Source organism: Paraburkholderia caffeinilytica, assembly GCF_051027425.1.
Taxonomy (GTDB): domain Bacteria; phylum Pseudomonadota; class Gammaproteobacteria; order Burkholderiales; family Burkholderiaceae; genus Paraburkholderia; species Paraburkholderia caffeinilytica_A.
Map to the genome: position 1 here is coordinate 1,028,477 of NZ_CP186552.1, position 115,343 is coordinate 1,143,819.

The following is a 115,343-nucleotide window of genomic DNA, read 5'->3' on the forward strand; positions in this document are numbered from 1 at the left end:
GCACGCTGTCTTCGTGAACTCGGGGTGAAGAATCCGATCGGCTTCTTCCTGCATATTCCCTTTCCTGTTCCGGAAGTCTTGCGTACGATTCCGCCGCACGATGAATTGGTCAAGGCGATGTGCAGCTATGACGTAGTCGGTTTCCAGACCGACGCGGACCGTCAGTCGTTCGTCGACTTTATCGAGCGCGGCCAGCATGGCACCTCGAGCGAAGACGGCATGATGCACGCCTACAACCGCTTCCTGAAAGTGGCCGCGTACCCGATCGGCATCTATCCGGACGCGATCGCCAAGGCCGCCGAGCAGTTCACCGACCGCAAGCCGGTGCGCAGCCTGCGTGACGGCATGCGCGGGCGCAAGCTGATCATGAGCGTCGACCGGCTCGACTATTCGAAGGGTCTGGTGGAGCGCTTTCAGGCGTTCGAACGGCTGCTGCTGAATGCACCGGGTTGGCACGGACGCGTATCGCTGGTGCAGATCGCGCCGCCGACGCGCGCGGATGTGCAGACGTATCAGCGTATTCGTCAGACGTTGGAGGGTGAAGCGGGCCGCATCAACGGCCGTTTCGCGCAACTCGACTGGACGCCGATCCAGTACCTGAACCGCAAGTACGAACGCAATCTGCTGATGGCGCTGTTCCGTCAATCGCAGGTCGGCTACGTGACGCCGCTGCGCGACGGGATGAACCTGGTCGCAAAGGAGTACGTCGCATCGCAGGATCCGGCCGATCCGGGCGTGCTGGTGCTGTCGCAATTTGCCGGTGCGGCCGAGCAACTGCCGGGCGCGTTGGTCGTCAACCCGTTCGATCTGTCGCAGATGGCCGAGGCGCTGGAGCGCGCACTGTCGATGCCGCTCGCCGAGCGTCAGGCGCGCCATGCGGACATGATGGCGCCGATGCGCGAGAACAATCTGTCGGTCTGGCGCGATACGTTCCTGGGCGATCTGCGCAACGTCGCGACGGCTTCTTCGGTGACGGCCAAAGCGGTAAAGCTCGCTGACGTGACGGCATCGTCGTAGCCGCATGAGCGGCCGCGCGAGCTCCGTGACGAGCCGCGTGTGTTGGTCACGTCGAACTGTTTGAGTAAGGCCGAAGTATTGAAAAAGGGCGCGGATCGCAGCATGCGATTCGCGCCCTTGTTGCATCCCGGTCAGGCGAATGACTTAGTCCGGCCGGTGGTGCGTTCAGACCCGCAACGTACTCCGGCAGCAACCTGCTCAGACAACGTTGCATTCAGCCGGTAACTCACTCGGCCGGCAAAGTCCTCGAGACTGCAACGCACTTCAGATCGGCAAGCGTGGAGTTGAAACCCATAACACGGCTCACGCGGCTTGCGCGCTCACGCGCTGCATCACTCGCAGAGTGCTGACCACCGCGGCGACTGCTGAAAAGCACGCGGCCACATACAGCACGACAGTCGGCCCATTTTGCGGCGCGATGCCGAAGATCAGCGCGACCAGCGCGGCGCCGAGTGTCTGTCCCGTGAGGCGGGCGGTGCCGAGCATGCCGCTCGCGCCGCCGCTGCGCTCACGCGGCGCGGCGGACAAGATGGTCCGATTGTTCGGCGACTGGAAGATCCCGAAGCCCGCGCCGCACAGCGCCATGCGCCACGCGATCTGCATGGGCTCGGGATGTGCGCCGAGCGTGGCGAGCAGCAGCAGGCCCGCCGTCATCGCAGCGAGCCCGATGCCACCCAGCCAGCCCGACGACACCTTGTCCGATAACACGCCGGCAATCGGTGCGGCGACGATGATTACGGCAGGCCACGGCGTCATCAGCAAGCCGGTGTCGACCTGCGAGAACCCGAGCGTGTTCTGCAACAGAAACGGCAGCGACACGAAGGCCAGCATCTGCGCGCAGAACGAGCAGACCGAAGTGCCGATCGACAGGGCGAACACCGGAATCTTCAGCAAATCGATCGGCAGCAGGGGCGCGGCCTGAGTCAACTGACGGCGCACGAAGAAGTAGCCGATCACAACCGCGCCGAGTGCTTCGGCGATAACCCAGCCGACGTGCTCGCCGTGACCGAGGCCGTCGACGGCGAAGATCAGCAGGCCGAACACGAACGCATTCATTACCGCGCTCAGATAGTCGTACGGAGACTCGTGGCCGGGATTCATCGGCAGCGCCTTGATAGCGCCGACAATCGCGGCGATCCCGATCGGCACATTGATCGCAAACAGCCATGGCCACGAGGCGACGGCGAGCACGCCGGAGGCGACCGTCGGCCCGACCGCCGACGACACCGCCACGACCATCGCGTTGATTGCGACGCCGCGCCCGAGCTGCGTGGGCGGATAGATCATGCGCACGAGCGCGGTGTTCACGCTCATGACGCCCGCTGCGCCGAAGCCCTGAAAGACGCGGGCGAGCGCGAGTGTCGGCAGCGAAGTGGACAGCGCGCAACCGAGCGACGCCACCGTGAACAGGATCAGCCCGGCCAGATAGATACGCCGGTAGCCGATGCGATCTCCGAGCGACGCAAGCGGCAGCAGCGAAATGGTGACAGCCAACTGGTAAGCGTTGACAACCCAGATCGAGCTCGCTGCGCTCGCATGGAGATTTCGCGCGATGGTCGGCAGCGCCACGTTGGCGATCGCGCTGTCGAGCACCGCCAGCGTGAGGGCGAGTGCGATAACCAGCATGGCCCAGTAGCGTTGCGGAATCGGCAAGCCTTGTTCAGTGCCAGCCGCTAACGATGTGCCGGAGGCGAGCGGGGTAGTTGAAGCGGTGTCGGACGGCATCGAATCGTCTTTGCGCGATGGTTGTGCGTGCATCGTTCTTTTGATTGGGAGTGGGGCGGCTAATCGTCCTTGCGTCCTTGCGACCCTGCGATCGCAGCAACCCTGCGATGAGTCACGCGCGCTGCATGCCGCTCTGGAAAAACAGGACCGCACGCAGCGACCAGCGACGATGCCGGTGCCGCGACAGCGCACCGGCATCGCGTCTCATGTGTTATTTGAGTTCGTACAGACCGGTGTGAGTGGTCGAGTCGAGTTCGTTCAGATGCGTCATGAAGCGCGCGACCGCATTGGTGGTTTCCGCGTTGATCGGCAGATGCGGCACCTTCAGCGCGTGCAGGCGGAAGATGTAGCGGTGCGTCCTGTCGCCTCGCGGCGGCGCGGCGCCGCCGAAGCCGACCGTGCCGTAATCGTTGCGCACCTGCAGCGCGCCCTGCGGCAACAGCGAGCCATCGGTCTTGCCGGCGTTGCGCGGCAGTGAACGGACGTCGGCTGGAATGTTGACCACGACCCAGTGCCAGAAGCCGCTGCCGGTGGGCGCGTCCGGATCGTGAACGGTGAGTGCGAAGCTTTGGGTGTCGGCCGGCGGCGCATCCCAATGCAGTGAGGGCGAGATGTTCTCACCGTCCACACCGAAGGCCTTGTCGTCGTATTCGTGGGCCTTCGGCATGAAGCCATTGGTGGGGAAATCGTCGGACCAGAGACGGAAATCAGCCATGGTGTGCCTCCCTTCGTGAGTGGTTCTGGGATGGTCGGGGCGCGTTTCTCTGCTGCCGGCTAGCCATTGAGCGGCGGGCCGGTTTTTGCCGGCTGCTGGCAGATGGCTAACCGATTTCTACAGATTCAGTCCGCAAAGAAATGCCCCGAACTAGCCAATCGAGTGTATCACCAGCAGCTTCGGGACTCGTTCGAACCGGGCAGGCTACAAGCAGCTTTCAGCCACGTTCCTCGAAGCTTGGCGCGTCGCTCCTCAACCATTCGACGAGCCGCTGCAACACGCCTTCGATATCGCGATTCGCGCCACGCAAAGCGCATTCCCATACCACCCCGACGCGCCAGCCGCTTGCCAGCAACGCCGCCTGAACCTTGTCGTCATTGCTGCGATTGCGGCCGATCTTGTCGCGCCAGAACTCGGGCCGCGTTTGCGGCCATTTGAAGAGATGACAGTCGTGACCGTGCCAGAAGCAGCCGTGCACGAGAACAACAGCACGGTAGCGTGGCAGCACGATGTCCGGACGGCCCGGCAGATCGCGCGCGTCCAGACGGAAACGAAAGCCCTGGCCGTGCAGCATGCTGCGGATCAGGATTTCTGGCCTGGTATTGCGGCCGCGAATGCCGGACATCATCCGGCTACGCGTTGCGCTGTCGACGATATCGACCATCGTTAGTGTCCGGGTGACCGGTCAGGCCGCCCAGGAGTAGGGCGAAAGGGCGTGGCGGGAACCATTGCACAAGTAAACAGGCGTTAGCCGGTATTCACAAGTTTACGTGATGTAGCCAGCTCAAGGGCGTCATTTCGATTCCACGGACACGCAACATAAGTAGTACTGGCCTATCGATCCCGTTCATGCCGGTCTTCCCGATGCGACAACCGGGTTGCCTGTCGCGACGCGGCGGCTCGCCTCGCGCGCATTGCCGCCGGAAGCACCCGGTGTCAATTTTCACTGCGATTTCGCCGGAGCAAACGTGGATTTATAGCTCAGGAGGAATGAATTTTTTACCGAAATAAATTAGACATATCAATTTGTCTGGAATTAATTCCCGGAATTAAGACTCAATTGGCATATTAAAAAATCTTACCTTGGTAATTTATATTCCGGAGAAATTAAATAATAGGTGTGCTTGATTTTTCACAATTGTTCAGACAATATTTGTGAGCGGTAACACTGCACCGCACCATCCTGGAATGCGGTGCCCAGATGGCATATGACGCCGTTCTGTCATATTTCATGTTGCATTGAAATTTATAAATGGCAATCAGCTTGCCATTCATTTTATATGCAGGGGTGATTTATGTCGGTTGTCAAAATAGTCGTTCACTTACCCAATTCGCTTTGCGTTCAAGTCGAGCAGCATATTTTTGATGTTGCTCGAAAGAGCGTAATTCTCGTGAATGGCGCCTTGGCAACGGCGGCCTCATTTGGGCAAACCATCAAATACCTGGGCGAGCGATATAACGTTATCTGCTTCGACCTGCCTTATGCCGGTCAATCCAGGCAGCATAATCGCGGCGGCTGCCTGCTGACGAAAGACGACGAGGCGGAGATTCTGCTGCACCTGATCAATCGTTTTGAGCCGAGCTATCTGTATTCCGTATCCTGGGGAGGCCTTGCCGCATTGCTGGCCTTGTCGCGGCGCCCTGCCAGTATCGAAGGTGCGGTAATCGGTTCGTTTTCCCCGTTTCTCAACCACGCGATGGTCGCCTACGTGACCCAGGCGAGGGATCTGCTCAATTCCGGGGAGCATCTGCAGGCCGCGCAGCTACTCAACGACACGGTGGGCAAGCACTTGCCGCGCATCCTGAAGCTTCTCAACTACCGCTATCTGACCGGTTTGCCGAAGGAGGATCAGAGCCGGGTCGCGTTCCATACCGAACAGATCCTGGCGCTGAGGCCCGAGACCTACCTCGATAAGCTGAACACGATTCGCTGCCGGCTCAAGTTCCTCAATGGCGAGCTCGACGAATACACCACCGCGAACGATATTCGTGCGCTGGCGCGCTATGTCATGCACGCCGAGTTCGCCACGGTGCCGAACACCGGGCACTTCCTCGAACTGGAAGGGCGAGTCCAGGCGGCCTCCGTACGTGAAGAGATCCTCGATTTTTTCGGTATCGGTCACGAATTCGATTCTTTGCGGCGTCAGGCGGCATCTTCCTCGCTCGTCGCGCAAACGTTTGCGACCCCTGGCCTTAACGTCGATTTCAGGGGCTGAGAATGACGATCTATCACACGATTGCTGTTCTCGGGCCGTGGGCCGTCTGGCTCGCCTACTGGCTGAAAGCATCCTCCTGGGCGAAGCAAACCGTCAAACGCGAGGATCGTCTGTCGCGCACGATTCAGTCGATTCCGCTGATCGTCGGCTGTGCGCTGGTTGTGTTGCCGGACAGGTGGGCCGGCGCCTGGGATTTCTCAAACGCGCATTTCGATTCGCAGCAGTGGATCGGCATGGCGATCATCGTCGCCGGCCTGAGTTTTTCCGTCTGGGGCCGCCGACATCTCGGGCCGAACTGGAGCGTATCCGTCACGTTGAAGGCGGATCATGAACTGGTCCGCAGCGGCCCGTACGCGCTCGTCCGCCATCCCATTTACTCCGGCTGTCTGTTCGCCATTGCCGGCGCGGCGATGGTCACGGAGCAATGGCGCGGGGTGATCGGCTTCGTGCTGATCTTCGCGTCGCTTGCCTATAAGGTTCGCGTGGAGGAGCGGTGGCTGTCGACGTATTTCGGCGACCCGTACCGCATTTACCGCCGCGAAGTGCGGGCGCTTGTGCCATGGCTCTATTGAGCAGCGAGTGACTCATGGCCCACATTGTCATTACCGCAATCGGTTCGGCCGGCGACGTTTATCCGTTCGTCGGGATTGGCCGGACGCTGGCGCAGCGCGGACATCGGATCGTGCTTTGCACGCATCCGCAGTTCGCGTCGCTGGCGGAACAGGAGGGTTTCGCGTTCGTGCCGATCGGCACGTGGGACGAGTATGCCCAGGCGATCGCCAGCCCCGCGCTCTGGAATCCGCGTACGTCGTTTCGCACGCTATGGAGCATCATCGCGCCGAGCATCCGGCCGCACTTCGACGTGCTTGCGGCACTGGCAACGTCCGACACGATACTGGTCGGCTCGTTGTGGGCATTCGCCGCCCGCCTGATGCAGGAGGTACATGGCACGCCGTACGTCTCCGTTCAGGTGTCGCCTTCGACGCTGCTTTCCGCGAGTGCGCCGCCTACGCACAAGCGCCTGACGGTGCCGATGTGGCTGCCGCTTGCCGTCAGGACGAAGTGCATGGAAATGATCGAGACCGGCGTGCTCGACAAGGCGTGTGGCCCCGCGCTGAACGACGTGCGGGCAACGCTGGGTCTCGCGCCGGCGAGCCGCATTCTCGGCCAATGGTCGCATTCGACGGACGGCGTGCTGTGCCTGTTTCCGGACTGGTTTGCCGCGGCCCAGCCCGACTGGCCGCGCAATCATTTCATGGCGGGCTTTCCGCTCTTCAACGACGTGTCGCCCGACGCATTCGACGACGAGCTGAATACTTTCCTCTCGTCGGGCAGCCGGCCGGTCGTCTTCACACCGGGTTCCACGCTGACTGACGAGCGCGCGTATTTCGGCGCCGTCGACGAGGCGCTGCGCCGTACCGGCGCACGCGCGATCGTCCTCGCCCGCAACGCCGGCGAGCGATGGCGCGCACGCCGCGATGTGCTGGCGCGCAGTTTCATTCCAATGCGCTCGCTGTTGCCTCACTGCGCGGCAATGGTTCATCACGGCGGAATCGGCACGGCCGCACTTGCCTTCGAGGCCGGCATTCCCCAGGTGGTCACGCCGTTCGCGCACGATCAGTTCGACAACGCCCAGCGGGTCGCGAAGAGCGGTTGCGGCGTTCGCATCGACAGCCCTGCCAGCGGCAAAGCGCTCGCCTCGGCACTCTCGCACGTCACCACGAATCGGTGGATAGCGGCCCGTTGCGGGATTGCCAGACAGCGGATCGGCACCGCCCCCGACGCCTGCGAAGCCGCCGCGCAATACATCGAACGTTGGGCCGATCACCGTGCCGCTGCCGGCACGCGTTCGGCCGCCTGAACGGCCCTGGAAAAATACAAATCACATGAGCACTTCAAGCGGCATCGCTACACACACTATCGGGGAACGCGAGGCGCCGCCGTTGCGCGGCGCGTGGCTCGCGTTGCTGACCTTCGCGCTTTCGCTCGCCACGTTCATCGAGGTGCTCGATTCGACCGTCACGAACGTCGCTGTGCCGTCCATTGCCGGCAGTCTCGCCGTGTCGAATTCGCAGGCTACGTGGGTCATCAGTTCGTACTCGGTCGCGGCAGCCATCGCCGTGCCGCTGACAGGCTGGCTGTCGCAGCGAATCGGTGAAGCGCGCCTGTTCATCTGGTCCGTGCTGCTGTTTACGCTTACTTCTCTGCTGTGCGGCATGGCCGGCAATCTGGAGTTGCTGGTGCTATGCCGGGCCCTGCAGGGACTCAGTTCAGGCCCAATGGTGCCGCTGTCGCAGGCGATCCTGTTGCGATCGTTTCCACCGCACAGGCGCGTGTTCGCGCTCGCACTCTGGGCGATGACCGTTCTGCTTGCGCCGATCTTCGGCCCGGTGCTGGGCGGCTGGATCATCGACCAGTTTTCCTGGCCGTGGATCTTTTTTATCAATCTGCCGATCGGCCTGTTTGCCTTTGCGGCATGCGCCACATTGTTGCGGCGCGAGCCTCCCGATCCGCACCAACCGCCGATGGATACCATGGGCATCGTGCTGCTTGTTGTCGGCGTGGGCGCGCTGCAAGGTGTGCTCGACCTCGGGCGCGACCACGGCTGGTTCGACTCGTCTTTGATCGTCGGGCTTTCGTTGATCGCGGCGCTCGCCTTGGTCTCGCTGCTGATCTGGGAGTCGGCCGAACCTTATCCGGTCATCGACCTCAGCCTGTTTCGCAACCGCACTTTCTCCTTCGGCGTAGCCATCATTTCTCTCGGGATGGTGAGCTTCTCTGTGATCGGTGTCATCTTCCCGCTGTGGTTGCAAACCGTGATGGGGTACACCGCATTTCAGGCAGGACTGACGGTTGCACCGCTCGGCATCCTCGCGCTCGTTTTCTCCATGCTGATCGGAATTTTCCTGGACCGGTTCGATGCCCGTATCGTCACGTCGTTCGGGTTTCTGGTGTTTTTTGCCGTGCTGGCGTGGGATTCGCATTTCACGCTAACCATGTCGTTCTGGCAAATCGTCACGCCGACCTTCATTCAAGGCATCGGTCTGCCATGCTTCTTTATTCCGTTGAGCGCGGCGATCCTGTCGCGCATCCCCAACGAAAAACTCGCGGCTGCGTCAGGGCTGTCGAATTTCCTGCGTACGCTGTCCGCCGCTTTCGGCACCGCGCTTAGCGTCACCTGGTGGGACAACCGCGCCGCGCATCACTATGGCAACCTCGCGCAGTCGGTGACGCATGCGTCCAGCGGCACAAGCCTCTTCATGCGATCGCTGCAAACACTTGGGTTGGGTCCCAATCAATTGGCTGCCGTACGCAATGTGGTCGAGCAACAGGCCTACATGATGGCGACCAACGACCTGTTTTATATGGCAAGCCTCGTGTGCCTCGCACTCGCTGCGCTGATCTGGGCAACCGGACCGTGGCGCGGCATGTCCGCTGCGCGCGCCGGACACTGACGTGCATCCCGGTATGACGATCATGAGCGAAACGATCTCCTCTCCAGCCAGTGTGGCCGCGGGTGGCGATGCGCCACGAATCGGCGCACTGGTGGTGCTGTATCGCCCGACTACCGAACAGTTGGCGCATCTGCTTGAACTGTGCGAACACGGCGTGCCGGTGCTGGCCGTCGACAATTCGCCGGTGGCCGTCCCCTCGATCGCGAGAGGACTCACCGCGCACGGCATCGAATACCTTCGCAATGCCAATCGCGGCGGCATTGCGGGCGCTTACAACCGGGGTCTCACGCATCTGTTCGAATGCGGCTTTGATGCCGTCGCGCTGTTCGATCAGGATTCGCTGGTGAGTGCCGACTACTTCCGGGTGATGCGCGAGTCCTGCACGGCGCTCGGCGCACGACCCTTTGCAATCGGGCCGCGTATCTACGACGAGAACATCCGGCGCTTCCTGCCGCAGATGTACAGCAACGGCCTGTCGATCCGCCGGCTGATCTTCGAAGCCGGCGCATCGTTACAGCCATGCTCCTTTCTTCTGTCTTCCGGCTGTGTCATTTCGCGTCTCGCTTATGAGCGGCTGGGCACGTTTGCCGAACCGTTATTTATCGATCATGTGGACACGGAATATTCATTGCGTGCGCTGCTGCGCGGCGTACCTTTCTATGTCGAGCCACGTCTCATCCTCTCGCATCGTATCGGTGAAAAGCGGGAACATCGGCTCGGTCCGATACGCGTCACCTCGATGAATCACCCGGCATTTCGCCGCTATTACATGGCACGCAACGGCATGCATCTGTGTCTTCAATACATGCCGACTCTTCCGGTTGCGCTCGTGCCCAATCTCATCACGCTCATGCAAGTCTGGCAGGTGTTGCTCTTCGAATCCGGCAAGCTGGCGAAGCTCTCCGGCATTGTCTGTGGGATGGTCGACGGCGTGCTCGGCAGGCTGGGTCCGCTCGAAGCCGCGCGCCCGCGGCTCGCTGCACGTCTGGCGCGCGGCTGATCGATGGCGATCGATATCTGCCGTTCCCGCCGCGTCTTGAAGCGACTCCGGGCTTGCGCGTCAGCCGCTTCAGTGACGGTGTTGTGTGCGCTGACGGGTTGCGCGGACCACAGCCCTTATCAACCGCTTGTCATGCATTCGCCCAGCCCGGAAGCACTCGCCCGAACCACGAAAGACGCGGGTGGCGTGTGGCCGGAGGCGCAGTGGTTCGCGTCGTTTCACGACCCGCAACTCGATGCGCTTGTCGAGGAGGCGTGTGCGGCGAACCCGGATATCCAGGTTGCCGGCGCGCGGATCGCCGAGGCGCAGTCGCAACTCGACCGCTTCGCGTCCGGCACGGGACTCACGGGCGGCGCGACGGCGGCAGCCTACAAAGCGCGCATGCCTGCCATCGACGGTGCGGCGAACGTGGACGTCGCCGGCACCACGGTGCCGATCAATCTCTTTAGCGACCCGTGGGTATCGCCCGGAAGCGTTATCGTCGGCGCCAACTATGAGCTCGATCTATGGGGCAAGAACCGTGCGCTCACCCAGGCGCTCGTGTCGGCACGGGATGCCGCGCGCGTCGATGCGCAGCAGGCTCGCCTGACCATCACCACTTCGCTTGTCACTCTCTATGGCCAGCTGGCCTACGCGTATGCGAGGCGCGATCTGATTGAGGCCAGGCGCCATGAAGCGGGCCAACTCGACGTGATCCGGCGCACGCGCGAGGCGAGGGGAATCGACAGCACCTACAGCGCGCAGCAGGAACAGATCGAACAGGCTGCCTCACGCATGCAGTTGCAGACGATTGACGATTCAATCATGCAAACGCAATTGCAGATCGGTGCGCTGACCGGCGCGGGCCCGGAACGCGGTCTCTCATTACAACGGCCGAAGCTGGTTGATGCCGATGGTTTGTCGGTGCCCGCGAACCTGCCGCTCGAACTGCTCGGACGGCGTCCGGACATCGTCGCTGCAAGGCTGCGTGTTCAAGCCGCGACGGCGAAAATCGCCGCCACCCGCGCAATGTTCTATCCGAACATCAATCTGTCCGCGGGGGGCGGTCTGTCGTCATTGAGTCTCGGCTCGCTGTTTTCGAGCGCGTCGTTATTCTTTGCCGTGGGACCCGCCGTCTCGTTGCCGATTTTCGAACGCGGTCAGTTGCACTCGCAACTGCATGGCGACTATGCACAGGCAGACGAAACGATTGCGCTCTACAACAAGACGCTCGACGGCGCCCTGACCGAAGTCGCCCGGTCGATTGCGACGCTGCGCAATCTCACGGCACTCATTGGCCAGCAGGAGCAGATCGTCGCCGCGCACAAGCAGATACTCGCCGTCGCGACGGAACGGCAACGCCGCGGCCTCGTCCCGCAAGCCGACGTGCTGACGCAACGCGATATGCAACTCAACGAGCAACTGCGGCTCCTCGAACTCAACGCGCAACGGCGCGACGCTGGGATTGCGCTGATTCGGGCGCTCGGCGGCGGCTTCGAGGCGAACCGGACGGGGGCCGTCGCTGCTTCGCCGGGTCAGCCCGCGAAGCAGGATCTGCACGAAAGTCCGCGTGGCGATCATCCTTCTATCAATCCTTCCTCTAGCTGAGTCGCATGAGTACAGAAAACCTGCTTGGCGAACGCGTGCCGGTTGTGCATCGCGACCCAGCGAAGATCTCCCGCCGCAACCGGCTGTTGGCGCTGCTGTTCGGTGCCGCGGCGGTCGCGGCCGTGGCGGTAGGGCTGAACTGGTTTATCTCCGGGCGTTTCATCGAGGAAACGGATAACGCGTATGTTGCCGGCAACGTTGTGCCGATCGCGGCGCAGGTGGCGGGCACCGCCCGGGAGGTGCTGGTGGGCAATACGCAGTACGTCAAGGCCGGACAACCGCTGGTGCGGCTCGACGACACCGAGGCGCGCATCGCGCTGGGGCAGGCGCAGGGCGAACTCATCCGTGCCGTGCGGCAGGCGCGCAGCGCCCAGTTTTCCAATGCGATGTACGAGGCCGCCGTCAAAGCCCGCGCAGCGGAACTCGGGCAGGCCGAACAGGCCTTGAAGGCGCGCTCGGACGCCGCGGTGCAGGTGGTCTCCGGCGAAGAGTACGGCCGCGCGCGAGCGTCGGTTGCGGTGGCGCAGGCCAATCTCGATGCTGCGCGCAGCCAGCTCGCGAGCGGACTGGCCGCGAGCGGCTCGAACCCTATCGAAGACGATCCCGGCGTGATGCAGGCGGTGCAGCAACTGAAGCTTGCTTACGAACGGGTCGCGCGTACGACGCTTGTTGCGCCGGTCGAGGGCGCCGTGGCCCAGCGCTCCGTGCAGATTGGACAGCCCGTTGCGCCCGGCACGCAGTTGATGACGGTCGTACCGGTCAGGCAATTATGGATCGAGGCAAACTTCAAGGAAGGACAGGTGCGCAACCTCCGCATCGGCCAGCCGGTTTCGGTGGTGTCCGATCTGTATGGATCGGGGATGGTATTTCACGGCCGGATCGGTGGACTGTCGCCGGGAACGGGTAGCGCGTTTTCGATGTTGCCGCCGCAAAACGCGGCCGGCAACTGGATCAAAACCGTGCAGCGCGTGCCGGTGGTGATTGCCCTGGACCCGACGGAACTGGCCACGCATCCGCTGCGTATTGGCTTGTCGATGAACGTGTCGGTCGACACGCATCAACGCGACGGAGCGCTCACCAGTACGGTCAATCCCGCAGGTGCGAGCGCCCCGTTTGTCTCCGGCGATGAAACGCAGCAAGCCGACGCGCTGGCGAGGAAACTTATTCAGGAAAGCCTGGTGTCTCGACACTAGTGGCAATACAAATCGTTGTCGGCGTTGAACATGTCGAACGCGAGCCGGGTCGCCTGATCCTGACGTACCGTCGACAACCAGCGCTGACGGCGCCAGTCGGCCACGGCAAGCTCGACAAACGTCGCACTCGCGACATCGCCGCCCCGCAATGCAATGAACGCGGGCGCGGGCGCAACTGTGCCCGGCAATTCGCGGTAGTAGGCCCAGTCCGGCTGTTTGAGCAAGGCACGAACGACGTACTCGTCGTCGACGAGCGCGGCGCATTCGCCGGCCTGAAAAGCGAGCAACGCGTCGAGCGGACGGTCGAAGCTCTGCACTGCCGCCTGCAGTCGATACGCGGCACGCGCGGCGAACGGGCTTTGCCGCGCTGCGCAGATCGTGCGGTTCTTCAAGTCGCTCCAGTCCTGCACGTTGCCGTGCCGCAAAACTAACGCCGCGCCGCGGCCGGACGAGTAAGCGCTCGGCGCGAAGGCGATCGATGCATCGGGAGCAAAGGCAAGTCCGGCGATGGCCACATCCGCTTTACCCGATTGCACAGCCGAACGCGCTTCCTGCGGCTCGGTGAGCAGCAGCTCGACGGGAAGTCCGACACGCCGGCCGAGATCCGCAGCCAGGGCCGCGGAGAAAGTCTCGGGTGCGCGCTTCGTGCGGTCGACCTTACCGACGGTCAGCGTCGGCATGGGCTGCGACGGGACCGCGACGATCAGCGTGCCGCGCGCGATGGCAGCGGCGAAAGGCCGTTCATCGCCGAAAAGACTGCGTAGTGCGCTACTTACCGGCGACCACAGCATCAGCCCTGACAGGACCAGCGCCGCGACGACCGCATACGACGTCCAGCGCGGCCGTCTGCCGCCCTCCAGCGCCGCCGTGTGCCCCGTCCTAGCCATTCTGTGTGAGACCCACGCGCCAGCGCAGCAGGCGCCGTTCCAGCAGCGAGAGACTCTTGTTGATCAGAAGACCGAACAGCGCCAGCAGCACGATGCCCGCGTACATGTCGGGAATCTGGAACGTTTCCTGCGAATTGAGCGTATAGAAGCCGAGTCCCGAGCGGGCGCCGATCATCTCCGCCGCGACGAGCGCCGTGATGCTGTACGCGCCCGCGAGCCGGACGCCTGTGAGTATTTCGGGCAGTGCGGCGGGCAATACCACCTTCGTGAAGATGAATCCCTGCGACGCCCCCATTGAACGCGCGCAGTCGATGAAGATCCGTTCGACCTGCTTGACACCCGAAATCGTATTGAGCAGCACGGGCCAGAAAGCCGCCCACACGATGATGGCGATCTTCGACGATTCACCGATTCCGAGGAAAAGCATAAACACCGGAAACAGCGCGAAAGCAGAGACCTGCCGAAGCAGTTGATAAAGCGGATCGACAATGCGTTCGGCGCGGCGAAACCAGCCGAGCGCGAAACCGGACACCACGCCGCCAACGACCGCCAGCAACAGACCGCTGATGGACCGTAGCGCACTCGCGCCCAGATGTTTCCACACTTCGCCGCTGTCGACGAGCCGGACGATAGCGAGCGCCACCTGCGACGGCGGGCTCAGATAAGCCGTGCTGACAACGCCAAGACGTGGCAACAGTTCCCATAGCGACACGAAGACGATGAGCGCAATGGAGCGCTCGAACGCCACGGAAAAGCGTACGCTGCGGCGCGCAACGCGCGGGCTTCGCGTCCTGGGGGCGAGCGGAACCGGAAGTTCCCGGACACTGTTCTGCTCTGACACGCTAAGCCTCCGCGTGTAATTCAACGGCGCGCGCAGGCGCCTGCTCACCATCCAGTTCCTGGCTCAGGCTCGCCCATGCGCGCTCCCGCAACGAGACGAAGTCTGCTGAATGACGAATCGAAGCATGACGCGGACGCGGCAGATCGATGTCGATGATCTCTTTCACGCGACCCGGCCCGCGCCCCATGATGGCGACGCGATCCGCAAGAAAAATTGCCTCGTCGATACTGTGCGTAACGAACACCACCGTCTTCGCGCTCTGATCCCAGATGCCAAGCAGTTCCTGCTGCAGCGATTCGCGCGTTTGCGCATCGAGTGCGCCGAAGGGTTCGTCCATCAACAGGATCTCGGGACCATACGCGAGCACGCGCGCGATCGCCACGCGCTGCCGCATGCCGCCCGAGAGTTGATGCGGATAGTGATCGGCGAAATCGAGCAGGCCGACGAGGCGCAGAAACCGCTCCGCCTCGCTGCGCCGTTGCGCGCCTTTCACGCCGCGAATCTCCAATCCGGTTTCGACGTTTTTGCGGACCGTGCGCCACGGAAACAGCGCATAACCTTGAAACACGACGCCGAGCTTCTGACGCGCGGCGCTAACAGGCTCGCCGTCCACGGTGATCTCGCCCGACGTTTGCGGCACCAGTCCGGCGAGAATGCTCAGGAAGGTCGACTTGCCGCAGCCGCTCGGACCGAGCACCGCGACGAACTCGCCATCGCGAACGCTCAGATCGAAGCCGTCGAGCACGGTATGGCTCGAATCCGTCGCCTCGTTTGCATACGTGAGCGAGAGGTTGCGCGCGACGATCCTGTCGCGTGAGCGGGTCACTTCGCTCATGACCGGTTCCCGTTCGCGGGCGTAGTCGCGCTCGCCTGAGACTGCTTCCCGGCGAACGGGTTGTACTCGTTCGTATAGACGTCCTTGACCGAAACCTTGCCCTTCGGAATCTTGCCGGCCTGTTCGAGAATGTCGATGTAGTACTGGATCGGCGGTTCAGTGACGACGAGGTCCTTCACATAGGCGTACCGTTCGACCAGCTTCACGTCGATGCCAAGCCGTTCCGCGGTGAGCTGACGCGCCTCGTCCGGATGCGCGTTGACCCAGTTGCCCGCTTTCGCTATCGCGGTGACAAAATCCTTCACGGCCTGGGGATGCGCCCGCGCAAACGCGCCATTCACGCTGTAAGGCGCCATGCCGCCCAGACCGCCGTCTTCATCCCAGTCGCTCCACAACTTGTGCAGTTGCGGATCGGCTTCGGCGGCGCCCGAGAAGGGCGGATGAATGATCGCGATATCGACGTTCTTCGTCACGAGCGCCTGCTGCGACTGATTGTCGGGCACGACGATCCAGTTCACCTTCGAGACGTCCACGCCGTGTTGCGACAGATACTTTTTCGTCACGAACTCGGCGCAGGCGCCGAAACTGTTGAATGCCACCGTCTTGCCTTCGAAGTCCTTCGGCGCGCGGATGCCGGAGTCCGTGCGGGCGAAGTATTTCATATGCGGTGCATCGCGCAGCGTCTCGCCACCAGCGGACACTACCTTGATATCCGCGCCGCTGGCGATTGCCGAAATGACCAGCGGCACCATACGCGTGCCGAAGTCGATTTCGCCCGTCCCGACGAGCGGAATGATCTGTGGCGCGGCAATCTTGCCCACGTATTTCGGGCGCGTGCTGGTGTTCTCGAAGTAACCGAGCTTGTCGGCCAGGTAGACGAGATCGAAGGCGGGGTTGTCCGGATACTTGAAGTACGTGATTTCCTGCTTTGCCGGCGTGTCGGCCGGGGCCGGCGCGGAAGTCACGGATGTCTGCGCGTGATCGTCCTGAGGCTTGCAACCGCCCTGAAGGATGAGTGCTGCAATCGCGCATGCCGCAACGAGCATTTTTCCGGCGAAGCGTGGCCGGCGATGTGAGGAGGACGCCTTCATGAGATCAGCCTGGGGAGCGCAGCATGGAATGGAAGCGGCAATCGGCATTTGCCGGTACCGTGCGCTGAAATTGTCGCGCGGCCGGTGCGACAATCAAACCAACAAAACGTGCTTAGGTTAGCTTGCTGCGTTCAAATGGCGTGGCCGGTTTTTCCGGTCACACGCCGTGGCGCGCGCTATTTCAGGCTCGCTGAAATAGCCGCTGAGCGACTAGCTCTTGAGGCGAACCGCCATTCCCCGTGCGAGCAGTTCCGTGACATGCGGGGTCATGATGCGGGCCACTTCCTGCATGACGGGAACCACCACGCTGTTGCCGAACTGGCGATACGCCTGGGTATCGCTCACGGGGATCACGAAGTCGTCCGGAAAACCCATGAGACGGGCGCACTCACGTGGCGTCAAACGGCGCGGCCGCCTGCCGTTGGTTTGGGAAACCAGAATTTCCGAACCGTCCTTATGGTAACGAGCGGATAGCGTGCGCGTGACACTATCCGGCGTCACTAACCCGAACCCGAACCCGTTGCCCGCGGCCCGATGCTTTTCGGCGTAGGCCTGCAGATACGCCCATAGGTTCGGCGTGAGGGTGTACCGGGCTTGCACCGCGCGGGACGCGTGGTCGAAGAAACGGTCGCCGTCATGCTCCAGCACCGGCTCGGTTCCGTCGGTCTTGTGCAGGATAGAAGCAAGGCGCGGCCCTTCGGCCGGGACATCCAGATCGTCGAACGTAAACTCGGTCTTCTCGCGGAAGCCCACAATCACGATTCGCTCGCGATGTTGCGGCGTAAAGTGCTGGCCGTCGATGACCTTGTAGTGGACGTCGTAGTGGAGTTCGTCGCGCAGCACGGCGAGGATGGTCCTGAAGGTATTGCCTTTATCGTGCGACAACAGGTTCTTTACGTTCTCGAGCAGGAACGCGGCCGGCCGCTTTGCAGCGATGATTCGTGCAACGTCGTAGAAGAGGGTGCCTTGTGTCGTGCATTCGAAGCCGTGCGGACGGCCAAGCGAATTTTTCTTGCTCACGCCTGCGATGCTGAAGGGCTGGCAGGGAAAGCCGGCGAGCAGCACGTCGTGTGATGGAACGGCATCGACTGCATAGGAAACGATGTCGCCGACGAACTGGTGGCCGTTGTCATCGTCGCGATAATTTTCCTGGTAGGACTTCTTCGAGAAGTCGTTCCATTCGCTCGTGAAGACGCACCGTCCGCCATGTGCTTCAAAGCCGCGGCGAATGCCCCCGATGCCGGCAAACAGATCGATGAAGCGGAACTGGGCGTCGCCGGGATTCGCGCCGGCCTTCGTCCGGCCGCTGCTATGCAGCAAATCGCGCAAGGCCGGTTCGAGCATCGACGGGCAGGGTGTTTCGCCTTTTTCCCAGCGGCGCACCGTCTTGATGTCCTTGCCGACATGCGCTGCAATTTCGCGTTGAGTGAAGCGGGCACGCGCCTGCTTGAGCAGGCCGAGCGGTGCGGCGAGGGTCACGGAGGTCCTTGCTGGGAATTTTTGCGGACATTATGACCTAAGGTCGTCCCTTTTTCCTATTTTTGCCGGCTGCGAGCAGAAAATTTCCAGTCATTCAAAGACCATTTCGCCTAAACGCGACTGTCACAGTTGGACGTGTAGGCTTGTGGCGTGACGCGAATTCCCCGCGTTGCGACGTGTTCAGGCCGCGACTTGGTTCGCGGCCTTTTTTTAAACGGGGAAGAATCGGACTGGCAGGCGCGAATGGCCGGCCATCAGGGCTTGCGGCGCGTCAGAGCGGGCGGCCGGCTGCCGTTGGCGAGAGCGGCGGGAACGGCGCAGCGGTTGCCGGGATCAACGGATTCCAGACGGACTGGGATTGGGCTTCGAACTGGTCGAGTTGCAGCAGGAGGCTGTCCACCGAACAGAGCTGCGCGTGGGACAGATTGCCGGTGTCGAGCAGTTGGCACAGACGCTTGCGCCAATAGGCGGCGGGCAGAATCGGTCCGCCGAGATCACCGTGTAAAGATGGCCGCATCACGCGCCTGATATGCGCGATGTCCTGATCGAACAGCGTCGCATGAGGTGAGCCCGTCAGCGTAATGAGTGTGCGTTCCATAGCCTCTCCTTGGCACCTTTACGGCAGGCAGCGGCGGGACTTTAGGGCTTTTTTGAAATATTTTTCATGCCGGTGTTCGTCGGGCGAAATGGGGTGGTGGCGGGTGCGGGTACACCCGTTGCTGAACAGGGTGACTGGCGTAATGTCGCGCCGGCATTCCAGATATCGGAGCCGAATATGAACAAGGACCAGGTGAAGGGCGTGGGCGAGCAGATCAAGGGCAAGGTCAACGAAGTCGTCGGTAAAGTCACCAACAACCCCGGTAAGGAGCTTAAAGGCGACCTTCAGCAAGGCGCCGGCAAAGTGCAAAAGGCTTATGGCGACGCTAAGGAAGACGCCAAGGACAAAGCAAAGCACAACGCGCCGTAATTTGACTCGCGGTGCTGTTTGAGAGGAAAAGGCGCTTCGGCGCCTTTTTCGTTTCTACGGGGTTGTGGTTGTAGTGTTTTCGTTCTTGCCGGGTGGTAGTTGCCGGATATCGCGCGCAAGGTTTTGGGTGTCGGATTCAAATATTGGGCGGCATCTGCCGGGCGACGGTTTGCGGGCTCCAGATGGCATGCCGATTTCGCCTGGGGCTAACCCGGGTTCGGCACGGGAGACGTTCCGCGCGCCGGGTGCCGCCTTTAGACTTGGCGCATCCAACAGCGAGGAGGCGCCCATGACACCCGAAAAAGTGCTTTCGATGTTCGAACGGCAGTACCTGGAGGGCAAAGCGCCCGTCGACCTCGAAACCACCTGTGCGAGTTTCGCCAGTTGGCTGGCGGTGGCGTGGGACCTGCTCGACGGCGAGCAGAAGACGCTGCTGCTGACAGTCGGCGCGGCTTTGTGGCGCGAAGGGTATAACCTGCGCGCCGGTACGGCGACCAAGGACCTGTGGTGAGCCTTGGTGCCTGAGGCGGTTGTGTGTGCCGGAACGATTGAGCGTTCGATCAGGTGATTGCGCGTTCGTTCAGGCGATTGTGCGGGCGGGACGAGCGTTGCATGACCTCGTCCGCGCTGGGATGTTTTGAGGCGGTTCCCCTTGGGGCGGGCTCGTACGCATTGTGCTGAGTCGGTTTATATTTGGCGGTCGCGTGGTCGGATCTCCCTTTCGGTCTTGTGGCCGATCGACGATTCCCGACTCCCAATTCCAGCCGCAGCTCTCGCACAAGGATTACACCATCACCATGACCGATCTCTCCGCCTTTCCGATCACGAAAAAATGGCCTGCCGAGCATCCGGACCGGATTCAGCTGTATTCGCTGCCGACACCCAATGGCGTGAAGGTGTCGATCATGCTCGAAGAGACCGGTTTGCCGTATGAGCCGCACCTCGTGCGCTTCGATACAAACGATCAGATGTCCGCGGAGTTTTTGTCGCTGAATCCGAACAACAAGATTCCGGCGATCATCGATCCGAACGGCCCGGGCGGTAAACCGCTGCCGCTGTTCGAATCCGGTGCGATTCTGATTTACCTGGCGGACAAGGCGGGCAAATTTATTCCACAGGATGCCGCCGGCCGTTATGAAGCGATTCAGTGGGTGATGTTCCAGATGGGCGGCATCGGCCCGATGTTCGGCCAGGTGGGCTTCTTCCACAAGTTCGCCGGCAAGGAATACGAAGATAAACGGCCGCGTGACCGTTACGTCGCCGAGTCGAAGCGGCTGCTCGGGGTGCTGGAACAGCAGCTCGAAGGACGCGACTGGATTCTGGGCGATGCATACTCGATCGCCGATATCGTGACCTTTCCGTGGGTGCGAAATCTGGTCGGTTTCTACGAAGCCGGGGACCTGGTCGGGATCGACGACTTTCCGAATGTGAAGCGGGTGCTGGCTGCGTTCGTTGCGCGTCCGGCGGTGGTGAGAGGGCTGGATATTCCGAAGCGGCCTGCGTGATGGGCTGAGCGCGGTTTGTGCTGCGATGGCTGCACTGTCCCGAGGTCGATCAAGGCAGTTCGGCCGGATTGCCACCCATTGCCCGGTAGAGGTCGCGCACGAACTCCTCGCTGATAACGTTCCACTCGGGTGAGGCATAGAGGACGTCTTCTGGATTCTTCTTGCCTTGTGCGTGGCGCAGGGTGCGCACGGTCAATTCGAGGGCCATCGCTTCTTCATATAGAGGGTGGCCAGGGCGGAGGCGGTCGTCGTTTTCCATGCCTGATTTTCGGCGTTGGCGGGGAATACTTTAGGTGGCGGTGGGTGATGTGGTTTTGTATGTCGCATGGATTTTGCGGATGCGATCAGGTGGGGCGGTTGGCATGACAGGCGGAGGGGGAGTTGGGTTTGGCTGTCTTGTATCCAGCCGCCCGTTGTAGTCTGCAAACGCGGGCAATGATGGCTGCAAAAAAGCCCCGCAAGGCAACGCCGGGCGGGGCTTTTTGAGGTGTCTGGATGCTGCTGGTTGGTCCCCCCGACAGGAATCGAACCTGTATCTAGCGCTTAGGAGGCACTTGTTCTATCCATTGAACTACGGGGAGATGGATAATTTCGGTGGGACGCCCCGAACCTTGCTGCTGTTGGTACCGACTTTATCCCGTGGGCGTTTCCGGCATTTCCGCTTCTTCCTAAATGAAGCGCCGCGCAAGCCTGTGAACCCCAGTTTATAGCAGCCTCTACTACACTTTTGCTACAAATCACCCTGTAGCACTGACAAGTGATCTCACACGGCTACAGTTTCAGAACGGGGTAGAACACGGCTTCAATCCTGCCAGCAGGCAGTCGCTAACGTGCCCAGGTACGCAAGCGAGGGCAGAGTATAGCAAAAACGTCCAAAACGAAATGCGTTGACACATCCATCGGGCGCCACTAATTTCCCAATGCTTGGGGCGAGTCATCCGGGAGACCCCACGATGACACGAGCTGAATCAATGGCGACCCCTTGAGCCGCGCTGCGTGCGAGCAGAACCCCATCTTCAGTACCACAGCAATACTCAATGCGCAGAGCACTTTTATTTCTTGTAATGGTTACTGCGTTGGCGGGAGCAGCCCACGCGGCGTCCGCCACACAGATCGGCGTGGTACTCGCTGGCACGAGCCTGAATTTCTGGGGGCCGATGAGTAAGGGCATGCACCGTGCCGCTGACGATCTCCATGTCGAACTGGTAATGCGCAGTCCTTCCGACGGATCGTCACTCGGCGCACAGCCCAATATCCAGTTGAAAATGATTGACTACATGTTGAAGAGCGGCGTAGCGGGAATCGTGTTGGCCCCCGAGCCACTGCAAGATGTAGCGACGCCGATCCCGATCGCGGTTCCCACGGTATTCGTCGACCGCAGCAGCACTGATTACAACGCGATTTCCACTGTCAGCACCGACAATTTCGCGGCGGGTAGAACGGCGGCCCTGAGTCTGGTGCACGTTCTGCACAAGGGCGCCAGAGTTGCAGTGCTGAGACTCGCGCCGAATATCAGTTCGACGACCGCGCGTGAAGAGGGTTTTTTGGCCGTCGCACGTGAAATGGAATGGACCGTGGTCATCGCACCCTATGTCGGGTACCAGTTTCGCGAGACCGAAGCACAGGTGCGCAAGGCCCTGTCCGGTGATGTAGGACGCCTCGACGCGGTCTTTGCTCCGAACGAGACGGTAGCCTATGGCGCCTTGCATGTCGTCGGAGAGATGCCCGTCAGTACGCGTCCTCGTCTGGTCGTGTTCGATTGGCGCCCGGAATTTCTGCATGCGCTTGAACGCGGCGTGATCTACGCGGATATTGTGCAGGACCCCTACCGTATGGGCTATCAGGCGGTCGAGACGCTGGTCGCCGCTCTGCAGGGCCATTCGCCTCGTCCAAAGATATTTGTCGACGTGGTGACGGTGACACGCGCAAACATGAATGAACCGGCGATACGCGCCGTGATAGCCAACTACAAGCGATAGCGCCGTGAATGAGCGACGATTTGCCCTGTTAGTCCATACCTTGCAAAGCCCGTCCCACAAAGCAAACGGCCCAGCAGGCATCACCCGCTGGGCCGCGCGAACCACCGGCGCACTACCGAATTACATCAGGCAGCGCACCCCGGCTCAGTCAAGCTCACTCAGAATTCCACCACCGCAAACTCCGGCTTGCCTACATCGCACAGCGGGCAGCGCCAGTCGTCCGGAATCGCGGCGAAGCGCGTGCCCGGGGCGATACCTTCTTCGGGAAGGCCTTCTTCTTCGTTGTAGATCCAGCCGCAAATCAGGCAGACCCAGCTCTTATATTCAATCAGTTCAATTACTTCGCTCACGACGTACTCTTCTTTGGTTCGGTGCATTGATCCGCCCAGTCTGCCCCTTTTTTGGGCATGGCGGCGACCCGCAATATTACCGGAAATTGTCTGTTGGACCGTTATTTACCCATGCGGCATCGCCGCAAAGCGTCTGAGACATGTCCGGGCCCGCGTGACGGATCTCGTCATACACACCGTGTATGCTCGGATCCGCAGCTAATCTTTTGGACAGGCGCGCCGAGCGTCTGGCATGCATTGCGACGATCCGCCTCAGCAAGCTGGCGCCGCGGTTGCCCTTGCATGTCCCCGCATGGCTCTCGTTTCCCAACAAGGAGAAAAAAGATGATTAAAAACAAATGGCTGGCCGGTACGGTGCTGGCCGGGTTGCTCGCCTTATCCGGCGCGGCACAGGCCGCTGGCGTGTCTTTCGTGCAGCCGGCGGACGGCGCGACCGTCACCAATCCGGTGCACGTGGTGTTCGGCGTCGACGGTATGAAGATCGCGCCGGCGGGCACGATGACGGAAGGCACGGGCCATCATCATCTGCTGATCGACGGCCAACCGCTGCCCAAGGGCGAAGTGATTCCCGCCACCGACAAATCGCTCCACTTCGGCAAGGGCCAGACCGAAACCGATCTGACGCTGCCTCCGGGCGACCATACGCTGACGCTGCAATTCGGCGACGGCGCGCATCGCTCGTATGGGCCGGAGATGAGCAAAACCATCACGGTGCACGTGAAGTAACCTGACGGGTGAGACGGCTGGAGGTGCGCGAGCGCCGTCCGGCCGCGTTTTTCCGTTTTTGTATCCTGGCTTGCGCCGGGATTGAACCCAGCCGGATCCGGTCCGCATCGGGCTTGCGTACGGTTCATCCCCATTTTGCAAGCCGGTCATTCGGCCTATCTCTTCCGGCATACAGGCACCCGCCCGCGCGCCCGGTACAATGAGCAGTTCCGACTCATCGCTGTCTTCTCCAATTCTCCATGTCGCTTTACACCATTACCGGGGCCCAACTGGCGTTCGGTCACGTCGCGTTGCTCGATCACGCGGATTTCTCTCTCGAAGCGGGCGAGCGCGTTGGGCTGATCGGCCGTAACGGCGCGGGCAAGTCGTCGCTGCTGAAAATCGTCGCCGATCTGGCCAAGCCCGACGACGGCCTCGTCACGCGTCAACAGGGCCTGACTTCGGTCTACGTGCCGCAGGAACCGGAGTTCGATACGGACGACACGGTGTTCGAAGCGGTCGCTGCCGGCCTGACCCACGCTCGCGAACTGCTGGATCAATACGACGCGGTCGCCAATCAGCTCGCCGACGAACCGGAGGGCGCAGAGCACGACGCGCTGATGTCGCGCATGAACACGCTGCAATCGGCGCTCGACCATTCGGACGCCTGGAACTGGAGCACGCGCGTAGCCACCACGCTGCAGCAGATCGGTCTGAATGGCGAGGCGCGGGTCGGTTCGCTGTCGGGCGGGATGCAAAAGCGCGTTGCGCTGGCGCGCGCGCTGGTCGTGCAGCCAGACGTGCTGCTGCTCGACGAGCCGACCAACCACCTCGACTTCGACGGTATCCGTTGGCTTGAGGAGTTGCTGGTCTCGTTGCGCGCGGGTCTGCTCTTCATTACCCACGACCGCGCGTTTCTCGACCGTGTCGCCACGCGTATCGTCGAACTGGATCGCGGGCGTCTGCTGTCGTATCCGGGCAATTTCAGCGCCTATCAGACCAGGAAGGCGCAGCAGCTCGAAGTCGAGCAGGTCGAAGCAGCCAAGTTCGACAAGCTGCTGGCGCAGGAAGAAGTGTGGATTCGTAAGGGCGTGGAAGCGCGCCGTACGCGCAGCGTCGGCCGGATCGCGCGGCTCGTGCAGATGCGCAATGAGCGCGCCGAGCGCCGCAACGTGCAAGGCAACGTGAAGCTCGACGTGGGTCAGGGCGAGAAGTCCGGCAAGATCGTCGCCGAACTGACCGACGTCACCAAGCGCTACGGTTCGCGCACGGTGGTGGACAACTTCACGGCCACGGTAATGCGCGGCGACAAGATCGGCTTCGTCGGTCCGAACGGTGCGGGCAAGACCACGCTGCTGAAGATGATCCTCGGCGAATTGCCGCCGGACGAAGGCACGGTGCGCGTCGGCACCAATCTGCAGGTCGCCTACTTCGACCAGATGCGCGCGCAGCTCGATCTGGACAAGAGCTTGGCCGACACGATCAGCCCGGGTAGCGAATGGGTCGAAGTCAACGGCCAGAAGAAGCACGTCATGAGCTATCTCGGCGACTTCCTGTTCGCGCCGGAACGTGCGCGGTCGCCCGTCAAGTCGCTGTCGGGCGGCGAGCGCAATCGCCTGCTGCTGGCGCGTCTGTTCGCGCGGCCGGCCAACGTGCTGGTGCTCGACGAACCGACCAACGACCTCGACATCCCGACGCTCGAACTGCTCGAAGAACTGCTCACCGAATACGACGGCACCGTGCTGCTGGTCAGCCACGATCGGGCGTTTCTGGATAACGTCGCGACTTCGGTGATCGCGTCGGAAGGCGGCGGCAAGTGGCGCGAATACGTCGGCGGCTTTACTGACTGGCAGATTCAGCGCGACCGCTCGCAACAGATGGCGCAGGACGCGCAGAAAGAAGCGGCTAAAGAAGTGGCGTCGAAAGACAGCGGCGCAAGCGGCGCGGGCCGCAATACGCAGCGCGCGGCCAAGCTGTCGTTCAAGGATCAGCGCGAACTCGAGGCGTTGCCGGCGAAAATTGCCGCACTCGAAGCCGAGCAGAAAACCATCGGCGCCCAACTCGAAGATGGTTCGGTGTTCGCGAAAGACGCTCAGGAAGGCACGCGTCTGACCGAGCGCTACGCCGCGATCGACGAGGAACTGCTGATTGCGCTGGAACGCTGGGACGAGCTGGAAAACAAGCGCAAGTAATGTGCGGGGACGGCGTGATCCGAGGTCGCGCCGAATTGATGCAGAGATTCATGCAGAGGACAGGCGCTGCGGCTGCGCAGCGGCGCCGTCGTAGTTTTTTCACGGTCCCGCAGCGGTCTTATCGCGGTCGCATAATTGGCCGAAGCGGTACGCCGCCCCTTATCCAAACGGCCAATCCCGCACCGCGTGAATTGCCGCCTGTATCGAAATCAGTAAAATACCCCGCGAACAGGCTTCCCCGGCGTTCGCACCGGCGGGCCGTTGCGGGCTGTAGAGTCCGCATCGAGCCGCCGTCGAGCACGCCCGTGAGAAGCCAGGCGATAAAACAGAGTGCCCGCACTGCGAGCACTCTACCTAACCCCGTTGTTTCGTTTCGCTTTTTTTGAAAACTCAACGCATTGTCCACGGACTTATGAACAGGACCTGTGGACAACGATGAACCGACGCACCCGAGTTAACCATGTCTACGAAAAAGCCAAACGCCGCGTATAGCGAAGCGTCGATCAAGGTGTTGAAGGGCCTGGAGCCGGTCAAGCAACGGCCCGGGATGTACACCCGCACCGAAAATCCGCTGCACATCATTCAGGAAGTTATCGACAACGCGTCGGACGAGGCCCTTGGCGGCTTCGGCCGGCAAATCACCGTCACGCTGCATGCCGACCATTCGGTCTCGGTCGAAGACGACGGCCGCGGCATTCCGTTCGGCCTGCATCCGGACGAAGGCGTGCCGGTCGTCGAAATCGTTTTCACGCGCCTGCACGCGGGCGGCAAGTTCGATAAAGCCGCCGGCGGCGCCTACACGTTCTCGGGCGGCCTGCACGGCGTCGGCGTGTCGGTCACCAACGCGCTGTCTACCCGCCTCGACGTCACCGTGTGGCGCGACGGCAAAATCGCCGATCTGAGTTTCGCCAACGGCGACGTCGCCAAACAACTCGAAGTCCGTCCCGCGGCCAAAGGCGACAAGAAGTCCGGCACGCGTGTCACCGCGTGGGCCAATCCGAAATACTTCGATTCGCCGAATCTGCCGCTCGGCGAACTGCAGCGTCTGCTGCGCTCGAAAGCGGTGCTGTTGCCGGGCGTCGAAGTTACGCTGGTCAACGAGAAAACCGGCGAAACGCAAACCTGGAAATACGAAGACGGTCTGCGCGGTTATCTGCTCGAAGGCATGAACGGCAGCGATCTGCTGATTCCGCTGTTCGAAGGCGAGCGTTATGTCGAAAACTCGCGCGCCAGCGAAGAGACGTTTGCTGAAGGCGAGGGCGCGTCGTGGGTCGTCGCGTGGAGCGAAGAAGGCACGCTCATGCGCGAGTCGTACGTCAACCTGATTCCGACGCCTGCGGGCGGCACGCACGAGTCCGGTTTGCGTGACGGTCTCTACCAGGCGGTGAAGAGCTTTGTCGAGTTGCACAACCTGCAGCCGAAGGGCGTGAAGCTGCTGGCGGAAGACGTGTTCGCACGCGTGTCGTTCGTGCTGTCGGCGAAGGTGCTCGATCCGCAATTCCAAGGGCAGATCAAGGAGCGCCTGAATAGCCGCGATGCGGTGAAGCTGGTGTCGTCGTTCTCGCGGCCGGCGTTGGAGCTGTGGCTGAACCAGCACGTCGAGCACGGCAAGAAACTCGCCGACCTCGTCATCAAACAGGCCCAGGCGCGCACCCGTGCCGGCCAGAAGGTCGAGAAGCGCAAGAGCTCGGGCGTGGCCGTTCTGCCGGGCAAGCTGACCGATTGCGAATCGACGGAAATCGGCCGCAACGAACTGTTCCTCGTCGAGGGCGATTCGGCGGGCGGCTCGGCGAAAATGGGCCGCGACAAGGAATACCAGGCGATCCTGCCGCTGCGCGGCAAGGTGCTGAACACGTGGGAAACCGAGCGCGACCGGCTGTTTGCCAATAACGAAGTGCACGATATCTCGGTGGCGATCGGCGTCGATCCGCACAACCCGGACGACAAGGTCGATCTGTCGAATCTGCGTTACGGCAAGATCTGCATTCTGTCGGACGCTGACGTCGACGGTTCGCACATTCAGGTTCTCCTGCTCACGCTGTTCTTCAAGCATTTCCCGCAGTTGATCGAGCGCGGGCATGTGTGCGTGGCGCGTCCGCCGCTGTTCCGGGTCGATGCGCCCGCGCGCGGCAAGAAGCCGGCGCAGAAGCTCTATGCACTTGATGAAGGCGAACTCGAAGCGATCCTCGACAAGCTGCGCAAAGACGGCGTACGCGATACGCAATGGTCCATCAGCCGCTTCAAAGGCCTCGGCGAAATGAGCGCGGAGCAGTTGTGGGACACCACGATGAACCCCGACACGCGGCGCCTGACGCCGGTGGCGCTCGGCGAACTCGACTACGACGCCACGGTGGCGCGTATGACGATGCTGATGGGCAAGGGCGAAGCGGCGTCGCGGCGCAACTGGCTGGAAGAAAAGGGCAACGAAGTGGAAGCGGATATCTGAGCGTTTTCTAAAGCGCTCATGGTTTGCACGAAACTTCACGCCAAACACGGATACGGAATCTAGATGGACGACGATAACACTCTCGACCTTTTCACCGAGCCGCCGCCCCCGGAAGGCGACTTCCTGACGCTCGGCAACTATGCGGAACGCCAGTACCTCGACTACGCGGTGAGCGTGGTCAAGGGGCGCGCGCTGCCAGACGTGTGCGATGGCCAGAAGCCGGTACAACGCCGCATCCTGTTCGCCATGAACGACATGGGCCTCGGCGACAACGCCAAGCCCGTCAAGTCGGCGCGCGTGGTCGGCGACGTGCTGGGTAAGTATCACCCGCACGGCGACCAGTCGGCGTACGACGCACTGGTGCGTCTCGCGCAAGACTTTTCGATGCGCTATCCGCTGATCGACGGCCAGGGCAACTTCGGTTCGCGCGACGGCGACGGCGCAGCGGCCATGCGCTACACCGAAGCGCGCCTGACGCCGATCGCGAAGCTGCTGCTCGACGAGATCGACCAGGGCACGGTCGACTTCATGAAGAACTACGACGGCGAGTTCGAGGAGCCGAGGCTGTTGCCCGCGCGCTTGCCGTTCGTGCTGCTGAACGGCGCGTCCGGCATTGCGGTGGGTCTCGCCACGGAAATCCCGTCGCACAATCTGCGCGAAGTCGCAGCGGCTGCGGTGGCGATGATCCGTAATCCGAAGATCGGGCACGCGGAGTTGATGCAGCACGTCATCGGGCCGGACTTCCCGGGCGGCGGCCAGATCATTTCGAGCGACGCCGAGATTTCCGCGGCCTATGAAAGCGGCCGTGGCAGCCTGAAAGTGCGCGCTCGCTGGAAGATCGAAGAGCTCGCGCGCGGTCAGTGGCAGCTCGTGATCACCGAACTGCCGCCGAACACGGCTGCGCAGAAGGTGCTCGAAGAAATCGAAGAGCAGACCAACCCGAAGATCAAGCTCGGCAAGAAGGCGCTCACGCCCGAACAGTTGCAGACCAAGCAGACCATGCTCGCGTTGCTCGACGCGGTGCGCGACGAATCGGGCCGCGACTCGCCGGTGCGTCTCGTGTTCGAGCCGAAGTCGAGCCGCATTGACCAGACTGATTTCGTCAACACGTTGCTCGCGCATACGAGCCTCGAATCGAACGCGTCGCTTAATATGGTGATGGTGGGCGGCGATGGCCGGCCGCGTCAGAAGGGCTTGAGCGAGATCATCCACGAGTGGATCGCGTTCCGCTTCGCGACGGTGACGCGCCGCACGCGTCATCGGTTGAGCAAGGTCGACGACCGGATTCATATTCTTGAAGGCCGGATGATCGTCTTTTTGAATATCGACGAAGTCATCCGCATCATTCGCGAATCGGATGAGCCGAAGGCCGCGCTGATGGCCGCATTCGGCTTGTCGGACCGGCAGACCGAAGACATTCTCGAAATCCGCTTGCGTCAGTTGGCGCGGCTCGAGAAGATCAAGATCGAGAAGGAACTGTCCGAACTGCGCGACGAGAAGGCCAAGCTCGAAGAACTGCTCGGCAGCGAATCGGCGATGAAGCGTCTGCTCATCAAGGAAATCGAAGGCGATGCGAAGCAATACGGCGACGAGCGCCGCACGCTGATCCAGCAGGAAAAGCGCGCTACGTTCGAAGCACGCGTGGTCGACGAGCCGGTGACCGTGGTGGTGTCGCAGAAGGGCTGGGTGCGCGCGCTGAAGGGCCACGGTCTGGATGTGGCCGGCTTCACGTTCAAGGCCGGCGACGGACTCTATGCGGCGTTCCAGTGCCGCACACCGGACACGCTGGTCGCGTGGGGCAGCAATGGCCGCGTTTATTCGGTGGCGGTGGCGATGCTGCCGGGTGGGCGAGGTGACGGTGTGCCGGTTACGTCGTTGATCGAGCTCGAATCGGGCAGCCACTTGATGCATTACTACGCGGCGTCCGCGGATCAGGCCTTGCTGCTTGCGTCGAGCAACGGCTTCGGCTTTGTCGCCAAGGTCGGCGACATGGTGAGCCGCGTGAAGGCCGGCAAGTCGTTCATGACGATCGACGCCGGCACCACGCCGCTCGCACCGATGCCGATGCTGCCGGATGCAACGCATATCGCGTGTCTGTCTTCGGGGGGCCGCCTGCTGGTGTTCGGTCTCGACGAGATGAAGACGCTTTCGGGCGGCGGCCGTGGCGTCACGCTGATGGCGCTCGACGACAACGAAACCCTGGTGCAGGCGCTGTCCATCAACAAGGCGGGCGTGGTGTTGATCGGCACGCGCCGCGGTGGCCGTGTCGACGAAGAGAAGCTGAGCGGGGCTACGCTCACGCCGCACGTCGGCAAGCGGGCGCGCAAGGGGCGTGCGCCTGAGAGCAAGATGAAGCTCGACGGCATGCGTCCGGTGGCGGCTTAAGAGCGCCACAAAGACGCCATAAAAACGCTATTGGAACGCAGCATAACGAAGCAGTCGGAAGTTGTCTGAAGCAGGAAAGCGTAGCAACACGGCGCGCGCGTCATTCGCAGATGAAGCGCGCGCCGTGCATCACAAAAAATTCGGGGTGCAACGCCGTCGCGATATCGGGCGCGCTGCAATAACAACTACAAAGAATGTTAAGACGCCGCCAAGCCATGGAACTGCGCGTATAGTGCGCGGTCGAATGCGCTCAATAGCCGCTGCTAATATCACTCGTAATAAGCGGTGTGGCGTCGTCGGGAGAGGAAAACAACATGAACAAAGCTATCGAACTCGCGCTGTTTCTACATCTGCTTGCGGTCGCTGTGTGGGTAGGTGGGATGATATTCGCGCATTTCTGTCTGCGGCCGGCCATTGCCGACCTTTCGCCGCAACTGCGCTTGCCCTTGTGGGAATCGGTGTTCGGACGTTTCTTCAATTGGGTCGCGGCTGCAGTGCTGGTGATTCTCCTGACCGGCGGTTTCCTGCTGATGCAATTCGGCGGCGGTCACGCCACGTGGCCCCTGCATGCCATGGCCGGCCTCGGCATTGTGATGATGCTGATCTTCGGGCACATTCGTTTCGCGGTGTTCCCGCGCATTCGCCGTGCTGTTCAGGCGCAGAAATGGCCGGACGGCGCGCAGGCAGTCGGCACGATCCGGCGTCTGGTGCTGATCAATATCGTACTTGGCGTGGTGACGGTCGGTGTAGCGGTGCTTTCGCGCGGGTTCTGACACCTGGTTTTACAGCGGGCCGTGAACGGCGGCTCTGAAGCGATGAAGCGCGTTTGAAGGTCCGGCCATCGAGCGCGGGCCACGATACCGCCTACGGCATGGCGCCGTAGGCGAGCCACAGCCCGCACACGATCGCCACCGTTCCGTACACCACATAGACCGGCGTCTTGAGCTTGGCGAAGCACATGCCGGAGAACAGCGCGGTCACCAGGTACACCGGTTTGAACGGCACATGCCCGGCAATGCGCAGTACGGCCACCGCGAGAAACGCCGTGGTGACTGCGCGCAAAATCCGCATGCCATGCTCGAAACGCGGATTGGCCTTCAACTGATGCAGATGCCGCTGCGCCAGCACCACCAGGCAACCCGACGGCACAAAAAGCGCGAGCGTGGCAATCAGCGCGCCGATCCAGCCATCCACCAGATAGCCGAAGAACGGCACCACATTCAACAGGGGGCCGGGCGACAAGGGGGATAGCGAAAACGCCAGGGTGAAGTCGTTATCCGATACACCGATCGCCGGCGTCACGAACAGCGTCTTGAGCACAGGTAACGCCGAGAAGCCACCGCCGAACAAAGTCATGCCCGCGCCGGCCAGTCGCGGCCACAGCAGTGCCAGTTCGTAACGATGCGGCAACGGCAGCGCGAACAACACCAGCAACACGCACAAGCCGCCTAGCAGTTGCCAGTCGCCGCGACCGAGCGACACGACGACGCGCGTATTGCGCACCGGACTGACCAGCCAGCCGGTGCCGAAAGCCGAGCCGAGCATCACGACATAGGCCGCGGGACTGCGTGCATAGAAGAGCGCGATGCAACCCAGCACCGCCGCGATCCATTCGAGCTTGCCGCGTACCAGCGCGCGCGTCTGTTTGTACCAGGTGATTGCGATCAGCGTAGCCAGCACGACGCTAAAGTGATTGAGTAAGGTTTGGGAAGCAGCGGCGCGCACGAGCGGCGTGCGATAGAAAATCGCGAACAGCGTCATCAGCGTGAAAAAGGGCAGCACGCTCGCGATGCCCGCCACCCACGCACCGGCGCGTCCGCGCAGCGCATGCCCGAGTTGCACGGCGACATTGCAGCCCACCGGTCCGGGCACCATCCAGGCAAGCGCGATCAGATCCGAAAATGCGACACGCGAAAGCCGCCCCTCGCGTTCTACGTAGTGGTTTTCAAGTTGCGCCATTAGCGCAAGGCCGCCCCACGATAGCGCCGACAGGCCGAATACGACCCGGAACAGCGTCCATAGCGGTTCTCGTTCGCCTCGTCTGGCGGCATTCTGGCTCGTGATCGTCTGCATGGCGCCGCGGGCCCCGGTACGCCGGCGGCCCGCCCTTTGGGATCATCGTTGTGTGGTGTTTGCGCGGCCGGTAGCCGGCATCGCGTTGTGACGCATTACAGCGTGAATGTAGCTGGTTTTGCTGTGCTGCGGTTGGATAAGCGAGAGGCGCCGCTTATACGCCTCGTGACTGTATGCGGCGCGCCTGGAACGCACAGGCGCGGCACCACCAGAGCGCGTTCAGCTATTGGTGCTGGACACGCTACTGGTGCTATCGGTTTCATGCACGGGGCGGTGACTCTTCATGCCGCATACGCCGAAGCGTTCGAGCAACGCCGGAATCGCGTCGACCGGCACGGGCCGCGAGAACAGGAAACCCTGCGCCTCGATATGACCGAGCGCGGCGAGCCACGCAATCTGCTCTTCGGTCTCCGTACCTTCGACCACGACCGTGAGTCCGAGCGAGCGCGCCAGATTGACAATCGCGGTGACCATCACGCAAACACTGCGGTCGCCGGGAATCGCCTGGACGAACGAACGGTCCACCTTCAGCGTGTCGACCGAGAAGCGGTTCAGATACGAGAGCGACGAATAGCCTGTGCCGAAGTCGTCGAGCGCGATACGCACGCCCAGGCGCTTCAACGCGAAGATCTTCTCCGAGACGAGTTCGGGGTATTCCATCATCGCCGTCTCGGTGATTTCGAGCTCGAGGCGGCGCGCGGAGATACCGCTTTCCTCGATCGCATGCGAGACGGTTTCGTACAGATCGCCGCGCCAGAACTGCACCGCGGAGATGTTTACCGCGAGCGAGAGCGTGTCGTAGCCCTGCTGCTGCCACAACGCCAACTGGCGGCACGCGGTCTCGATCACGAAGTCGCCGATCGGCACGATCAGACCGGTCGATTCGGCAACCGGAATGAATTCGTTCGCTGGAATCAGGCCGTGTTGCGGATGATTCCAGCGAACCAGCGCTTCGAAACCGGTGATGCAGCGGCGCGTCAGGTCGATCTTCGGCTGATAGGCGAGAAACAGCTGGCCTTCGGCAAGTGCGACGCGCAGTTGCTGTTCCCACTTCATCAGATGGTCCGCGCGGTGCGACAACTGCGGCGAATAGAACTGGTAGCAGTTCTTGCCCGCGTCTTTCGCGCTGTACATGGCGAGGTCGGCTTTCTTCAGCAGGTCGATCTCGCTCTCGTTGGCGACCGAGTAGAGCGCAATGCCGATGCTCGCATGCAGCACGAACGAGCTGCCGCGCACTTCGAAAGGCTTGGCGAACGCTTCGGCCGCCGCCTCGGCGAGTGTGACCGCGCGCTTCTCGACGTCGTCGCCCTTGATCACCACGACGAACTCGTCGCCGCCGATGCGGCTCAACGCGCCGCCGTCGCCGACCGCGGTGGCGAGACGCGAAGCCGTCATTTGCAGCACGATGTCGCCGGCGTTGTGGCCGAGCGTGTCGTTGACGGTCTTGAAGTTGTCGAGGTCGATGAAGAGAATCGCGAGTCGCCCGAGATTGGACGGCTGCGCCACGTCGTGCCGCAGTGTTTGCAGCGTCGCATAGCGATTGCGCAGGCCGGTCAGCAGATCGTATTCGACCAGATGTGTCATCTCGCGCTCGCGTCCGAGCAGCTTGCCGATCAATCCGGTGGCCACCGCGAAGAAGCTCAGCATCGCGAGCGAGATGAAGCCCGCCATCAGCAGATAAACGTTGCGCGTGTGGTTGTAGTCGGCGAATTCTTCGGCTTGCGACAGACCCACCAGCACGCCGAGCGGATAACCGTCGATATGCCGGTACGAGACGATGCGCGTGACGTTGTCGATCGAATCGACGTAAGTGCCTGACACATGTTCCGAAGTCGGATACGAGCCGCTCGCCGAGAACGAGCCGTTGGCGCTGTCGGCGCTGCCGGTGCGGCGCGCCAATACCGTGCCGTTGTCCGAGATCACCGCGATCACGCCTTCACGGCCAATGGCCGCGTTGTTGTAGAAGTCGCTGGTGAAATAGCTCGGATCTTCGGAGACCACCACGACGCCCGCGAACGAGCCATCGGGATGATTCAGACGCCGCGTCATCTGCAAGGTCCAGTGGCCGGAGATGCGGCCGAGCACCGGCTTGCTGATATACAACTGGTCGTCGTTTTCGTGTTCGTGGACCTTGAAGTGTTCGCGGTCCGATAGGTCGATGTGCTTGGGATTGAGTTCGGCCGTGTTCGCGATCAGCTTGCCGTGCTCGTCGATCAGCGACACCTGCACCAGCGTATCGCTTTGCACCACACCTTTTTCGACCGTGCTGGCGAGATCGAAACGATTCGGCGTTTTCTCGAATTCGTATTTGACGAAGCGGGTGATCTGGTCGACCTGGTGAATCGCCTTGACCGTATGCTGCTCCAGCGCCGCGGAGAGAATCGCAGCAGAGGCCATCGCCTCGCGATTCGTGGCTTCTTTCTCAACCGACAGACGCGCGAAGATCACGGTCCAAAGCAGGATCAGCACCAGCACGCCGAGCGCCGGAATGGCGAGCAAGGCGCGCCGGCGCGACACGGCAGGATCGCGACGGGGTTTGGCTTCGCGCTGGTCGGAGAAGCGGAACTGGCTCATCGGGCGGCCCGTTCCCTGGTGCCGTCCAGTTGCAACTGCGCGAGCATTGACTGCGCTAATTTCATGGGTGGCTGCATGGTGACCAAGGTGCCGGAACTGCTGCGCAGGGAGAGGGGGCGTGGCGTTGTGCCTGACCATCCGCAGGTCATCGGGTACGTTTCGATATTACTTAATGCCACTGGATTAAGGAAGCGTCCGCGCATCGGGTATACGTGGGCGCGACAGTCCGTCCTGACGGGCTGAATTCGCAGCCGGCGCGGCCAGCCATGGGGCCGCGGCCCGGCAGTCGTATTCGAGTAATTCATCGGGATCCGGAATTCAGGTGTGCCAGGCCTCATTTCATGCATGGCGCATTAATCGTGCAAGCGATGCGGCGTTTTGTGGTTAAGCGAGGCCGGAAGCGGCGAGACACTGGCGGCATTTCGCTGCCGGTCGGCGGTGGCTGGCCGGCAATCGGGAGCCGCGCCGTTCATGGCAGCCGGAACGTGCCGTCGACGATCGTCACCGATGGGCCGCCGATCCACGTCTTGCCGGCCGCGTCGTCGTAGTGCACCGAAACATCGCCGGCACGACCCAGCACAGTGCCTTGGCGGGCGGTGTAATGTGAGCCGGGGCGCAACTGCTGGGTGCTCAGGAGACCTGCGAGCGCGGCGTTCGCGCTGCCCGTTACCGGGTCTTCACCGACGCCGAAGCGGCCGCCCGCCATCAGGCAGCGCACCTCGAAGGTGGCCGGGCCGTCAGCGTCGTGCGGGCCGTAGACCGCCAGACCATGGGTGTCCATTAAATGCACGATGTCGGCGAGCGCAGCGGCATCGGGTTCGAGCGCGAGGCAGTCGCGCGCCGAATTGACGCGGACCACGAGCCATGGCGCACCGTTGTCGACCGCGCAGGGCGTTGCACTGAAATCGATCGCGTCACTGCGCAAAGCTGTAGCCAGCGCGGCGTACCGATCCTGGGAAAGTGCCGTGACGCGCGCGGGCGGCGCGGCGAAAGCCCATCCGCTATGCGCGTTGTGGGTCGATCCGGATTCAGTCAGCGCCTGCAATTCGACGAGACCCACGCCGCATTGTTGCAGAAGCTTACCGGCCTGCTTCGGTTGGTACCCGCTTTCGAGCAATGCATGTGCGGTGCCGAGTGTCGGATGACCGGCGAACGGCAATTCGCCATGCGTCGTGAAGATACGTACGCGATAGTCGGCGGCCGGGTCGGTCGGCTTCAGCAGAAAGGTTGTTTCGGACAGATTGGTCCAGTGTGCGATGGCCTGCATCTGATCCGCATCGAGTGCGTCGGCATCGAACACGACAGCAAGCGGATTGCCTTTGAACGGCACGGACGTGAACACGTCGACTTGTTTAAAACGAACAGTGTTGGCAGGCATCGGGCGAGGTCCGGCGAATCAGGCAGATGGGAGGGCTTCGCGGATTCTATCTGGTGGCAAAGGAACGTTCCACCTCGCCACAAATGCAAAACGCGCCGCGGGTGACCGACACCTCGCGACGCGTTCAGTACGCCTGGGACGACAGCTTCGGCGAACTGCCCGCCGAAGCTGTCGGCGTGCGTTATTCGACTTCGGCGATCATCTCGATTTCGACGCATGCGCCGAGCGGAATCTGCGCCACGCCGAACGCCGAGCGCGCATGCTTGCCGCGCTCGCCGAACACGTCGGCGATCAGTTCGGACGCGCCGTTGGTTACCAGATGTTGCTCGGTGAACTCGAGCGTCGAGTTGACGAGGCTCATCAGCTTGACGATACGCGTAACGCGGTTCAGGTCGCCCACATGCGCGTGCAGCGTGGCGAGCAGGTCGATCGCGATGGCGCGCGCGGCGACCTTGCCTTCTTCCGTGGTGAGCGTGGCGCCGAGCTTGCCGGCCCATACCTTACCGTCCTTCTTCGCGATGTGACCGGACAGGTACACCGTGTTGCCGCTTTGCGCGCTCATCACATAGGCGGCTGCGGGCGCGCCTGCGACCGGCAGTTCGATGCCCAGTTCCTTAAGCTTGTCATACACATTCGTTTGAGCCATGGTGTGTCCTTGGTCAGTAGTGGAATTCGGTGGCGCGGGCTGGGCCGGGATAGCTTAAACCTTCGCGCGGATCAGCGCCGCGAGACGCGACACGCCTTCGTCGATCCTGGCCGGCGGCACCGTGACGAACGACAGGCGCAGCGTGTTGTGCTGCGCTTCGTTCGCGAAGAACGGACCGCCCGGCACGAACGCGACATTCTGCGCGACGGCTTCCTCGAGCAGCTTCATGCTGTCGATCTGCGCGGGCAGATTCACCCACACGAACATGCCGCCTTCCGGACGATTCCAGCTGACGCCTTCCGGCATGTAGCGTTCGAGCGAGACCAGCATCGCCGCGCATTGATCGCGATACAGCTCGCGGATGGTCGGCACGTGCGTGTCGAGGAAACCGTCCTTGATCACTTCGTACACGATGCGTTGCGTGAAGCTCGGCGTGTGCAGATCGGTGGCCTGCTTGGCCTGCACGAGCTTGAAGATCAACTCTTCCGGCGCAATGATGTAGCCGACCCGCAGGCCCGGCGCCAGCACCTTCGAGAACGAGCCGAGATGGACGATGTGATCCGGCGCCATCGACAGCATGGTGGGTAGCGGTTCGCCCGCGTAGTCGAGCGCGCCGTAGGGATCGTCTTCGATCACCGGGAACGGCGCGGTCTTCGCAAACGCGGCCAGTGCGCGGCGGCGTTCGACCGGCAGGCGGCGGCCCGTCGGATTCTGGAAATTCGGTTGCGCATACAGGAGGCGTGCGCCGGCCGTCAGTTCAGGTGTAAGCGCTTCGGGAATCAGGCCGTGCTCGTCGGTCGGCACCTGCACGTAGCTCGGTTCGTACATCGAGAACGATTGCAGCGCGCCGAGGTAAGTCGGCGTTTCGACCAGCACGGGGCTGTCCGGGCACACCAGTACTTTGCCGAGCAGGTCGAGCGCTTGCTGCGAGCCGGTGGTGATCAATACCTGCGAAGGGCGAATTTGCGCGCCGTTCACCGAATAGCGTTGCGCGATCCATTCGCGCAGCGGCAGATAGCCTTCAGTTGCGCTGTATTGCAACGCCGCGGCGGGCGCGTCGCGCAGAATGCGGTCGGATGCTTCGCGCATGCGTTCGGCCGGGAAAGTGGCCGGCGAGGGCAGGCCGCCCGCGAACGAAATGACTTCGGGCCGTTCCGTGACCTTCAGGATCTCGCGAATCGCCGAGCTCGTGAGCTTGCGTGCGCGTTCGGACAGTTGCCACGTGGGGGCTTTCAAGTCGCTTTGGTCCATGGTCTCCTCTGCTGGTGTGTCTGGAACCGGTCAAAACTTCAATTATCGCGCGAGTTGACGACCCGCGCGCGCTGCTTATTTAAGGGTCCGTAGACCCTCGGGTGTTTCAAATTCGGCGACGAGCGCGGCTGCTCCTTCCGTGGGCTCGAGTGCGATCAGGTGTGCCGCGCCCAGCCAGTGCAATTGCGCCGCGATTGCATCGGCTTGCGGGTGTGCGGCTTTCAAAGCTTTCAGTGCAATACCCGTTTCCGGCAGGACCGCCGACGGATGCCGCGGTGTGTCCCACTGGATCAGCGAGGGCAGCGCGCCGTCGCCAGCGCCTTGCCACGTGGGGAAGGCGCCGTCGTCCGGTACCGACAGGCCCCATGTGAAATCGCCGCGCGTCATCGGCACGATTGGCGGGATGCGCTGCGGATACTGCGTTTGCCACGCCGCGAGCCGCTTTGGCCGGTCGACCCGGGCAACCCAATGCGACAGGAACGGGCCTTTTTCGAGCCGCGCGTGTGTTGCCGGGTCGTCGAGGGCGAACAGGCGGGCTCGAGGCGTGACGCCCTCCGCGGGTTCCGCGGCCTGCGGGTCGATCGCGATCACCTCCAGATACACGCCGCCCCACAGGTTCAGCAGGCGATTGTGCGTGCGCATCAGCGGATGCGCGCCGCCGCCCGCCGGCGCAACGCCGAGCGTGTCGGCGACGTACTGCGTGCCCTCGTCGAGGGTACGGGCGGAAATCACGAGGTGATCGAGATGGAGCAAATGGGCGGTCATGGCGAATCGGGAAAACGGTTTCTGCGGTAAGCCGGAATGCGCGCCGGATGCGGCAGCGGCGTTGCCGGGGTCGTAAGCATAACCGTTTGCCGGGTCGGCGGGCCAGGCGGATGGCGTTCGGGCGGGTTTTGCCCAAGGTCGCTCGCGCGCCGTGCATGGTGCTTGAGCCGCTTCGTCATCCGTTGCTTGTCTTAAAAGTAGCCTTAAATGTAACGGCGGCGACCGGCACAGTAACGGTACAATCGATTCGATACCGTTCGGTACAGTTGGAGCCCGCTATGTCCGTCCCGCTTGCCCAGATTCCCACCCCGCACGATACGGCGTCGCTGACGCTGGTTGAGCAGCTCGTCCAGTGGGCGTGCCGCCGCATCGAGGAGCGCGTGTTCCGCCCCGGCATGCGGATGCCGTCGATCCGCAAGCTCGCGCTCGACAAAGGCGTGTCGCGTTTCACCGTGGTCGAGGCGTACGAGCGGCTGGTGGCGCAGGGTTATCTGGAATCGCGGCGCGGCTCCGGTTTCTATGTGCGCGAGCGATTGGCCGTTGCGCCGACGGCCGAGATCCGCACGATCGCCGCAGCGGCGCCCGCGCCCGCCACAATCGACGTCGTCTGGCTGCTGCGCAATATGCTGCATACGGGCGCGCGCCCTGAGCGCAGCCCGGGTCTCGGCTACCTGCCGGGGCGCTGGCTGGACGGCGATCTGATTACCAACGCGCTGCGCACGCTGGGCCGGCAAAGCGGTGCGCAGATGCTCGGCATCGGCACGCCGCAGGGTTTTTTGCCGCTGCGCCAGCAGTTGCAGACGCGGCTCGAGGAACTGGAAATCGGCGCCTCGCCGGATCAGATCGTGATGGTTTCCGGCATTACCCAGGCGATCGACCTGATCTCGCGGATTTACGTGAAACCGGGCGATGCGGTGATCGTCGGCGATCCGGCGTGGTTTCAGATGTTTGGGCGCTTCGCGTCGCAGGGCGCGCGGCTGGTCGGCATGCCGTATACGCCGGATGGGCCGGACCTCGATGCGCTCGAATCGCTCGTGGAGACCTGGCGGCCGAAAATGCTGGTGATCAATTCGGTGCTGCAGAATCCCACCGGCACCTCGCTCACGGCCGCGCAGGCGTTCCGAATTCTGCGTCTCGCCGAGGCTTACGATTTCATCCTCGTCGAAGACGATATTTACGGCGATCTGTGCCCGCCGGGCCATCCCGGCACGCGTCTCGCGAGCCTCGACCAGTTGAAGCGCGTGATCTACCTGAGCAGTTTTTCGAAGACGCTCGCGCCGAATCTGCGCGTGGGTTTTATCGCCTGCGCGCCGGAGGTGGCCCGGGCGGTCAGCGATCAGAAAATGCTGGTCGGCATGACAAGCCCCGAACTGAACGAGCGCGTGCTCTACAAGATTCTCACCGAGGGCCATTACCGCCGGCACGTCGAGCGGGTGCGCGCGCGGCTCGACGGCGTGCGCGAAAAGTCCGTGCGAATGCTCGAGAAGACCGGTATGAAGCTGTTCCTGACGCCGTCGGCGGGGATGTTCCTGTGGGCCGATACCGGCGTCGACGCGAGCGCGCTCGCGGCCGCCGGTCACGAAGAAGGTTTTCTGCTGACGCCCGGGAGCCTGTTTTCCCCGCTACAGTCGCCGACCACGTGGATGCGCTTCAATATCGCCAACTGCGGCGATCCTGAACTGTCGACGTTCCTGTGCCGCTATCTGGATAGCGTCGCGAGGCGCGCCTCTTGAAACCGCGCCGGGCTGCCCCAATTTAGCGGCGATACGGCAATCCGGCATCGCGGTGGCCGGCATTCCGGTGGCCGGCATTCCGGTGGCCGGCATCCCGGCGGCCGGTGGCCGGCGTCCCAGCGGCAAGGCCCGGGCGGCCCGGGCTGCCCCAGCGACCCAAGCGGCTCGCGGCCGTGCGCCACGCCTGACTAGAACCCCATTCGTAACAGAGAGGAAGTCCGACCATGGCACAAGAAACCATGAGCTTTCAGGCAGAAGTTAAACAACTTCTGCACCTGATGATCCATTCGCTGTACAGCAACAAGGAAATCTTTCTGCGCGAGCTGATTTCGAACGCGTCCGACGCGGCCGACAAGCTGCGCTTCGAAGCGATCGAAAACAGCGCGCTGTACGAAAACGATCCGAATCTGCGGATTCGCGTGTCGTACGACAAGGCCGCGCGCACCATCACGCTCGACGACAACGGTATCGGCATGAGCCGTGACGAAGCGATCGCCAACCTCGGCACGATCGCGCGCTCGGGCACCAAGGAATTCTTCGGCAAGCTCTCCGGCGACCAGCAGAAAGATGCGGCGCTGATCGGCCAGTTCGGCGTGGGCTTTTACTCGGGCTTCATCGTCGCGGACAAGATCACGGTCGAAACGCGCCGCGCCGGTTTGCCGGCCTCGGAAGGCGTGCGCTGGGAAAGCGCGGGCGAGGGCGATTTCGCGGTGGAGCAGATCGAACGCGCCGCGCGCGGCACGACCATCACGCTGCATCTGCGTGCCGATGAAGACGAGCTGCTGTCGTCGCATCGTCTGAAGTCGATCATCCAGAAGTACTCGGATCACGTCGCGCTGCCGATCCTGATGGCGAAGGAAGAGTGGGATGCTGAAAAGAGCGAGATGGTCACGAAGGACGAGGACGAGACCGTCAACCAGGCGAGTGCGCTGTGGACCCGTTCGAAGAACGACATCACCGAAGAACAGTACAAGCAGTTCTACCAGCATCTCTCGCACGATCATCAGGATCCGCTGACGTGGACGCATAACCGCGTGGAAGGCCGCAGCGAATACACGCAACTGCTGTACGTGCCGACGCATGCGCCGTTCGACCTGTTCAATCGCGATCATCGCGCCGGTCTGAAGCTGTACGTGAAGCGCGTGTTCATCATGGACGACGCCGAGCAATTGCTGCCGGGCTATCTGCGTTTCGTGAAGGGCGTGGTCGATTCGGCCGATCTGCCGTTGAACGTGTCGCGCGAAATCCTCCAGGAAAGCCGCGACGTGAAGGCGATCCGCGAAGGTGTGACCAAGCGTTCGTTGTCGATGCTCGAAGAACTGGCGAATTCGGAAAACGACGCCGATAAGGAAAAGTACGCCGGTTTCTGGAAGGAATTCGGCCAGGTGCTGAAGGAAGGCATCGGCGAAGATTTCGCCAATCGCGAGCGTATCGCGAAGCTGGTGCGTTTCGCGTCGACGCATACGGAATCGTCGGAGCAGACCGTGTCGCTGGCCGATTACGTCGCGCGGATGAAGCCCGAGCAAACCAAGATCTACTACGTGACCGCCGACACCTGGCAGGCCGCGACCCACAGCCCGCATCTCGAAGTGTTCCGCAAGAAGGGCGTGGAAGTGCTGCTGCTGACCGATCGGGTCGATGAATGGATGCTGTCGTTCCTGAACGAATTCGACGGCAAGCCGCTGCAAAGCGTCGCGCGCGGCGATCTCGATCTGGGCGCGTTGAACGACGAAGAAAAGCAGGCGCAGGAAAAGGTCGGCGAGGAATTCAAGCCGCTCGTCGACAAGATGAAAGAAGCGCTGAAGGACAAGGCCAAGGACGTGCGCCTGACGTTCCGCCTGACCGATTCGCCGTCCTGCCTCGTGGCGGACGACGGCGAAATGAGCGGCTACCTGCAACGTATGCTGAAGGCCGCCGGGCAGGACGCGCCGTCGTTCCACCCGATTCTCGAAGTGAATCCGGAGCATGCGCTGGTGAAGGGCTTGCATGCGGACAGCGCGAATTTCGACGACTGGTGCCATCTGTTGTTCGATCAGGCGCTGCTCGCAGAAGGTGGCGCGCTGGAGGATCCGGCTAGTTTCGTGAAGCGCACCAACGCGTTGTTGCTGGCGCGCGCAGGTTGAGTTTCAGGCCTTGAATTGAGCTTGGATCGGCGTCGCTCTGACGCTTGTGATTGAAAAATGCGCTGCTTCGGCAGCGCATTTTTTTTGCCCAGCGCCTTATCGTCCGGCTCTCCGGTGAAGATTTTTCGCCGGGACCCGGATGGGCCGTGGAAAGGTTTTAGTGAGCGGACGCCTGCCCGTGCAAATGGCGCACTTGCGAAAGCACCGAGCCCGCCAGTTCCTTTGCTTCGATACAGGAATGATGGTCGGCCAGTACTTTCGCCGCGAGGCTGCCGATCGTCGTGCTGGTTTGTTTGGACGTGTGATGCTGCGCGAGCGCAGAACCGGCCAGTTCCTTTTCCTGATGCAAGGCGCCAGGACGCCGCAAGACGACTGCAGCCAGATGGGCGATGCGATCAGACGTTTCTTTCGAGTTCGTAGTATTCAACCGTTACTCCTATTCGCTTGTTGTCGATCCGGATGACCTGGCGTGTCGTCAGATATCGGCCGGAAATTAATTATGGTTAACTAATCAAATGGGTTCAAGAAAACTAAATTGAGATTGATTTATGGGATATAAAAACGTGTATTTGTCTTATGCTGCGCGATCGAAATTCGGATGAGTAAAGGATTATTGGCAATCCTTAAGCCCTTTATGCACCGAGTCTGATTTCTGCGATTACGCGTTCCTGCATACGACAACCTCTCTGTATTCCTATGTCCGATTCCACTGTGGTGAAACCTGCCGATCCCGTGTGTCTGCTGTGGTCGATTTTGCGCGAGCAAGGCTTCGACGCAGCCGAACGGCGAGCCCTCGAATTCATTGCAGAGGGCGTCACGCCGCAATTGCACGCGGACCTGTGCGCGAGTGCGGGGCGTTTCGAAGCGGCGTATCACAGTGCATCGCAAGCGCAAGTGTCGGAGAACGGCGAACGTCATGCCCGCGTGGCACTTTTCGCCGACGCGCTCGGCCGTGCTGAGTCCGCGCAGCGCAACAGCGAACTGGCTGTAATCGCGCAGGCGCCGGCTGCGACAGTCGAATGGATCGTCTGGTTGATCGACCGCTGCGGCGCCCATTCGGCGGCGGTGCACATGTTGCGGGCTTATGAGCGGCACGCGCCGCACGACGCGCTCGCGCCGTGGTGGCTGGCGCTTTCGCTAGCAGCGTTGCCGGATGCGGACGCGCGATCCGAGCGCCGCGCGGCATTGTTGCGGGCCTATGCACTCGATCCGGCGATTCATCCCGCGCTGCCATTGCAACTCGCGCTAGCGTTCCGGGAGATACGCGATTGGTCCACGGTCGAACGCGTTTGTCGCGAGATGCTCGCGCGCAACCCGGCTGATGCCGAAATGGCCTGGCAACTGAGCCACGCGCAATGGCAGTGCAACGACGCCGCCGCGGCGGAGGCCACCATGCGCGCTGTCGATGCCGCCATGCCCGGCGATGCAGCGGTGCTGGCCGCGATTGGCATGTATCTCGCCGAGCAGGCGCGCTTTGACGACAGCGAAGCGGCGCTGCATGCAGCGCTCGTCATCGATCCTTCCACGGTACAGGCGGCCGTCGATCTGGCCGACCTCGAATTGCGGCGCGGTGCATGGTCGACCGCATGGCCGCGTTTCGAGGCGCGGCTCACACGTGGCGACCGTGAACCGAATAACGTTGTGACCGTCATGGCGAAACTGGGACCGCGCTGGCGGGGTGAACCGCTTGCCGGCAAGACGCTGGTCGTGCACAGCGAACAGGGCAACGGCGATGACATCCATATGGTTCGATTCGTCCCGGCGCTGGCGGCGCGCGTGCGCGATGAAGGCGGCCGGTTGGTGCTGGCCGTGCGTCGTCCGTTGCTGGGTTTGTTGAGGCGGTTTTATACCGATTGCGTGGCGATCGAAGACGGCATCGGCTGCAAGGCGGACTTCGTTTTGCCGATGATGACCATGCCGCACAAGCTGGGACTATTGCCCGATCAGGTGAGCGGCGCGCCGTATCTGCACGCGGATGCAGACAGCGTGGCGGTATGGCGCGAGCGGGTGAGCGCCTGTGCGGAGAACGCAGCGCTGCATATCGGGCTCGTGTGGTCCGGCAGCCCGACTCATCGGCGCGACGCGAAGCGGTCGATTCCACTTGCGGCGTTGGCTCCGGTGCTGTCGCTACCCGGGGTTGTATTTCATCCGCTGACGCCGGGCCGTAGCGCCGACGTGACGGTTTTGACGGCACACGGCTATCGCGTTCACGATCTGACCGGGCATTACGAGTCAGGATTCGACGACGTTGCCGCGCATCTCACTGCGCTCGATGCGCTGCTGACCATCGACAGCGCGCCATTGCATTTAGCCGGCGCCTTGGGACGTCCGGTGCTGGCAATGCTGGATCATGTGTCGCACTGGTCCTGGGGCAATGAGGAGGCGCAGCCCTGGTATGACTCCCTTGAGTTGTTCAGACAGCCGGCCCCGGGCGAGTGGGCGCCGGTGATTGAGCGCGTGGTGGAACGCCTGAACGCGATGACACTTTCTCGCGAGTAGATCTAGTGGAAAAAAACGTCCTTTCGAACGTCAGTAGTTCCGACACGACGGAGTTATTCGCCGCCATGTTGCAAGCTGAATCGGGCGCGCGGGACGCGCCCCCGAATTCTCGTCTACTCGTCTACGAATGATCTGCACTCGCCAACGCCTACTTCCGTCCCATCAACGTATCCATCGTTTCCCCACGCACGACGATCTCGGTGCGGCGATTCAGCGTGCGCCCTTCGGGCGTGTCGTTGCTCGCCACCGGATTGTTGTACGCGTAGCCCTTCGTGCGGATCCGGTTCAACGCTACGCCACGCGCCACCAGCGCGTAGCCCACTGCCGTGGCGCGCGCTTCCGAAAGCTGCTGGTTATAGTCGAGCGTGCCGACGTTGTCCGTGTATCCCTCGACCAACACCGGCTTCCCGCTGCGATTGAGCAGAACGGCGGAACGGTTGATCACCGCGACCGCGTCGCCGCGCACTTCGGATTTGCCGAATTCGAACAACGCGGATTCGGGCAGTTTGACGGACACACCGTTGGCGACCGGCGTCACCTCGATGCCGACCGCTTTGTTTAGCGATGTTTCCGTATCGCGGTTCAGCGGGGCTGTGCAACCAGCCATCAGCAGGACAGACATCGTGCAAGCAGTTGCGCCCAGGAACGTTTTCATGTCTCTCTTTCTCCTTCAATATCCGATCACATGGCACGCCCTTCAACCGCGGGCGGACCGCCGACTTCGTTAAGCACGAAGGTTGTATCGCGCGTCACAGGCCGGGGAAAATCGGATATATCTGAATTCGGTCATGTGATTCAGGTAGTCCAGCATCCGGGTAGTTGCCAACTGAATTTCCTGACGGAAGGGCGTGGGCGTGGCTGGTAGTCGTCTGGCAAACGCCTCACGGCGCCGCCGTTATAATCCGACACCATGCCTATCCGTTTCGATGCCGCCGACGCCCACTGGCGTGTCGCGCCCCTGCCTTGCTTTAGCGCCGCCCAGAAAGACTGGTTGACCCGCGGCGGATCGCTGACCGCGCATCTGCGTACGCTCGGCGTTGTCGCGGTGCGCGTGACGCGCGAAGCCGTCGCGCTGCCGTGGGCTGACGAGCATGCCGCGCTTGATCTCGTGCCGCGCGCGCCTGTGTGGGTTCGGGAGGTGGTGTTATCGGTGGACGGCGTGCCGTTTGTCGCGGCGCACAGCATTGCGCCGCTGGCCGCAAGCGTCGGCGTATGGCAGGCTACGCGCCGGTTGCGCACGCGGCCGCTGGCCGAGTTGTTGTACAGCGATAGCAGCGTCGCGCGTTCTTCGCTGGTGAGTCGCAGACTGACGGCGCGTCATTCGTTGTACCGGCTGGCTGTGCGTGAAATCGGCGGCATGCCGCCGCATGCGCTGGTCGCACGCCGTTCGGTGTTCGAGCGACATGGTGAGCCGTTGATGGTCACCGAATGCATGTTGCCCGCACTGTGGGCGCATCTGGCGTCTTCGGCGCTTTCGCCGTCTGCACACCCGGCGTCCGCGCACGCGCCGCAGCGCACGCATATACGGGAGCATGGCCGGCCGCTCGAACATACGGCGTCGCGCGCCCATGGCGTGCCGCGCGCGGAGCAGGAACACCTTTCCGAACGCGAGCGGGACACGCGAGAATCCGGCCACGCGCCGGCATCGGACAACAAGGTGAAGCGCTGATGCTGCGCGGCTTTCCTCCCGTCGTCGCGACGGATACGCATACGCTGATTCTCGGCAGCTTTCCCGGCGAAGCCTCGCTCGCGGCGACCCAGTATTACGCGCATCCGCGTAATCAGTTCTGGCGTTTGCTGGGGGCGGTGCTCGGTGAGGCGGGGTTGCACGAGCTTACCTATGACGCCCGGCTCGAACGCGTGGTGAAGCACGGTATCGGCATCTGGGACGTGCTCGCCGCATGCCATCGCGAAGGCAGTCTCGATTCGGCGATCCGCAATGCGAAGCCGAACGATTTCGATGCGCTGCGCGAGCATGCGCCGCAACTGAAGAAGGTGTGCTTCAACGGGAAGACGGCGGGGCGGTTTGCGGAGGTAATCGGGTCGGCGGGCTATGAAACGCTCGTGCTGCCTTCGTCCAGCCCGGCAAACGCGATGCTGTCGTTCGAGCAGAAACTCGCTGTCTGGCGGCAGATTCTCGATTGATGTCCCACGCTTTTTTTGCCGGAAATGTGATGGGCACACCAGATGGAATATCGCTTTGCAGTAGGATGGAGTCAAAACAAAATCAAGGGGAAGCACGCGCGTTTGGGTCTCACATCTATCGCATATAACCAGACGTTAGCGTTCGGCTATTGATAGTTTGGTTGTAGGAGAGCCACCATGACCGACCATACGAATGCGGACCTCGTCGCACGAGCCGTCGAGTTGTTGAATGGCCAGCCGTATTTCAACGTCGCAACCGAGAGCGATGGGCAACCGTGGAATACCCCGGTTTGGGCCGCGAGGAGTAGAGACCTGAGCCTCTACTGGTCATCATGGGTCAAGGCGGTCCACTCGCAGAATATTGAGAAGAATCCACGAGTCTTCCTCACTCTCTTTGACTCAACACGCAAACGCGGGACTAACAACCTGCGCTGCCTTTATCTTCAATGCACTGCTGCCGCTGTCGTCGACCGAGGCGAAGCGCAGGAAGTCGCAGCGCTCCTCTATCCGGGAGACGTCGTAGAGCTGGCCGACTTTCTTGAAAGTGGCCAAAAGCGCTTCTATAGGGCCATTCCAAAGCAAGTGTGGCTCAACTGCCTGTCTGAACGTGAGCTCACGCCCTCGACTGTCAAAATGCGCGTCGAGGTTCCGTTGGAACTGCTGAAAGCTGCGATCTGATTAGTCGCTCAAGCGGACCGCTGGGGCGGTCCATCCAGGCGCTGATATTTCGCCTCGCTGCGTGTCCCGGCGCCGAAGCTTGCTAAAGTCTGCTTCAACGTCAAGACGGCGGGCCGCTTCGCGCCGGTGATCGGCAAGGCCGGTTAAGCTACCGCCGTATTACGCCACCCTCGTATTGCCTTCGTCGAGTCCGGCGAATGCTATGCTCTCGTTCGACCAAAAATTGCGTCTCTGGCGCGACATCCTTACATGACGAAATTGATCAAGCGCGCCTCGGCTGAAGCACGTGCGTTCCGCAACAAAGACGCTGACGCGGGCGACAGCACGCTGCACAAACAGAAAGCATTGCGCAACAAAAAGCGCGCGCTGCACGACGACCTGCACGACGCGCCGCAAATCGAAGCGCCGCGCAAGCCGCGTTTCGCACCGGTCACGTTCTCGGAAGAGGGCGGTGTGCGCTTCCTGCACTTCGGCACGGAATGGGTGCAAGGCGCGATGCGTCTGCGCAAGCCGGATCACATCGAACTCGAGTACGCGCAGCAGATGATGGCCTGGCTGCTGTTCATCGAAACACCGAAGCGTATTGTTCAGCTCGGGCTCGGGGCCGCGGCACTGACCAAGTTTGCATACCGTTTCCTGACGCGCGCCAAAGTCGAGGCGGTCGAGCTGAACCCGGCAGTCGTGGTGGCCGCCCGCACGATGTTCGACCTGCCGCACGACGACGCCCGTCTGACCGTGCACGAAATGGACGCATGGGACTTCGTCAACGACCGCGCCAACCATGGCACGATCGGCGCGTTGCAGATCGACGTCTACGACGCCACCGCGCGTGGTCCGGTGCTCGACAGCGTCGGCTTCTATCGTGCGGTGCGCGCGTGTCTGACCGACGCCGGCGTGGTGACGGTGAACCTGTTCGGCGATCATCCGAGCTTCGTGCGCAACATGAAGCGTCTCAACGAAGCGTTCGACGGCCGCGTGGTCGCGCTGCCGGAAGTGCATGACGGCAACCGCATCGCGATCGCCTTCTCGGGGCCGGCGCTCGACGTGCCGTTCACGACGCTGCAAGCGCGCGCGAAGCTGATCGAAGCGGAACTCGGCTTGCCGGCGCGCAAGTGGATCAAGGGGCTGCAGGAATCGACCGGGCAGAACGGCAGTTCTTTCTCGGTCTGACGAGTGACGCGGTCGGGCCGGGCAAGCCGGCTCGACCGCGGCAAGACCGAAAGCTGAAAGAACCACAGCCGTTGCGTCCACGCGACGGTCCGCCAAGTCACCACCCAGCGCGCATCGTACGGCCATCCGCTTTCCGCTCACGATCCCACGCACGAGATCCCACGCACGAGATCCCACGCACGAGCCCGGCATAGGCTACCCAGATTCCGGCCCGCTGTCGCCGCGAACCGCCCCGCCGTGCGTTGAAACAGTGTCCCGCTCGCGTCAAAACCCCGTCCTGCCAGCCTCACAACCGCCGTCCCGCCTCGGGTCCTCCCTGCTTGACCGCACGTTCGCGGCTCCTATACTCTTTCGAAGCTTTCGGGGCGCCCGTGGGCATCCGCGGGGCGACCCCTCGTGGGGCGGCCAACCGCGGGGCGGCCATCCGCCGGGATCCACCACCCGTCCACACACGGGCCAACATTTCAATAATAGGGAAGAGGAGACGTCATGGCTCACGACGCCGACGCGAACAAGGCCAGCAAGCACTGGCTCTGGTTGCTGCTGTTGCCCTGGATCGCGATGATCTGGGTGCCGTCATATAACAAGGTCGAACCTCAGTTGTTCGATTTCCCGTTCTTCTACTGGTATCAGCTCCTCTGGGTGCTGATCAGCGCGATCATCACGGCGCTCGTGTACTTCAAGACCAAGACCCGCTCGACGGGCAGCTCGCAGGGGGGCGCACAATAATGAACGCCACCGCAACTTTCGTCTTCGTCCTGTTTTTCATCGGCGTCACCATTCTCGGCTTTGTCGCGGCCCACTGGCGCAAGGGCGATCTGGCGCATCTGGAAGAGTGGGGCCTCGGCGGCCGGCGCTTCGGCACCATCGTCACATGGTTCCTGCTGGGCGGCGATCTGTACACCGCCTACACCTTCATCGCCGTGCCGGCGCTGGTGTTCGGTGCGGGCGCAACCGGTTTCTTCGCGCTGCCGTACACGATCCTGATCTATCCGTTCGCGTTCGTCGTGTTCCCGAAACTGTGGAGCATCGCCAAACGCCAGGGCTATGTGACATCGGCCGACTTCGTCTCCGCTCGCTATGGCAGCCGCATGCTGGCGCTGGCGATCGCCGTGACCGGCATTGTCGCGACGATGCCGTACATCGCGCTGCAACTGGTCGGGATCGAAGTGGTGATCGGCGCCCTGGGTTTCGACACCAAGGGCTTCGTCGGCGATCTGCCGCTGATCATCGCGTTCGCGATCCTAGCGGCTTATACGTACACGTCGGGCCTGCGCGCGCCGGCCATGATCGCGGTCGTCAAGGACGTGTTGATCTACATCGTGATCTTTGCCGCGATCATCATGATTCCGCCGCAACTGGGCGGTTTCGGCCATATCTTCAGCGTGGTGCCGCCTGCCAAGCTGCTGCTGAAGGCGCCGGACGTGTCGAGCCTGAACGGCTACAGCGCGTACGCGACGCTTGCGGTCGGCTCGGCGCTCGCGCTGTTCCTGTACCCGCACTCGATCACCGCGGTGCTGTCGTCGAAGTCGGGTAACACGATCCGCCGCAACATGGCGATGCTGCCGGCCTACTCGCTGGTGCTCGGCCTGCTCGCGCTGCTGGGCTTCATGGCGCTGGCGTCGGGCGTGAAGGACATGCCGGAATTCGCGCCGTACTTCAAGGCGTTCGGCCCGAACTTCGCGGTGCCGGCGCTGTTCCTGCACTTCTTCCCGTCGTGGTTCGTCGGCGTGGCTTTCGCGGCGATCGGTATCGGCGCGCTGGTGCCGGCGGCGATCATGTCGATCGCGGCAGCGAACCTGTACACGCGCAACATCCACAAGGAGTTCGTGAACCGGAACATGTCGCATGAGCAGGAGACCAACGTCGCGAAGCTGGTGTCGCTGATCGTCAAGGTCGGCGCGGTCGCGTTCATTCTCGGTCTGCCGCTTACATACGCGATCCAGCTTCAACTGCTGGGCGGCATCTGGATCATCCAGACGCTGCCGGCCATCGTGCTGGGGCTGTACACGCGTGTGCTCGACTATCGTGGCCTGCTGATCGGCTGGGCGGTCGGCATCGCAACCGGCACGTGGATGGCGATTTCGCTGAAGCTGGCGGGCTCGATCTTCACGATTCACCTGTTCGGCATGGCGATTCCGGGCTATGCGGCGGTGTGGTCGCTGATCGTCAACCTGGTGGTGTCGGTGGTGGTGAGCCTGCTGGTTCGGATGTTCGGCATGCAGCGCGCCGAGGACCGCACCCGTCCGGAAGACTATCTGGACGCCGTCGAAGGCTAAGCCGGCCGTTCCATCTCACCTGAAAAAGCAACGCCCGCGGACAAAAGTTTGCGGGCGTTTGTCTTTCCGGGGCACTCCAGGGCACGATAGCGGAACCGTCCTTCACAGCGTCCGTCGCGCGAGCCATGGCTTCTGCTGATTCCCCCCGTGTCGTTGTCCGCCGCTCGGCCATTAGCCGCATGGTGCGAACGATCACGTCGCCGTACTACCGCTATCGCCACGCGAAGGTGCTGCACAGCTTGCGCGTCGGCGTCGCGATGCTGGTGTCGATTCTTGCGACCACCGGGATCAACATTCCGCACGGCATCTGGTCGTCGGTGACCCTGCTGGTGGTGATCGGCGGTTTGCAGCATCACGGCAACATCCGTAAGAAGGCCGCCGACCGGGCGGCGGGAACGCTGCTCGGCGCGGTGATCGGGCTTCTGCTCATCCTGACGCAGAATCTGACCGGGTCGCTGCCGCTCACCTATGTGCTGATGTCGATCGTCGCGGGGATCTGCGCGTGGTTCGCGATTGGATCGTCGGGGTATATCGGCCTGCTGACGGCGATCACGATGTGCATCGTCGCGGGTCATGGCGATAATCTGATCGACGTCGGTCTATGGCGCACGCTGAACGTGCTGATCGGCATTGTGATCGCGCTGGCGTTTTCGTTCGCGTTGCCGCTGCACGCGACGTATTCGTGGCGCTATGGGATTGCCGCCAATCTGCGCGACTGTGCGCGGATTTACACCCGTTTGCTGGAAGGCGAAACGATCGGCGAGGAGGAACAGGTCAAACGCTTCCTCGCGATCAACAAACGGCTGGTGCAGTTGCGCTCGCTGATGCCTTCGGTGGCGAAGGAGATCGATGTGCCGCAGACGCGGCTCGAAGAGATCCAGCGGCTGCATCGGTCGGTGCTCAGTTCGCTGGAACTGCTGGCGACCGGTCCGCTGATGCGCGCCGATGCCGCGGCGCGCGCTGCGTATGCGCGGGAGTGCGGCGTCGAGGTGCACGCCGTGCGCGGCCTTCTGCTGGCGATGGCGCGCGGTCTGCGCTTTGGCCACGCGACGCACTTCGGCATTCCGGCAGCGTCGCCGCTTGCGGAAGCGCGCGCCGGCGCGGCGCTTGACTTGCCGCCCGACCTGCAAGGGCCGTATTGGCTCGGGCAGCGGCTTGCGGAACAGGTAGACCGGCTGCGCACCTTGCTACTGGAGACCGAGCCGAACTGGAACATCGAGCGGCATTCGCGGACTTTGCTGAAGGCTTAGAGCGGAGCAGTCAGGGCGGCGCACTTTCTGCTGGATTTTCTGGACCGGCCGCCGCTGCAACCACGGTCATCCGACCGGCCACATGCGACCGGCTTACTCTTCCGGAACCGACACCATCCAGCCGAGACCGAAGCGGTCCACCACCATGCCGAAGCCTTTGCTCCAGAAGGTGGCCTGAAAGGGCAGGTTGACCTGTCCGCCATCGGCGAGCGCATTGAAGTATTTTTCGGCCGATGCGGCGTCGTCGGCTGTGAGCGAGAGGCTGAAACCGTTCATCGAACCGGCCTGGGGGTCGCATTGGCCGTCGGACGCCATCCAGTTGGTCGAGCCGAGCTTGATCGTGGCGTGCATGATCTTTTCTTCCAGACCGGGCCGTGGCTGGTTCTGCGGGTCGGGGTTGGGCGGCGCGTCCTTGTAGCGCATCAGTAGCACTACCTCGGCGCCGAGCTTCTCGGTGTAGTACTTGAGCGCTTCTTCACAGCGGCCGTTGAAAAATACATAAGGCTGAACGTACATGATCGTCTCCTGGAATAGGATCAGCGGCGCCGCGTTCCCTCGGCAAATGGCGGCGAGGAGCGGGCGTGGAGACGATTGTAGTCGTCTGCTGGAGCAGCGATTGTGACATTGTGTCGACAGCGGACGGCGGACGGCGGACGGCGGACGGCGGACGGCGGACGGCAGACGGCAGACGGCAGACGGCAGACGGCAGACGGCAGACGGCAGAAGGCAGAAGGCAGAAGGCAGAAGGCAGTCGCGCACCTCCCATCCAGCAGCCGGGTAAACGCCAAGCGGCCCTGAACCGGAATGGCTCAGGGCCGCATGCCTGACAGCGTGTTCAGGCTGTACCGCAGCGGGCTTTAACGCAGCGCTTCGATCAGCTTTTCCAGCTTGACCGCGTCCGCGGCGAACGCACGGATGCCTTCAGCGAGTTTTTCGGTCGCCATGGCTTCGTCGTTGACGAGGAAACGGAACGACGATTCGTCGACCGGCACGCGTTCGATGTCCGCATCCTTGCCCAATTCAGGCGACAGTTTGCGCTCGACCTTCTCCGTGCTGTCCTGAAGCTTTTGCAGCAGATCCGGGCTGATGGTCAGCAGATCGCAGCCGGCCAGTTCCAGAATCTGACCCGGTGTGCGGAAGCTCGCGCCCATCACCTCGGTCTTGTAGCCGAATTTCTTGTAGTACGCGTAAATTCGGCGCACCGATTTGACGCCCGGATCGTTGGCGCCGCCGTCTTTCGCTTCGTCCCACGCGCTGCCGGCGTTCTTCTTGTACCAGTCGTAAATGCGGCCGACGAACGGCGAAATCAGTTGCGCGCCCGCTTCGGCACAAGCGGCGGCTTGTGCGAGCGAGAACAGCAGCGTCATGTTGCAGTGGATGCCTTCCTTCTGCAGCACTTCAGCCGCGCGGACGCCTTCCCACGTGGAGGCCAGCTTGATCAGCACGCGCTCGCGGCCGATGCCGTGGTCTTTGTACAGGGCGATCAGTTCGCGGCCCTTGGCGATCGACGCTTCGGTGTCGAACGACAGGCGCGCATCCACTTCGGTCGACACGCGGCCCGGGATGATCTTGAGAATTTCGGTGCCGAACGCGATCAGCAACTGGTCGATGATCGCGCCGACCGGCTTCGACGCGTGCGCTTTCACGGTCTTTTCGAGCAGCGGCTTGTAGTCGTCTTTCTGGACGGCCTTCAGAATCAGCGACGGATTGGTGGTCGCGTCCTGCGGCTTGTACTGGGCAAGCTGCTGGAAGTCGCCGGTATCGGCCACGACGGTGGTGAATTGCTTGAGTTGATCGAGTGCGGTTGTCATGTTCGAGCCTTCATGGCGCGCGTGCGCCGTGGTTCAGGAGAAATGAGATCGCCGCCGGACGGAACAGACCAAACCGTTCCGGCGGCCGCGGGTCACGCTGCAGCGTCTGCCCGCCATGTTGCCGGGGAATTTTGACGGAAAGCGCTGCCGGATGCTTCTATTCTATGGCGGATCGTCTGATGCAGTGTTGACACTTGCTCCCGGCGATCCGTTCACAGGGATTTTGGGTGGCGATTCAGCCGCGCCGGGCGTTCAGCACCAATTGCGTCAGCACGCCCGCCACCAGCCCCCAGAACGCCGAGCCGATCGACAGCAAGGTGAGGCCGGAGGCCGTCACCATGAACGTCACCAGCGCCGCTTCGCGCTGCTTCAGGTCCTGCATCGAGTTGGCAAGGCCGCTCATGATCGAGCCGAACAGCGCCAGCGCCGCGACGGAGACCACCAGGGCCTTCGGCAAGGCGGCGAACAGCGCGGCGATGGTTGCACCGAAAATCCCGGCGATCAGATAGAAAATACCGCACCAGACCGCCGCGGTGTAACGCTTGTCGCGATTTTCGTGTGCTTCGGGGCCGGTGCAGATCGCCGCCGTAATCGCCGCAAGATTGATGCCGTGCGAGCCGAACGGCGCGAGCAGCAGCGAGGCGATGCCCGTTGTCGAAATCAGCGGCGCGGACGGCGTGGTGTAGCCGTCCGCGCGCAGCACGGCGATGCCCGGCACGTTTTGCGACGCCATCGCCACCACGAACAGCGGAATGCCGATGCTGATGCTCGCCGCGACCGAAAATACCGGCATCGTGAACACCGGATGTGCGAGCGCGACGTGAAAGCGGCTGAAATCGAGCAGCCCGAGACCGCCGGCGGCGATCGTGCCGACGATCAGCGTCGTCACGATCGCGTAACGCGGCGCGAGGCGTTTGACGATCAGGTAGGTGAAGAACATGGTCAGCACGAGCGCGGTCTGGAATTGCGCCGCGCGGAAAATCTCGATGCCGATCTCGAACAGAATGCCCGCCAGCAACGCCGAGGCGATGCCCGCCGGGATTTTCTTCATCAGCGTGTCGAACCAGCCGGTCAGGCCGACCACCGTCAGCAACACCGCGCAGACGATGAACGCGCCGATTGCCTCAGGGTAGGCCACATGCGGCAGCGACGACACCAGCAGCGCCGCGCCGGGCGTCGACCAGGCGATCACGATGGGCGCGCGAAAGCGCAGCGAGAGGCCAATGGTGCAGACAGCCATGCCGATCGACAGCGCCCAGATCCAGGACGAAATCTGCGCGTCGGTGAGATGCGCGGCCTGTCCGGCCTGAAACATCAGTACGAGCGCGCTGGTGTAGCCCGTCATCATCGCGACGAAACCGGCGACGAGGGCGGACAGCGAGGTGTCGGTGAAGGGATTGAGACGCCCGATGTGCGTATCGGTATCGGCAGGGGACAACTCGGGCGATGAAGACGGACTCATGCAGAAGCTTTCTTATAGTTGGAGAAAAACGCGATCTGATTACTTGCTCAGCATACGCATCGCCGTTTCGAGTCCGGCGAGCGTGAGCGGATACATGCGGTGACCGAGCACTTCCCGGATCGCGCTCACCGATTGCCGGTATGCCCACAAACCTTCCGGCTCCGGATTCAGCCACGCATGATGCGGAAAATGATCGGCCAGCCGGCGCAGCCACACGGCGCCGGCTTCGGGGTTGTTGTACTCGACCGAGCCGCCCGGTTGCAGCACTTCGTACGGGCTCATGGTCGCATCGCCGACAAAAATCAGCTTGTAGTCGGGCGTGAACTTGTGCAGCACGTCCCACGTCGGCATGCGCTCGGCGTGACGGCGGCGATTATTCTTCCACAAGAAGTCGTACACGCAGTTGTGGAAGTAATAGAACTCGAGATGCTTGAATTCGGCCTTGGCGGCGGAAAAGAGCTCTTCGGTGCGCTTGATGTGATCGTCCATCGAGCCGCCCACGTCGAGCAGCATCAGCACTTTCACCTTGTTGTGCCGCTCCGGCACCATCTTCAGGTCGAGCCAGCCGGCGTTCGCGGCGGTGCTGCGGATCGTGTCGGGCAGATCGAGTTCTTCGGCGGCGCCTTCGCGCGCGAAACGGCGCAGGCGGCGCAGCGCGATCTTGATGTTGCGCGTGCCGATTTCGACCTGGTCGTCGTAATCGCGATAGGCGCGCGCTTCCCACACCTTCACCGCCGTGCGATTGCCCGCCGCGTCGCCGCCGATGCGCACGCCCTCGGGGTTATAGCCACCGTTGCCGAACGGCGAGGTGCCGCCCGTGCCGATCCACTTGTTGCCGCCTTCGTGGCGCTCTTTCTGTTCGTCGAACAGTTCCTTCAGGCGCTCCATCAGCTTGTCGAGACCACCCATCGCTTCGATCTGCGCTTTTTCTTCGGGCGACAGATCGCGTTGCAGCTTCTTCTTGAGCCAGTCGAGCGGGATGTCGAAGGCGAGCTCCGAGGCTTGCGCGACGCCGTTGAAATACGCGCCGAACGCCTGGTCGAACTTGTCGAAATACTGCTCGTCCTTGACCAGCGTGATGCGCGCGAGATAGTAAAAGTCATCGAGCGACGGCGCGATCACATTGGCTTTCAGCGCCTCGAGCAGCGTCAGGTATTCCTTCACCGACACCGGCAGTTTGGCCGCGCGCAGCGAGTAGAAGAAGTCGATCAGCATGCTGTGTCCTTCACGGCGGGGGTGCGGCGCGGGGCGCGCATCAGCCGGGTATCAACGCGTTTCAACAGTGTCCGTGTTTCAGCGGTTATTGCGGTTCATGAAGATCAGCCGTTCGAACAGGCTCACGTCCTGCTCGTTCTTCAGGAGCGCGCCGTGCAGCGGCGGGATGATCTGCTTCTGGTCGGACGAGCGCAGCGCTTCGGGCGGAATGTCCTCGGCGAGCAGCAGCTTCAGCCAGTCGAGCAGCTCTGACGTGGACGGTTTCTTCTTCAGACCGGCAACATTGCGCAACTCGAAGAAGCTCTGCATTGCCGCGGCGAGCAATTCCTTCTTGATGCCGGGATAGTGCACCTCGACGATCTGCTGCATCGTCACCGGGTCGGGGAATTTGATGTAGTGGAAAAAGCAGCGGCGCAGGAACGCGTCGGGCAGTTCCTTCTCGTTGTTCGACGTGATGATCACGAGCGGGCGTTTTTTGGCGCGGATCAGCTCGTGGGTCTCGTACACGTAGAACTCCATGCGGTCGAGTTCGCGCAGCAGGTCGTTCGGGAATTCGATGTCGGCCTTGTCGATCTCGTCGATCAGAAGCACCGTTTGCTCCTCCGACTCGAACGCCTGCCACAACACGCCCTTCACGATGTAATTGCGGATGTCCTTGACGCGCTCGTCGCCGAGCTGCGAATCGCGCAGGCGCGAGACCGCGTCGTACTCGTACAGGCCTTGCTGGGCCTTGGTGGTGGATTTGATATGCCATTGCAGCAGCGGCATGCCGAGCGCGGCGGCGACCTCTTCGGCGAGCATGGTTTTGCCGGTGCCGGGCTCGCCCTTGATGAGCAGCGGGCGCTTCAGCGTCATCGCGGCGTTGACCGCGAGCTTGAGGTCGTCGGTGGCGACGTACTGCGATGAGCCTTCAAAACGCATGGCAAGATGCTCTTTTTTGGGAAAAAACCCAGTATAAGTCAGAAGGCCTGTTGGGCTGAAACGGGCTCGCGTAAGGTGTGACCCGCGGTGCCGGACGACGCGATGAGCGCGCATCCGGCACGCGTGAGCGGCCCGTACGCTCGCCTGGCGCGCCCGGTGGGCGGGCCCGCCAGGCGTCGCGGGCAAGACGGACGCAAGACGGACGAAGCGCAGCGGGCGGCACAAAGCCATGCGGAACCGGCGCGGCGGAGCAAAAACGGCGCTAGCCGTGGCTTTGCGGCGCCCGGATGCGCTGCTGCCCCGCGCTGTGGACGTTCGGCGCGGCGTCGCGGTACAATTAGCCCGATTTTTTTGGCCTGCGTGGCTACCCTATAAGAAGAACGGCGCGGGTCGTTGCCTTTTTTGGGCGCCCGTTTCCCCTCATGCCAGGTTACATGCTATGAATAAATTCGTCGGCAAACACGTCGTGATCGCAGCGCTGTCGGTGCTCGCGGGCTATACGGCCAGTGCGCAGGCAGCGGATGTCGTCGGCAACCCGAAGGTGGGTCAAGGCAAGGTCGCGATGTGTATTGGCTGCCACGGCATCCCTGAATACCGCACGGCTTACCCTGAGGTCTACCGCGTGCCCATGCTCGGCGGCCAGAATCAGGCGTACCTCGAGAATGCCCTGCATGGCTACAAGAAGGGCGACCGCCACTTCGAAACGATGCGCGCGATCACCGCGTCGCTGTCGGATCAGGACATCGCCGACATCGCTGCCTACTACGCAGCGCAAAATTCATCTTCGAAAAGCAATCCCGACAAGTGATCGGCTGCGATCATCCATCCAGTCACTCGGTTATTTATATTCGCGGGATAGGAGAATTCATGAATAAGCCCCAACAGGCACTCCACACGGTGTTCAAGGCTGCATGCGCGTCGGCGGCACTGATCGGTCTGGTTGCAGCGAACGGCGCGTACGCCGCTGACGCCGGCAACGGCAAGGTGCTGGCAGACAGCCACAACTGCGCGGCGTGCCATGGCGCCAACCTGAACAAGCCGGTGAGCCCGGAATATCCGAAGCTTGCCGGTCAGCACGCCGACTACGTCTACTGGGCGCTGCGTCAGTACCAGATGGGCAACGGCAACCCGCACCTCGGCCGCAACAATGCGATCATGCAGGCGCAGGTGCAAAGCCTGTCGCCGAGCGACATGAAGGATCTCGCGGCCTATGTCGAATCGCTGAACGGCGATCTGGTGCAGAAGAAGTAATAGCGTCGCGCTGTTTTTGCGCTGTTTTCGGATTCAACGACACCCCGCTTCGGCGGGGTGTCGTGCTTTTGGGGTTCAGTCGCGTGTGGCGCGCCGCTCGATGCGCTGCAGATAGGCGTCCGTGTCCGGCGGGGTGCCGGTGCGCTGCGCTTCCCAGATGGTTTCGCCGAGGCAATCCATGATCGCGTGCTGGGCCTCGTGGGTCGAGCCGAGCCGGGCGGCAAGCCGCTCGTGTGCTGCGCGGATGCCCGGCGGCTGGTCGATCGACAATTGTTCGGTGATCGCCAGATGCATCGACAGATGCAGGAACGGGTTGGTCTGGCCGCGTTCGGGCGAGTAGTCCTGCGTCTGGGCGGCTTCCGGGTTGGTTAGATCGGCGTGATATTCCGGATGCTCGACGATCCAGTCGGCGGCGATTGCTTCGAGCGGCGTCAGGATCTCGCCTTGACGCTGTTTGCGCCAGGTGTCGGTGAAAAATTGGCGGACTTCGTCGCGGCTGGGATTGAACATCGTGGGAGCGGTGCGGTTAGTGTGGGGCGTGTGTGTAGGGCGGTATTTTACGCCGCGGCCAGGTGGCCTGCTGACGGCGGTGCATGCAGGCGAGCCGGGAGGCTCAGGTTGGCGACATCGCGGCCGTCACGTTTCAAGCAAACGTGCTCATGTGCGGCGCTCGCCTTAGCGCCCCTCGCTCAACTTCGCTCGACCTCGTTCAAAGATCCGGCGGCGGTGTCTTCGGCCGGAATTCGCACAATGGCTCGATCGCGCAATGCCAGCATTCCGGCCGACGCGCCTTGCACACATAGCGGCCGTGCAGAATCAGCCAGTGGTGGGCGTCCTGCTTGAACTCGGCGGGCGTGAATTTCTCCAGCGCTGTTTCGACCGTGCGCACGTCTTTGCCTGGCGCGAGCCCCGTTCGATTCGCAACCCGAAAGATGTGCGTATCGACCGCGATAGTCGGATGACCGAACGCCGTGTTCAGGATCACGTTCGCCGTTTTACGGCCGACCCCCGGCAAGCTTTCGAGCGCTTCACGATCCTCAGGCACTTCACCGCCGTACTGGTCGAGCAGAATGCGGCAGGTTGCGATCACATTCTTTGCCTTGGTCCGATACAGGCCAATTGTCTTGATGTAGCCGACCACGCCTTCTTCGCCGAGATCGAAGACCTTCTGCGGCGTGTTCGCGACGGGGAACATCTTGCGCATCGCCTTGTTCACCGACACGTCGGTGGCCTGCGCCGACAGCAGCACGGCAATCAGCAGTTCGAACGGTGTGGTGTATTCGAGCTCGGTTGTGGGATGCGGGTTGAGACTCTGAAGCGTCTCGTAGATGGCGCGGCGTTTGTTCGCGTTCATGCGCGGCGTAGAGTTAAAGGTTAGCGCTTCGTTGGCGGAATATCGGTGTTACCCGCGGTTTTACCCACGGTGTTACCCGCGGCGAGTCCGAGACGGCGGCGGCGTGCTTCGGCGGCGTCGATCTGCGCCTGCACGTCGGCGCTGACGTGTTCCGTGTTTTGCGGCCCCTGACCCTTGGCGGCCAACTCTTCTTTCTTTTGACGGGCACGCTCGAGCGCGGCCTGGATGATCGCGCGTTTCTTCGCTTCGGCGTCGTCTGCGGCGGGCGCGTTGGATGTTGCCTGGGCACTGGTTTCCGTCGTTTGAGCGGGCGTGTTGCCGGCCGCTCGCCGCGCTGCAGCACGGGCTTCGGCTGCGGCGCGTTCGCGTGCGAGGCGGGCCTCGCGCCGGTTGTGGTGTTCGCGCGCGGCGTTGGCCTGGCTTTGGCTCCACGCGTCCCAGCCGCTTGCCTCACCCGTGACCGGCGGCATGGCAATGCAGTCGACCGGGCAGGGGGGCACACACAGGTCGCAACCGGTACAGCGCTCGGCAATCACCGTATGCATCTGTTTCGGTGCGCCAACTATTGCATCGACCGGACAGGCTTGCATGCACAACGTGCAGCCGATGCAAACCTGTTCGTCGATAACCGCCAACGGACGCGGTCTTTCGACTCCGTTGGCGGAATTGAGCGGAATGACAGGTTTGCCGAGCAGTGCGGCGAGGCGTGCAATACCTTCGGCGCCACCCGGCGGGCACTGGTTGTAGTCGGCTTCGCCACTGGCGACGGCCTCGGCATAAGGACGGCAAGCCGGATAGCCGCACTTGGTGCATTGCGTTTGGGGCAGCAGATCCTCGATACGGTCTGCGAGTGTTTTGGAGTCGATCACGGTCACAACGTTAGTGCTTGCCTTGCGGCCGCGTAGCTTGAACTAAATAGCACATTATCGCCGATTTCCCCAATTGCCATCCGCAATCCATGTGCCATAATCGAAGCGCTTTTTCGAAAGACCGCATAAGGGTGTTCCCCCAACCAGCCCGTTCAGTGCTGTCGGTGCAAGGCCCGAGGAGAGGCCGGCGGCGCGATCCGGATAACGCGGCTCACGAAGACGATGCCACCATGAATCAGCCGAAAATCAAAAGAGATCCTGAAGGCACGCGGCGCCGCATTCTGCTTGCGGCGGCCGAAGAGTTTGCAAATGGAGGGTTGTTCGGCGCGCGCGTCGATCAGATCGCCCGCCGCGCGGAAACTAATGAACGCATGCTCTATTACTACTTCGGTAGCAAGGAGCAGCTTTTCACTGCGGTACTCGAGCACGCATTCAGCGCGCTCAATGAAGCGGAACGAACGCTCGAACTGAACGGTGTCGCACCGGTCGAGGCTGTCACTCGCCTTGCGCATTTTGTTTGGGATTACTACCGCGATCATCCCGAGTTATTGCGTCTTGTTAACAACGAGAATCTGCATGAGGCACGCTACATGCAGAAGTCGACGCGCATCCGCGAAATGATCTCACCGATCGTCGCTACGCTCGGCGGCATTCTCGAACGTGGTCAACGCGCGGGGCTGTTTCGCACCAATGTCGATCCGCTGCGCTTTTACGTGACGCTGTCCGGCATGGGCTACTACATCGTGTCGAATCGCTTCACGCTCGAAGCGACACTCGGTCGCGATTTCAGTAGTGCGAGCGAACGCAGTGAAGTGATCCAGATGAACACCGAGTTGCTGCTCGCCTATCTGTTGCGGAAGTAAGCCGCAGCGCGGGGCGGCGCAGCGACGATAAAGAAGCGTTGGAAACAACAACGGCCTCTGAAAAAGAGGCCGTTGTTTGTGTCTGCGCGCGGTGCTCAGGCTTCGACTTTTTCCTTCGCTACCCTGGGCGCCTTGTTGTGCTCGAGGATGAAGTCGCGCAGCTGCGGATAGATGATGGTGCGCCAGCGGCGGCCCGAGAAAATGCCATAGTGGCCGCATTTTTCCGCGGTGAAGTGACGCTTGTCCTTCTCCGGAATGCCGGTGCACAGATCATGTGCCGCGAACGTTTGACCGTCGCCGGAGATATCGTCCAGCTCGCCTTCGATCGTGAAGAGCGCGGTCTTCCTGATGTCCTGCGGACGTACCCGTTCGCCCGCGACGTCCCACGTGCCGTCGGCCAGATTGAATTCCTGGAACACCACGCGAATCGTGTCGAGGTAATAGTCTGCGTCCATGTCGAGTACGGCGTTGTACTCGTCGTAGAAGCGGCGATGTGCTTCCGCGTCGTCTTCGTCGCCGCGCAGGAGGCTCTGGTAGAAGTCCCAGTGCGAAGCTGCGTGACGCTCCGGGTTCATCGCGACGAAGCCGGTGTGTTGCAGGAAGCCCGGGTAAACCTTACGGCCCACGCCCGGATAGTTCGGCGGCACCGTGAAGATCACGTTGTTTTCGAACCACCCATGCGAATGCTGCGTGGCGAGCGAGTTGACCGAGGTCGGGCTCTTGCGCGCGTCGATCGGGCCACCCATCATCGTCATGGTGCGCGGTGTGTCTTCGCCGCGGCTCGCCATCAGCGAAATGGCGGCGAGCACCGGCACGGTGGGCTGACACACCGAGATCACGTGCAGATTCTTTGCGCCGATGTGGCGGATGAATTCCTGAATGTAGGCGACGTAGTCGTCGAGATGAAACTCGCCTTCTTCGAGCGGCACCATGCGTGCGTCGATCCAGTCGGTCAGGTAGACCTTGTGGTCTTGCAGCAACGTGCGCACGGTGTCGCGCAGCAGCGTGGCGTGGTGGCCCGACAACGGCGCGCACACGAGCACGATCGGCTCATCTTTCAATTGGGTAACAGCGTCGCTGTCGTCTGCGAAACGCTTGAAGCGCATCAGGCGGCAAAACGGCTTTTCGATAATCGTTTGTTCGATGATCGGAATGTTGTGACCGTCTTTGACAATCTGATGAAGGTTGAACTCGGGCTTTTCGTAATCCTTGCCGAGCCGGTAAAGCAGTTCGTAGCCGGCGGACAGGCGTGTGGCACCGGGCACGTAGGCCAATGGACTGGCGGGATTCGCGAACGATTTCGACGCGGCCTGGGCCCAGGCGGTGAGAGGGCTCAACATCGCCCGCTGGAATTCGTGCAATTGGTAGAGCATGGGTGCTCCGTTTAGGCGGTTCGCATGGGGCTTGGCAAACACGCGTGTGGCGTTGCGGCAGGCCGTATTGGTTGTGGGCGCATTGATTTTCGGCCAACAATCTGATTGATGATACTGAACAAAGCCTACTTGTGCAATGCAGCAATTTGCGCGCGGGCTACGCGCAAACTGTCATTGAATCATGGTACTGGCGATGCTGCCGCGCCGCTATCGGGGGTTGCCGCAGCCTCAAGTTCTTCCGCCATGGTGCCGTTATGGGGCGGCTGCCCGGTCGCCTGAGCCATCGCCTGTTCATGCTTCATCAGGTTCAGGCCGGTGTGCACCAGCGCCACATGCGAAAACGCTTGCGGAAAATTACCGACCAGGCGTTTCGCGCCCGGATCGTACTCTTCCGCGAGCAGACCGACGTCATTGCAGAGGCCGAGCAGCCGCTCGTACATGGCGACAGCTTCGTCGATTCGGCCTTGCAGCGCCAGGTTGTCCACCATCCAGAACGAACAGGCGAGGAAGGTGCCTTCGCCGGGCGGCAGACCGTCGTCGTATTCGGTGGTGCGGTAGCGCATCACGAAGCCGTCGTGCATCAGGTCCTTTTCGATTGCCGCCACCGTGCCCTTGACGCGCGGGTCCGTCGGCGGGAGGAAGCCGACCAGCGGCATCAGCAGTACGCTCGCGTCGAGCTGATCGCTGCCGTAGGACTGGGAGAACGCGTTGAGCGCCGGATTCCACGCCTTCGCGCAGACTTCCGCGTGGATTTTCGTGCGGGTTGCGCGCCATTCGTCGAGCGGGCCTTCCAGCTTGAACATTTCGGCGGACCGGATGGCGCGGTCGTAGGCGACCCACGCCATCACTTTCGAGAAAGTGAAGTGCTGGCGGCCGCCGCGCGTCTCCCAGATGCCTTCGTCCGGTTCTTCCCAGATCGTGTCGAGGTGGCCGAGCAGCGCGCGCTGCACGTTCCACGCGGTGTCGTCCGCCTGCAGGCCGCCGACGCGCGCGAGATGCAGCGCGTTCATCACTTCGCCGTAGACGTCGAGTTGGCGCTGGCCGACCGCGTTGTTGCCGATCCGCACGGGTTTGGCGTCCTGATAGCCCGGCAGCCAGTCGATTTCGAATTCGGGCAGACGCCGCTCGCCGGCGATCCCGTACATGATCTGCAACTGGTCCGGCGCGCCGGCCATCACGCGGCCCAGCCAGGTGCGCCACGCGCGTGCTTCGTCGTAATAGCCGCCGCGCATCATTGCGAGCAGCGTGATGGTGGCGTCGCGCAGCCAGCAGTAGCGGTAGTCCCAGTTGCGCGTGCCGCCCAGTTGTTCCGGCAATGACGTGGTGGGCGCGGCGACGATGCCGCCGGTCGGCTCGTAGGCGAGCGCCTTCAGCGTAATCAGCGAGCGGCGGATCTGCGCGGCCCATTTACCTTCGACGGTGCTGCGCGCCGACCACTCGAGCCAGTGATTCTCGGTGCGAGCGAGTGACGTATGCGGATCGCGTCCTGGCGGAATACGCAGATGCGAGGCCGCATAAGCGAGCGAAAACGGCACGCGTTCGCCTTCGCTTACCGTGAATTCCGAGACGGTCTTCATGTTCTCGCCGCGCAACTCGACCGGCGTGCGCAGCACTGCGGTGTCCGGGCCGACGATCGCCTTGATGCCGCTGTCGTGCTTCAGACGATCCACCCACGGAATCGAAAAACCATAGTCGAAGCGCAGCACCAGCTCCATCTGCATGCGCACGGTGCCGCGTTTGCCGACCACGATCCGCACCATCTCCGACCAGCCGTTGCCAGGCGGCATGAAGTCGATCAGCGTGACCGCGCCTTCCGGTGTTTCGAAATCGGTTTCCAGGATCAGCGTTTCGCCACGATAGCGGCGCGTGATCGTGGGCGGCGTATCCGAGACCGGCGAGATCAGCCAGCGGCCGTTGTCGGGCGTGCCGAGCAGGGCGGCGAAGCAGGCGCCGGAGTCGAAGCGCGGCCAGCAGAGCCAGTCGACGGAACCGTCCCGGGAGATGAGCGCGGCCGTGTGGCCGTCGCCGATGAGCGCGTAGTCTTCGATGAGTGCGGGCATGGAGGAGCGTGTCAGTTTTACGCGAGGCGAAGACCGCCGCGCTGGGGGCCGGTTAGGGGCGCTGTTTTTACCGGACTCGCACAATGCATTTTGGTTCAGCGCGCAATGAGGCTAAATGCGAGTTGGTAATTGTCAAATCACTGCCTACAATCCTCTTTCATGCCGATGCGCGGAACTCTCCGGATCATGCCTCGGCCTTGTCCATGACGTATGCAGATACCGTCTTCGAGGACCCAAGCGATGCTGAACCCGTCGAAATCCGATTGCATCACTATTCTCTCCGCCGCCAGCGAATTGGCCGACGATTCGATGCTGCCGCTCGAACATGGCAGGCTGGGTCTGAGCCGCAACGGCATGCAGACCGCGCTGGCCTTTCTGATCGAACGGGCCTGCTTCCGGCGTCATCAGGAGGGTGACGGACATTATGCCGTCGGCGGGTTGTCGTTGCAGGGGCGTTTGCGGTTGGAGCAGCTTTCGAACGGCTGATCGTCTGATCGTCCGTTGCACGGGCTTGCGTCGCGCGCGTCTGTTGCGCAGTTAGCTTGCGTCTGACGCGTTTTTGTCGCGCGCGACGTTTTGCTGCGCTGCTTCCTTGCTTTGCTTCGCCCTTCAGTTTCGCGGCTTTGCCGTGTTATCCGTTGCACAGCCACAGCCACAGCCACAGCCACAGCCACAGCCGCGGTCGATTCGATACTCGCGCCGTTGCCCGCGACGCCTGTCCGCGTTCACTCGGGACGGCGCCGGGTTCGTGCCGCACCCGGCCGTGCGTCCCTTGCAGCTTTTTCTATCGCTGACTCCTGCCGCCTAGAAATGTGACGCCCCCATGCCGAAGATCCCAATGATGCCGATGATGATCAGATAGAGCGCGACGATGTAGTTCAACAGGCGCGGCATGACGAGAATCAGAATACCGGCGATCAGCGAAACAAGCGGGCCCAGGCTGAGTGTGACGTTCATGAAGACTCCGTAGTGTGAGATGGGTGAGACGCGGTTGAAAAAACACCCCGTCAGGCGGGACAATTGCTACGCATGCAGCCGAACACGGCTTGGCTTGTTGCGACCCAACCGGGCGCGGGCCGGCGACGCAGGCTAGCCGACTGCGCCCCGACCTACGCGGCCCGGCCGGTTTCGCTGCATGATCCGCCGCAACGCTTTTATACTTGCCTCGATAAAACAATTAGACCGATTGCGCGGCAGACCAGAGACACCATTACAACCGGATCAACCGAATAACCGATGTCCAGGAGGTCATATGCTTCGTAGTCACCGGGCTGCCATGCACGCCGTTTCGAACTCTCTTCTACCTTCTGCTGCTCAATCCACCTCATGGCGCGGCGCGCGGCCAGTTCCAGTGCGTTCCGCCCGCTCGATAATAAAAGGTTTCGTGCTCATGGTCTCGATTGTTGCTTCGCATGCGTTTGCGCAAGATTCCGGCCCGGTTCCCGCCGACGGCGTCTATGACATGCTGGTCGGCACGTACACCGGCGGCAAGAGCGAGGGCGTGTACGTCTACCGATTCGATACGAAGACGGGCGAAGCGACCCGCGTGTCGGTCGCGCAGACGGTCAACCCGTCGTACCTGGTGGTGAGCCGTGACCGGCGCTTCGTCTACGCGGTCAACGAATTGCCAGGCGACAACGGTCCGGCGACGCAGCGTGGCGGTATCAGCGCATTTCGTTTCGACGCCGCGAGCGGCCAGCTGACTTTTCTCAACAAGGTTTCGTCGGACGGCAACGACCCGTGTTATCTGAGCCTGTCGCCGGACGGCAAATATCTGCTGACGGCCAATTACTCGGTGGCCGCCGATCCGGGCGGCAGCTTTGCCGTGTTCCCGTTGCAGGCGGATGGCCAGGTGGGTGCGTCGGTGCTCACGGTGCATCATGAAGGCGGTGGTCCGGTGAAGGGGCGTCAGGACAACTCGCACGTTCACTCCACCGTATTCTCGCCGGACGGCCACTATCTGTTCGCGCAGGACCTGGGCGCCGACAAGCTGTATTCATACCGCTATACACCGGACGGCAGCCGCGGCCTGTTCGGCCCGACTGACTGGCGTTACACCCAGGAGAAAGCCGGCACGGGCCCGCGTCACCTGGTGTTCGGCGCGGACGGCAAGCATGCATATCTGACGAGCGAACTGGCCGCTACGGTCAGCACGTTCAACTACGCCGACGGCAAGCTCACGCAAGTGCAGACGATCTCGCTGTCCGAGCCGGGTTTCAAGGGCGCGGTAGGCGCTGCGGCGATTCATCTGTCGCCGGACGGGCGCTTCCTCTACGCATCGAATCGCGGCGACGCGAACGATATCGTGATCTTCTCGGTCGACCCCGCCAATGGTCATCTGAAGAAGATCGGGCACCAGTCGAGTCTCGGCAAGTCGCCGCGTGAATTCGCGATCGACCCGACCGGCAACTGGCTGATCGTCGGCAATCAGAATAGCGGCACGGTGTATGTGTTCAAGCGCGATCAGCAGAGCGGATTGCTTGAGGCGAATCCGAAGCGTATCGAGATCGATTCGCCGGTGGACTTCAAGCTGGTGTCGCCGATGTGAGGGCGGATTGCCTGCGATATACGCATGATGAGGCGGTGTTCGGTGTTCGGTGTTCAGCGTTCAGCGCTCGACGTGAATACGAGCAGGCATTCGTTCGGCGTGTGATGCGGATTCGCGTAAGCATGCGTTGGCCGAGGCTGATCTGAATACGCGCGTTGAATAAAAAACGGGTCGCTTCGAGCGACCCGTTTTTTTATCATCTGGCTTTTGTTGGTTCCTGCTCGCCTGTCATGTTTACTCCGCCGGTCCCGGCGCCAGCACTTCACGGCTGCCATTGATACCCATTGCAGACACCAGGCCCGCCGTCTCCATCTGCTCGACCAGGCGAGCCGCACGGTTATACCCAATGCGCAATTGCCGCTGCACCGACGAGATCGATGCACGCCGCGTGCGCACCACGAAGGCGACGGCTTCGTCGTAAAGCGGATCGGCTTCGGCATCCGGCGTGTCGCCGAACAGATCGGGCGATGCGCCTTCAGTAGCCGGGCCGTCGAGAATGCCTTCTTCGTATTGCGGTTCGCCGAACTGCTTCAGATACTCGACGATCCGATGCACTTCCTCGTCGGCGACGAACGCGCCGTGCACACGCTGCGGGTAACCCGTGCCCGGCGGCAGGAACAGCATGTCGCCCTGGCCGAGCAGCGATTCGGCGCCCATCTGATCAAGAATCGTGCGCGAGTCAATTTTCGACGACACCTGGAATGCCACGCGCGTCGGAATGTTCGCCTTGATGAGGCCGGTAATCACGTCCACCGACGGACGCTGTGTCGCCAGAATCAGGTGAATACCGGCGGCGCGCGCCTTCTGCGCGAGACGCGCGATCAGCTCTTCGATCTTCTTGCCCGCGACCATCATCAGGTCGGCCAGCTCGTCGATCACCACGACGATCAGCGGCAGCGGCGCGAGCGGTTCGGGTGCGTCCGGCGTCAGTGAAAACGGGTTGCCGAGTTTCTTGCTCTTGGCTTCCGTATCGCGGATTTTCTGGTTGAAGCCGGCCAGGTTGCGCACGCCGACCGCGGACATGAGCCGGTAGCGTTTTTCCATTTCGCCGACACACCAGTTCAGCGCGTTGGCCGCCAGCTTCATATCCGTGACGACCGGCGCGAGCAGATGTGGAATGCCTTCGTAGACCGACAGTTCGAGCATCTTCGGGTCGATCATGATGAGCCGCACTTCTTCGGGCGTCGCCTTGAAGAGCAGCGAGCAGATCATGGCATTGATTGCCACCGACTTGCCCGAACCTGTCGTACCTGCCACCAGCATGTGCGGCGCCTTCGCCAGATCGGCGACCACCGGATGGCCGGTGATGTCCTTGCCCATCGCCAGCGTCAACTGCGAATGCGAGTTTTGATAGACGCTCGCTTCGATAATTTCGGACAGGCGGATCGTTTGCCGCTTGGCATTCGGCAACTCGAGACCCATGCAGGTTTTGCCGGGAATCGTCTCGACCACGCGAATCGACGTGAGACCGAGGCCGCGCGACAAGTCCTTCATCAGGCCGACGATCTGACTGCCGCGCACGCCGAGCGCGGGCTCGACTTCGAAGCGTGTGATGACCGGGCCGGCCGAATGACCGACCACCGTGACCGGCACCTTGAATTCCTGCAGACGCTGTTCGATCAGCAGACCGGTTTCGATGAGACTTTCTTCTGAAACGGGTTCGACGTCGGTGTCGGCGAGCGCGAGCAGGTCGAGGGACGGCAATTCGACCATCGACGCCGCGGGCGCGTGGAATTCGAAGCCGTTGGCCGGGCCGTGGCCACGTGGAGTGCGCGGGACGATGGGTTCGGCGGGCTCTGTGGGTTTGATGGACTCGGAAGGTTCGATCGGTGCGGCTGCTTCGCTCGCGCTTGTGACGTGCCACGGAGGCGTGGCGTGATGTGTCGGCGCGGTTTCGCTCGACGCAGGGATGGCTCTCGTTGCGGTTTCGACCTGTGCGGCTGCTTCACTCGCGCTTGTGACGTGCCATGGAGGCGTGGCGTGATGCGTCGGCGCGGCCTCGCCGGGAGCGTCGGTGCTGACTCCGTGCGCTATGTCCGTCGTATCGGCAGTAAAAGTCACTTGCGACGCTGCAACTTGCGAAGACACCGTGGGTTGAGCGAACGGCTGCGCCTGCTCAGCGCGCAAAGTCTCGGCGCGCACCGTTTCTGCGGGCGCGGCGAGGTCGGCAACATCGGATGCCGCGGCAGCCTGAGCGGGTGCGTTTGCATTGCTGTTGCTGCTCGGATTCTCGAATTGCGCCGGTTCGTCTTCGACGAGCGGTGGGAAGTCCGTTTGTGCGTCGTTCGCATGCAATTGGGCCGCGAAGATCTGAAACGGCGTGGGCGTGGGCAACGGTGCCGCGTACTGCGGGGCAGGGGCTGATGTCTCAGCTTGTGCCAACGCCTTCGCCGGTTCGTCTGCGTGTGCCTCAGGTCGTGCCAACGCCTCTGTCGGCGTGTCGGCGTGTGTCAATGCCGCCGCCGACCCCGACGCGAGTGCAGATGGCAATGCCGATGTCGACCCCGACGCGAATGCAGGTGGCAAGGCGGATGCCGCAACCAACGGTGTCTGAACGATCGGCGGCTCAATCGGCCATTGCACAACAGGCTCGATGTTTTCCTCGATCGTCGCCTCGACCGGTGCCTCGAATGCCGTTTCGATTCGCGTCGTTTCGACTGGCGATTGCTCCGGCATATGCTCCGGCGCGGCCTCGGCAATATAAGGCAAAGGCGTGCTTACGCCAGGCACCGCAGTCATTTCAACTTCACTTGCACGCGACGAAGCCACGCCCGGGTTCCCAGCCTCGAACGGCGGCTCAGTGTTTAACGGAGTCGTCGGGACCATTGTGTTTTCCGCGCCGCTGCTGCGCGCGAGGCTGACGCCGGCGATGTCGGTCCAGCGTGCGGCGTTTTCCGCGATGCTTCGAAGCGTCTCCTGGACGCTGGCCGGCGGCGTGACTTTCTGCGTCGTGGCCATGGGCCGGGTATAGCTGGGTGCCGGCGCGCTGAACGAAGTCGGACGCCGCGTGGCTTGCGCCGACACGAACGCCGCTGCCGCCGTGGCGGGAGCCGCTTGTGCCGCAGCAGTTGAAGCGACCATTGCGCCCGTGATACCCGCCGCGCCCGCCATGCCCGCCATGCCCGAACCGCCCGCCAACGGTCCAACCGGACGTTGCTCGCCAGCAGAGCGTCGGCCAACCTGCGACGCACCAGCACCAGCACCAGCACCAGCCGGAGTCGCTGTCATTCCTGATCCCACCGTTGAACCGGCGACAGGCGTACCAGTGACAGGCGTGTTAGCGCGCGGCGCTGTTGCCGGCTCACGTAACCATCCGCTCGGCGCAACCGGTTCAGCCGGCATCCACGCAGCCTTGTCCGTGTTCAGCGAGCGTGTCTGTGCCGGTGCCGGTGTCCGTGCCTGCATTGGCACTGGCCGCGGCGCCTGGCGCGGCGGTGTTCCGGCGGACGTGCGCAGCACCGGCTCCGCCTGCGGCGTCTGGCTGCGTGTCTTTCCCGCGCCTGCTCGCCAGTTCGCCTCGGCACCACGCGCCGCCGCGTCTTTGGCCGAAGCGGTGCCGGCTACACCGGCCGCTCCGCCAGCCGCAGCCGCGCCGCGGCCGCTGGCCGGCGGCCGCCAGACGGTCGGGCGCGCGTAACGCCCCTTGCTTTTAGGCGCCATCGTGTTGGTAGATGGCGAAACATGCGACGGCAAGCTGTCGTCGGCACTGCGATGGCGGCGCGCTTCCTCGTCGCGTTTGGCGAGGCCGCGCGACAGACCGAGGCCGAATGCGCCATCGGCCCACACGGCGACGTCGCGCCAGCGGAAGTCGATCAGCCAGGGCAGGCTGATCGCGAGCAGGGCGAGTGCCGCGAGCGGCGTGCCGATATGTCCAAGAAGATGTCCAAAGCCCGCCGCCAGCGCATGGCCGAGGCCATTCACGCCGGCCGCGCCGATCAGCGATGCCTCCAGAGTGCAGCTCGCCACCATCACGCAGACGAAGCCAAGCCAGAGGCGGATCGTGCCGGGGCCGCGCAAACCTGCGCCGCCTGGCAGCACCGACTTCACGAGGCGCCACAAAAGAGGAATGAACCAGACGGCTGACCCGCCGAACCAGCCGAAAACTACCGTGTGCATGCTAGACATCAACGAATGACGAACGCGCAAAAACGCAATTCGTCGAGTTTAACCGGGGAAGCCCGATGCTTCGAAGGCAGACGCAAGTATCTTGCGTCCAGATGGAAAGGCAGGCCGGTACGCGGCCTGCCGTCGGTGAAAAACAACGGCTGCTACGCTAGCCCGCGCGCGCCATGCGGACAGCGTCGGCTGCAATCGGCAAACCGACTGTCCGCCCGTGGATCGATCCGCCTGCGCGTCACTTGGTGCTGCTGTCGAACGTGAGCGTGTCGCCGTTGTCGAGTATGAGCTGCATCTGCTGCGGCGCGCGCATCTGCACGCCGGTGCGCTCGATGTGTCCCAGTGCGTCGAGATACGGGGCTTCGATCTGTCCGCCCGGCGTTGCACACGCCATGCGCGTGCCGCCCAGGGTGCCGAAGCTCAGCTTGCCGTCTTTCAGCGCGTACGAACCCATGTAGCGATTGCAGCCGGAAAAACCGCTGGCGTGACGCTGACCCGTGGCAGTGGAAAGGACGAGCGTGATCGGCGCGCCCTGATCCGCGGATGGAACTGCTCGCGCCGTGCCGTCGGCCTGTTTCCAGCCGGTAAGCACCCAATTCGTGTTGTCGAGCAACTGGGTGGCGGCCGGGTTGAACGGATCGGGCGGTGCCGCTTCCGAATCGAGATGCTTCGGGATGGCGCACGCGCTGCATAGCGCGGCGAGGCTCAACGCGGCGATGGCCGTGCGCGCAAAAGGGGTGAAGCGCGCAACACCTCGCGCGGAGGAGCTTTGGGGCATGACGTCGTTCCTCTTCAAACTGGCGAAGGCGTAAGGGTAACGCACTAAGCTCGCCACACGCGAGTGCAATGGCGTGAGAAAGGGCTTAAATACGTGCGTCGCCGAGGGTGCAGCGGTTGGCGCCGCTGCACCCTCGGCGCGCCTTACGTACAGATAGCAACGCGAACCCGGCGAGCAAGGTGCGGCGAGGGGCCGCGACGCCGGCGCATCGGGTGCGGTGCGGGGTACGCATTGGGGCGTGCATTGGGGTGCGCATCGGGGTGCGCATGTTAACATCGTGTTCTCCCCAATCCCACCCTCATCCGACTTTTATCTGGAGACCCCATGCAGATCGGCCAACGGATCGGCACGCCCCTTTCTGAATCCGCCACACGTGTCATGCTGCTCGGCGCCGGCGAGCTCGGCAAGGAAGTGATCATTGCGCTGCAACGGCTGGGCGTCGAGGTGATCGCCGTCGACCGTTATCCGAATGCGCCGGGCCATCAGGTCGCGCATCGCTCGCACGTGATCGACATGACCGACCGCGCCGCCTTGCGCGCGCTGGTCGAACAGGAACGCCCGCATCTGATCGTCCCCGAGATCGAAGCCATCGCAACGGACGCGCTCGCCGCGATCGAAACCGACGGCCTCGCCGAAGTGATCCCGACCGCGCGCGCCACGCAACTCACGATGAACCGCGAAGGCATCCGCCGTCTGGCCGCTGAAGAACTCGGCCTACCGACTTCGCCGTACGCGTTCGCCGATTCGCTCGACGAACTGCGCGCGGGCATCGCCAAGGTTGGCTACCCGTGCGTCGTGAAGCCGGTGATGTCGTCGTCGGGCAAGGGGCAGTCGGTGCTGAAGAGCGACGCGGATGTCGAAACCGCCTGGCAATACGCGCTGGCGGGCGGTCGCGTGAATCACGGCCGCGTGATCGTCGAAGGCTTTATCGACTTCGAATATGAAATCACCCAACTGACCGTGCGCGCTATCGATCCGGCAAGCGGCGCAGTCAGCACGTATTTCTGCGACCCGATCGGCCACGTGCAGGTGGCGGGCGACTACGTCGAATCGTGGCAGCCGCAGCCAATGAGCCCGCTCGCGCTTGAGCGGTCGCGCGAAGTGGCGCACAAGGTCACTGCGGCATTGGGCGGCAGGGGCCTCTTCGGCGTGGAACTTTTCGTGCGCGGCGATGACGTATGGTTCTCGGAGGTGAGTCCGCGTCCGCACGATACCGGTCTCGTCACGCTGTGCTCGCAACGTTTCTCCGAGTTCGAACTGCATGCGCGCGCGATTCTCGGCTTGCCGGTGGATACGTCGCTGCGGGCCCCGGGTGCGTCGGCAGTGATTTACGGCGGTCTGGAAGAAGCGGGCATTGCTTTCGAAGGTGTCGCGGCGGCCTTGGCCGTGCCGAATGCGGATCTGCGGCTCTTCGGCAAGCCGGAGAGTTTTGTCAAACGCCGCATGGGCGTGGCGCTCGCCACCGGCGAGACAATCGAGCAGGCCCGCTCGCGCGCGAAGCAGGCCGCGGCCGCGGTGCGGCCGGTGTCCACGAAGTAACGCGCGTCGGGGAGCGTCTGGCCGTACCGCAGTGCGTCGATGCGCAATGAAATAGTCGCTTGTCTTGCAAGCTCGCCGGGCGCGAAACCCGGCTCTTTGAAGTTCGTTGAAGTAGAGGTGTGTATGCCGGTGCGTATGACCCTGGAATCCCGCAAGAACACGTGGCTTGGAAGGCTGGGCCGTTTCGGCGCACTTGGCGTGCTGCTCGCGCTGTGTGCCGGGATGACAGGGTGCGGCCTCGCCGCCGCGCCTTGCCGGGTCGCTTCGGCCGGCTTGAAGATCGTGCCGCTGGTCGGGCACGTGGCTGCCGCGCCGACCGACGCGTGCGCCGACGTGATCGATCCATAAGCGCTCCACGACCGATTCACGAAGGATCCGTGAGCGCTCCGGACGTGTAACCCAGCCGCAACCACCGCGATAACCAGAGCCGCAGCGCAAGGCACACCGCCCGTGCTTGACGTGCAACAACGATCGAGGCATCTCATGAAGAAATGGCTTGTTGCAGTCACTGCGGCCGCGGGTTTTGCGGCGCTGGCCGGCAATGCATGGGCCGCGCCCTTGCACCTCGCCGAGATTCAGGCCAAGAATCGCCAGACGCACAAATACACCTGCGCGACCGGCAAGATTCTGCAGGTGACTTACTGGAACACGGCGAACGGCCAGAGCTTCGCACTCGTGCCTGTGAAGGGCCAGCAACTGCTGTTCGTCAACACGATCTCGGCTTCCGGTGCGAAGTATCAGGCCGGCAGCTACACCTGGTGGACCAAGGGCCCGCGCGCCGACCTGTACGACGCGACGGACGGCGAAAATGCCCCGCCGATGCTGTCCGACTGCATCACCATCAATCGCTGAGCATGATGCGGCGGCCTTCTTCAAACACTCCGCCGCCTGCCTTGCCTTACCTTACCGTTGTCTCCGCCTTGCGGCGCTGCCCGCTTGCGCACATCCTTTCCGTTCGAGTAGTAAGCTGTCCGGCATGGCATCCGCTGTGTCCGCTGTTACTGCTGTCCCCGCTGTTACCGTTATGTCGGGCCGCGCACGGTTCGCGTGGCCGTCGTCGTCTTCGATCGTACGTTTTCGGACCTTAACGGGCGGGTTAGCCGCCCGTGTCCGTTTCATCAAGCGAGACCCTCCATGAAAGCATCGGACCTGTTCGTCAAATCGCTGGAAGCTGAAGGTGTCGAGTACGTGTTCGGCATTCCTGGCGAAGAAAATCTCGATCTGCTCGAATCGTTGCGCCGCTCGAAAATTCGCCTGATTCTTACGCGTCACGAACAGGCGGCCGGCTTCATGGCCGCCACGTATGGGCGTCTCACCGGACGCACCGGCGTGTGTCTGTCCACCCTCGGGCCGGGCGCGACCAACTTCGTGACCGCCGCCGCCTACGCGCAGTTGGGCGGCATGCCGATGCTGATGGTGACCGGGCAAAAGCCGATCAAATCGAGCAAGCAGGGGCATTTCCAGATCGTCGACGTGGTGCGGATGATGGAGCCGCTCACCAAGTACACGCGGCAGATCGTATCGATCGCCAACATTCCGGCCGCGGTGCGCGAGGCGGTTCGTCAGGCGGAAGAAGAGCGGCCCGGCGCCGTGCACCTCGAACTGCCCGAAGACGTTGCGGACGAAGAGGGCGACGGCAAGCCGATTCCGAAGAGCTTCAGCCGCCGTCCTGTCGCCGAAGAAAAAGCCGTGGCGCGCGCGGTCGAGGCGATCACGAAGGCGAAGCACCCCTTGCTGATGATCGGCGCGGGCGGCAACCGCAAGACCACCACCAAGATGTTGCGCGAATTCGTCGACCAGATCGGCATTCCGTTCTTTACGACGCAGATGGGCAAGGGCGTGATCGACGAATCGCACCCGATGTGGCTAGGTAACGCCACCTTGTCCGATGGCGACTTCGTGCACCGCGCGATCGACCACGCGGATTGCATCATCAATGTCGGCCACGACGTGATCGAGAAGCCGCCGTTTTTCATGCGCAGCGGCGACAGCGGCGAGAAGACGGTGATTCACGTCAACTTTCTCGGCGCGGAAGTCGATACGGTGTATTTCCCGCAGATCGAAGTGGTCGGCGACATCGCCAATGCGGTGTGGCAGCTCAAGGAAAGTCTCAAGGAGCGTAAGGAACATTGGGACTTCGCGCGCTTCAAGGAGATCAAGCAGCACTTCGAAGAGCATCTGGTCAAAGGCCAGCACGACGATCGTTTCCCGATGTACCCGGTGCGGATCGTCCACGACGTCTACGAAACCACGCCGGTGGACGGCATCGTGTGTCTGGACAACGGCATGTACAAGATCTGGTTCGCGCGCTACTACCGCGCGCACGAACCGAATTCGCTGCTGCTCGATAACGCGTTGGCGTCGATGGGCGCAGGTTTGCCGTCGGCGATCGCGACCAAGATCGTGCATCCGGACCGCAAGGTCATGGCGGTGTGCGGCGACGGTGGCTTCATGATGAATTCGCAGGAGCTGGAAACGGCAGTGCGTCTGAAGCTCGACCTGGTGGTCCTGATTTTGCGCGACGACGCGTTTGGCATGATCCGCTGGAAGCAGGAAAACATGAACTTCCCGGACTACGGCATGACGCTCAGCAACCCGGATTTCGTCGCGTATGCGGAGAGCTATGGCGCAAAGGGCCATCGCATTGAATCGGCCGCGGAATTCGCGCCGCTGCTGCGCGAATGTTTCGTGACGCCCGGCGTGCATGTGATCGATCTGCCGATCGACTACTCGGACAACGAGCGCGTGCTGAATCGCGAGATCAAGCGGCTCTCCGCGCAACTTTGAACGGCGGCTGACGCCAATGAGAAATAGCCGGGCAGGAAGCTGGCCGTATTTGCGCCGGCAGGATGTGGATGTCGCGCTGATAGCGAGTGGCGGCGAAATCGTGGAGGCGGCGTGCAGGAGCACAGCCCTTACCGGCGGCATGCTGCCGATGAGGCATTGGATCAAGGAGAACGCGTCATGTTGAACAAGACTTACCCGTACTACCTCGCCAACGTTGCGGTGGCCGCCAACACCGATCTCGAAGTCACCGATAAATTCAGCGGCGAAGTGGCGACCCGTGTGGCGATGGCGGACGCGGCGGCAATCGACAAAGCGATCGGTTATGCCGTCGACGCGATGCCGGCGTTGCGCGCGTTCCCGCCGTTCAAGCGCCAGGCCGTGCTTGAACATTGCGTGAAGCGTTTTCGCGAGCGTTACGACGAACTGGCGCTCGCGCTGTGTATCGAAGCGGGCAAGCCGATCAACGACTCGAAGGGCGAGGTCACGCGCCTGATCGATACCTTCAAGGTGGCCGCCGAGGAATCGGTGCGTATCGACGGCGAGATCATCAATCTGGAGATTTCACCGCGTGCGAAGGGCTATCACGGCTATGTAAAGCGCGTGCCGATCGGTCCGTGCTCGTTTATCTCGCCGTTCAATTTTCCGCTGAACCTGACCGCGCACAAGGTCGCGCCGGCGATCGCGGCGGGCGTGCCGTTCGTATTGAAACCGGCAAGCCGCACGCCGGTCGGCGCGCTCATCATGGGCGAGATTCTGGCGGAAACCGACTTGCCGAAGGGCGCATTCTCGATTCTTCCCGCGCATCGCGACGGCGCCGATCTGTTCACCACCGATGAGCGCTTCAAGCTGCTTTCCTTCACCGGCTCGCCCGCGGTGGGCTGGGAACTGAAGAAAAAGGCCGGCAAGAAGAAGGTGATTCTGGAGTTGGGCGGCAACGCGGCGGCGATCGTCGACGGCGATCAGGGCGAGAAGCTCGACTACGTGGTCGACCGGCTGGCGTTCGGCGCGTTCTATCAGTCGGGGCAGAGTTGCATCGGCGTGCAGCGGATTCTGGTGCACGCGAAGCTCTACGACGCGTTGCGCGAGAAGCTGATCGCCAAGACGAAGTCGCTGATCATGGGCGATCCGAAGGACGAAAAGACCTTTGTCGGGCCGATGATCTCCGAATCCGAGTCCAAACGCCTTGCCGGCTGGATGGAAAGCGCGGTGCAGGCGGGCGCGAAGATCGTCGCGGGCGGCAAGGTCGAAGGCGCGATGTTCGAGGCCACGCTGCTCGAAGGCGTGAAGCGCGACACGGACCTCTATCGCAAGGAAGCCTTCGGACCTGTGGCGATTCTGGAGCGTTTTGACGATTTCGACGCCGCGCTGGCGACCGTCAACGACAGCGACTTCGGCCTGCAAGCCGGCGTGTTCACTGATTCGCTCGCCCATGCGCACCGCGCGTGGGATCTACTCGATGTGGGCGGCGTGGTGATCAACGACGTGCCGTCGTTCCGGGTCGACAACATGCCGTATGGCGGTGTGAAAGATTCCGGACTCGGGCGCGAGGGCGTGCGCTACGCGATCGAGGACATGACGGAAATGCGCTTGATGGTGATGCGCGAGACGTGGTGACGGGGCGGTGCGGCGGCGCATGACGCTGATGCGGGCGCTTGCCCGGCCTGCGCTTCTTCTTCAGGGCTTCAGGCACTGTCGGGGTGTGCGGTGGTCCGCGCACCTCGGTCCGGCGTCCCGCGGCGGGGCCGGGTCGAGCCGGACTGTCATGCATCTGTCGCACGCGCGCACTACGCTGCCAGCGAAGCGTTCCGGCCCTCGCACGGCGCTTTTCGGCGCCGGTGCGGACGGTCTGGCGAGCGGCTCGCCGTTTGCCTTTCGCCCGCGTAAGCAGAAAGCCGGCGGATGCGCCATGAGTGTTTTTGCTGAAGTGCTACAATACCGGCCTTTCCGGCGGGTGTTTCCGCCGGCCGGAGCCGGCCGCATTTTTCCCGTAACACTGACGGGTCCCGTGCGGAACGCCGTGGCTCCGCCTTCATCCTGATGCCCTCTGCGGTTCCGACCGCTGCCGCGCGCACCGCGCCAAGCGCATTTTTAGCGAAAGCCACCATGTCCGACACAGCCGTCACGCCCAGCACTGCGACTTTTGATCAATTCGGCCTCGCGCCCGACATCCTGAAAGCCGTCAAAGAATCGGGCTACACCGTCCCTACGCCGATCCAGCAGCAGGCGATTCCCGTCGTGCTGGCCGGCCGCGACATGATGGGCGCCGCGCAGACCGGCACCGGCAAGACCGCGAGCTTCTCGCTGCCGATCATCCAGCGCCTGCTGCCGCAGGCCAGCACGAGCGCATCGCCCGCCCGCCATCCGGTGCGCGCGCTGATCCTCACGCCGACCCGCGAACTGGCCGACCAGGTGGCGGCGAACGTGCAGTCGTACGCGAAGCACACGGCGCTGCGCAGCGCCGTGGTGTTCGGCGGTGTGGATATGAATCCGCAGTCCGAGCAACTGCGCCGCGGCGTCGAAATTCTGATCGCCACGCCGGGCCGCCTGCTCGACCACGTGCAACAGAAGACCGCCAATCTCGGCCAGGTACAGATTCTCGTGCTCGACGAAGCCGACCGGATGCTCGACATGGGCTTCCTGCCGGATTTGCAGCGCATCCTGAACCTGCTGCCGAAGGAGCGTCAGACGCTGCTGTTTTCGGCCACGTTCTCGGGCGAAATCAAGAAACTGGCCGCCACGTATCTGCGCGACCCGCAGACGATCGAAGTCGCGCGCAGCAATTCGACGGCGACCAATGTCACGCAGATCGTTTATGAGGTTGCCGAGGGCGACAAGACCGGCGCTGTCGTTAAACTCATTCGTGACCGCGGCCTCAAGCAGGTAATCGTGTTCTGTAACAGCAAGATCGGCGCGAGCCGCCTGGCGCGGAGTCTGGAACGCGACGGCGTGGTGGCTACCGCGATTCACGGTGACCGGACGCAGAATGAACGGATGCAGGCTCTGGATGCGTTCAAGCGTGGCGAGATCGAGGCTTTGGTGGCGACTGACGTTGCTGCGCGGGGTCTGGATATCGCCGAGTTGCCTGCTGTGATCAATTTCGATCTGCCGTTCAATGCGGAAGATTATGTGCACCGGATTGGGCGTACCGGGCGTGCTGGCGCGTCGGGCGATGCGTTGTCGCTGTGCAGCCCGAATGAGCGTAAGCAGCTTGCCGATATCGAGAAGCTGATCAAGCGGCCTTTGGATGTGCAACACCTGACGGTGGATACGCCGGTGCGGCATCATCATGAAGAGCGTCCGCCGCGGCGTGAGCGTGTTGATGGCCGTGCGGAGGGGCGTGATGAGCGGGGTGGTCGCCGCCGTCCGGGGGCTTCATCTTCGGGTTCGTTCGATCGGCCGCATCATCATCGTGCGCAGCCTGTGGATGATTTCTTTCTCAAGCCTTATGAGCCTTCGGCGGCTTCTGTGAGGAAGGGGGAGGAGGCGGCTGCGTCGTCTGCTGCTGCTCCGCAGAAGGCTGTTTCCAAGCAGCCGTTGGCTGCGTTGTTGGGTGGGTTTGGGATGCCGAGGAAGTCGACTTCGTCGACCTGAATCTGGTTTTGGTTGTTTTGGTTGTTTTGGGGTTGTAGGCTTGTGGTGTTGGCCTTTCCTTGATCACTTATTGGTCTATTAGCGTTTGCCCCTGTGCGGGGCGGCACTTACTTTCTTTGCCGCCGCAAAGAAAGATAAGCAAAGAAAGCGGCTCACACCGCCAGCTTAGAAGCGGGTCCCCCGCGCAGTCGCGGTAGTGGTGCATCTGGAATCTGTGCTCTCGCACATTCGGCGTGAGTGACAAGGCAGTCATACTTCCCGCCTCGCACTGCGTGCTCGCCGGAATGGTCGTTGGGAGACCGGCGGCTTTGCTCCGGACTCGTGTCAGTCATCGGTTTTTGTTCGATAGGTCGTCATACTTCCCGTTTCGCATTGCGTGCTCGCCGGAGCGGTCGTTGGGAGACCGGCGGCTTTGCGGCGGGCTCGTGTCAGTCATCGGCTTCTGTTCGACAAGCCGTCATGCTTCCGGCGGCGCTGCGCGCGCCGGCGCGGTAATTTGTTAAATCCGTCGTACTCTCCTTTTCGCTTTCTCGCTTGAACGGTAGACGCTTCGCAGGTGTCGGCTTGTTTTGCGTGTCTTCTGCACTTATGAGCGCTTGCCGTGTTGAACTCGCACGTTCATGCGCTTTGCCCATGCTGCCGTTGCGGCCGCGTAGAAGCCTTCCAGCGTCTTGTGTTCGTTGTCGCCAATCTCGAGTTTCAGGTGGCGCGCCGCGGCGTTTAGCGCTTCAAGTGGTTTGTCGTTGTCGAGGGCTGTCGCGCCGTTTTGCTTGCTGAGCTTTTCGCCCTGATCGTTCGTCACCACCGGTACGTGCAAGTAAGCCGGTGTCGGTGCGCCCAGGCAACGCTGCAGGTAGATCTGGCGGGCCGTTGAATCCATCAGGTCCGCGCCTCGCACAATGTGCGTAATGCTCGCGTCCGTATCGTCGACGACAACCGCCAGCTGGTACGCCCACTGGTCGTCGGCACGCCTCAGCACGAAATCGCCGACTTCGGTGGCGAGGTTCTGCATCTGCTTGCCCTGCCAGCGGTCTTCGAATGTAATCACCGCCGCTTCGCCGTCGGGTACGCGCAGGCGCCATGCGCGCGCCGGTTTGCCATGCAGGCCGCTGCGGCAGGTGCCTGGGTAGGCAAGCGTGGTGTTGCGCGCATGCGCATGCAGCAGCGAGTCGGCAATCTCCTTGCGCGTGCAGCCGCATGGATAGACCAAGCCTGTAGCCTTCAATTGCTCCAGCGCCTCCTGATAGCGCGCAATACGATGGCTTTGCCAGAGGGGCGGCTCGTCTGCGCGCATGCCGAAACGCTCAAGAGTCGACAGAATCTCTTCGGCCGCGCCAGGAACGGTGCGAGGTCCGTCGATATCTTCGATGCGCACCAGCCATGCACCGCCATGCGCGCGCGCGTCCAGCCAACTCGCGAGCGCGCTGACCAATGAGCCGAAATGCAAGGGCCCGGTAGGCGACGGCGCGAAGCGTCCACGATAGATCATGGGTTGGATGGATCAGTGCGAGAAAAACAGGGTGTCTTGCCTGTCTGCGCGATGCAGGTCTGCAACTTCGCATGACGCGGTCCCGGTCTCGCTCGAAGCCCGTGCTACGGCTAAATATGGCGACGCGGTGCAGGCGGTTGCCGCGCATTCGACCGCGTTCTTCGCGTTTGCGACAGCCGGAACATACGAGATGTCGGGTGCGTCCAGCTTGCCCGACTGCGCTCGCGCGAAACCGATTGCGTGCGGCGTGTCCGGCTGCGCTTGCGCGAAACCGATCGCGCTCACCGTGTCCAGCTGCGCTTGCGCGAAACCGATCGCGCTCACCGTGTCCAGCCCCGCTCGCGCAAAACCACGCGCGTTCGGCGTGCCTCGCCCCGATCGCGTGAAGGCGTTCGCGCTCATCACGCCGCGTGCGCCGCCTTGCTGTCCGGATGGCATTCCGGACACGTCCTGCCTGCCACGTACATCGGCGATTGCTGCGCTTCAGGCGTCACCACTGCGCGGCAGCCGAAGCATTGCACGGTCGCGGTCGGCTCCAGTTGCGGATTGAGGGCAGTGCGGTAGTCGAACACGAAGCAGTCGCCGTGATAGTGCGCGCCGCCGACTTCCTCGAAGTACTTCAGAATGCCGCCTTCGAGCTGGTACACATTCTCGATGCCGACTTCCTTCATGTGGATCGCCGCTTTCTCGCAACGAATCCCGCCCGTGCAGAACGACACCACTGTCTTGCCTTCCAGATCGGCACGGTTCTGCTCGATCACTTGCGGAAATTCGCTGAATTTCGTAATGCGGTAGTCGAGCGCGTCGTCGAACGTGCCGACGTCGACTTCGAAAGCGTTGCGCGTGTCCAGCATCACGACGGGGCGGCCTTCGTCGTCATGGCCGCGGTCGAGCCAGCTCTTCAGCGTGGGGGCGTCGACGAACGGCGCGCGGCCCAGCTCCGGCCGGATCGCCGGTTTTTTCATGGTGATGATTTCGCGCTTGAGCTTGACCAGCATGCGGGTGAACGGCTGCTTGTCCGACAGGCTTTCCTTGAATTGCAGATTCGCGAACTTGCCCTCGAACAGCGGGTCGTGACGGATGTAGTCGATGAACGAATCTGTGGCTTCGCGCGGGCCCGCGACGAACAGGTTGATGCCCTCGGGTGCCAGCAGGACGGTGCCGCGCAAGCCGAGCGTATTGCAGCGCTCGGTGACGAGCGGGCGCCATGCGGCGGTGTCTTCGATAGTCGCGAAATGATACGCGGCGAGATTGACGATACTCATGTGTGTCCAGCGGTAAGAAGTGTCCGGCGGCGCGGAAAACGGGGCGCATTGAGACGCCCGCGTTCAGACTCCATGCGGCGCGGCTACTCAAATAGGCGAAACCCATATTATCCCTCAAGCTGGCGCTTTGGCCGACTCGGCCGAATGGCCATCCTATTGCGGCAGCGCAAATCGCTCGCAAACTTGCAGGCACCTGGCCACGCGCTTGCAGCGGGCCGCACCTTCTTGTGAGTGGAAGACGGCCGAAATCGTTCCAGCGAGCCCGTTCGAACGGGCAAGACGCATCGCCCTCGCACCGTCGCCGAAACCGCGTTTGCTGCCCGCACAATGCCGGTGTAGGGCGCTCCCGCGTTTCCGTCCTAAGCCGAACGGCTAACGCGTGGTTTTGGCCTGAAAACTCCGGAAGGGTGGGGTTACAATGTCGCCCATGTCAGATCCCCGCTTCGTTCATCTCCGCGTTCACTCCGAATTCTCGATTGCCGATGGCATCGTGCGTCTTGACGACGTCGTCAAGGCCGCAGCCAAAGACGGTCAAGGTGCGCTCGCCCTTACCGACCTCGGCAACGCGTTCGGCCTCGTCCGTTTCTACAAGGAAGCCCGTGGCAAAGGGGTCAAACCCATTGCCGGCTGCGACGTCTGGATCACCAATCCGGACGACCGCGAGAAGCCCTCGCGTTTGCTGCTGCTGGTCAAGAACCGGCGCGGTTATCTGAATCTGTGCGAGCTGCTCAGCAAGGCGTCGCTCACCAACCAGTATCGCGGCCGCGCGGAAGTGGAAGCCGGCTGGCTCGAATCCGGTCTGGGTGAAGGCCTGCTCGCGTTGTCGGGTGCGCAACACGGCGACATTGCCCTCGCGCTCGCCGCCGGCAACGAAGAGGCGGCCAAACGCAACGCATTGCATTGGGCGAAAGTGTTCCCTGGCGGCTTCTATATCGAACTGCAACGGTGCGGTCAGCCGGGCGGCGAGCAGTACGTGCAGCAGGCGGTTGCGCTTGCGGCGTCGCTGAAATTGCCAGTGGTGGCCACGCACCCCATGCAGTTCATGACGCCAGACGATTTCACGGCGCACGAAGCGCGCGTGTGTATTTCCGAAGGCGACATCCTGGCGAATCCGCGCCGCTCCAAGCGCTTTACGTCCGAGCAGTATTTCCGCACGCAAGAAGAGATGGCTGGGCTGTTCGCGGATATTCCGTCGGCGCTTGCCAACAGTGTCGAAATCGCCAAGCGCTGCAACCTGACGCTCGAACTCGGCAAGCCGAAGCTGCCACTCTTCCCGACGCCCGACGGCATGTCGCTCGACGACTACCTCGTGCAATTGTCAAAAGAAGGCCTCGAAAAGCGTCTCGAACAGCTGTACCCGGATGCGGCCGAGCGCGAGGCGCAGCGCGAAACGTATTACCAGCGCCTCGAATTCGAGTGCGGCACGATCATCAAGATGGGCTTCCCGGGCTACTTCCTGATCGTTGCGGACTTTATCAACTGGGCCAAGAACAACGGCGTGCCGGTCGGTCCTGGCCGGGGGTCGGGTGCAGGTTCGCTGGTGGCGTATGCGCTCGGCGTGACCGACCTCGATCCGCTGCGCTACAACCTGCTGTTCGAACGTTTTCTGAATCCGGAACGTGTGTCGATGCCCGACTTCGACATCGACTTCTGCCAGCACGGCCGCGACCGTGTGATTCAGTATGTGAAGGAAAAATACGGCGCAGACGCCGTGTCGCAGATCGCCACTTTCGGCACGATGGCGGCGAAAGCGGCGGTGCGCGACATCGGCCGCGTGCTCGATCTCGGCTATATGTTCACGGACGGCATCGCCAAGCTGATTCCGTTCAAGCCGGGCAAGCACGTCACCATCGCCGACGCGATGAAGGAAGAGCCGCTGCTGCAGGAGCGCTTCGACAACGAAGACGAAGTGCATCAGATGCTCGAACTCGCACAGCGCGTGGAAGGCCTGACGCGTAACGTCGGTATGCACGCCGGTGGCGTGCTGATCGCGCCCGGCAAGCTGACCGACTTCTGTCCGCTCTATACGCAGGGCGACGAAAGCGGTGTGGTGAGCCAGTACGACAAGGACGACGTCGAAGCCGTCGGCCTCGTGAAGTTCGACTTTTTGGGTCTCACCACGCTGACGATTCTGGATTGGGCCGAGCGCTATATCCGCCGTCTGGATCCGTCGAAAAAGGATTGGTCGCTCGCGCAGGTGCCGCTCGATGACGCGGCGTCGTTCTCGATCCTGAAGAAGGCGAACACGGTCGCCGTGTTCCAGCTGGAAAGCCGCGGCATGCAAGGCATGCTGAAAGACGCACAGCCTGACCGCTTCGAGGACATCATCGCGCTGGTCGCGTTGTACCGTCCGGGCCCGATGGATCTGATCCCGAGCTTCTGTGCGCGTAAGCACGGCCGCGAAGTGGTGGAGTATCCGGATCCGCGCGTCGAACCTGTTCTGAAAGAGACCTACGGCATCATGGTCTACCAGGAGCAGGTGATGCAGATGGCGCAGATCATCGGTGGCTACTCGCTGGGCGGCGCCGACTTGCTGCGTCGTGCGATGGGTAAGAAGAAGGCCGAGGAAATGGCCGAGCACCGGGAGTTGTTCCGCCAGGGTGCGTCGAAAAACGGGCTGACCGGCGAGAAAGCGGACGAAATCTTCGACTTGATGGAGAAGTTCGCGGGCTACGGCTTCAACAAGTCGCACGCGGCGGCGTATGCGCTGCTCGCGTACTACACCGCGTGGCTGAAGGCGCATCATCCGGCCGAATTCATGGCGGCGAATATGTCGCTCGCCATGGACGACACGGACAAGGTCAAGATCCTGTTCGAGGACTGCCTGACGAACAAGATGGCCGTGCTGCCGCCGGACGTCAATCTGTCGGCGTACCGGTTCGAGCCGGTCGCGGAAGCGGACGGCAAGCGGTCGAAAACAATTCGCTACGGTCTCGGCGCGATCAAGGGCAGCGGCCAGAACGCGATTGAAGAAATCATCCGCGCGCGCGAAGAAGGGCCGTTCATCGACATCTTCGACTTCTGCAACCGGGTCGACCGCCGGATCGTCAATCGCCGGACCGTGGAAGCCTTGATTCGCGCCGGTGCGTTCGACACGCTGCACGCCAACCGCGCGCAGCTGATCGCCTCGGTCTCGCTGGCCATGGAAGCCGCCGAGCAGGCCAGCGCCAACGCGATGCAGGCGGGCCTGTTCGACATGGGCGATGCGCCGTCGCAAGGTCACGAACTGGTCGACGAGCCGGAATGGCCGGAAAAGAAGAAACTGCAGGAAGAGAAGGCCGCGCTCGGCTTCTACCTGTCGGGCCATCTGTTCGATGCCTACAAGGACGAAGTGCGCCGTTTCGTGCGCCAGAAGATCGGCGAACTGAAAGAAGGGCGCGACAAGCTGGTCGCGGGTGTGATCGCGTCGCTGCGCACGCAGATGACCCAGCGCGGCAAGATGCTGATCGCGCTGCTCGACGACGGTACCGGTCAATGCGAAGTGACCGTCTTCAACGAGACTTTCGAAGCTAACAAATCGCTCTTCAAGGAAGACGAGCTGCTCGTGGTGCAAGGCTCGGCGCGTAACGACGCATTCACGGGCGGCATCCGCTTCACGGTCGATACGGTGATGGACCTTGGCCGCGCCCGCTGTCGTTATGCGGAAGCCGTGAAGGTGCAGATGAACGGCAATGCGGACGCATTGGCGTTGCGGCGCGTGCTCGAAGCGCATAGCGCGGGTAAGGACGAGCCACAAGCTGCACCGGCGCCGGCTGCGTCATCGCGCGGCGGTAATGGAGGCGGTGGTGGGCGCAACGGCGGCGGCTATGGCGGTGGTGGCCAGCGTCAGCCTGTGCAGATTCCGAACGGCCTCGCCGTGCAGGTGGTTTATCGCAGCGAAAACGCGCAAGGCGAAATGCGGCTGGGCGACGCGTGGCGCGTGAAGCCGACTGACGAACTGCTCGCGGCATTGCGCGGCGAATTTGCCGGAAGCTCGATCGAAATCGTCTATTGATGTCTGATTTGCCTGCGCGGATGGCATCGCCGCGCGGGCAAAGCCGATGCTACCCGAGTGGTCCTGATGCGAAGGTTGGTCATGCTGCGCGTATTACCGTCTGGCCGCTGCTAATGAATGCTGTGCGGCGATAGTGAGCCGGTCATTCCTCGCGCCGCGTCTTTCCCCCCAGCCGCGCCAGCTTCAAAAACCGGTAGTACACCGTTTCCGCGTTGAATACCGCAATCATGAAGCCCGCGCGGCCGTCGAGAAATCCGCGCCACAGCACGTAGGTTCGCACGAAGGCCCAGGCGCCGCGCCCGAGCGCCTTGCCGAAACTGCCGCGCTTGCCGGCCGCATGGCGCTGCTGCGCACCGGCTGTCGAATACGCGTCGAGCTTGCGCAGCACACCTTCGAAGTCCTCGTAGGAGTAGTGCATCAGCTTGCCGCTCAAGTGCTGCGACGGCGTGTCGAACACCAGCCGTTCGTGCACGAGATCGTCGGAGAAACGCGCGGCGCCACGTTTGAACAGGCGCGGAATCCAGTCCGGATACCAGCCGCTGTGATGAATCCAGTGGCCGCAAAAGCTCGATAGCCTGTCCACCGCGTAGACGTCGGCGGTGGGCGCGGCCAGCGCCGCGCGGATCGCCACGGCCAGTTCCGGCGAGACGACCTCGTCGGCGTCGATCGAGAGGATCCAACTGGTGGTGAGCGCGTCCACGGCGCGGTTCTTTTGCGGGCCGAAGCCCGGCCAGTCGGTTTGCTCGAGCACGCGTGCACCGTGCGCCCGGGCGATGTCAGCGGTACCGTCGGTGCTGCCACCGTCGATCACGACGATCTGATCGGCGAAAGCCACGGCCTGCAGGCATTCGGCCAGACGCGCCGCCGCGTTTTTGGTGATGATGGCGACGCCGAGAGTGGTTTCTTGCATACCTGAGTTGCGTGGAGGGGCCAGATGACGGAATCGGTCGCGCAAGTATACACAGCGATGCCACAGCGATACACAGCACCATCCTTTCCGCCCGATCCATAACCGCCGGCCATTACCCTCAACCGTTTACAATGCTGTTTTTTGATATTCCGCGCGTCGGGCATTCCGACTCTGCGCGGATGCTGTCCCGCATTCTCAGAGGATTCCTTGAGCGCGAAGCCAACGTTAAGCAAACCCATCGGTTCAGGTGAGGCATCGTCGCCTACCGTCGTTTTTCGACGCTTGTGGCCATATATCAAGCCGCTGCTGTGGGTGGTGCTCGGCGCGATCGTTGCCATGGCGGTGAGCGCCGGCACCGACGCGGCGATTCCCGCGCTGCTCAAACCCCTGCTGGACAAGGGCTTCGGCGCGCATGCCAGCGACAACGCCAAGTGGTTCGTGCCGGTCGCGGTGATCGGCCTCGCGCTGATTCGCGGCGTGTCGCAATACGCTTCCGGCTATCTGCTCGCCTATGTGTCGAACAAGATCCTGCTCGATCTGCGCCTGAAGATGTTCGACCGCATGATCCACACGAGCGTGGCGTTCTTCCAGCGCGAAACCGCGAGCACGGTGATCAACGCGATCGTCTTCGAGGTGAACCAGATTCTCAACGTGTTGTTGAGCGTGATGGTCACGCTGGTGCGCGATTCGCTGACAGTCATCTTCCTGCTCGGCTATCTGTTCTATCTGAACTGGCGCCTGACGCTGATCGTCGCGGTGCTGCTGCCGGGGATCGGCTGGCTGGTGGGTAAGATCAACCGCCGTTTGCGGCGCCTGAACCGCGAGCATCAACTGCTGACCAACGAACTGTCGTACATCGTCGAAGAGACGGTGGGCGGCTACAAGGTCGTCAAGGTGCACAACGGCGAGCAGTACGAGACGGACCGCTTCACGGCAATGAGCAAGCGTCTGCGCGGCTACGCCATGCGCATGACGGTGTCCGGCGGCCTTGCGCAACCGTTGACGCAGTTCCTCGCGTCGATCGCGCTCGCCGTGGTGATTACGATCGCGGTGATGCAGTCGTCGTCGGATCAAACCACCGTCGGCGGCTTTGTGGCGTTTGTCACGTCGATGCTGCTGATCATCTCGCCGCTGAAGCACCTGATGGACGTGAACCAGCCGCTGCAACGCGGCATGACGGCGTGCGAGCTGATTTTCGGCCTGATCGACGAGCCGTCCGAACCGGAGGGCGGCGGCAAGCCGCTCGATCGCGCCCGGGGCGAAGTGGAGTTCCGCGACGTGTCGTTCATGTACGGCAGCAACGTCACGCACAACCGCCACACGCTCGACCGTGTGTCGTTCAAGGTCGCGCCGGGTGAAATGGTCGCGCTCGCGGGCCCGTCGGGCAGCGGCAAGACCACCCTGGTGAATCTGTTGCCGCGCTTTTTCGATCCGACCGGCGGCGCGATTCTGGTCGACGGCGTGGCGCTGCCGGAATATGACCTGCACGCGCTGCGCAGCCAGATCGCGATGGTGAGCCAGGACGTGGTGCTGTTCAACGACACGGTGGCCAACAACGTCGCTTATGGTCAGACGGCCGATCCGGACAAGGTCACGGCGGCGCTGCGCGCGGCCAACCTGTGGGACACCGTCGAGGCGATGCCCAATGGCATCGATACGCTGGTCGGCGACAACGGCATGATGCTGTCGGGCGGTCAACGGCAGCGTCTCGCGATCGCGCGCGCGATCTACAAGGACGCGCCGATCCTGATCCTCGACGAAGCCACTTCGGCGCTGGACTCGGAATCCGAACGCCACGTGCAGGCAGCGCTGGAAACCTTGATGAAGGGGCGTACCACACTCGTGATCGCGCACCGTTTGTCGACCATCGAACGCGCCGACCGGATTCTGGTGATGGAAGCGGGGCGCATCGTCGAGCGCGGCAGTCATCGCGAGTTGCTGGCGCAAGACGGGCTGTACGCGCATCTGCACCGCATCCAGTTCCAGCAGGACGCAGCCTGATCGAGGCTGTTCGGGCCTGAGTCGACCTGCCCCGGTTTGACGCCTTGATTGACCCGAATCCGGCTTGATCCAGCCGGATTCGGTGTAATTCACCCGATTTTCAAAAAAATCAGGCTGAATTCGCCAATTTCCGCCCATACCGATGCAGCCAACCGGCCAGCATCACCGATAAGCGCCTACCGGCCGCCCCCGGCAACCCCCGGCATTCCCCCGCACACCCCGCACACCCCGCACACCCCGCACACCCCGCACACCCCGCACACCCCGCACTCATTTCCCTTACAAAGACTTGTTCGCCGGTCTTTTTAGTCAGTTTTTCGGGATAGTGTTGTGTTTCAGTCTCACTTTGTTGCGCTTTTTTTACACTAAACGCATGCTGGCGCCCTGCGACCGTATTGAGCAGAGGAGATTCCATTAGCGATGCATCACGACGACCCCACCGGCAAGCCACTCGTTTCGATCGCGCTTGCGACGTATAACGGTCGTACCTATCTGCCTGAGCTTCTGGCTTCGCTGGAGGCGCAGAGCTGGCCGAATCTCGAAGTGGTGGTCTCCGACGACGCTTCCACCGACGGCACGCCGGAATTGTTGGCGGCGTACTCCGGTCGTGTGCGAGTCCGGCTGGTGGCGCGTGGCGAACGGCTCGGCATCGTGCGCAATTTCGAGCGTGCTTTGGCAAGCTGCCACGGCGAGTATGTTGCGCTGGCGGATCAGGACGACGTGTGGGCGCCCGAAAAACTCACCGATCTGATGCGCGATCTGCAGGCTGTGGAAAGCACCAGGGGCCTGGCGACGCCGGCCCTGGCATTCTGCGACATCGAATTGGTGGATGCGAAGCTGTGCCGTCTGTCCAGGTCGCTCTTCGATATCACGGCGAAGTCGTGCCGTGCCGGGCGTCTGCGGGATTTTCTGCTGAGTAACCATATTCCCGGCTGCGCGATGCTGGTCAACCGCGCGGCGCTCGACCGCGCGTTGCCGTTTCCCGCCGGTATTGTGATGCACGACTGGTGGCTGGCAATGGTGGTGGCGTCGTTCGGCGAGATCCGTCACGTGGCCGCGCCGCATCTGAAGTATCGCCAGCATGAGTGCAACGCGGTCGGCGCGAGTGCGACCAATCAGCGGCCGGCGGCCGGTGCGCGCGACGAATGCAAACTCATGGCAGCCGAGCGGCGGGGCTCGAGCAAGCGACGCCAGATCGACGGCATCGCGGATCAGATTCAACTGTTCGGCCGGCGTTTCGGGGCTGAACTGCCGCTCGAAGCGCGTGACGATATGAACGCGTTTTCGCGCGGCATCGAGAACTGGCGCGGCGCGCTCGAATTCGTGATGTTCAGCCACACCGGCGAGACCTTCCTGCGCGCGATGAAGATGATGCGGCGCTTGCGCAAGAGTCTGCTGAGCTTCGGTGTCGAGGCGCAGCAGCCGTTCGGCCGTCGGCTGCGCCGACGCCGTAGCGTGTCGTAGCAAGTCTGGGCACGACCGGTGACCCGGCGTTTCAGCGACCGTTTTTCCGCACGATTCGCTTGAGCCAGATGCCCGGCGCGTAGACGGCCGGACATGTCGCGTACAGAAACATGCGGATGCGCAGTCCAAGCTTCACATTGGGACTGCGTGTGAGCAGCCCGAACCGTTCTCCGAGACCACCGGCTTCGAACATTGCGTGAATGAACTGTTCGCGCGCGAGCTTGAGCGCCATCGCCGCGCGCATGCGTTCACCCACGCCGCCAATCTCGGCGTCGCGCTGCAATTGCGCGAGTTCCGCCAGCCCATAGCAATTACTTTGGCGCATTCGCGCAATCAATTCATCCACCGATCCATAACGGCGTTTACGCGATAGTCCGCCGCGCCGGTAGCGCACCAATGGCTCGCGCAGGCTCACGGCCCCGCCTGAGAGGATCGCGCGCAGCACCATGATCTGATCTTCCGCGGCGGCGCCGGGCAGCATCGGGCCGAAGCGCTCGAACAGCCGTCGCGACCATGTGTGCGCGGCGCCGATGAGCCATGGGCGGCCGGCGAGCCAGTCGTCGAAATTGCGATAGGTGTCGAGCTCGGTCGGCGTCATCCGCTCGTGCACGTTGCCGGCTTCATCCATGTCCGCGAGGTCGGTCGCGATCAGGTCGGGGCGTCGATCGCGCGCGAGCCAGAAGTCGACCACGCGCTCGCAGCGGTTCGGCGCGGACATGTCGTCGCCGGCGGCAACGAACAGCAGTTCCCCTTGCGCCATTTGCGCGAGTTGCGACAGATGTGCGCTGATGCCCCGATTGGCCGCGTTGCGCCGCGCGATGACCGTGTGCGGACCGCGGTAGCCGGCGATCGCGGCTTCGATTTCGGCGAAGGTGGTGTCGCTGGAGGCGTCGTCCGAGATGATGATTTCGAGCGGCGTATAGGTTTGGGCGAGCGCGCTGCGCACGGCGTCGGCGATCTGCTTTTCCTGGTTGTAGGCGATCAGCAGGATCGATACGAGCGGGCGCTGGGTGTCCGACGCTGCGGAGGCAAAGCTTGTCGACGGGCTATCGGTCATGGAATAGGGTGGGATGCGGTTCGGCTAGATTCTAATCGGTGACGGGTGGGCCGCGATATGTCATGCCCCCAAGGCCATCCTTTACAATTGCCGCTGCCCCGAAAACCAGACCGCACGGTTCTCCGCCGCGCGGGCGCTTCGCAGAGAACCGATCCTTGTCCGACCCGACCCGGCATCCTGTCACCGACATCGCCCTGACCGCCCAGGCGCTGAAAAATAGCGGCGGCGCCGAACGCTACACGCGTGACGTGATTGCCGGCTTGCATCGGATGGGGCTGCGTCCGACGCTGTTCGCCCGCGAGATCGACCGCGCGCTGCCTGAAGCGGCATGGATCGACGCGCAACCGCTCAATGTCCGCTGGGCGCCGCGCAAGCTTCGCAATCTGGCGTTCGACTGGCGTCTCAAGCAACGGCTGAAACGGCACCGTCCGGCGTGCGTCTTTTCGATCAATCACTCCACGCATGCCGACGTCGCGTTGTGCGGCGGCACGCATCCGGGTTCGCTCGAGGCCGCCGGCCGCGCCGCGCGCCGCAGCGACGAATGGCAGATCGACATGGAGCGGCGTGTGTATTCGCAGGCGCGTTCGATCGTTGCGCATTCGCAATTGATGAGCCGTGAGTTGCAGCGCTTTTACGGCGTGCCGGCCGATCGTATCGACGTGCTCTATCCGCCGGTGGACACAGCGCGTTTCCAGCCGCTGAACGATGCTGAGCGTGCGGCGGTGCGCCGCCAGTTCGATCTGCCCGACGACCGCGTGATCTTCGTGTTTTCGTCGACCAGTCACGAACGCAAAGGTTATCCCTTGCTGGAAGCTTTTTTTGCGCAGACCACGCTGCCGGTTTGCCTGGTGGTGGCCGGCCGGCCGGTGCCGAAAACCAGCAATACGATTCGCTATGTGGGGTACTGCAAAGAAATCGAAAAATTATTCGCCGCAGCCGATTTCACCGTGGTGGCATCGGCGTACGAGCCGTTCGGTCTGGTGGGCGTCGAGTCGGTGATGTGCGGCACGCCGCTTGTGATCGCCGACAACGTCGGATCGGCGGAGACGGTCACCGGTGCGGCGAAGATCGAGTTTTCGCGGCAATCGGCGGGAAGCTTCGAGCGCGCCATTCAGGCCGCGGTGGCGCGTGTGCAGGGCGGAGACGCCCGCATCGCCGAGCCGCTGCGCAGCCTGGTCTACGACCCGAGCGTCGATGCTCACGTCGCCGCGCTCTACGAACTCTTCACGCGTTAAATTCGCCGCGCCCGGATTCAAGCCTTGACGCCGCTAGCGGCTTGCCGGGCAGCGTGTCAGCCTGCCGGTTGCGCCGCAGCCAGTTCGCGCTTGCGCGCGTCGATCACCGCAAGGAACGTCGCGACCAGTAGCGCGAGCAGCACCGTGACCATGATCGGCACGAGGACGTCGATCGTCAGGCCGAAGATCACCGTGCTGGTGGCGACCGCCAGACCCGCATAGGACGCCGCGCGGATCGCCGGATCGCTCGACACCCGGTGACGCCAGAAGTACACCGAGATACCGAAGTAGAACAGCAACAGGCACATCACGCCGATAGCGCCCATTTCGGCGAGCGTCGAGAAAAAGTCGCTATGAGCCCGCTCGTTGACGATCTCGGCCTTCACTTCGCCACGCTTGGCGAGGAGACCCAGTTCGTCCACCAGACGCCCCTTGCCGACGCCGTACACCGGATGATGCATAAAGATCAGTCCCGACGCATTCCACAACTGAAAGCGCAGGCCAACCGACGTGTAGTCTTCGCCCTGATGCATCATCGAAACATCGGTCGTCACTTCGCTGAGGCGCTTCTGAACCCGCTCGGTCGACAGCAATGCACCCGCGCCGATCACGATTGCCAGCGTCGCTATCAGGAAGCGTTTCCGGTGCGCGTACCAGTGATACTGCATGCCGAGCAGCACGACGAACACGGGTATGGCCAGCCAGCCGCCGCGGCTGCCTGACAGATACGACGCGTAGCCGCCGCCTACCAGCGCCAGCAGTCGAAGCCCTAGCACGCGCCAGTCGCGCGGCTTGTCCCAGCCGGCGGTGAAAACCGACAGAAAACCGAGCAGCAGCGCCGTATCGCCGAACGGAATCGCATTCGTATAAGAATTATTCAGACGATTCGCATCCGTCCAGCCGCCGGCCGGCTGATCGCAAAGCGCCCAGATGCCTACCGCCAGCGCACCGGCGGCACAACCCCAACCGATCACGCGCAGATGTCTGGATGGCAATTGCCGCAGCAGCAGAAAGACCGGCAGGGCCAGCACGAAGCGCGACAAGGCGTCGAACTGACGTGGCAGCCAGTAACCGAACACGGCTTGCTGGACGGCGATGGCTACGACGAAAGCCAGCATGCCGACGGTGAACCACCGGTAGGTGCGCAGGCCGGAGAAATAGCCAGGCGTGCGCCGGTTGGCCACGGCGGCGCCGAGCGCCAGGGCAAGAATCGCGAAGAAGCAGTAGCCTGTGCCGCCGCGCCACACGAGATTGACCGCGGGCGCGAAAAACAGCAGGGCCGTGCTGAGCCAGATCAGACTGGGAGCAAAAATCATAGGGCAACAATATGTAAGAACACTACCGTTCCGGTGGTGGATTTGCTATGGCCGGACCCTTGGGTGCATTTTTTAAGACGGTAGAGCGACCGCGATTATAACCGCGCACTCCCTTGCAGAATGCTTGCTGAAGCACACGGTAAGGCGTCCTTCGGCGAGCCGCTGCAATCGGTGTCGCTTTGCACGAAAAGCCCGGCGCAAAGAAGGCTGCTGCGGCTTTCGCGCCGTGCTATTTGTCGTAGGAGCAGTCGGCGGCGGTACAATCCCCGGCGAAACTTGCAGGCGATGCTATTTGGGCCACGCGCGCGGTGTCAGGTTCCCATGGCGTCCGCGGGCTCTTAAGCTGCCAGCGATTCTCCAACGCCGCCCCCGGCTGATGCCGCCTGGGCGGCGGCCATTTAAATTGCATTGCACTGCAGCACGGCGGATTGCCAATGCGGAGTTGAACCGCGCTCGCGCCGACGGCAAGCTCAACGGACCGAATCGATGTTCTCAATCATCATCCCGACCTGGAACAACCTGCCTTATCTGAGGCTCGTGATCGAGAGCCTGCGGCGTCATTCCACGCATGCGCATCAGATCATCGTGCACGTGAACGACGGCTCGGACGGCACCCTGGCCTGGGTGCGCGACGAGGGTATCGAATACACCGCGTCGCCCGGCAACATCGGCATCTGTCACGCGGTCAATATCGCGGCGGCGCGCGCCACGCAGGACTACATCGTCTACATGAACGACGACATGTACTGCTGTCCCGGTTGGGACGATGCGCTCGTCAAACGCCTCGCTCAAATGCCGGCCGACAATCTGTTCATGCTGTCCGGCACGATGATCGAACCGGTCGACTCCGGCAATCCATGCGTCGTCGTGCAAAATTTTGGACGCGACGTGGAAAACTTCCGCGCTGAGGAGCTGGTGGCCGCCACGCCGAAACTCGTGCGCGCCGACTGGCGCGGCGCCACGTGGCCGCCCACGCTCGTGCATCGCGACTGGTGGTACAAGGTCGGCGGCTACAGCAGCGAGTTGAGCCCCGGCATGAGCAGCGACAACGACTTCTCGATGAAACTGTGGGACGCCGGTTGCCGGGTGTTTCTCGGTGCTGGCGACAGCCTGGTTTATCACTTCCAGCAGAAGAGCACCGGCAAGGTCGTCAAGAACGATGGGCGTCGCCAGTTCCTGAATAAGTGGGGCATGACGCAAGCCACCTTCGATCGTTATTTTCTGCGGCGCGGCACGGAGGTGGAGGGCGGCCAGGCGGTCAGCGAACCCGAGCGGACCGGTCGCTTGCGGCGCGCGCTGCTCAAGTCGCGCATCAAGCGCGCGTTCAGTTAAGGTGGGCGTGGCCGCGCGCTGTGTGCACGCACGCTGCCTGCAATGCGTGGCGGCATAAACCTGGCGGTTGGCGGGCTTCGCGCGAGCCGAAGCGCCCGTTACACGCCGCCCGTCACCAGTGGCAGCACCGTCAGATCTGGGTGCGTGCCGTCGACGATGCTGCGCCCCACATGCACCCCTTCGTAGAGCGCCTCTTCCACGCCGGCGAAGCTTTCTTCGCCGTCCGCATGGAACGGTACGGAATGCCCGGGAAGGGTTGGATCGGCGCCCGGATGACACACGTAACCGACGTACGTATAGCGGTTGTCAGGCACGGCTGACGGTTTCGCCGCGTCGGGCGGGCTTTTCAGGAAGGGTGCCACGTGAATTTCGAAACCCTCGTACTCCACCATCTGCCAGGGTGCGGTTTCATCGGCCATGGCCGCCTCCGTCTATGTCGCTTGCCTGTCAAAAAGTCTAGGTGATTTGAACGTAAAGCGCGCCCTGAGACTGATGCGGCAAACCACTACAAGCACGGCCGCGCGCAATCCCTTTCACACCTGCAGCGGGCCGTCAGGACCTTGCGGCGGTATCGCTTCGGTGCAGAGCGTGCGAGTACGCGCCTGCCCGCGCCATCTTCGCCATGTCAGATAGAATGTCGCGCTTTGCCCGTACAAGACCCTGCCCATGTGGTTCAAAAACCTTCAGTTGCACCGTCTTCCCGCTCCGTGGTCCGTCACCCCTGAACAAATGGAGAAATGGCTCGCGCTGCACGCGTTCGCGCCCGGCAACAGCGTCGAGATGCAAAGCCATGGCTGGGCGTCGCCGCGCGATAACGACTCGCTGGTGTATTCGCTAAACGGTCAGATGCTGCTGGTGTTTCGCGCCGAGAAGAAACTGCTGCCGGCTTCGGTCGTCACGCAAGTGACCAAGGCGCGCGCGCTCGAACTCGAAGAGCAGCAAGGCTTCAAACCCGGCCGCAAGCAGATGCGCGAACTCAAGGAGCAGGTGACCGACGAATTGCTGCCGCGTGCCTTCAGCATCCGCCGCGATACGCGCGTGTGGATCGATACCAGGAACGGCTGGCTCATCATCGATGCGGGCTCTCAAGCGGTCGCCGACGAAGTGCGCGGCCTGCTGGTGAAGTCGATCGATCAGTTGCCGCTCGGCACCGTGCGCGTCACGCAATCGCCGGTTGCGGCGATGACCGGATGGCTGCTCTCCGCTGAAGGTCCCGCCGGCTTCACGCTCGACCAGGACACCGAGTTGCGCTCGCCGGCGGAGGGCAACGCGACGGTGCGCTACGTCGGACATACTTTGGATGCCGAAGATATGCGCCGTCATATCGAAGCCGGCAAGCAATGCATGCGTCTTGCGATGACGTGGAACGATCGCGTGTCGTTCGTGTTGACGCCTTCGCTCACGATCAAGCGCATCGCGCTGCTCGACGTGCTCAAGGAAGCGAGCGACCCCACCGCGCAGAACGACGACGAGCGCTTCGATTCCGACTTCACGCTGATGACCGCCGAACTCGACCGCATGCTGTGCGATCTGCTCGACGTGTTGGGCGGCGAGCAGGGCGAGGCGATGCCGCAAGCCGCTGCTGCCTGATTCCTGCTTTATCCGGTTCGGGCCGGCGTGTTCGGGAGGCGGCGCTGCATAAAAGTGCCGCTTCTCGCTCGCTGTGTCCGGATTGCGGTCAGACTGTTGTATCGCCACATCGCCACATTGTGACACCGTCACGCCGCTACGCCGCTGCATCGTGACACGGCCATACGGCCACACCGTCACACCGTCACATCACACCGTCACACCGCAACGCGATACCGCACCGTGAATATGGTTAAGATTACGTCCAGAAAGGCACGTCAATCACGGAGGACTTGCGATGGTTCGGCTGGTCATGATCCTGCTGGGTGTCGATTACCTGCGCACGCGCTGGCGTTCGTTGCAGTTGATCGGATGGGTGAGCCTGATTCTGGGCGTGGTGGTATTCATCGACGCACTCGATAGCGCGCTCTATTTTCCGATCACACCGTTTGCGTTGTTGCTGTTGCTCGAAGGACTCGCCACGCTGGCCGTCGCATGGACCGGCATGGGCGGACAACGCACGCTGCGCTATGTGAAGGGCCTCGCATTCTGCTTTGCGGCGGCGCTGATTCTCGCCGGCCATCATCATGGCAACTTCATTCTGTCGATGATCTTCGGCACGCTTTTTCTGGCTGACGGTCTGCTGCAGATCGTCTCCGCGAAGGTCGTCCGCTACCGTACCTGGCGGCTCGCGATGATTGGCGGGAGTGTCGAAATCGCGCTGGCGGTTTTCTTCTATCAGCCTTATCCGACGCACTATGTGGGCACCGTGCCGTACTGTCTCGGCCTCGGCTTGATGTTTGGCGGCTGGAACATGATTTTGCTGAGTACGCGCGTGCGGCGTCTCGTGTCGAATCCCGCGGTGGCTTCGGATGATGCCTCTGCTGAAGCAGCCAATTCCGCCGCGAGTGCCGTTGGGCTCGGCCGCCCGGGCGTGGTCGAATGGGACGGCCCGCCCACCGCCGATGAAGACGCGTTGACCGTCCACGTGTGGACGCCGGTCGGTTCGGCCAAGGGTGAGGCGCGGCGGCAGTTGATCGTCGATCGTTATATCGCGGCGGTGGATCGTAACGGCGTGATATCAACCGGGCATGCCGCGCTCGAATCGCCTGAGGGCATCTATATCAGTCTGTATCCGGGCGTCGAGATCGATCGTTCGCCCGACGATTTCGCGCGGCTCCTGCGTGCGACACGCGAGAACGACGTGCCCGGTGTGTTCCAGCCCGATTACCCAACCGAATCGAAAGCGTGGTGTCCGTCGACGGTTCAGGTACGCATACGCAATTACGATCCGGCACGCCTGCGCCGCTTCTGGGACACCTATCGTCAGGAGACAACCTACAACCTGACGCATCGCAATTGTTCGAGCAGCGTATCGCACGCGCTGGAGGCGGCGATCGAAGGCGCATCGGCGCGCGTATGGGGCAGCCTCGGTGGCTGGCGGCCGTTTTTGCGGGTGATTACGACGCCGGAGTTGTGGGTGGCCGCACAACTTCGCAAACGCGCCGCGACGATGGCGTGGACGCCGGGTCTCACGCTCGACTATGCGCGCGCGCTCAGCATGCTCGCCGACCCGCGACCATCAGGCTGGGTCAAGATGGCGCGTTTCGCCGTGCGCAAAATGGTGCGTTCGCGGCAGCAATGGCGTGCGGAAGAGCGCGACGCGGCGAGCAGTCACGAGGCCGGGCAGGGCAAGGCTGCGGGCGTGGTGCGCGAATGATGGGTGCACGATGTGCGACTGAAGCCTGCGGTTGGCGCGAGAGATTCGTGCCCTCGAGGTAACGGAAGCGCAACCAGCCCGCAACTCAGTCAAGCGAAGCCAGGCACAGGTGACATTCTCTGCCCAACTTCGACGTAGTAGGAAAAACAGCTGACCTATCAAGCGCTTGCAGATTTTCCCGGCTAGTTATGCACAGATTTATGAACGGATTCTGTTGATAACTAGAGGCCTGCGCGTCGCGTCTGCGGCGGCCTTGTAATTCTGGTTTTTTGCGTAACCCTAACATCCGCGCATTTGCAACAACCTTAAGGGCGACTCCGGTCGCCCTTTTTGTTTGCAAGTCATCTGCTCGCTGTTCCGCTGCATATGCCTATGTCCGATTGCCCTGATGCGCGGGTACGCAATTTCCTGTGCGCATTGTCAGAGACGGGAGACATCGCTTTGTCCCAACACAAGATTCCATGAATTTAGGATTCCTCGCATAGGCGTGGGTTTCGATTTCCTTAAGAGTGGCTGCGCCTTCAAAGGCAAAACCAACAATTAAAGGAGAACCATGAAAGCGTGGAAACACCACAGCATGGTGCGGCGTCTCGTCCACCTGTCCGCCGCATCCTTCCTGCTGTTGACCGCTGCTCATGTCAATGCAGCGGATTACAACCAGTGCATGCAGACGTATCAGAAGTCCCTTGGGATTCCCGGGACCCGTACCTGCGCTATCCAGGTAGCCGGCACGTCACCCATGTCCAGGGGCCCGGACGACCCGTACAGCAGCATGAATTACTACAACTGTCCCAATGCAACGGACTGGATCAATGATTACTGCGGCGGCGCGCCAGTTCCTCCTTCGCCGGAAGACACGTGTCCCGTCGCTGACCCGGTGTTGCCTGCAGAGGGCATCGTTACGCTCCGGGAAACTGACTTTGCGAGCGGCGACGCGCTACCACTCGTCTTCGGAAGGACATATCTGTCCAGGCCTTATGACACTACCCAGACGGCGATGGGTCGCAACTGGGTCAATAACTGGCAGCGAAGAATTGATCTGACAGCGGTCAATGCGAGCACGCCACAGATTGTCGTTTATCGGGGCAACAGGCAGCCTCTGACGTTCAGGTGGAACGGCAAGGCGTGGAATATGCCGGGCAATCGCGGCCTCACGCTGACGAAGGCTAACGACGGGTATTTTTATCTGAAAGACGACCTGCTGGGCACGACCGAAGCCTACTCGGCCGGTACCGGCCGTCTGTATTCAGAAACGACTCGCACCGGCTCGCTTCGCAAGTTCCTGTTTGATTACAAAGGCCGCATGGTGGCGGTCAACGAGTTTCAGATCGACGACATAGGTCCGGACAGACTGAAAATCGATTTCCAGTATGACGACAGCGATCGCATCGTTGCCATGGTGGATCCCTTGGGCAATGCCACGCGGTATGCGTATGACGTCAGGGGGAATCTTGCTTCGGTAACCCATCCCGACGGCACCATCCGTCAGTATCTTTACGAGGATGCCCGCTTCCCTAATGCACTGACGGGCGTAAAGGACGAAACCGGCTCGAAGATAGCGACATGGACCTACGATGCGAATGCACGCGTGATCTCGGTCAGTCACCCTGATACGACGCGTAATACATCGATAAGCTATGACGTGTCCGGAAAGACGACGCTTAGCGATATGTACGGCACAAGTACATATAGCTTCAGTTTTCCTGACGCGTGGCGCCCGGGTTCAGTTGCCACACCGGACGGAACGATATCCCGCGTATGGGATAGCGCAGGAAACCTGACGCAGAAAACGACTCCCGACGGAGTCACGAAGTACACGTGGGATAGCGCCAACCGGCCGACGAAGGCGGTGGCGACCGTCGCAGGAAAAACGACAGTAACGACGATCGAGTACAGCGATGCCAGCTCGCTGCGTCCGCATCTGGTCGCTACGCCGGGTAAGGTGCGCGCATTTGTCTATGACTCGCAGGGCAATGTTACGGGCTATGCCGAGCAGAAGACGACTGACCTGACGGGCGAGCAGGGGCTGCAGGCGGCCGGGACGGGTGAGCAGATGACGGTCAGCGCCCGGTACGATGGCGCGAGCCGTCTCCTGGAGGCGACGATCGTCCGGAATGGCACGAAGACCGAAGACTGGAGCTACACCTACGACACAAGAGGCAACATCGCGACGACACAGGATGCCGTGTCGGGCTGGGCGATGCGAACGCTCAGTCGGGATGCCGCAAATCGTGCAACGGTTATAGCAGGCAACAGCGGTCAGGCCACCGTCAGTTACGACGCGCGCGGACGCGTGTCCGTTTTCAGGTATGAAGAGAAAGCCGGTACGGTGAACGGCGGACTCGCCCGCACCCTGGTAGTGGGTTATGGCTATGCGAGCGGCCCGGTATCGACGCATACAGCGACAGTATCAACGAATGGTGGTACTCCGCAGTCGATCGGTGACGCCGAACTCGGGGTGTGGCTAAGCAACTGGGAACTCGGTAACGATCCTGTTGCGCCTTCTGCGAATCTCACAGGGCTCAAGTCCAGCGCCGACGCCTTCGTTCCGGAAATCTGCGTTGAATGCTACATGGCGTGGAAAGCGAAGTTGCCGGGGAAGCTTTTCGGCGATGAACTGGGCGATCCACTTCCGCAGTGGAGCGAGTCCACGGAGTTGATGCTGGGCGATCAGGCGCAGGTCCCGTATCCTGTGCTTGTACCGGATTTGACCAGTTCGGCGAAGAGATCGACGCTTTACAGCGCGCTCTTTGGAGCTGGAAACGGTGATGGTGGGATGGTTAAGTGTGCGAGCAGTGGCGATAAGGAGTGGCGCGAGGGGGACTGCTTTGCAAAGTATCAATACGATATGCAAATTTGCAATTCGCTTGGCACCATAATGGGCAAAAAACGAGGCCGGGCGCTGTGCAAACAGCAGGCATTCCAAGATTACCAAGAGTGTAGAGGTCATTGATGGTTAATTATCCCCCACGTTCCGTGGTCGTAACTTACGATGAAGATAGTCAACAGTTGATTTTGCAGTTGGCTGACCCTGCAAAGCTGGCGCCGCTCCTGGCTCGAACGCTTAAAGCCCCGATTCTGCTGGACGAGTTCGATTTCAAGCTTGACGATGAATTTGCGCGTCGGTTTGGAGGGGGCGTGCTCAACCTGATCGCACTGGGTCAACCGGAGATCAAGCAGTACATGACGGTGACGCAGCACCCAATCGAAAAAACGTCAGAGGAGTAAGTTATTGATGGTTCGGTGCAACGAGCGAACGACGTTTGATCGTTGCACCGACATCACCGGAGCCGGCTGCAACCCACACCGCAGTGTGTGGAAAATGAGTGAACTTAATCAATATGGCAGGTGTATGCTCAAAGCGAAAGCTTGTCGCTGGCAGCACCCCACCACGCCGGACCTCGGCCGTGGCTCATTCAGGATCAAACCGTGCCGGGCGCCGAGCGTCTGCTGCGGCAGCGGGTTTTACCAGCGTGAACGTAATGCTCAGGACGAACCCAGTAGCATCCACCGGCCTGACAGATGAATGAACCACAGCGTTTCACGGTACATCACATCAGCGTCTACCGCTACCCGGACCCCGTGCGGTTCGGCGAACACCGCATGATGTTCCACCCACTCGTGCATCAGCCACGCTTTACGTCACGAACCGGCTGGCGATAACGCCGACGCCGTCACGGCTCCACTGGCTGCACGGAGAAGGGAATATTTCTACTGGAAGAGGGCGTCGCGATGAAATTGCGCGTTGGCTACGAGCTGGTTTACGAGTGCATGCAACCGACGCCGATGATGCTGATGTTGAACACGCACTTTTCGCACGCGAACGATGTGCTGAGTGCGGATGTGCTGGCGGTCGATCCGCCGGTGCCGATCAGCCAGTATCGCGACGGCTTCGGCAATCTGTGCAGCCGGATCGTGGCGCCGCAGGGACTGATCGCATTGTCGACGAGCGCCGTGCTCGAGGTGTCGTCCGAGCCGGAGAGCCGGCTGCCGTTTACCGAGCAGCATCCGGTGGAGGCATTGCCTGACGATACGTTGGTGTTTCTGCTGGGCAGCCGTTATTGCGAAACCGATTTGCTATCCGAATTTGCGTGGCAGACGTTCGGCAAGATGCCGTTCGGACGCGTGCGAGTGGATGCGATCTGCAACTATGTGCACGAGCATATTGTGTTTGGCTACGATTTTGCACGGCCGACCAAGACCGCGTGGCAGGCCTGGCAGGAGAGAAAGGGCGTGTGCCGCGACTTTGCGCATCTGGCCGTGACCTTATGCCGGGCGATGAATATTCCGGCGCGGTATTGCACGGGCTATATCAGCGACGTCGGCACACGGCCGCCCTACGCGGCCATGGATTTTGCCGCGTGGTTCGAAGCGTATGTGGGCGGCTGTTGGCAGACCTTCGATCCGCGCAATAATGTGCCCCGCACGGGTCGGATTTTGATGGCGCGTGGCAGAGATGCCGCCGATGTTGCGATCAGCAATGCGTTCGGGGCGACGCAGTTAATGAAGTTCGATGTTGTCTGTAAGGCGATATAGGTTTCTTGCCGGTAAAAACGCCTAAAGTTTCCTGCATGAAATGCCGAAAAGACCGGAATCCATACTCGTGCCGCGAGCCGATTCCGAACCATCATGATGTCGCGCAACGTAGCCGCCACGCTAGTGGCGATCCTGCTGGCAACGCCAGCCTCAGAAGCATTGCCGGCGGGGCTGGCCTCGATTCCGGTAAGCCTGACTGTGCAGGAAACCTGCGTGATCCAGTCGGTGGACGCGGCGATTACCGTTGCCAATCAACCAGCGGTTGCCTGTCTGCACGGGGCGCCGTTCCAGGTTTCCCAAGCCGCATTCGATCCCACCGTGCCGGGCGACGCAGGCCGGGCTCAGGCACAGCCGGTGGAATTCGTCGCCACCCACGACGCCCAGCAAACGGTCTGGACCGTCAACTTCTAGAAATCGCCGTTTATCCGCGCGGCACTGCGGCTGCCGATTTTCCGGCCCAAAGATCAAAAACTGATCGTCGCGGTAATCGTATCGCTGTAGCTGCCGGGCATCGGCGTCGTTTGCGCAGGCACCCGGCCATATACCGTGATCGACACCGCATTGCCGCTGCCCGTGCCGGTGGCCATCGTCGTACCCGCCGTTCCGTCACCCCATGCGCTCGTGTGGGCGGCGTCCGTATAAAGCTGATAGTTCACCGCGCCACCGCCGCCCGAGCGCTGCATCTGGCGTGCCGCGACATTGCCGCTCACGCCGCTGCTGAGCGCGATCTCGTACGCGTCGCCGTTCGTGCAACGGGCCGTGATCGCGCCAGTCGCGTTCAATGCCGAACTCAGCACGCCAGTCGACGTGAACGCCATGTTCGTCGCGCTGATCAGGCAGTTGTTCACCACTGTCGCGCTGGCCGTGAAGCCGAAGCTGCCGGCGCTTGTCGTCAGTGCGGCGCAGCCGGGCGTGACCAGCAGAAAAAACCCGTAGGTGAGCGAAGTCTGGCTCAAGGTCTGCGAATACACGGTGTTGGCGTTGCCGGAAGTCGGCACGGTCGGCTGGCTGGCCGTGATCTGGCCGTAGAAATTGACCGATGTCGTCGCGGTATTGCCGGTCAATGGCTTGTTGAGAACCACCGAAATCGGCGTTGTGCCGAGCGCGGTCGAACCCCACGCGAGCGAATGCGCAGCGTCCTGATACAGGTTGTACTGCAACTGGTTGGCGCCGATCGTCAGATAGCGCGGCGTCGTGCCGCCCATGTTCAGGCACACCTGGACACTCGGCGTCAGCGTAATCGTGGGCCATGTGCACGAAATGCCGACAGTGCCGGTCGCGGCCACCGCACTCATGCCGATCGGACTGACGTTGCCGAAACTCAGCGCCGACGGACTCGCCGAACAGGTTTGCGCACATGCGCGTTGCGGCAACACGCCGAGCAGCGCGCATAGCGTCAGGAGCAGAAGGAGCCGCTTCATCGCGCCGCTCCTGTTGCCGGCGACGCGGGGACCGCCGCATTGCCGCCGCAGGTCAACGGTCCGAGCGTCGGCAGCGAGCCGTCGGCGGGTCGCTGGTAGGTGAACTCGACACTGCAATGCGCGTCGCCGTTGTCGATCTCGAGATGGTTGTCGCGCTGCAGATTCTCGACGAAGGTCAGACCGTCATAGCCGACGATCGTATCGCTTCCGCTTTCGACGTGATGCACGCGCGTGCCTGGCGGCAGCAGCTTGCCGTCGGCGCCGCGCAGAATCACCGAGGCGGCGCTGTACCGCGACACGCGGAAGTTTGCGAGGACGCCCGCGCGCGACTCCGGCACGAGGTCCATCGAGGTCGTGGCGATACGCGCGTCGGCGGGCAGATTCATGCTGTCGATCGCGACCTGGTTGTGCTGATATGCGTTCAGATCGGGTATCAGCAAATGGCCATTGTGGTCGGTCGCGCCGATCACGCGATTTTCGTGCAGTACCGGCACGCCCGCGACGCCGTCGGTGGACACCAGCGCGAAGCCGTCGTCGATACGCCGCGCCAGCTGGATGCTGTGGTCCATCAGCACGATCGCGCCGGTCACGTCGAGTGAGGCGTTCGCGTGCCGGTCGATGTCCTGCGCGAGCGCCGTCACCTCGCCGTAGTTGCCGAGATACTGCGCCTGCGCCTGGCGGTACGGCACCGCGCCCGAGCCGCCCGCCTGCACGCCCCAGCCCCAACCACCGGAATAATCAGGCGGCCGCTGCGCATTGAGGTTGTAAGTGGACTGGCCGTTCTGACGGCCGACACTCGCGTTGATCGCGGTGTTGTTGCCGAGGCCGAAGCTCGCGGTCAGAAACACCCCGCGCGAGTTGTGCTGCAGAAAGTCGTTGTACGTGCTGAGCGTAAGCGAGGCCAGATTGCCGAAGTTCAGCGTGTACGACAGCGAACCGATCCGCGAGGCCGGAATGCCGGGAAACCGATAACCGATGTAGCTGAGCGACACGGTCTGGCGGCTGAAGAGGGGCAGCGCGAGCGTCACGCGATCGGTGGCGGTGGGCACCGGCGTGCCGTCGCGCGCGGCGAGGTCGCCGTAGTTGCCGTAGGCGCGCAGCGTTTGCGCATCGATCGAGAAGTGCGGTTCGATCAGCTGATAGCCGAGGCCGACCTGGGTGCCGTTCAGCTTGCCCGCGCTCGCGGACAATGAGCCGTTGATCACGCCCGCCATGCCCATGCGTACCAGCGCGCCGGCACCCACGTTGACGAGGCCGCCGGTGGCTTCCGCGTGTCCTTCGAGTGTTAGCGTGTCGCTCATGCCGCGCCGCGCGGTGGCGCTGACCGCCGGGCGCGGATCGTAGGAAAACGAATCGATGCCATACGCGCGGCGCAGAAAACCCGCTTCGAACGAATAGCTCGACAGACCCGCCGCCAGCATGCGCGTATCGACGTAGAGCGGCAGCGTCGTCGAGATGGTGCGGCCGAGCGCGTCATGCGTGATCACGGTCGCCTCGCCCGCGCCGGTGATGCCCGGCACGTTGTTGACGATGAACGGCCCGCTCGGCACGTTGCCGCTGAATTGGCGCACGTTGTTGATATAGAGATCCACCGCCGAAGGCACGACCGCGGAGCCCGCGAATGCCTGCACGGGGAACGTCACGAGATCGGGCCGTAAAGCGAAGTTGCTGCGCCACTGGAAGCCGCCGATGCGGATCGAGCGGCTCCAGTCGAGTGAAGACGAAATGGTGTCGCCGAACTGCGTGGTACTGAGCGTGGCCGGGTTCGAGGTGCTCCACGAGGTGTCGTAGCGCACATAGCGATGCAGGTCGCGGTATAGATACGCGATGCCGGTATTGCTCAGCACGCCGGCCGGGTCGAAGTAGCGCTCCTCGCTCCACAGTGCGAACTGCGCGTTGGTGTCGGTTTGTGCGAACGCGTCGTAGTTGATCAGAAAGCCGCGCGACGCGGCGGCATTCGGCGTTCGCGTCAGCTCACGCGTATCGAAGGTGTACGGCTTGCGGATCGCGTCGGGCACCTGCAGGTCGATGGTCTGATGCGAGGCGTCGTATTGGTAGTGCAGGCCAGGGATCTGGTCGAGTTCGATCGAAACGGTGTCGGCGGCGCCGAGCTTGTCGGTAGCGATGCCGACTTCGCTCAGGTCCTTTCCCGTGGCGCTGAGCCGCCCGCCGACTTCGCGAAAGTGCGTGATCAGCGAAGTGCGCTGGCCGTTGAGCATGACTTCCAGATATAGATCACGGCCTGCGGCGTTGTCCGGCGCTGGCTTCGTCGCTGCGCGCTGGCTGGACTCCGGCGCGGCGCTCGAACCGGTGCTCGTGTTCGAATCCGTGTTCGAGTCCGCGCCCATGCTGACGCCTGGGCTGACACTCCTGTCGATGGGCGCATCGGCGGGCGCGCGCGCATCGACGCCCGTATCGGCGAACCGCAGCGGCGCTTGTGCGCCGGCCTGAGTCGCGCTCAGCATGGCCAGTGTCGCCGCGAGGGCAAAGACCTGCAGTCTCCATCCATGACGTTTTCGCCGTCGTGTCGTTCTCATCGATTGCCTGGCGGTCCATCGTGTCCGTTCCCAGTGACTCAGGCGCGATCATGGTTGGCTTTGCGTGCCTGGCGTCAGCACGTGAGTTGGCTCGTGTTCCCTCGTGTGCTCACTCGCCATTGACCGTCGCTTCGGCCGGCAGTGAATTGATCGCGGCGCGCACCTTCAGCGGACCGTTCTGGGTGGCGTTGTCCGGCAACGTCACCGGCCACTGCCGTTCGCGTCCGGCCAGCGCGTAGCCAAGCAGCCCTTTGTTGACCACATAGGTGTTGCCTGCATGGTCGATCAATTCCACGGCGGCGATTTGCGCGCGCTTTTTGCCCGCGTTGCCGACGCGCAGCAGCCAGCTTTGCGGGCCGCGCGACAGGTGCCAGGACAGCTTCGGCTGGCCGATATCGGCGGGCGGCTCGACGAACACCGGCACCGAGTAGCGCAGACGGATTGTCACGCCGCTAGTGGGCGCGGCATCGGGCTCGGGCAACTCGTCGATCAGCACGCGATAGCCCTGCTCTGCGGTCGACGGCTGCGTAATCGTTCGAACCAGCCGCACGAGTTGATCGGCATGCGCGGCGATCTGGATCAGCGGCGGGCTTGCTACCAGGTCCTGCGTGGGCGTGAGCGTGTCTTCGCCGTTTGCCTGATCCCAGCGGAACACGCGCACCTGGCCGAACAGCGGTTTCTCGCCGGGGTTCTTCAGCGTGATGCCGGTCGCATTGGCGTCAGCGGACATATCGACCATCACCGGCGAAATTTGCAGCGTCGCGGCTAGCGCGAGCGGTGCCGTCAGACACCATGCGAATGCGGCTGCTGTCAGTAGCCGGTGAGGCGCGCCGATGACGCTCGCGACGCGCGTGATTGCGGACCGTAGTTTTGCAAGCCGCATGATTACAGACTGCGCGCTTGCACGCGGCGTCTTCGCAGACCATGTCCTGGCGGACCGCGTCCTTACAGACCGTCTCAAAAGTAGACCGTGGCAGTGACGGTGGTCTGATAGGTATCAGGTTTCGGGGTAGTCTGCGCCGGCACCTGGCCGTACACGACGATCGATTGCGCCGAGCCGGTACCGGTGCCGCTGGCCGTATTGGTGCCCTGCGTGTTGCCCCACAAGGTAGTGTGGCCGGCATCCTGGTACAGCTGGAACCCGACGGTGGTGGCGGTATTGCCGGTGGCCGTGCCGGCCATCAGGCGGCTCGTCACGGTGGAGCCGGTGACCGTGCCGGCGTCGAGGCCGACGTTGTACGGCGTGGTGTTGGTGCAGGTCACGGCGAGCGTGCTCTGCTGGTTGATCGCGGTGGCCAGCACGCCGTTGCTGCCGAAGTTCAGCGGGTTCGCGCTGATCGAGCAGTTGGCGTTCAGCGTAAGCGTGACGGTGAACGTGGTGGTCGCGGTGCCGTTCGAGTAGGTGGCAGCGCTCGCGAGCTGTAGAGGCAAGCCGAACGTCAAGGCGACGATGAGGCTGGACGACAGCAGTTTTCGTTTCATCATGAGACCTCGCAAACCGACGGGACGCGGATTTTTCAATTGCGTAGGCAGTTTGAAATTATATCGGCCAGATAGTGAATCAATTCGCTGGATATTTCAGGATGGCTGATTGCGTTATGCAAAGATGTTCGCAATTGATGAAATTAGTCTACACCACACTTTCTTTGTAATACAAATTATTGCGACAGGAAATTTATTAGGGGTATCCGGCGTGGGTAGTGCGTTTTGGGGCTGCAAATTGGATAATTTGGGAAATTATTTCTATATAGGACTTCGGGAAAATACCTAATTCAGGTAGTTTTTTCTGTTAAAAAATTATTTTTAATTTTTTATTGCGGCACGGGGGGCATACTTATGCTTGTCAAATAGTTTGACTGATGCAATTGCGCCTGTTTGAAGCTCGCGTATTTAAGCGTCGGCTAATGCGGACGTTGCAAACGCGCAATGTCAATTGCGCCCCCCGGGTGGGGCGCGCCGCGTCATTCCCCAAGCGCCAGCGCACGCTTGCGCCGCACCAGCGCCGAGCCGATCGACACCGCCGCGCCGACGCAGCCCATCGCCAGAGAGAGAAACGCGATCAGCAAGCCGGTTTGTGTCCGTGCCGAAAACACACTGACCAGCAAACCGGCGAGCGGTTGCGTCATGTTGTTCAACAGGATCACTACGCCGGTCGTCTTGCCGTAGTCCTCGGGTGGAATGATTTTCTGCCGTGCACTGCGGATGAAGACATTGAACATCTTGTCAAAGCCGACAATCAGCAGAAAGCCGAGCGCATAGCCCCAAGGTGCCGCACTCACACCGGCGATCACGCCACCGGCACAGATCGAAACGAATGCGACCCGGCCGAGCGTTTGCGCAGGCCAGGCGTTACGCGCGATCGTCAAAAGAATCAGTACGGTGGCTACGGCGCCGGCAGTCTGCAGGCCCGCGTAGTAGCGGCTCGATTGCGCGTGAAAGCCGGTCACCATCGCGGCGGATGTCGCGAGCGTTACGCCGATCACCAGATTTTCGGCGGCGGCGAGCAGCACGACTTTTTTCAGACCGGGTAGCACCAGCACATGGCGCAGCGCGATCCGCAGGGGCATCGTCCAGTGACCCGGTGCTGCGGGAGGGGGATCGCCGGCACGAAAGCCGCTGGTGCGTTGCCATAGCAACAGCGCCGCATCGGCAAGCAGAAACAGCATGCCGGTTGCGCCGACCACCCACTCCCAGCGCCACATGCCGAGCAGCAGCGCGGCCAGCATGGGACCGAGGACGAAGCCCAACTGGTCGGCCAACTGCGAGTAGGCGAGCACACGCTGAAACTGCTGCGTGCTGAAGATCTGCGGCAGCATCACTTCGCGCGCGACCAACCCCTGGCTCGTGAGCACGCCGCACAATGCCGACAACGCGATCAGCCAGCCGATGCCGCCGAACAGCACATACGCCAGCACGCCGCCGAAACACACGAGTGCCCGCACGGTCTGGCTCACCCGCATCAGCTTGAGCGGCGAGATGCGGTCGCACAAGGCGCCGAAGAAAGGGAAGACCAGGTAGCGTGGCAGCGTTTCGATAAAGAACGCGAGACCTGACCACGATACCTGGTGTGTCGTCTGAAACACGACGAGCGGCACGAGGAACAGCAGGACCTGATCGGCGAGGCGCGCGACAAACAGCGAGCAGAAGAAAGCCTGATGGTTGACGCGCACCGTTCATGTCTCGCCGTTTATGGGTCGAGACCGATCGTATCAAAGATTGCGTTAGCCGCTCCGATACGCCTGTTCGAGCCGCGCGATTTCGAGCTTGACCATGTTCATCATGGCTTGCATCGCGCGGCCTGCTTGCGCGTCAGGGGCGCGCAGCTTCCCGCCGGGTGCGTCAGGAACGATCTTTTGCATACGGCCTGCTCGTGGGCGGGGGCGTCTTATTTCTGGCCGCACTCCGCCGCTTGCATTCCTTGTTGAATCTCTTCATGGCTCAGGTCGCGCTTGTGCGTGGCGAGCGACCAGCTATGACCGAACGGGTCTTTCAACTGACCATAGCGGTCCCCCCAGAACATGTCGGCAAGCGGCATGGCGACGGTGGCGCCGGCCTCGACGGCCTGCTTGAAGCTGGCGTCGACGTCTTCTACGTAGTGGTGAATCGTGACCGGTGTGCCTTTCAGCGAGTTCGGGCCCAGTGCGTTGTGGTCAGGCCATTCGTCGGTGAGCATCAGCATGGAGTCGCCGATCTTCAGGCAGGCGTGCATCACCTTGCCGCCGGGCCCGGGCAGGCGATACTGCTCGACGGCGTTGAAAGCCTTGGTGTAGAACGCGATGGCGTCGGCGGCGTTGGCACAAATCAGATACGGGGTCAGCGAGTGCATCCCGTCCGGGATCGGTTTGACAGCGGGGCTGGACATGACGGCGACTCCTTGAAGTAACAGGTTCGTGAGTTGAAAGACCGACTGCGTGAGCCAGGCCTTCTACGTTACGACGAGCGCGTCGTCTTTGAATCGACACTCCGGGAAAAATATTTTTAAGCACGGCCGTGCGGATGCGGATGCGGGTGCGGGTGCGGCACAGGCACGTGCCGTGTCCTGTGTGATGCGTGCTTGCCTCGCGGGTTCGACCGGCCCGATTTGTCCTCTGTCCGACGGCAGGTCAACCAGCCGGGTTGTCGTCGTCCGATGGCGTTGAAGGCGCCGCCGCATCACCGCCCGGCGCGCCGAGAATGCTGATCTGGAAAGTCGGGGTCGCCGCGAGCGACTGTAACGTCGCGTCTTCCGGAATGTGTTCGAACAGCGGCAGGATCACCGAGCCGCCGATCACCGCGCGCCGGCTATTGTCGGCCGGACGCAGGCCCCACACGTCCTGATAGACCACCGGCACTGCGATGCCGTTGCGGGTCGTGTTGCCGATATACAGCATCACATGGCCGCCGATGTAGATCAGCGTACGCAACGGTTTACCATGCTGGACGAGGTAGTCGAGCCGTTGTGCCGGCGTCGATGCGGACAGATCGGTCATGCGTCCCGCGCTCATCTGTGTCGACGAATGGCGCGGCAGCCACACGCCGAACGTCGCGAAGATGCTCTGCAGTTCCGACGAACAGTCGTTGTAGAGGCCGCTATTGCCCCAGCCGTACGGCCGCCCGATCAGCGTTTTCATCAGCATCGCCAGATGCCGCGGGGTCGCGGCGAGCGGCATCGGAGCGATCTGCGCATCGCTCAGTTGGGCGCTGCGGATGAGCGCCCGGCCGTCCACATCGCGAGCCGGGACGAAGAGTTTGCGGGCAGCGGGCGTATCGGCTGCGGCAGCGCCGCTTGCTTCGTCTGCTGTTTTGCTGGCCTGTGTTGCGGGCCGCGTGGTGCTGTCCGGGGCGAGCGGCAGCAGTGTGCCGGCGGGCGCGTCGAAGCGGAACACGCCGCGGCTGTCGCGCACCGGCGCCGAGGCCACGGTCACCGCGCCCAGCGATTTCGCGGTGGCGGCGCGCCATGTGTCGACGAAGGTGTCGTCGGTCAGGCCGACGCCATCGCTGCGCACCCAGCCTTGCACGTCGGGCGTCTGCACGTAGCGCCACGCGCCGTCGACGCTGCTGCCCAGCACATACAGCGGCGTGCCTGGGCGCACGGCTGAAATCTGCAGGTTGTCGAACGGATAGCCTTCGCCGGCCAGGTGGTGATCGTAGAACGACGGGTCCGTGGTCGGCAGTTCGCGCACCATCAGATTGCCGGTAGCGATCGCGCGGCGTTCGGGTGTGTAGCGGGCCTGCTGCGTGAACTGGCTAACGTCCATGTTTTGCGCGATGGCGTCGATCCACGCCTTGTCGTGCGGCCGGAAATTCTCGCCATAACCGAGCGCCGCGCCGCTCTTGCCGGTGTTGTCGAATTTGTCGATGCGGCGCTGCTGCAGCGCGACGATATCCGCGCCTTGCTGACGATAGACGCGCATCGTCACGTAATTGGAATTCCACGGCGAGGGCGCGGTCGTGCCGGTGCCGAAATAGCGCGCGTACAAGGCCCTGAAGTGCGCCTGCTGATCCGCGGGGCTCAGGAACGGCTGATCGTAGCCGGGGCTGTCCGGTTCGAGCCAGTGGTCGACGTTCTGGTCGTAATTGGCGATCGGGAACAGCGTGACCGTGTCGACGCTCGCGTGGCCGTCGTGCGAGGGCGACGGATTGCTGCAGGCGCTGAAAGTAGCGGTCGCTGCGAGCGCGACGCATAACGCGGCGGCGCGGCGGACCTGCGGCAGTCGGGCGGCGAGGCGCGTGGCGGAACGCATGGCAAAGCGCATGTCAAAGCGGGGCAGGACGGCGACGGGCATGGAATTCGACGGTGATGGTCCAAGGGCACGATGATACGGTGTCGCGCGGCGCCTAGGGTA

96 protein-coding genes, 1 tRNA gene and 1 pseudogene (1 of these 98 cut by a window edge) are annotated in these 115,343 nt (G+C 62.4%); 50 read left to right on the forward strand and 48 right to left on the reverse strand.

Going from position 1 to position 115,343, the window contains the following annotated elements:
- Positions 1 to 1,017, forward strand: partial view of an alpha,alpha-trehalose-phosphate synthase (UDP-forming) gene (gene otsA, locus ACOSV0_RS04485; protein WP_434109003.1) — the 3' portion only. It extends 411 nt beyond the left edge of the window; the window shows 1,017 of its 1,428 coding nt (coding positions 412-1,428); its start codon lies beyond the left edge, outside the window; its stop codon occupies positions 1,015 to 1,017.
- A 303-nt stretch (positions 1,018 to 1,320) separates the two neighbouring features.
- On the opposite strand, the gene ACOSV0_RS04490 is transcribed toward otsA, so the two are convergent.
- From ACOSV0_RS04490 to ACOSV0_RS04500, 3 genes are all read right to left on the reverse strand, one after another.
- A complete protein-coding gene (locus tag ACOSV0_RS04490) occupies positions 1,321 to 2,775 on the reverse strand; it encodes an MFS transporter (protein ID WP_434109005.1) in 1,455 nt (484 codons plus the stop codon).
- 178 nt (positions 2,776 to 2,953) lie between these two features.
- On the reverse strand, positions 2,954 to 3,457 hold the full coding sequence (locus ACOSV0_RS04495; protein ID WP_434109006.1) for a YbhB/YbcL family Raf kinase inhibitor-like protein: 504 nt from the start codon (positions 3,455 to 3,457) through the stop codon (positions 2,954 to 2,956).
- A gap of 217 nt (positions 3,458 to 3,674) precedes the next feature.
- On the reverse strand, positions 3,675 to 4,121 hold the full coding sequence (locus tag ACOSV0_RS04500; RefSeq protein WP_434109008.1) for a very short patch repair endonuclease: 447 nt from the start codon (positions 4,119 to 4,121) through the stop codon (positions 3,675 to 3,677).
- A 631-nt stretch (positions 4,122 to 4,752) separates the two neighbouring features.
- Here ACOSV0_RS04500 and ACOSV0_RS04505 point away from each other — a divergent pair.
- From ACOSV0_RS04505 to ACOSV0_RS04535, 7 genes are all read left to right on the forward strand, one after another.
- Complete coding sequence (locus tag ACOSV0_RS04505; protein WP_434109009.1) at positions 4,753 to 5,673, forward strand: alpha/beta fold hydrolase; 921 nt, start codon at positions 4,753 to 4,755, stop codon at positions 5,671 to 5,673.
- 2 nt (positions 5,674 to 5,675) lie between these two features.
- Positions 5,676 to 6,245 carry a methyltransferase family protein gene (locus ACOSV0_RS04510; RefSeq protein WP_434109010.1) on the forward strand — a complete coding sequence of 190 codons (570 nt, stop codon included), beginning with the start codon at positions 5,676 to 5,678 and terminating at the stop codon, positions 6,243 to 6,245.
- Positions 6,246 to 6,259: 14 nt separating this feature from the next.
- Positions 6,260 to 7,534, forward strand: a complete 1,275-nt coding sequence (locus tag ACOSV0_RS04515; protein WP_434109012.1) for a glycosyltransferase — start codon at positions 6,260 to 6,262, stop codon at positions 7,532 to 7,534.
- 25 nt (positions 7,535 to 7,559) lie between these two features.
- Positions 7,560 to 9,128 (forward strand): DHA2 family efflux MFS transporter permease subunit, encoded by a 1,569-nt coding sequence (locus ACOSV0_RS04520; protein WP_434109014.1) that lies wholly within the window; start codon positions 7,560 to 7,562, stop codon positions 9,126 to 9,128.
- 22 nt (positions 9,129 to 9,150) lie between these two features.
- Entirely contained in the window at positions 9,151 to 10,128 is a 978-nt protein-coding gene (locus ACOSV0_RS04525; protein WP_434109016.1) for a glycosyltransferase family 2 protein, read from the forward strand.
- A 132-nt stretch (positions 10,129 to 10,260) separates the two neighbouring features.
- Positions 10,261 to 11,715, forward strand: coding sequence for an efflux transporter outer membrane subunit (locus tag ACOSV0_RS04530; RefSeq protein WP_434109017.1), 1,455 nt, complete (start codon positions 10,261 to 10,263; stop codon positions 11,713 to 11,715).
- A 5-nt stretch (positions 11,716 to 11,720) separates the two neighbouring features.
- Positions 11,721 to 12,908 (forward strand): HlyD family efflux transporter periplasmic adaptor subunit, encoded by a 1,188-nt coding sequence (locus ACOSV0_RS04535; protein ID WP_434109018.1) that lies wholly within the window; start codon positions 11,721 to 11,723, stop codon positions 12,906 to 12,908.
- On the opposite strand, the gene ACOSV0_RS04540 is transcribed toward ACOSV0_RS04535, so the two are convergent.
- The 6 genes from ACOSV0_RS04540 to ACOSV0_RS04565 all read right to left on the reverse strand — a co-directional run bounded on the left by ACOSV0_RS04540 (position 12,905) and on the right by ACOSV0_RS04565 (position 18,639).
- Positions 12,905 to 13,795 (reverse strand): ABC transporter substrate-binding protein, encoded by an 891-nt coding sequence (locus ACOSV0_RS04540; RefSeq protein ID WP_434109019.1) that lies wholly within the window; start codon positions 13,793 to 13,795, stop codon positions 12,905 to 12,907. The genes ACOSV0_RS04535 and ACOSV0_RS04540 overlap by 4 nt on opposite strands.
- Positions 13,788 to 14,543, reverse strand: coding sequence for an ABC transporter permease (locus ACOSV0_RS04545; protein WP_434110161.1), 756 nt, complete (start codon positions 14,541 to 14,543; stop codon positions 13,788 to 13,790). Before ACOSV0_RS04545 ends, ACOSV0_RS04540 begins: the two co-directional genes overlap by 8 nt.
- Before the next feature lie 94 nt (positions 14,544 to 14,637).
- Positions 14,638 to 15,471 (reverse strand): ABC transporter ATP-binding protein, encoded by an 834-nt coding sequence (locus ACOSV0_RS04550; RefSeq protein ID WP_434109020.1) that lies wholly within the window; start codon positions 15,469 to 15,471, stop codon positions 14,638 to 14,640.
- Entirely contained in the window at positions 15,468 to 16,562 is a 1,095-nt protein-coding gene (locus tag ACOSV0_RS04555) for an ABC transporter substrate-binding protein (RefSeq protein ID WP_434109022.1), read from the reverse strand. The genes ACOSV0_RS04550 and ACOSV0_RS04555 overlap by 4 nt, the downstream gene beginning before the upstream one ends.
- Before the next feature lie 210 nt (positions 16,563 to 16,772).
- Positions 16,773 to 18,041 carry a DNA (cytosine-5-)-methyltransferase gene (gene dcm, locus ACOSV0_RS04560; RefSeq protein ID WP_434109023.1) on the reverse strand — a complete coding sequence of 423 codons (1,269 nt, stop codon included), beginning with the start codon at positions 18,039 to 18,041 and terminating at the stop codon, positions 16,773 to 16,775.
- A gap of 271 nt (positions 18,042 to 18,312) precedes the next feature.
- The gene (locus tag ACOSV0_RS04565) at positions 18,313 to 18,639 is read right to left on the reverse strand and encodes a hypothetical protein (RefSeq protein WP_434109024.1); all 327 of its coding nucleotides are present in this window, start codon (positions 18,637 to 18,639) and stop codon (positions 18,313 to 18,315) included.
- A gap of 177 nt (positions 18,640 to 18,816) precedes the next feature.
- On the opposite strand from ACOSV0_RS04565, the gene ACOSV0_RS04570 reads away from it, so the two are divergent.
- The 3 genes from ACOSV0_RS04570 to ACOSV0_RS04580 all read left to right on the forward strand — a co-directional run bounded on the left by ACOSV0_RS04570 (position 18,817) and on the right by ACOSV0_RS04580 (position 20,513).
- On the forward strand, positions 18,817 to 19,008 hold the full coding sequence (locus tag ACOSV0_RS04570; RefSeq protein WP_434110163.1) for a CsbD family protein: 192 nt from the start codon (positions 18,817 to 18,819) through the stop codon (positions 19,006 to 19,008).
- 289 nt (positions 19,009 to 19,297) lie between these two features.
- Positions 19,298 to 19,519: a hypothetical protein gene (locus ACOSV0_RS04575; RefSeq protein ID WP_434109025.1), complete on the forward strand. Its 222-nt coding sequence runs from the start codon at positions 19,298 to 19,300 to the stop codon at positions 19,517 to 19,519.
- Positions 19,520 to 19,805: 286 nt separating this feature from the next.
- Complete coding sequence (locus tag ACOSV0_RS04580; protein WP_434109026.1) at positions 19,806 to 20,513, forward strand: glutathione binding-like protein; 708 nt, start codon at positions 19,806 to 19,808, stop codon at positions 20,511 to 20,513.
- 49 nt (positions 20,514 to 20,562) lie between these two features.
- On the opposite strand, the gene ACOSV0_RS04585 is transcribed toward ACOSV0_RS04580, so the two are convergent.
- Both ACOSV0_RS04585 and ACOSV0_RS04590 read right to left on the reverse strand, forming a co-directional pair.
- Entirely contained in the window at positions 20,563 to 20,772 is a 210-nt protein-coding gene (locus ACOSV0_RS04585; protein ID WP_054035045.1) for a hypothetical protein, read from the reverse strand.
- Positions 20,773 to 21,019: 247 nt separating this feature from the next.
- A tRNA-Arg gene (locus ACOSV0_RS04590) sits at positions 21,020 to 21,094 on the reverse strand.
- Positions 21,095 to 21,550: 456 nt separating this feature from the next.
- On the opposite strand from ACOSV0_RS04590, the gene ACOSV0_RS04595 reads away from it, so the two are divergent.
- Positions 21,551 to 22,492, forward strand: a complete 942-nt coding sequence (locus ACOSV0_RS04595) for a substrate-binding domain-containing protein (protein ID WP_434109028.1) — start codon at positions 21,551 to 21,553, stop codon at positions 22,490 to 22,492.
- Between the two features lie 158 nt (positions 22,493 to 22,650).
- On the opposite strand, the gene ACOSV0_RS04600 is transcribed toward ACOSV0_RS04595, so the two are convergent.
- The gene (locus ACOSV0_RS04600) at positions 22,651 to 22,842 is read right to left on the reverse strand and encodes a rubredoxin (protein WP_434109030.1); all 192 of its coding nucleotides are present in this window, start codon (positions 22,840 to 22,842) and stop codon (positions 22,651 to 22,653) included.
- A gap of 324 nt (positions 22,843 to 23,166) precedes the next feature.
- On the opposite strand from ACOSV0_RS04600, the gene ACOSV0_RS04605 reads away from it, so the two are divergent.
- The 5 genes from ACOSV0_RS04605 to ACOSV0_RS04625 all read left to right on the forward strand — a co-directional run bounded on the left by ACOSV0_RS04605 (position 23,167) and on the right by ACOSV0_RS04625 (position 31,343).
- The gene (locus tag ACOSV0_RS04605) at positions 23,167 to 23,568 is read left to right on the forward strand and encodes a DUF4399 domain-containing protein (RefSeq protein WP_434109032.1); all 402 of its coding nucleotides are present in this window, start codon (positions 23,167 to 23,169) and stop codon (positions 23,566 to 23,568) included.
- Positions 23,569 to 23,807: 239 nt separating this feature from the next.
- Entirely contained in the window at positions 23,808 to 25,739 is a 1,932-nt protein-coding gene (locus ACOSV0_RS04610) for an ATP-binding cassette domain-containing protein (protein WP_434109034.1), read from the forward strand.
- Positions 25,740 to 26,199: 460 nt separating this feature from the next.
- Positions 26,200 to 28,185, forward strand: coding sequence for a DNA topoisomerase IV subunit B (locus ACOSV0_RS04615; protein ID WP_434109035.1), 1,986 nt, complete (start codon positions 26,200 to 26,202; stop codon positions 28,183 to 28,185).
- 63 nt (positions 28,186 to 28,248) lie between these two features.
- Positions 28,249 to 30,570, forward strand: coding sequence for a DNA topoisomerase IV subunit A (gene parC / locus ACOSV0_RS04620; protein WP_434109036.1), 2,322 nt, complete (start codon positions 28,249 to 28,251; stop codon positions 30,568 to 30,570).
- Positions 30,571 to 30,884: 314 nt separating this feature from the next.
- On the forward strand, positions 30,885 to 31,343 hold the full coding sequence (locus ACOSV0_RS04625; protein ID WP_434109037.1) for a CopD family protein: 459 nt from the start codon (positions 30,885 to 30,887) through the stop codon (positions 31,341 to 31,343).
- Positions 31,344 to 31,434: 91 nt separating this feature from the next.
- On the opposite strand, the gene ACOSV0_RS04630 is transcribed toward ACOSV0_RS04625, so the two are convergent.
- The 6 genes from ACOSV0_RS04630 to ACOSV0_RS04655 all read right to left on the reverse strand — a co-directional run bounded on the left by ACOSV0_RS04630 (position 31,435) and on the right by ACOSV0_RS04655 (position 39,257).
- Complete coding sequence (locus tag ACOSV0_RS04630; protein WP_434109038.1) at positions 31,435 to 32,643, reverse strand: chromate transporter; 1,209 nt, start codon at positions 32,641 to 32,643, stop codon at positions 31,435 to 31,437.
- A gap of 219 nt (positions 32,644 to 32,862) precedes the next feature.
- Entirely contained in the window at positions 32,863 to 35,217 is a 2,355-nt protein-coding gene (locus tag ACOSV0_RS04635; protein ID WP_434109040.1) for a bifunctional diguanylate cyclase/phosphodiesterase, read from the reverse strand.
- A gap of 469 nt (positions 35,218 to 35,686) precedes the next feature.
- Entirely contained in the window at positions 35,687 to 36,595 is a 909-nt protein-coding gene (locus ACOSV0_RS04640; RefSeq protein WP_434109041.1) for a PhzF family phenazine biosynthesis protein, read from the reverse strand.
- A 181-nt stretch (positions 36,596 to 36,776) separates the two neighbouring features.
- Complete coding sequence (locus tag ACOSV0_RS04645; RefSeq protein WP_434109042.1) at positions 36,777 to 37,241, reverse strand: RidA family protein; 465 nt, start codon at positions 37,239 to 37,241, stop codon at positions 36,777 to 36,779.
- Positions 37,242 to 37,295: 54 nt separating this feature from the next.
- Complete coding sequence (locus ACOSV0_RS04650) at positions 37,296 to 38,492, reverse strand: PLP-dependent aminotransferase family protein (RefSeq protein ID WP_434109043.1); 1,197 nt, start codon at positions 38,490 to 38,492, stop codon at positions 37,296 to 37,298.
- Positions 38,493 to 38,567: 75 nt separating this feature from the next.
- Positions 38,568 to 39,257: a VOC family protein gene (locus tag ACOSV0_RS04655; RefSeq protein WP_434109044.1), complete on the reverse strand. Its 690-nt coding sequence runs from the start codon at positions 39,255 to 39,257 to the stop codon at positions 38,568 to 38,570.
- Positions 39,258 to 39,535: 278 nt separating this feature from the next.
- Here ACOSV0_RS04655 and ACOSV0_RS04660 point away from each other — a divergent pair, with 278 nt between their 5' ends.
- A complete protein-coding gene (locus ACOSV0_RS04660) occupies positions 39,536 to 40,990 on the forward strand; it encodes a PLP-dependent aminotransferase family protein (RefSeq protein WP_434109046.1) in 1,455 nt (484 codons plus the stop codon).
- Between the two features lie 224 nt (positions 40,991 to 41,214).
- Positions 41,215 to 43,113, forward strand: coding sequence for a molecular chaperone HtpG (gene htpG, locus ACOSV0_RS04665; protein ID WP_434109047.1), 1,899 nt, complete (start codon positions 41,215 to 41,217; stop codon positions 43,111 to 43,113).
- 157 nt (positions 43,114 to 43,270) lie between these two features.
- Here the strand turns inward: htpG and ACOSV0_RS04670 are convergent, their stop codons facing one another.
- Complete coding sequence (locus ACOSV0_RS04670; RefSeq protein WP_434109048.1) at positions 43,271 to 43,540, reverse strand: hypothetical protein; 270 nt, start codon at positions 43,538 to 43,540, stop codon at positions 43,271 to 43,273.
- A 269-nt stretch (positions 43,541 to 43,809) separates the two neighbouring features.
- Here ACOSV0_RS04670 and ACOSV0_RS04675 point away from each other — a divergent pair, with 269 nt between their 5' ends.
- On the forward strand, positions 43,810 to 45,612 hold the full coding sequence (locus ACOSV0_RS04675; RefSeq protein ID WP_434109049.1) for a hypothetical protein: 1,803 nt from the start codon (positions 43,810 to 43,812) through the stop codon (positions 45,610 to 45,612).
- 148 nt (positions 45,613 to 45,760) lie between these two features.
- Here ACOSV0_RS04675 and ACOSV0_RS04680 read toward each other — a convergent pair whose 3' ends face one another.
- Entirely contained in the window at positions 45,761 to 46,267 is a 507-nt protein-coding gene (locus ACOSV0_RS04680) for an OmpA family protein (protein ID WP_434109051.1), read from the reverse strand.
- A 255-nt stretch (positions 46,268 to 46,522) separates the two neighbouring features.
- Between ACOSV0_RS04680 and ACOSV0_RS04685 the strand changes: the two genes are divergently transcribed.
- The 8 genes and pseudogenes from ACOSV0_RS04685 to ACOSV0_RS04720 all read left to right on the forward strand — a co-directional run bounded on the left by ACOSV0_RS04685 (position 46,523) and on the right by ACOSV0_RS04720 (position 53,134).
- The gene (locus tag ACOSV0_RS04685; protein WP_434109052.1) at positions 46,523 to 47,281 is read left to right on the forward strand and encodes a chorismate--pyruvate lyase family protein; all 759 of its coding nucleotides are present in this window, start codon (positions 46,523 to 46,525) and stop codon (positions 47,279 to 47,281) included.
- Positions 47,281 to 47,757: a DNA-deoxyinosine glycosylase gene (locus tag ACOSV0_RS04690; protein WP_434109053.1), complete on the forward strand. Its 477-nt coding sequence runs from the start codon at positions 47,281 to 47,283 to the stop codon at positions 47,755 to 47,757. The genes ACOSV0_RS04685 and ACOSV0_RS04690 overlap by 1 nt, the downstream gene beginning before the upstream one ends.
- Positions 47,758 to 47,934: 177 nt before the next feature.
- Positions 47,935 to 48,435, forward strand: coding sequence for a pyridoxamine 5'-phosphate oxidase family protein (locus tag ACOSV0_RS04695; protein WP_434109055.1), 501 nt, complete (start codon positions 47,935 to 47,937; stop codon positions 48,433 to 48,435).
- A gap of 48 nt (positions 48,436 to 48,483) precedes the next feature.
- Positions 48,484 to 48,688: pseudogene (locus ACOSV0_RS04700) on the forward strand (DNA-deoxyinosine glycosylase); the annotation flags it as partial.
- Positions 48,685 to 49,605 (forward strand): spermidine synthase, encoded by a 921-nt coding sequence (locus tag ACOSV0_RS04705; protein WP_434109056.1) that lies wholly within the window; start codon positions 48,685 to 48,687, stop codon positions 49,603 to 49,605. The pseudogene ACOSV0_RS04700 and the gene ACOSV0_RS04705, both read left to right, overlap by 4 nt.
- A 489-nt stretch (positions 49,606 to 50,094) precedes the next feature.
- Positions 50,095 to 50,334 (forward strand): DUF3311 domain-containing protein, encoded by a 240-nt coding sequence (locus ACOSV0_RS04710; RefSeq protein WP_175052778.1) that lies wholly within the window; start codon positions 50,095 to 50,097, stop codon positions 50,332 to 50,334.
- Positions 50,334 to 51,884 (forward strand): monocarboxylate uptake permease MctP, encoded by a 1,551-nt coding sequence (mctP, locus tag ACOSV0_RS04715; protein WP_434109058.1) that lies wholly within the window; start codon positions 50,334 to 50,336, stop codon positions 51,882 to 51,884. Before ACOSV0_RS04710 ends, mctP begins: the two co-directional genes overlap by 1 nt.
- Before the next feature lie 125 nt (positions 51,885 to 52,009).
- On the forward strand, positions 52,010 to 53,134 hold the full coding sequence (locus ACOSV0_RS04720; RefSeq protein ID WP_434109059.1) for an FUSC family protein: 1,125 nt from the start codon (positions 52,010 to 52,012) through the stop codon (positions 53,132 to 53,134).
- Positions 53,135 to 53,227: 93 nt separating this feature from the next.
- Here ACOSV0_RS04720 and ACOSV0_RS04725 read toward each other — a convergent pair whose 3' ends face one another.
- The 5 genes from ACOSV0_RS04725 to ACOSV0_RS04745 form a co-directional block, all read right to left on the reverse strand.
- Complete coding sequence (locus ACOSV0_RS04725; RefSeq protein WP_434109060.1) at positions 53,228 to 53,650, reverse strand: VOC family protein; 423 nt, start codon at positions 53,648 to 53,650, stop codon at positions 53,228 to 53,230.
- 341 nt (positions 53,651 to 53,991) lie between these two features.
- Complete coding sequence (tal, locus tag ACOSV0_RS04730; RefSeq protein ID WP_434109061.1) at positions 53,992 to 54,945, reverse strand: transaldolase; 954 nt, start codon at positions 54,943 to 54,945, stop codon at positions 53,992 to 53,994.
- Between the two features lie 235 nt (positions 54,946 to 55,180).
- On the reverse strand, positions 55,181 to 56,407 hold the full coding sequence (locus ACOSV0_RS04735) for a benzoate/H(+) symporter BenE family transporter (RefSeq protein ID WP_434109062.1): 1,227 nt from the start codon (positions 56,405 to 56,407) through the stop codon (positions 55,181 to 55,183).
- Positions 56,408 to 56,446: 39 nt separating this feature from the next.
- Positions 56,447 to 57,622, reverse strand: a complete 1,176-nt coding sequence (locus tag ACOSV0_RS04740; RefSeq protein WP_434109064.1) for a vWA domain-containing protein — start codon at positions 57,620 to 57,622, stop codon at positions 56,447 to 56,449.
- Between the two features lie 78 nt (positions 57,623 to 57,700).
- Positions 57,701 to 58,543, reverse strand: coding sequence for an AAA family ATPase (locus ACOSV0_RS04745; protein ID WP_054035023.1), 843 nt, complete (start codon positions 58,541 to 58,543; stop codon positions 57,701 to 57,703).
- A 439-nt stretch (positions 58,544 to 58,982) separates the two neighbouring features.
- Here ACOSV0_RS04745 and ACOSV0_RS04750 point away from each other — a divergent pair, with 439 nt between their 5' ends.
- Positions 58,983 to 59,351, forward strand: coding sequence for a c-type cytochrome (locus ACOSV0_RS04750; RefSeq protein WP_434109065.1), 369 nt, complete (start codon positions 58,983 to 58,985; stop codon positions 59,349 to 59,351).
- Positions 59,352 to 59,410: 59 nt separating this feature from the next.
- Complete coding sequence (locus ACOSV0_RS04755; protein ID WP_434109066.1) at positions 59,411 to 59,794, forward strand: c-type cytochrome; 384 nt, start codon at positions 59,411 to 59,413, stop codon at positions 59,792 to 59,794.
- 75 nt (positions 59,795 to 59,869) lie between these two features.
- Here the strand turns inward: ACOSV0_RS04755 and ACOSV0_RS04760 are convergent, their stop codons facing one another.
- From ACOSV0_RS04760 to rsxB, 3 genes are all read right to left on the reverse strand, one after another.
- Positions 59,870 to 60,304 (reverse strand): DUF1841 family protein, encoded by a 435-nt coding sequence (locus ACOSV0_RS04760; protein WP_408213732.1) that lies wholly within the window; start codon positions 60,302 to 60,304, stop codon positions 59,870 to 59,872.
- Between the two features lie 199 nt (positions 60,305 to 60,503).
- A complete protein-coding gene (gene nth / locus ACOSV0_RS04765) occupies positions 60,504 to 61,148 on the reverse strand; it encodes an endonuclease III (protein WP_434109067.1) in 645 nt (214 codons plus the stop codon).
- 20 nt (positions 61,149 to 61,168) lie between these two features.
- Positions 61,169 to 62,017, reverse strand: coding sequence for an electron transport complex subunit RsxB (gene rsxB, locus ACOSV0_RS04770; protein ID WP_434109069.1), 849 nt, complete (start codon positions 62,015 to 62,017; stop codon positions 61,169 to 61,171).
- Positions 62,018 to 62,247: 230 nt separating this feature from the next.
- On the opposite strand from rsxB, the gene ACOSV0_RS04775 reads away from it, so the two are divergent.
- Entirely contained in the window at positions 62,248 to 62,880 is a 633-nt protein-coding gene (locus ACOSV0_RS04775; RefSeq protein WP_169486666.1) for a TetR/AcrR family transcriptional regulator, read from the forward strand.
- A gap of 95 nt (positions 62,881 to 62,975) precedes the next feature.
- Here the strand turns inward: ACOSV0_RS04775 and ACOSV0_RS04780 are convergent, their stop codons facing one another.
- A complete protein-coding gene (locus ACOSV0_RS04780) occupies positions 62,976 to 64,253 on the reverse strand; it encodes a polyhydroxyalkanoate depolymerase (protein ID WP_434109071.1) in 1,278 nt (425 codons plus the stop codon).
- 179 nt (positions 64,254 to 64,432) lie between these two features.
- Positions 64,433 to 66,313 carry a glycoside hydrolase family 15 protein gene (locus ACOSV0_RS04785; RefSeq protein ID WP_434109073.1) on the reverse strand — a complete coding sequence of 627 codons (1,881 nt, stop codon included), beginning with the start codon at positions 66,311 to 66,313 and terminating at the stop codon, positions 64,433 to 64,435.
- A gap of 240 nt (positions 66,314 to 66,553) precedes the next feature.
- Here ACOSV0_RS04785 and ACOSV0_RS04790 point away from each other — a divergent pair, with 240 nt between their 5' ends.
- Positions 66,554 to 66,799: a hypothetical protein gene (locus ACOSV0_RS04790; protein WP_434109074.1), complete on the forward strand. Its 246-nt coding sequence runs from the start codon at positions 66,554 to 66,556 to the stop codon at positions 66,797 to 66,799.
- A gap of 318 nt (positions 66,800 to 67,117) precedes the next feature.
- Here the strand turns inward: ACOSV0_RS04790 and ACOSV0_RS04795 are convergent, their stop codons facing one another.
- Positions 67,118 to 67,270 (reverse strand): DUF3096 domain-containing protein, encoded by a 153-nt coding sequence (locus tag ACOSV0_RS04795; protein WP_172168609.1) that lies wholly within the window; start codon positions 67,268 to 67,270, stop codon positions 67,118 to 67,120.
- A 295-nt stretch (positions 67,271 to 67,565) separates the two neighbouring features.
- Between ACOSV0_RS04795 and ACOSV0_RS04800 the strand changes: the two genes are divergently transcribed.
- Positions 67,566 to 68,861, forward strand: a complete 1,296-nt coding sequence (locus tag ACOSV0_RS04800; RefSeq protein ID WP_434109075.1) for a lactonase family protein — start codon at positions 67,566 to 67,568, stop codon at positions 68,859 to 68,861.
- Between the two features lie 234 nt (positions 68,862 to 69,095).
- Here ACOSV0_RS04800 and ACOSV0_RS04805 read toward each other — a convergent pair whose 3' ends face one another.
- Both ACOSV0_RS04805 and ACOSV0_RS04810 read right to left on the reverse strand, forming a co-directional pair.
- Positions 69,096 to 72,977 (reverse strand): DNA translocase FtsK, encoded by a 3,882-nt coding sequence (locus tag ACOSV0_RS04805; protein ID WP_434109076.1) that lies wholly within the window; start codon positions 72,975 to 72,977, stop codon positions 69,096 to 69,098.
- A 238-nt stretch (positions 72,978 to 73,215) separates the two neighbouring features.
- Entirely contained in the window at positions 73,216 to 73,755 is a 540-nt protein-coding gene (locus ACOSV0_RS04810; protein WP_434109078.1) for an META domain-containing protein, read from the reverse strand.
- Between the two features lie 324 nt (positions 73,756 to 74,079).
- Between ACOSV0_RS04810 and purT the strand changes: the two genes are divergently transcribed.
- The 6 genes from purT to ACOSV0_RS04840 all read left to right on the forward strand — a co-directional run bounded on the left by purT (position 74,080) and on the right by ACOSV0_RS04840 (position 81,672).
- Entirely contained in the window at positions 74,080 to 75,294 is a 1,215-nt protein-coding gene (gene purT, locus ACOSV0_RS04815) for a formate-dependent phosphoribosylglycinamide formyltransferase (protein ID WP_434109079.1), read from the forward strand.
- A 135-nt stretch (positions 75,295 to 75,429) separates the two neighbouring features.
- Positions 75,430 to 75,642: a DUF6726 family protein gene (locus ACOSV0_RS04820; protein WP_434109081.1), complete on the forward strand. Its 213-nt coding sequence runs from the start codon at positions 75,430 to 75,432 to the stop codon at positions 75,640 to 75,642.
- A gap of 135 nt (positions 75,643 to 75,777) precedes the next feature.
- Complete coding sequence (locus tag ACOSV0_RS04825; protein WP_434109082.1) at positions 75,778 to 76,146, forward strand: MliC family protein; 369 nt, start codon at positions 75,778 to 75,780, stop codon at positions 76,144 to 76,146.
- A gap of 282 nt (positions 76,147 to 76,428) precedes the next feature.
- On the forward strand, positions 76,429 to 78,081 hold the full coding sequence (locus tag ACOSV0_RS04830; RefSeq protein WP_434109084.1) for an acetolactate synthase large subunit: 1,653 nt from the start codon (positions 76,429 to 76,431) through the stop codon (positions 78,079 to 78,081).
- A 177-nt stretch (positions 78,082 to 78,258) separates the two neighbouring features.
- Complete coding sequence (locus tag ACOSV0_RS04835; RefSeq protein WP_434109085.1) at positions 78,259 to 79,695, forward strand: aldehyde dehydrogenase family protein; 1,437 nt, start codon at positions 78,259 to 78,261, stop codon at positions 79,693 to 79,695.
- A 489-nt stretch (positions 79,696 to 80,184) separates the two neighbouring features.
- The gene (locus ACOSV0_RS04840) at positions 80,185 to 81,672 is read left to right on the forward strand and encodes a DEAD/DEAH box helicase (protein WP_434109087.1); all 1,488 of its coding nucleotides are present in this window, start codon (positions 80,185 to 80,187) and stop codon (positions 81,670 to 81,672) included.
- 586 nt (positions 81,673 to 82,258) lie between these two features.
- On the opposite strand, the gene gluQRS is transcribed toward ACOSV0_RS04840, so the two are convergent.
- Genes gluQRS through ACOSV0_RS04855 form a run of 3 tightly spaced genes read right to left on the reverse strand, consistent with a single transcriptional unit; the run spans position 82,259 to position 84,426 of the window.
- Positions 82,259 to 83,161: a tRNA glutamyl-Q(34) synthetase GluQRS gene (gene gluQRS, locus ACOSV0_RS04845; RefSeq protein WP_434109088.1), complete on the reverse strand. Its 903-nt coding sequence runs from the start codon at positions 83,159 to 83,161 to the stop codon at positions 82,259 to 82,261.
- A gap of 12 nt (positions 83,162 to 83,173) precedes the next feature.
- Positions 83,174 to 83,599, reverse strand: coding sequence for a hypothetical protein (locus ACOSV0_RS04850; RefSeq protein WP_434109089.1), 426 nt, complete (start codon positions 83,597 to 83,599; stop codon positions 83,174 to 83,176).
- Positions 83,563 to 84,426, reverse strand: coding sequence for a sulfurtransferase (locus ACOSV0_RS04855; protein WP_434109091.1), 864 nt, complete (start codon positions 84,424 to 84,426; stop codon positions 83,563 to 83,565). Before ACOSV0_RS04855 ends, ACOSV0_RS04850 begins: the two co-directional genes overlap by 37 nt.
- Before the next feature lie 418 nt (positions 84,427 to 84,844).
- Between ACOSV0_RS04855 and dnaE the strand changes: the two genes are divergently transcribed.
- Positions 84,845 to 88,420: a DNA polymerase III subunit alpha gene (dnaE, locus tag ACOSV0_RS04860; RefSeq protein ID WP_434109093.1), complete on the forward strand. Its 3,576-nt coding sequence runs from the start codon at positions 84,845 to 84,847 to the stop codon at positions 88,418 to 88,420.
- Positions 88,421 to 88,562: 142 nt separating this feature from the next.
- On the opposite strand, the gene ACOSV0_RS04865 is transcribed toward dnaE, so the two are convergent.
- On the reverse strand, positions 88,563 to 89,330 hold the full coding sequence (locus ACOSV0_RS04865) for a glycosyltransferase family 2 protein (RefSeq protein ID WP_434109094.1): 768 nt from the start codon (positions 89,328 to 89,330) through the stop codon (positions 88,563 to 88,565).
- A 207-nt stretch (positions 89,331 to 89,537) separates the two neighbouring features.
- Between ACOSV0_RS04865 and msbA the strand changes: the two genes are divergently transcribed.
- Both msbA and ACOSV0_RS04875 read left to right on the forward strand, forming a co-directional pair.
- A complete protein-coding gene (msbA, locus tag ACOSV0_RS04870) occupies positions 89,538 to 91,331 on the forward strand; it encodes a lipid A export permease/ATP-binding protein MsbA (protein ID WP_434109095.1) in 1,794 nt (597 codons plus the stop codon).
- Between the two features lie 420 nt (positions 91,332 to 91,751).
- Entirely contained in the window at positions 91,752 to 92,795 is a 1,044-nt protein-coding gene (locus ACOSV0_RS04875) for a glycosyltransferase family 2 protein (RefSeq protein WP_434109097.1), read from the forward strand.
- A 31-nt stretch (positions 92,796 to 92,826) separates the two neighbouring features.
- Here ACOSV0_RS04875 and ACOSV0_RS04880 read toward each other — a convergent pair whose 3' ends face one another.
- Complete coding sequence (locus ACOSV0_RS04880; protein ID WP_434109098.1) at positions 92,827 to 93,852, reverse strand: glycosyltransferase; 1,026 nt, start codon at positions 93,850 to 93,852, stop codon at positions 92,827 to 92,829.
- A 155-nt stretch (positions 93,853 to 94,007) separates the two neighbouring features.
- Between ACOSV0_RS04880 and ACOSV0_RS04885 the strand changes: the two genes are divergently transcribed.
- On the forward strand, positions 94,008 to 95,087 hold the full coding sequence (locus tag ACOSV0_RS04885) for a glycosyltransferase family 4 protein (protein ID WP_434109100.1): 1,080 nt from the start codon (positions 94,008 to 94,010) through the stop codon (positions 95,085 to 95,087).
- Between the two features lie 56 nt (positions 95,088 to 95,143).
- On the opposite strand, the gene ACOSV0_RS04890 is transcribed toward ACOSV0_RS04885, so the two are convergent.
- Positions 95,144 to 96,403, reverse strand: coding sequence for an O-antigen ligase family protein (locus ACOSV0_RS04890; protein ID WP_434109101.1), 1,260 nt, complete (start codon positions 96,401 to 96,403; stop codon positions 95,144 to 95,146).
- A gap of 486 nt (positions 96,404 to 96,889) precedes the next feature.
- Between ACOSV0_RS04890 and ACOSV0_RS04895 the strand changes: the two genes are divergently transcribed.
- Entirely contained in the window at positions 96,890 to 97,735 is an 846-nt protein-coding gene (locus ACOSV0_RS04895; protein ID WP_434109102.1) for a glycosyltransferase family 2 protein, read from the forward strand.
- A 98-nt stretch (positions 97,736 to 97,833) separates the two neighbouring features.
- Here ACOSV0_RS04895 and ACOSV0_RS04900 read toward each other — a convergent pair whose 3' ends face one another.
- A complete protein-coding gene (locus tag ACOSV0_RS04900) occupies positions 97,834 to 98,154 on the reverse strand; it encodes a hypothetical protein (RefSeq protein WP_434109104.1) in 321 nt (106 codons plus the stop codon).
- Positions 98,155 to 98,401: 247 nt separating this feature from the next.
- Here ACOSV0_RS04900 and ACOSV0_RS04905 point away from each other — a divergent pair, with 247 nt between their 5' ends.
- The 6 genes from ACOSV0_RS04905 to ACOSV0_RS04930 all read left to right on the forward strand — a co-directional run bounded on the left by ACOSV0_RS04905 (position 98,402) and on the right by ACOSV0_RS04930 (position 105,971).
- Positions 98,402 to 99,325 (forward strand): recombination-associated protein RdgC, encoded by a 924-nt coding sequence (locus tag ACOSV0_RS04905; RefSeq protein ID WP_434109105.1) that lies wholly within the window; start codon positions 98,402 to 98,404, stop codon positions 99,323 to 99,325.
- A gap of 277 nt (positions 99,326 to 99,602) precedes the next feature.
- Entirely contained in the window at positions 99,603 to 101,024 is a 1,422-nt protein-coding gene (locus ACOSV0_RS04910; protein WP_434109106.1) for an HdeD family acid-resistance protein, read from the forward strand.
- A gap of 553 nt (positions 101,025 to 101,577) precedes the next feature.
- Positions 101,578 to 103,977, forward strand: coding sequence for a DUF6531 domain-containing protein (locus tag ACOSV0_RS04915; RefSeq protein WP_434109108.1), 2,400 nt, complete (start codon positions 101,578 to 101,580; stop codon positions 103,975 to 103,977).
- Positions 103,977 to 104,252, forward strand: a complete 276-nt coding sequence (locus tag ACOSV0_RS04920; protein WP_434109109.1) for a hypothetical protein — start codon at positions 103,977 to 103,979, stop codon at positions 104,250 to 104,252. The genes ACOSV0_RS04915 and ACOSV0_RS04920 overlap by 1 nt, the downstream gene beginning before the upstream one ends.
- Before the next feature lie 504 nt (positions 104,253 to 104,756).
- Entirely contained in the window at positions 104,757 to 105,560 is an 804-nt protein-coding gene (locus tag ACOSV0_RS04925) for a transglutaminase-like domain-containing protein (protein WP_434109110.1), read from the forward strand.
- Positions 105,561 to 105,653: 93 nt separating this feature from the next.
- Entirely contained in the window at positions 105,654 to 105,971 is a 318-nt protein-coding gene (locus tag ACOSV0_RS04930; RefSeq protein ID WP_434109112.1) for a hypothetical protein, read from the forward strand.
- A gap of 53 nt (positions 105,972 to 106,024) precedes the next feature.
- Here ACOSV0_RS04930 and ACOSV0_RS04935 read toward each other — a convergent pair whose 3' ends face one another.
- The 8 genes from ACOSV0_RS04935 to ACOSV0_RS04970 all read right to left on the reverse strand — a co-directional run bounded on the left by ACOSV0_RS04935 (position 106,025) and on the right by ACOSV0_RS04970 (position 115,241).
- The gene (locus ACOSV0_RS04935) at positions 106,025 to 106,981 is read right to left on the reverse strand and encodes a Csu type fimbrial protein (RefSeq protein ID WP_434109114.1); all 957 of its coding nucleotides are present in this window, start codon (positions 106,979 to 106,981) and stop codon (positions 106,025 to 106,027) included.
- Positions 106,978 to 109,518, reverse strand: coding sequence for a fimbria/pilus outer membrane usher protein (locus ACOSV0_RS04940; protein ID WP_434109116.1), 2,541 nt, complete (start codon positions 109,516 to 109,518; stop codon positions 106,978 to 106,980). The genes ACOSV0_RS04935 and ACOSV0_RS04940 overlap by 4 nt, the downstream gene beginning before the upstream one ends.
- A 109-nt stretch (positions 109,519 to 109,627) precedes the next feature.
- The gene (locus ACOSV0_RS04945; protein ID WP_434110164.1) at positions 109,628 to 110,332 is read right to left on the reverse strand and encodes a fimbrial biogenesis chaperone; all 705 of its coding nucleotides are present in this window, start codon (positions 110,330 to 110,332) and stop codon (positions 109,628 to 109,630) included.
- A 143-nt stretch (positions 110,333 to 110,475) separates the two neighbouring features.
- The gene (locus ACOSV0_RS04950; RefSeq protein ID WP_434110166.1) at positions 110,476 to 111,000 is read right to left on the reverse strand and encodes a Csu type fimbrial protein; all 525 of its coding nucleotides are present in this window, start codon (positions 110,998 to 111,000) and stop codon (positions 110,476 to 110,478) included.
- A 479-nt stretch (positions 111,001 to 111,479) separates the two neighbouring features.
- Positions 111,480 to 112,688 (reverse strand): MFS transporter, encoded by a 1,209-nt coding sequence (locus ACOSV0_RS04955; RefSeq protein WP_434109118.1) that lies wholly within the window; start codon positions 112,686 to 112,688, stop codon positions 111,480 to 111,482.
- A 51-nt stretch (positions 112,689 to 112,739) separates the two neighbouring features.
- The gene (locus ACOSV0_RS04960) at positions 112,740 to 112,877 is read right to left on the reverse strand and encodes a hypothetical protein (protein WP_434109119.1); all 138 of its coding nucleotides are present in this window, start codon (positions 112,875 to 112,877) and stop codon (positions 112,740 to 112,742) included.
- Between the two features lie 26 nt (positions 112,878 to 112,903).
- Positions 112,904 to 113,380 (reverse strand): VOC family protein, encoded by a 477-nt coding sequence (locus ACOSV0_RS04965; protein WP_434109121.1) that lies wholly within the window; start codon positions 113,378 to 113,380, stop codon positions 112,904 to 112,906.
- A 241-nt stretch (positions 113,381 to 113,621) separates the two neighbouring features.
- Positions 113,622 to 115,241, reverse strand: coding sequence for an SH3 domain-containing protein (locus tag ACOSV0_RS04970; RefSeq protein ID WP_434109122.1), 1,620 nt, complete (start codon positions 115,239 to 115,241; stop codon positions 113,622 to 113,624).
- Between the last annotated feature and the right edge of the window lie 102 nt (positions 115,242 to 115,343).

Bases quoted from the DNA above. Each gene is read 5' to 3' on its own strand.
- ACOSV0_RS04490 (WP_434109005.1), bottom strand. From the start codon at position 2,775: ATGCACGCACAACCATCGCGCAAAGACGATTCGATGCCGTCCGACACC.
- ACOSV0_RS04495 (WP_434109006.1), bottom strand. From the start codon at position 3,457: ATGGCTGATTTCCGTCTCTGGTCCGACGATTTCCCCACCAATGGCTTC.
- ACOSV0_RS04500 (WP_434109008.1), bottom strand. From the start codon at position 4,121: ATGGTCGATATCGTCGACAGCGCAACGCGTAGCCGGATGATGTCCGGC.
- ACOSV0_RS04505 (WP_434109009.1), top strand. From the start codon at position 4,753: ATGTCGGTTGTCAAAATAGTCGTTCACTTACCCAATTCGCTTTGCGTT.
- ACOSV0_RS04510 (WP_434109010.1), top strand. From the start codon at position 5,676: ATGACGATCTATCACACGATTGCTGTTCTCGGGCCGTGGGCCGTCTGG.
- ACOSV0_RS04515 (WP_434109012.1), top strand. From the start codon at position 6,260: ATGGCCCACATTGTCATTACCGCAATCGGTTCGGCCGGCGACGTTTAT.
- ACOSV0_RS04520 (WP_434109014.1), top strand. From the start codon at position 7,560: ATGAGCACTTCAAGCGGCATCGCTACACACACTATCGGGGAACGCGAG.
- ACOSV0_RS04525 (WP_434109016.1), top strand. From the start codon at position 9,151: ATGAGCGAAACGATCTCCTCTCCAGCCAGTGTGGCCGCGGGTGGCGAT.
- ACOSV0_RS04530 (WP_434109017.1), top strand. From the start codon at position 10,261: ATGCATTCGCCCAGCCCGGAAGCACTCGCCCGAACCACGAAAGACGCG.
- ACOSV0_RS04535 (WP_434109018.1), top strand. From the start codon at position 11,721: ATGAGTACAGAAAACCTGCTTGGCGAACGCGTGCCGGTTGTGCATCGC.
- ACOSV0_RS04540 (WP_434109019.1), bottom strand. From the start codon at position 13,795: ATGGCTAGGACGGGGCACACGGCGGCGCTGGAGGGCGGCAGACGGCCG.
- ACOSV0_RS04550 (WP_434109020.1), bottom strand. From the start codon at position 15,471: ATGAGCGAAGTGACCCGCTCACGCGACAGGATCGTCGCGCGCAACCTC.
- ACOSV0_RS04555 (WP_434109022.1), bottom strand. From the start codon at position 16,562: ATGAAGGCGTCCTCCTCACATCGCCGGCCACGCTTCGCCGGAAAAATG.
- ACOSV0_RS04565 (WP_434109024.1), bottom strand. From the start codon at position 18,639: ATGGAACGCACACTCATTACGCTGACGGGCTCACCTCATGCGACGCTG.
- ACOSV0_RS04570 (WP_434110163.1), top strand. From the start codon at position 18,817: ATGAACAAGGACCAGGTGAAGGGCGTGGGCGAGCAGATCAAGGGCAAG.
- ACOSV0_RS04575 (WP_434109025.1), top strand. From the start codon at position 19,298: ATGACACCCGAAAAAGTGCTTTCGATGTTCGAACGGCAGTACCTGGAG.
- ACOSV0_RS04580 (WP_434109026.1), top strand. From the start codon at position 19,806: ATGACCGATCTCTCCGCCTTTCCGATCACGAAAAAATGGCCTGCCGAG.
- ACOSV0_RS04585 (WP_054035045.1), bottom strand. From the start codon at position 20,772: ATGGAAAACGACGACCGCCTCCGCCCTGGCCACCCTCTATATGAAGAA.
- ACOSV0_RS04595 (WP_434109028.1), top strand. From the start codon at position 21,551: ATGCGCAGAGCACTTTTATTTCTTGTAATGGTTACTGCGTTGGCGGGA.
- ACOSV0_RS04605 (WP_434109032.1), top strand. From the start codon at position 23,167: ATGATTAAAAACAAATGGCTGGCCGGTACGGTGCTGGCCGGGTTGCTC.
- ACOSV0_RS04610 (WP_434109034.1), top strand. From the start codon at position 23,808: ATGTCGCTTTACACCATTACCGGGGCCCAACTGGCGTTCGGTCACGTC.
- ACOSV0_RS04615 (WP_434109035.1), top strand. From the start codon at position 26,200: ATGTCTACGAAAAAGCCAAACGCCGCGTATAGCGAAGCGTCGATCAAG.
- parC (WP_434109036.1), top strand. From the start codon at position 28,249: ATGGACGACGATAACACTCTCGACCTTTTCACCGAGCCGCCGCCCCCG.
- ACOSV0_RS04625 (WP_434109037.1), top strand. From the start codon at position 30,885: ATGAACAAAGCTATCGAACTCGCGCTGTTTCTACATCTGCTTGCGGTC.
- ACOSV0_RS04630 (WP_434109038.1), bottom strand. From the start codon at position 32,643: ATGCAGACGATCACGAGCCAGAATGCCGCCAGACGAGGCGAACGAGAA.
- ACOSV0_RS04635 (WP_434109040.1), bottom strand. From the start codon at position 35,217: ATGAGCCAGTTCCGCTTCTCCGACCAGCGCGAAGCCAAACCCCGTCGC.
- ACOSV0_RS04640 (WP_434109041.1), bottom strand. From the start codon at position 36,595: ATGCCTGCCAACACTGTTCGTTTTAAACAAGTCGACGTGTTCACGTCC.
- ACOSV0_RS04645 (WP_434109042.1), bottom strand. From the start codon at position 37,241: ATGGCTCAAACGAATGTGTATGACAAGCTTAAGGAACTGGGCATCGAA.
- ACOSV0_RS04650 (WP_434109043.1), bottom strand. From the start codon at position 38,492: ATGGACCAAAGCGACTTGAAAGCCCCCACGTGGCAACTGTCCGAACGC.
- ACOSV0_RS04655 (WP_434109044.1), bottom strand. From the start codon at position 39,257: ATGACCGCCCATTTGCTCCATCTCGATCACCTCGTGATTTCCGCCCGT.
- ACOSV0_RS04660 (WP_434109046.1), top strand. From the start codon at position 39,536: ATGTCCGTCCCGCTTGCCCAGATTCCCACCCCGCACGATACGGCGTCG.
- htpG (WP_434109047.1), top strand. From the start codon at position 41,215: ATGGCACAAGAAACCATGAGCTTTCAGGCAGAAGTTAAACAACTTCTG.
- ACOSV0_RS04675 (WP_434109049.1), top strand. From the start codon at position 43,810: ATGTCCGATTCCACTGTGGTGAAACCTGCCGATCCCGTGTGTCTGCTG.
- ACOSV0_RS04680 (WP_434109051.1), bottom strand. From the start codon at position 46,267: ATGAAAACGTTCCTGGGCGCAACTGCTTGCACGATGTCTGTCCTGCTG.
- ACOSV0_RS04685 (WP_434109052.1), top strand. From the start codon at position 46,523: ATGCCTATCCGTTTCGATGCCGCCGACGCCCACTGGCGTGTCGCGCCC.
- ACOSV0_RS04690 (WP_434109053.1), top strand. From the start codon at position 47,281: ATGCTGCGCGGCTTTCCTCCCGTCGTCGCGACGGATACGCATACGCTG.
- ACOSV0_RS04695 (WP_434109055.1), top strand. From the start codon at position 47,935: ATGACCGACCATACGAATGCGGACCTCGTCGCACGAGCCGTCGAGTTG.
- ACOSV0_RS04705 (WP_434109056.1), top strand. From the start codon at position 48,685: ATGACGAAATTGATCAAGCGCGCCTCGGCTGAAGCACGTGCGTTCCGC.
- ACOSV0_RS04710 (WP_175052778.1), top strand. From the start codon at position 50,095: ATGGCTCACGACGCCGACGCGAACAAGGCCAGCAAGCACTGGCTCTGG.
- mctP (WP_434109058.1), top strand. From the start codon at position 50,334: ATGAACGCCACCGCAACTTTCGTCTTCGTCCTGTTTTTCATCGGCGTC.
- ACOSV0_RS04720 (WP_434109059.1), top strand. From the start codon at position 52,010: ATGGCTTCTGCTGATTCCCCCCGTGTCGTTGTCCGCCGCTCGGCCATT.
- ACOSV0_RS04725 (WP_434109060.1), bottom strand. From the start codon at position 53,650: ATGTACGTTCAGCCTTATGTATTTTTCAACGGCCGCTGTGAAGAAGCG.
- tal (WP_434109061.1), bottom strand. From the start codon at position 54,945: ATGACAACCGCACTCGATCAACTCAAGCAATTCACCACCGTCGTGGCC.
- ACOSV0_RS04735 (WP_434109062.1), bottom strand. From the start codon at position 56,407: ATGAGTCCGTCTTCATCGCCCGAGTTGTCCCCTGCCGATACCGATACG.
- ACOSV0_RS04740 (WP_434109064.1), bottom strand. From the start codon at position 57,622: ATGCTGATCGACTTCTTCTACTCGCTGCGCGCGGCCAAACTGCCGGTG.
- ACOSV0_RS04745 (WP_054035023.1), bottom strand. From the start codon at position 58,543: ATGCGTTTTGAAGGCTCATCGCAGTACGTCGCCACCGACGACCTCAAG.
- ACOSV0_RS04750 (WP_434109065.1), top strand. From the start codon at position 58,983: ATGAATAAATTCGTCGGCAAACACGTCGTGATCGCAGCGCTGTCGGTG.
- ACOSV0_RS04755 (WP_434109066.1), top strand. From the start codon at position 59,411: ATGAATAAGCCCCAACAGGCACTCCACACGGTGTTCAAGGCTGCATGC.
- ACOSV0_RS04760 (WP_408213732.1), bottom strand. From the start codon at position 60,304: ATGTTCAATCCCAGCCGCGACGAAGTCCGCCAATTTTTCACCGACACC.
- nth (WP_434109067.1), bottom strand. From the start codon at position 61,148: ATGAACGCGAACAAACGCCGCGCCATCTACGAGACGCTTCAGAGTCTC.
- ACOSV0_RS04775 (WP_169486666.1), top strand. From the start codon at position 62,248: ATGAATCAGCCGAAAATCAAAAGAGATCCTGAAGGCACGCGGCGCCGC.
- ACOSV0_RS04780 (WP_434109071.1), bottom strand. From the start codon at position 64,253: ATGCTCTACCAATTGCACGAATTCCAGCGGGCGATGTTGAGCCCTCTC.
- ACOSV0_RS04785 (WP_434109073.1), bottom strand. From the start codon at position 66,313: ATGCCCGCACTCATCGAAGACTACGCGCTCATCGGCGACGGCCACACG.
- ACOSV0_RS04790 (WP_434109074.1), top strand. From the start codon at position 66,554: ATGCTGAACCCGTCGAAATCCGATTGCATCACTATTCTCTCCGCCGCC.
- ACOSV0_RS04795 (WP_172168609.1), bottom strand. From the start codon at position 67,270: ATGAACGTCACACTCAGCCTGGGCCCGCTTGTTTCGCTGATCGCCGGT.
- ACOSV0_RS04800 (WP_434109075.1), top strand. From the start codon at position 67,566: ATGCTTCGTAGTCACCGGGCTGCCATGCACGCCGTTTCGAACTCTCTT.
- ACOSV0_RS04805 (WP_434109076.1), bottom strand. From the start codon at position 72,977: ATGCACACGGTAGTTTTCGGCTGGTTCGGCGGGTCAGCCGTCTGGTTC.
- ACOSV0_RS04810 (WP_434109078.1), bottom strand. From the start codon at position 73,755: ATGCCCCAAAGCTCCTCCGCGCGAGGTGTTGCGCGCTTCACCCCTTTT.
- purT (WP_434109079.1), top strand. From the start codon at position 74,080: ATGCAGATCGGCCAACGGATCGGCACGCCCCTTTCTGAATCCGCCACA.
- ACOSV0_RS04820 (WP_434109081.1), top strand. From the start codon at position 75,430: ATGACCCTGGAATCCCGCAAGAACACGTGGCTTGGAAGGCTGGGCCGT.
- ACOSV0_RS04825 (WP_434109082.1), top strand. From the start codon at position 75,778: ATGAAGAAATGGCTTGTTGCAGTCACTGCGGCCGCGGGTTTTGCGGCG.
- ACOSV0_RS04830 (WP_434109084.1), top strand. From the start codon at position 76,429: ATGAAAGCATCGGACCTGTTCGTCAAATCGCTGGAAGCTGAAGGTGTC.
- ACOSV0_RS04835 (WP_434109085.1), top strand. From the start codon at position 78,259: ATGTTGAACAAGACTTACCCGTACTACCTCGCCAACGTTGCGGTGGCC.
- ACOSV0_RS04840 (WP_434109087.1), top strand. From the start codon at position 80,185: ATGTCCGACACAGCCGTCACGCCCAGCACTGCGACTTTTGATCAATTC.
- gluQRS (WP_434109088.1), bottom strand. From the start codon at position 83,161: ATGATCTATCGTGGACGCTTCGCGCCGTCGCCTACCGGGCCCTTGCAT.
- ACOSV0_RS04850 (WP_434109089.1), bottom strand. From the start codon at position 83,599: ATGCCATCCGGACAGCAAGGCGGCGCACGCGGCGTGATGAGCGCGAAC.
- ACOSV0_RS04855 (WP_434109091.1), bottom strand. From the start codon at position 84,426: ATGAGTATCGTCAATCTCGCCGCGTATCATTTCGCGACTATCGAAGAC.
- dnaE (WP_434109093.1), top strand. From the start codon at position 84,845: ATGTCGCCCATGTCAGATCCCCGCTTCGTTCATCTCCGCGTTCACTCC.
- ACOSV0_RS04865 (WP_434109094.1), bottom strand. From the start codon at position 89,330: ATGCAAGAAACCACTCTCGGCGTCGCCATCATCACCAAAAACGCGGCG.
- ACOSV0_RS04875 (WP_434109097.1), top strand. From the start codon at position 91,752: ATGCATCACGACGACCCCACCGGCAAGCCACTCGTTTCGATCGCGCTT.
- ACOSV0_RS04880 (WP_434109098.1), bottom strand. From the start codon at position 93,852: ATGACCGATAGCCCGTCGACAAGCTTTGCCTCCGCAGCGTCGGACACC.
- ACOSV0_RS04890 (WP_434109101.1), bottom strand. From the start codon at position 96,403: ATGATTTTTGCTCCCAGTCTGATCTGGCTCAGCACGGCCCTGCTGTTT.
- ACOSV0_RS04895 (WP_434109102.1), top strand. From the start codon at position 96,890: ATGTTCTCAATCATCATCCCGACCTGGAACAACCTGCCTTATCTGAGG.
- ACOSV0_RS04900 (WP_434109104.1), bottom strand. From the start codon at position 98,154: ATGGCCGATGAAACCGCACCCTGGCAGATGGTGGAGTACGAGGGTTTC.
- ACOSV0_RS04905 (WP_434109105.1), top strand. From the start codon at position 98,402: ATGTGGTTCAAAAACCTTCAGTTGCACCGTCTTCCCGCTCCGTGGTCC.
- ACOSV0_RS04910 (WP_434109106.1), top strand. From the start codon at position 99,603: ATGGTTCGGCTGGTCATGATCCTGCTGGGTGTCGATTACCTGCGCACG.
- ACOSV0_RS04915 (WP_434109108.1), top strand. From the start codon at position 101,578: ATGAAAGCGTGGAAACACCACAGCATGGTGCGGCGTCTCGTCCACCTG.
- ACOSV0_RS04920 (WP_434109109.1), top strand. From the start codon at position 103,977: ATGGTTAATTATCCCCCACGTTCCGTGGTCGTAACTTACGATGAAGAT.
- ACOSV0_RS04925 (WP_434109110.1), top strand. From the start codon at position 104,757: ATGAAATTGCGCGTTGGCTACGAGCTGGTTTACGAGTGCATGCAACCG.
- ACOSV0_RS04930 (WP_434109112.1), top strand. From the start codon at position 105,654: ATGATGTCGCGCAACGTAGCCGCCACGCTAGTGGCGATCCTGCTGGCA.
- ACOSV0_RS04935 (WP_434109114.1), bottom strand. From the start codon at position 106,981: ATGAAGCGGCTCCTTCTGCTCCTGACGCTATGCGCGCTGCTCGGCGTG.
- ACOSV0_RS04940 (WP_434109116.1), bottom strand. From the start codon at position 109,518: ATGAGAACGACACGACGGCGAAAACGTCATGGATGGAGACTGCAGGTC.
- ACOSV0_RS04950 (WP_434110166.1), bottom strand. From the start codon at position 111,000: ATGAAACGAAAACTGCTGTCGTCCAGCCTCATCGTCGCCTTGACGTTC.
- ACOSV0_RS04960 (WP_434109119.1), bottom strand. From the start codon at position 112,877: ATGCAAAAGATCGTTCCTGACGCACCCGGCGGGAAGCTGCGCGCCCCT.
- ACOSV0_RS04965 (WP_434109121.1), bottom strand. From the start codon at position 113,380: ATGTCCAGCCCCGCTGTCAAACCGATCCCGGACGGGATGCACTCGCTG.
- ACOSV0_RS04970 (WP_434109122.1), bottom strand. From the start codon at position 115,241: ATGCGTTCCGCCACGCGCCTCGCCGCCCGACTGCCGCAGGTCCGCCGC.